The 103,773-nt window shown below is 44.6% G+C and carries 96 protein-coding genes, 5 tRNA genes, 1 other RNA gene and 1 riboswitch; of the genes, 53 read left to right on the top strand and 49 right to left on the bottom strand.

From position 1 onward, the window contains the following. Positions 1 to 22: 22 nt before the first annotated feature. The 7 genes from hemW to AB4513_RS01185 form a co-directional block, all read right to left on the bottom strand. A complete protein-coding gene (hemW, locus tag AB4513_RS01215) occupies positions 23 to 1,210 on the bottom strand; it encodes a radical SAM family heme chaperone HemW (RefSeq protein WP_017101448.1) in 1,188 nt (395 codons plus the stop codon). Further along, positions 1,210 to 1,809, bottom strand: a complete 600-nt coding sequence (locus AB4513_RS01210; RefSeq protein ID WP_017080776.1) for an XTP/dITP diphosphatase — start codon at positions 1,807 to 1,809, stop codon at positions 1,210 to 1,212. The genes hemW and AB4513_RS01210 overlap by 1 nt, the downstream gene beginning before the upstream one ends. A gap of 48 nt (positions 1,810 to 1,857) precedes the next feature. Continuing rightward, positions 1,858 to 2,289 carry a DUF4426 domain-containing protein gene (locus AB4513_RS01205; protein ID WP_017101446.1) on the bottom strand — a complete coding sequence of 144 codons (432 nt, stop codon included), beginning with the start codon at positions 2,287 to 2,289 and terminating at the stop codon, positions 1,858 to 1,860. Positions 2,290 to 2,317: 28 nt separating this feature from the next. Further along, positions 2,318 to 2,608: a DUF167 family protein YggU gene (gene yggU, locus AB4513_RS01200; protein ID WP_017101445.1), complete on the bottom strand. Its 291-nt coding sequence runs from the start codon at positions 2,606 to 2,608 to the stop codon at positions 2,318 to 2,320. Positions 2,609 to 2,637: 29 nt separating this feature from the next. After that, entirely contained in the window at positions 2,638 to 3,195 is a 558-nt protein-coding gene (locus AB4513_RS01195; protein ID WP_012604836.1) for a YggT family protein, read from the bottom strand. Positions 3,196 to 3,271: 76 nt separating this feature from the next. After that, a complete protein-coding gene (gene proC / locus AB4513_RS01190; RefSeq protein ID WP_102258155.1) occupies positions 3,272 to 4,090 on the bottom strand; it encodes a pyrroline-5-carboxylate reductase in 819 nt (272 codons plus the stop codon). Positions 4,091 to 4,153: 63 nt separating this feature from the next. Further along, positions 4,154 to 4,870: a YggS family pyridoxal phosphate-dependent enzyme gene (locus AB4513_RS01185; RefSeq protein WP_012604834.1), complete on the bottom strand. Its 717-nt coding sequence runs from the start codon at positions 4,868 to 4,870 to the stop codon at positions 4,154 to 4,156. Between the two features lie 26 nt (positions 4,871 to 4,896). Here AB4513_RS01185 and AB4513_RS01180 point away from each other — a divergent pair, with 26 nt between their 5' ends. Beyond that, a complete protein-coding gene (locus tag AB4513_RS01180; RefSeq protein ID WP_012604833.1) occupies positions 4,897 to 5,934 on the top strand; it encodes a type IV pilus twitching motility protein PilT in 1,038 nt (345 codons plus the stop codon). 14 nt (positions 5,935 to 5,948) lie between these two features. After that, entirely contained in the window at positions 5,949 to 7,058 is a 1,110-nt protein-coding gene (locus AB4513_RS01175) for a PilT/PilU family type 4a pilus ATPase (RefSeq protein ID WP_102258156.1), read from the top strand. 333 nt (positions 7,059 to 7,391) lie between these two features. Here the strand turns inward: AB4513_RS01175 and ruvX are convergent, their stop codons facing one another. From ruvX to metK, 23 genes are all read right to left on the bottom strand, one after another. Beyond that, a complete protein-coding gene (gene ruvX / locus AB4513_RS01170; RefSeq protein WP_009847698.1) occupies positions 7,392 to 7,814 on the bottom strand; it encodes a Holliday junction resolvase RuvX in 423 nt (140 codons plus the stop codon). 79 nt (positions 7,815 to 7,893) lie between these two features. After that, a complete protein-coding gene (locus tag AB4513_RS01165; protein WP_009847697.1) occupies positions 7,894 to 8,457 on the bottom strand; it encodes a YqgE/AlgH family protein in 564 nt (187 codons plus the stop codon). A 116-nt stretch (positions 8,458 to 8,573) separates the two neighbouring features. After that, positions 8,574 to 9,524, bottom strand: coding sequence for a glutathione synthase (gshB, locus tag AB4513_RS01160; protein ID WP_102258157.1), 951 nt, complete (start codon positions 9,522 to 9,524; stop codon positions 8,574 to 8,576). A 9-nt stretch (positions 9,525 to 9,533) separates the two neighbouring features. Further along, the gene (rsmE, locus tag AB4513_RS01155) at positions 9,534 to 10,265 is read right to left on the bottom strand and encodes a 16S rRNA (uracil(1498)-N(3))-methyltransferase (RefSeq protein WP_017091302.1); all 732 of its coding nucleotides are present in this window, start codon (positions 10,263 to 10,265) and stop codon (positions 9,534 to 9,536) included. 159 nt (positions 10,266 to 10,424) lie between these two features. Continuing rightward, positions 10,425 to 11,156, bottom strand: coding sequence for an endonuclease (locus AB4513_RS01150; protein WP_102258158.1), 732 nt, complete (start codon positions 11,154 to 11,156; stop codon positions 10,425 to 10,427). Positions 11,157 to 11,253: 97 nt separating this feature from the next. Next, positions 11,254 to 11,754 (bottom strand): SprT family zinc-dependent metalloprotease, encoded by a 501-nt coding sequence (locus tag AB4513_RS01145; protein WP_017103292.1) that lies wholly within the window; start codon positions 11,752 to 11,754, stop codon positions 11,254 to 11,256. A gap of 79 nt (positions 11,755 to 11,833) precedes the next feature. Continuing rightward, the gene (locus tag AB4513_RS01140) at positions 11,834 to 12,631 is read right to left on the bottom strand and encodes a DUF2189 domain-containing protein (RefSeq protein ID WP_102258159.1); all 798 of its coding nucleotides are present in this window, start codon (positions 12,629 to 12,631) and stop codon (positions 11,834 to 11,836) included. Positions 12,632 to 13,137: 506 nt separating this feature from the next. Further along, a complete protein-coding gene (locus AB4513_RS01135; RefSeq protein WP_102258160.1) occupies positions 13,138 to 14,442 on the bottom strand; it encodes a cobyrinate a,c-diamide synthase in 1,305 nt (434 codons plus the stop codon). Between the two features lie 2 nt (positions 14,443 to 14,444). Next, positions 14,445 to 15,515, bottom strand: coding sequence for a threonine-phosphate decarboxylase (locus AB4513_RS01130; protein ID WP_102258161.1), 1,071 nt, complete (start codon positions 15,513 to 15,515; stop codon positions 14,445 to 14,447). A 38-nt stretch (positions 15,516 to 15,553) separates the two neighbouring features. Continuing rightward, positions 15,554 to 16,519 carry an adenosylcobinamide-phosphate synthase CbiB gene (gene cbiB, locus AB4513_RS01125; RefSeq protein ID WP_012604821.1) on the bottom strand — a complete coding sequence of 322 codons (966 nt, stop codon included), beginning with the start codon at positions 16,517 to 16,519 and terminating at the stop codon, positions 15,554 to 15,556. Positions 16,520 to 16,595: 76 nt separating this feature from the next. Continuing rightward, positions 16,596 to 17,408, bottom strand: coding sequence for a precorrin-4 C(11)-methyltransferase (gene cobM, locus AB4513_RS01120; protein WP_102258162.1), 813 nt, complete (start codon positions 17,406 to 17,408; stop codon positions 16,596 to 16,598). 1 nt (position 17,409) lies between these two features. Continuing rightward, positions 17,410 to 18,249, bottom strand: a complete 840-nt coding sequence (gene cobJ / locus AB4513_RS01115; protein ID WP_017097272.1) for a precorrin-3B C(17)-methyltransferase — start codon at positions 18,247 to 18,249, stop codon at positions 17,410 to 17,412. A gap of 2 nt (positions 18,250 to 18,251) precedes the next feature. Next, the gene (locus tag AB4513_RS01110; protein ID WP_102258163.1) at positions 18,252 to 19,094 is read right to left on the bottom strand and encodes a sirohydrochlorin cobaltochelatase; all 843 of its coding nucleotides are present in this window, start codon (positions 19,092 to 19,094) and stop codon (positions 18,252 to 18,254) included. A 177-nt stretch (positions 19,095 to 19,271) separates the two neighbouring features. Continuing rightward, positions 19,272 to 20,876, bottom strand: coding sequence for a cobalamin biosynthesis protein (locus AB4513_RS01105; protein WP_102258164.1), 1,605 nt, complete (start codon positions 20,874 to 20,876; stop codon positions 19,272 to 19,274). Beyond that, positions 20,876 to 21,706 (bottom strand): precorrin-2 C(20)-methyltransferase, encoded by an 831-nt coding sequence (gene cobI, locus AB4513_RS01100; protein ID WP_102258165.1) that lies wholly within the window; start codon positions 21,704 to 21,706, stop codon positions 20,876 to 20,878. The genes AB4513_RS01105 and cobI overlap by 1 nt, the downstream gene beginning before the upstream one ends. A gap of 66 nt (positions 21,707 to 21,772) precedes the next feature. After that, complete coding sequence (gene cbiE, locus AB4513_RS01095; RefSeq protein WP_102258166.1) at positions 21,773 to 23,071, bottom strand: precorrin-6y C5,15-methyltransferase (decarboxylating) subunit CbiE; 1,299 nt, start codon at positions 23,069 to 23,071, stop codon at positions 21,773 to 21,775. Further along, on the bottom strand, positions 23,068 to 23,727 hold the full coding sequence (locus AB4513_RS01090) for a precorrin-8X methylmutase (protein WP_009847682.1): 660 nt from the start codon (positions 23,725 to 23,727) through the stop codon (positions 23,068 to 23,070). The genes cbiE and AB4513_RS01090 overlap by 4 nt, the downstream gene beginning before the upstream one ends. A gap of 20 nt (positions 23,728 to 23,747) precedes the next feature. Then, the gene (locus AB4513_RS01085; RefSeq protein ID WP_240798329.1) at positions 23,748 to 24,920 is read right to left on the bottom strand and encodes a cobalt-precorrin-5B (C(1))-methyltransferase; all 1,173 of its coding nucleotides are present in this window, start codon (positions 24,918 to 24,920) and stop codon (positions 23,748 to 23,750) included. A 105-nt stretch (positions 24,921 to 25,025) separates the two neighbouring features. Next, a riboswitch (cobalamin riboswitch) is annotated at positions 25,026 to 25,156 on the bottom strand. Between the two features lie 9 nt (positions 25,157 to 25,165). After that, positions 25,166 to 25,630, bottom strand: a complete 465-nt coding sequence (locus tag AB4513_RS01080) for a phosphoglycerate mutase family protein (protein WP_102258168.1) — start codon at positions 25,628 to 25,630, stop codon at positions 25,166 to 25,168. Further along, positions 25,620 to 26,645, bottom strand: a complete 1,026-nt coding sequence (locus AB4513_RS01075; RefSeq protein ID WP_009847679.1) for an iron ABC transporter permease — start codon at positions 26,643 to 26,645, stop codon at positions 25,620 to 25,622. The genes AB4513_RS01080 and AB4513_RS01075 overlap by 11 nt, the downstream gene beginning before the upstream one ends. Next, entirely contained in the window at positions 26,632 to 27,576 is a 945-nt protein-coding gene (locus AB4513_RS01070; RefSeq protein ID WP_102258170.1) for an ABC transporter substrate-binding protein, read from the bottom strand. The genes AB4513_RS01075 and AB4513_RS01070 overlap by 14 nt, the downstream gene beginning before the upstream one ends. Beyond that, positions 27,573 to 28,331: an ABC transporter ATP-binding protein gene (locus tag AB4513_RS01065; RefSeq protein WP_102258171.1), complete on the bottom strand. Its 759-nt coding sequence runs from the start codon at positions 28,329 to 28,331 to the stop codon at positions 27,573 to 27,575. The genes AB4513_RS01070 and AB4513_RS01065 overlap by 4 nt, the downstream gene beginning before the upstream one ends. Before the next feature lie 271 nt (positions 28,332 to 28,602). After that, positions 28,603 to 29,754, bottom strand: coding sequence for a methionine adenosyltransferase (gene metK, locus AB4513_RS01060; protein WP_009847676.1), 1,152 nt, complete (start codon positions 29,752 to 29,754; stop codon positions 28,603 to 28,605). 377 nt (positions 29,755 to 30,131) lie between these two features. Here metK and tkt point away from each other — a divergent pair, with 377 nt between their 5' ends. Next, entirely contained in the window at positions 30,132 to 32,126 is a 1,995-nt protein-coding gene (gene tkt, locus AB4513_RS01055; protein ID WP_102258172.1) for a transketolase, read from the top strand. Between the two features lie 74 nt (positions 32,127 to 32,200). On the opposite strand, the gene AB4513_RS01050 is transcribed toward tkt, so the two are convergent. Next, entirely contained in the window at positions 32,201 to 32,437 is a 237-nt protein-coding gene (locus AB4513_RS01050; protein WP_012604808.1) for a hypothetical protein, read from the bottom strand. A gap of 200 nt (positions 32,438 to 32,637) precedes the next feature. Between AB4513_RS01050 and epd the strand changes: the two genes are divergently transcribed. From epd to mscS, 4 genes are all read left to right on the top strand, one after another. After that, the gene (gene epd / locus AB4513_RS01045) at positions 32,638 to 33,687 is read left to right on the top strand and encodes an erythrose-4-phosphate dehydrogenase (RefSeq protein ID WP_029222970.1); all 1,050 of its coding nucleotides are present in this window, start codon (positions 32,638 to 32,640) and stop codon (positions 33,685 to 33,687) included. Between the two features lie 166 nt (positions 33,688 to 33,853). Continuing rightward, positions 33,854 to 35,017 (top strand): phosphoglycerate kinase, encoded by a 1,164-nt coding sequence (locus AB4513_RS01040; RefSeq protein WP_029223849.1) that lies wholly within the window; start codon positions 33,854 to 33,856, stop codon positions 35,015 to 35,017. Between the two features lie 155 nt (positions 35,018 to 35,172). Beyond that, entirely contained in the window at positions 35,173 to 36,249 is a 1,077-nt protein-coding gene (gene fbaA, locus AB4513_RS01035) for a class II fructose-bisphosphate aldolase (RefSeq protein ID WP_009847671.1), read from the top strand. 376 nt (positions 36,250 to 36,625) lie between these two features. Then, positions 36,626 to 37,492 (top strand): small-conductance mechanosensitive channel MscS, encoded by an 867-nt coding sequence (mscS, locus tag AB4513_RS01030; protein ID WP_009847670.1) that lies wholly within the window; start codon positions 36,626 to 36,628, stop codon positions 37,490 to 37,492. Positions 37,493 to 37,606: 114 nt separating this feature from the next. On the opposite strand, the gene AB4513_RS01025 is transcribed toward mscS, so the two are convergent. After that, a complete protein-coding gene (locus tag AB4513_RS01025) occupies positions 37,607 to 38,236 on the bottom strand; it encodes a LysE/ArgO family amino acid transporter (RefSeq protein ID WP_009847669.1) in 630 nt (209 codons plus the stop codon). A gap of 142 nt (positions 38,237 to 38,378) precedes the next feature. On the opposite strand from AB4513_RS01025, the gene AB4513_RS01020 reads away from it, so the two are divergent. Further along, entirely contained in the window at positions 38,379 to 39,275 is an 897-nt protein-coding gene (locus AB4513_RS01020) for a LysR family transcriptional regulator ArgP (RefSeq protein ID WP_102258173.1), read from the top strand. A 110-nt stretch (positions 39,276 to 39,385) separates the two neighbouring features. Next, positions 39,386 to 40,099: an oxidative stress defense protein gene (locus AB4513_RS01015; RefSeq protein ID WP_009847667.1), complete on the top strand. Its 714-nt coding sequence runs from the start codon at positions 39,386 to 39,388 to the stop codon at positions 40,097 to 40,099. A gap of 117 nt (positions 40,100 to 40,216) precedes the next feature. Here AB4513_RS01015 and serA read toward each other — a convergent pair whose 3' ends face one another. The 5 genes from serA to zapA form a co-directional block, all read right to left on the bottom strand. Next, positions 40,217 to 41,446 (bottom strand): phosphoglycerate dehydrogenase, encoded by a 1,230-nt coding sequence (gene serA, locus AB4513_RS01010; RefSeq protein ID WP_017097288.1) that lies wholly within the window; start codon positions 41,444 to 41,446, stop codon positions 40,217 to 40,219. Positions 41,447 to 41,707: 261 nt separating this feature from the next. After that, positions 41,708 to 42,364, bottom strand: coding sequence for a ribose-5-phosphate isomerase RpiA (rpiA, locus tag AB4513_RS01005; RefSeq protein ID WP_009847664.1), 657 nt, complete (start codon positions 42,362 to 42,364; stop codon positions 41,708 to 41,710). Between the two features lie 124 nt (positions 42,365 to 42,488). Then, on the bottom strand, positions 42,489 to 43,088 hold the full coding sequence (locus AB4513_RS01000) for a 5-formyltetrahydrofolate cyclo-ligase (protein ID WP_009847663.1): 600 nt from the start codon (positions 43,086 to 43,088) through the stop codon (positions 42,489 to 42,491). 6 nt (positions 43,089 to 43,094) lie between these two features. Then, a non-coding RNA gene (gene ssrS / locus AB4513_RS00995) (6S RNA) lies at positions 43,095 to 43,277 on the bottom strand. An 11-nt stretch (positions 43,278 to 43,288) separates the two neighbouring features. Next, positions 43,289 to 43,597, bottom strand: a complete 309-nt coding sequence (gene zapA / locus AB4513_RS00990) for a cell division protein ZapA (protein ID WP_004735366.1) — start codon at positions 43,595 to 43,597, stop codon at positions 43,289 to 43,291. A gap of 307 nt (positions 43,598 to 43,904) precedes the next feature. On the opposite strand from zapA, the gene AB4513_RS00985 reads away from it, so the two are divergent. From AB4513_RS00985 to AB4513_RS00975, 3 genes are read left to right on the top strand one after another with little or no spacing between them, the layout of a single operon-like run. Further along, entirely contained in the window at positions 43,905 to 44,480 is a 576-nt protein-coding gene (locus AB4513_RS00985) for a YecA family protein (protein WP_004735367.1), read from the top strand. Between the two features lie 24 nt (positions 44,481 to 44,504). Then, the gene (ubiH, locus tag AB4513_RS00980; protein ID WP_102258174.1) at positions 44,505 to 45,683 is read left to right on the top strand and encodes a 2-octaprenyl-6-methoxyphenyl hydroxylase; all 1,179 of its coding nucleotides are present in this window, start codon (positions 44,505 to 44,507) and stop codon (positions 45,681 to 45,683) included. Between the two features lie 11 nt (positions 45,684 to 45,694). Further along, the gene (locus tag AB4513_RS00975; RefSeq protein WP_009847661.1) at positions 45,695 to 46,918 is read left to right on the top strand and encodes an FAD-dependent 2-octaprenylphenol hydroxylase; all 1,224 of its coding nucleotides are present in this window, start codon (positions 45,695 to 45,697) and stop codon (positions 46,916 to 46,918) included. 127 nt (positions 46,919 to 47,045) lie between these two features. On the opposite strand, the gene AB4513_RS00970 is transcribed toward AB4513_RS00975, so the two are convergent. The 3 genes from AB4513_RS00970 to ygfZ form a co-directional block, all read right to left on the bottom strand. Further along, on the bottom strand, positions 47,046 to 47,252 hold the full coding sequence (locus AB4513_RS00970; RefSeq protein ID WP_009847660.1) for a DUF1107 domain-containing protein: 207 nt from the start codon (positions 47,250 to 47,252) through the stop codon (positions 47,046 to 47,048). 562 nt (positions 47,253 to 47,814) lie between these two features. Continuing rightward, positions 47,815 to 48,276, bottom strand: a complete 462-nt coding sequence (locus AB4513_RS00965) for an aminoacyl-tRNA deacylase (RefSeq protein ID WP_009847659.1) — start codon at positions 48,274 to 48,276, stop codon at positions 47,815 to 47,817. Between the two features lie 4 nt (positions 48,277 to 48,280). Then, positions 48,281 to 49,252, bottom strand: a complete 972-nt coding sequence (ygfZ, locus tag AB4513_RS00960) for a tRNA-modifying protein YgfZ (protein ID WP_009847658.1) — start codon at positions 49,250 to 49,252, stop codon at positions 48,281 to 48,283. A 167-nt stretch (positions 49,253 to 49,419) separates the two neighbouring features. Here ygfZ and AB4513_RS00955 point away from each other — a divergent pair, with 167 nt between their 5' ends. Both AB4513_RS00955 and AB4513_RS00950 read left to right on the top strand, forming a co-directional pair. After that, positions 49,420 to 49,680, top strand: a complete 261-nt coding sequence (locus AB4513_RS00955; RefSeq protein ID WP_004735374.1) for a succinate dehydrogenase assembly factor 2 — start codon at positions 49,420 to 49,422, stop codon at positions 49,678 to 49,680. Further along, entirely contained in the window at positions 49,628 to 50,068 is a 441-nt protein-coding gene (locus AB4513_RS00950) for a protein YgfX (RefSeq protein WP_332251964.1), read from the top strand. Before AB4513_RS00955 ends, AB4513_RS00950 begins: the two co-directional genes overlap by 53 nt. Before the next feature lie 65 nt (positions 50,069 to 50,133). Here the strand turns inward: AB4513_RS00950 and nadB are convergent, their stop codons facing one another. Then, positions 50,134 to 51,750, bottom strand: a complete 1,617-nt coding sequence (gene nadB, locus AB4513_RS00945; RefSeq protein ID WP_009847657.1) for an L-aspartate oxidase — start codon at positions 51,748 to 51,750, stop codon at positions 50,134 to 50,136. A 389-nt stretch (positions 51,751 to 52,139) separates the two neighbouring features. On the opposite strand from nadB, the gene rpoE reads away from it, so the two are divergent. From rpoE to acpS, 11 genes are all read left to right on the top strand, one after another. Continuing rightward, the gene (rpoE, locus tag AB4513_RS00940; RefSeq protein ID WP_004735377.1) at positions 52,140 to 52,718 is read left to right on the top strand and encodes an RNA polymerase sigma factor RpoE; all 579 of its coding nucleotides are present in this window, start codon (positions 52,140 to 52,142) and stop codon (positions 52,716 to 52,718) included. A gap of 26 nt (positions 52,719 to 52,744) precedes the next feature. Then, positions 52,745 to 53,368, top strand: coding sequence for a sigma-E factor negative regulatory protein (locus tag AB4513_RS00935; protein ID WP_009847656.1), 624 nt, complete (start codon positions 52,745 to 52,747; stop codon positions 53,366 to 53,368). Next, positions 53,365 to 54,327: a sigma-E factor regulatory protein RseB gene (rseB, locus tag AB4513_RS00930; protein WP_009847655.1), complete on the top strand. Its 963-nt coding sequence runs from the start codon at positions 53,365 to 53,367 to the stop codon at positions 54,325 to 54,327. Before AB4513_RS00935 ends, rseB begins: the two co-directional genes overlap by 4 nt. After that, the gene (locus AB4513_RS00925) at positions 54,324 to 54,794 is read left to right on the top strand and encodes a SoxR reducing system RseC family protein (RefSeq protein ID WP_009847654.1); all 471 of its coding nucleotides are present in this window, start codon (positions 54,324 to 54,326) and stop codon (positions 54,792 to 54,794) included. The genes rseB and AB4513_RS00925 overlap by 4 nt, the downstream gene beginning before the upstream one ends. Before the next feature lie 137 nt (positions 54,795 to 54,931). Further along, the gene (lepA, locus tag AB4513_RS00920) at positions 54,932 to 56,725 is read left to right on the top strand and encodes a translation elongation factor 4 (protein ID WP_009847653.1); all 1,794 of its coding nucleotides are present in this window, start codon (positions 54,932 to 54,934) and stop codon (positions 56,723 to 56,725) included. A 245-nt stretch (positions 56,726 to 56,970) separates the two neighbouring features. Further along, entirely contained in the window at positions 56,971 to 57,867 is an 897-nt protein-coding gene (lepB, locus tag AB4513_RS00915) for a signal peptidase I (protein ID WP_102258175.1), read from the top strand. A 26-nt stretch (positions 57,868 to 57,893) separates the two neighbouring features. Beyond that, entirely contained in the window at positions 57,894 to 58,571 is a 678-nt protein-coding gene (gene rnc, locus AB4513_RS00910; RefSeq protein ID WP_004735383.1) for a ribonuclease III, read from the top strand. Beyond that, on the top strand, positions 58,564 to 59,535 hold the full coding sequence (era, locus tag AB4513_RS00905) for a GTPase Era (RefSeq protein ID WP_004735384.1): 972 nt from the start codon (positions 58,564 to 58,566) through the stop codon (positions 59,533 to 59,535). Before rnc ends, era begins: the two co-directional genes overlap by 8 nt. 102 nt (positions 59,536 to 59,637) lie before the next feature. Beyond that, the gene (recO, locus tag AB4513_RS00900) at positions 59,638 to 60,366 is read left to right on the top strand and encodes a DNA repair protein RecO (RefSeq protein WP_012604785.1); all 729 of its coding nucleotides are present in this window, start codon (positions 59,638 to 59,640) and stop codon (positions 60,364 to 60,366) included. After that, positions 60,363 to 61,100 (top strand): pyridoxine 5'-phosphate synthase, encoded by a 738-nt coding sequence (gene pdxJ / locus AB4513_RS00895; RefSeq protein WP_009847651.1) that lies wholly within the window; start codon positions 60,363 to 60,365, stop codon positions 61,098 to 61,100. Before recO ends, pdxJ begins: the two co-directional genes overlap by 4 nt. A 93-nt stretch (positions 61,101 to 61,193) precedes the next feature. Further along, entirely contained in the window at positions 61,194 to 61,574 is a 381-nt protein-coding gene (acpS, locus tag AB4513_RS00890; RefSeq protein ID WP_009847650.1) for a holo-ACP synthase, read from the top strand. Positions 61,575 to 61,862: 288 nt separating this feature from the next. Here acpS and barA read toward each other — a convergent pair whose 3' ends face one another. Continuing rightward, on the bottom strand, positions 61,863 to 64,676 hold the full coding sequence (gene barA / locus AB4513_RS00885) for a two-component sensor histidine kinase BarA (protein ID WP_102258176.1): 2,814 nt from the start codon (positions 64,674 to 64,676) through the stop codon (positions 61,863 to 61,865). A gap of 165 nt (positions 64,677 to 64,841) precedes the next feature. On the opposite strand from barA, the gene rlmD reads away from it, so the two are divergent. From rlmD to rpoS, 13 genes are all read left to right on the top strand, one after another. Beyond that, on the top strand, positions 64,842 to 66,161 hold the full coding sequence (gene rlmD, locus AB4513_RS00880; protein WP_009847648.1) for a 23S rRNA (uracil(1939)-C(5))-methyltransferase RlmD: 1,320 nt from the start codon (positions 64,842 to 64,844) through the stop codon (positions 66,159 to 66,161). Between the two features lie 136 nt (positions 66,162 to 66,297). Further along, positions 66,298 to 68,523: a GTP diphosphokinase gene (relA, locus tag AB4513_RS00875; RefSeq protein WP_009847647.1), complete on the top strand. Its 2,226-nt coding sequence runs from the start codon at positions 66,298 to 66,300 to the stop codon at positions 68,521 to 68,523. A gap of 332 nt (positions 68,524 to 68,855) precedes the next feature. Next, positions 68,856 to 69,671 (top strand): nucleoside triphosphate pyrophosphohydrolase, encoded by an 816-nt coding sequence (mazG, locus tag AB4513_RS00870; protein WP_009847646.1) that lies wholly within the window; start codon positions 68,856 to 68,858, stop codon positions 69,669 to 69,671. A 132-nt stretch (positions 69,672 to 69,803) separates the two neighbouring features. Continuing rightward, positions 69,804 to 71,444: a CTP synthase gene (locus AB4513_RS00865; RefSeq protein WP_009847645.1), complete on the top strand. Its 1,641-nt coding sequence runs from the start codon at positions 69,804 to 69,806 to the stop codon at positions 71,442 to 71,444. Positions 71,445 to 71,525: 81 nt separating this feature from the next. Continuing rightward, complete coding sequence (gene eno, locus AB4513_RS00860) at positions 71,526 to 72,824, top strand: phosphopyruvate hydratase (protein WP_009847644.1); 1,299 nt, start codon at positions 71,526 to 71,528, stop codon at positions 72,822 to 72,824. Positions 72,825 to 73,126: 302 nt separating this feature from the next. Beyond that, a complete protein-coding gene (gene ftsB / locus AB4513_RS00855; protein ID WP_009847643.1) occupies positions 73,127 to 73,408 on the top strand; it encodes a cell division protein FtsB in 282 nt (93 codons plus the stop codon). Further along, a complete protein-coding gene (gene ispD, locus AB4513_RS00850) occupies positions 73,408 to 74,109 on the top strand; it encodes a 2-C-methyl-D-erythritol 4-phosphate cytidylyltransferase (protein WP_009847642.1) in 702 nt (233 codons plus the stop codon). Before ftsB ends, ispD begins: the two co-directional genes overlap by 1 nt. A 2-nt stretch (positions 74,110 to 74,111) precedes the next feature. After that, positions 74,112 to 74,591, top strand: coding sequence for a 2-C-methyl-D-erythritol 2,4-cyclodiphosphate synthase (gene ispF / locus AB4513_RS00845; protein WP_029223073.1), 480 nt, complete (start codon positions 74,112 to 74,114; stop codon positions 74,589 to 74,591). 22 nt (positions 74,592 to 74,613) lie between these two features. Further along, positions 74,614 to 75,660: a tRNA pseudouridine(13) synthase TruD gene (gene truD / locus AB4513_RS00840; protein WP_029223074.1), complete on the top strand. Its 1,047-nt coding sequence runs from the start codon at positions 74,614 to 74,616 to the stop codon at positions 75,658 to 75,660. Between the two features lie 98 nt (positions 75,661 to 75,758). Beyond that, positions 75,759 to 76,502: a 5'/3'-nucleotidase SurE gene (surE, locus tag AB4513_RS00835; protein WP_009847639.1), complete on the top strand. Its 744-nt coding sequence runs from the start codon at positions 75,759 to 75,761 to the stop codon at positions 76,500 to 76,502. After that, positions 76,503 to 77,129 (top strand): protein-L-isoaspartate(D-aspartate) O-methyltransferase, encoded by a 627-nt coding sequence (locus AB4513_RS00830; protein WP_009847638.1) that lies wholly within the window; start codon positions 76,503 to 76,505, stop codon positions 77,127 to 77,129. Positions 77,130 to 77,164: 35 nt separating this feature from the next. Next, positions 77,165 to 78,079, top strand: coding sequence for a murein hydrolase activator NlpD (gene nlpD, locus AB4513_RS00825; RefSeq protein WP_009847637.1), 915 nt, complete (start codon positions 77,165 to 77,167; stop codon positions 78,077 to 78,079). Positions 78,080 to 78,177: 98 nt separating this feature from the next. Next, positions 78,178 to 79,158 carry an RNA polymerase sigma factor RpoS gene (gene rpoS, locus AB4513_RS00820; protein WP_009847636.1) on the top strand — a complete coding sequence of 327 codons (981 nt, stop codon included), beginning with the start codon at positions 78,178 to 78,180 and terminating at the stop codon, positions 79,156 to 79,158. 144 nt (positions 79,159 to 79,302) lie between these two features. Here rpoS and mutS read toward each other — a convergent pair whose 3' ends face one another. Next, complete coding sequence (gene mutS, locus AB4513_RS00815) at positions 79,303 to 81,864, bottom strand: DNA mismatch repair protein MutS (protein WP_009847635.1); 2,562 nt, start codon at positions 81,862 to 81,864, stop codon at positions 79,303 to 79,305. 124 nt (positions 81,865 to 81,988) lie between these two features. On the opposite strand from mutS, the gene pncC reads away from it, so the two are divergent. Continuing rightward, complete coding sequence (gene pncC / locus AB4513_RS00810) at positions 81,989 to 82,483, top strand: nicotinamide-nucleotide amidase (RefSeq protein WP_029223075.1); 495 nt, start codon at positions 81,989 to 81,991, stop codon at positions 82,481 to 82,483. Between the two features lie 139 nt (positions 82,484 to 82,622). Next, positions 82,623 to 83,663, top strand: a complete 1,041-nt coding sequence (gene recA / locus AB4513_RS00805; RefSeq protein ID WP_009847633.1) for a recombinase RecA — start codon at positions 82,623 to 82,625, stop codon at positions 83,661 to 83,663. 295 nt (positions 83,664 to 83,958) lie between these two features. On the opposite strand, the gene AB4513_RS00800 is transcribed toward recA, so the two are convergent. The 6 genes from AB4513_RS00800 to AB4513_RS00775 all read right to left on the bottom strand — a co-directional run bounded on the left by AB4513_RS00800 (position 83,959) and on the right by AB4513_RS00775 (position 91,233). Beyond that, positions 83,959 to 84,759: a TrmB family transcriptional regulator gene (locus AB4513_RS00800; RefSeq protein WP_009847632.1), complete on the bottom strand. Its 801-nt coding sequence runs from the start codon at positions 84,757 to 84,759 to the stop codon at positions 83,959 to 83,961. Between the two features lie 54 nt (positions 84,760 to 84,813). After that, a complete protein-coding gene (locus AB4513_RS00795; RefSeq protein ID WP_240798326.1) occupies positions 84,814 to 85,875 on the bottom strand; it encodes an ROK family protein in 1,062 nt (353 codons plus the stop codon). Continuing rightward, the gene (locus AB4513_RS00790) at positions 85,859 to 87,697 is read right to left on the bottom strand and encodes a glycoside hydrolase family 13 protein (protein WP_050395133.1); all 1,839 of its coding nucleotides are present in this window, start codon (positions 87,695 to 87,697) and stop codon (positions 85,859 to 85,861) included. The genes AB4513_RS00795 and AB4513_RS00790 overlap by 17 nt, the downstream gene beginning before the upstream one ends. A 9-nt stretch (positions 87,698 to 87,706) precedes the next feature. Next, positions 87,707 to 88,540, bottom strand: a complete 834-nt coding sequence (locus tag AB4513_RS00785) for a sugar ABC transporter permease (protein ID WP_029223077.1) — start codon at positions 88,538 to 88,540, stop codon at positions 87,707 to 87,709. 37 nt (positions 88,541 to 88,577) lie between these two features. Then, a complete protein-coding gene (locus AB4513_RS00780; RefSeq protein WP_009847628.1) occupies positions 88,578 to 89,861 on the bottom strand; it encodes a carbohydrate ABC transporter permease in 1,284 nt (427 codons plus the stop codon). A gap of 127 nt (positions 89,862 to 89,988) precedes the next feature. Then, complete coding sequence (locus AB4513_RS00775) at positions 89,989 to 91,233, bottom strand: maltose ABC transporter substrate-binding protein (protein WP_009847627.1); 1,245 nt, start codon at positions 91,231 to 91,233, stop codon at positions 89,989 to 89,991. Positions 91,234 to 91,733: 500 nt separating this feature from the next. Here AB4513_RS00775 and AB4513_RS00770 point away from each other — a divergent pair, with 500 nt between their 5' ends. From AB4513_RS00770 to AB4513_RS00710, 13 genes are all read left to right on the top strand, one after another. Further along, the gene (locus AB4513_RS00770; RefSeq protein WP_009847626.1) at positions 91,734 to 92,765 is read left to right on the top strand and encodes a hypothetical protein; all 1,032 of its coding nucleotides are present in this window, start codon (positions 91,734 to 91,736) and stop codon (positions 92,763 to 92,765) included. A gap of 37 nt (positions 92,766 to 92,802) precedes the next feature. After that, a complete protein-coding gene (gene lpxD / locus AB4513_RS00765) occupies positions 92,803 to 93,843 on the top strand; it encodes a UDP-3-O-(3-hydroxymyristoyl)glucosamine N-acyltransferase (RefSeq protein ID WP_009847625.1) in 1,041 nt (346 codons plus the stop codon). 98 nt (positions 93,844 to 93,941) lie between these two features. Continuing rightward, positions 93,942 to 94,424 carry a glycosidase gene (locus tag AB4513_RS00760; protein WP_009847624.1) on the top strand — a complete coding sequence of 161 codons (483 nt, stop codon included), beginning with the start codon at positions 93,942 to 93,944 and terminating at the stop codon, positions 94,422 to 94,424. Positions 94,425 to 94,685: 261 nt separating this feature from the next. Beyond that, positions 94,686 to 95,807, top strand: coding sequence for an ABC transporter ATP-binding protein (locus AB4513_RS00755; protein WP_009847623.1), 1,122 nt, complete (start codon positions 94,686 to 94,688; stop codon positions 95,805 to 95,807). Positions 95,808 to 96,170: 363 nt separating this feature from the next. After that, positions 96,171 to 98,042: an alpha-amylase family glycosyl hydrolase gene (locus AB4513_RS00750; RefSeq protein ID WP_009847622.1), complete on the top strand. Its 1,872-nt coding sequence runs from the start codon at positions 96,171 to 96,173 to the stop codon at positions 98,040 to 98,042. Between the two features lie 250 nt (positions 98,043 to 98,292). Further along, positions 98,293 to 100,875 carry an alanine--tRNA ligase gene (alaS, locus tag AB4513_RS00745; protein ID WP_009847621.1) on the top strand — a complete coding sequence of 861 codons (2,583 nt, stop codon included), beginning with the start codon at positions 98,293 to 98,295 and terminating at the stop codon, positions 100,873 to 100,875. A gap of 219 nt (positions 100,876 to 101,094) precedes the next feature. After that, complete coding sequence (locus AB4513_RS00740; protein ID WP_009847620.1) at positions 101,095 to 102,276, top strand: aspartate kinase; 1,182 nt, start codon at positions 101,095 to 101,097, stop codon at positions 102,274 to 102,276. Positions 102,277 to 102,368: 92 nt separating this feature from the next. Then, positions 102,369 to 102,566, top strand: a complete 198-nt coding sequence (gene csrA, locus AB4513_RS00735) for a carbon storage regulator CsrA (RefSeq protein ID WP_009847619.1) — start codon at positions 102,369 to 102,371, stop codon at positions 102,564 to 102,566. A gap of 474 nt (positions 102,567 to 103,040) precedes the next feature. Then, positions 103,041 to 103,133: transfer RNA gene (locus AB4513_RS00730), tRNA-Ser, on the top strand. Positions 103,134 to 103,179: 46 nt separating this feature from the next. Beyond that, positions 103,180 to 103,256: transfer RNA gene (locus tag AB4513_RS00725), tRNA-Arg, on the top strand. 44 nt (positions 103,257 to 103,300) lie between these two features. Continuing rightward, positions 103,301 to 103,393 (top strand) — tRNA-Ser (locus AB4513_RS00720). An 84-nt stretch (positions 103,394 to 103,477) separates the two neighbouring features. Then, positions 103,478 to 103,554 (top strand) — tRNA-Arg (locus AB4513_RS00715). Between the two features lie 88 nt (positions 103,555 to 103,642). After that, positions 103,643 to 103,719: transfer RNA gene (locus AB4513_RS00710), tRNA-Arg, on the top strand. The last annotated feature ends 54 nt before the right edge of the window (positions 103,720 to 103,773 follow it).

Genomic DNA, 103,773 nt, shown 5'->3' with positions numbered 1-103,773 from the left:
ATCTCGAATCTCGAATCTCGCTCTATTCGTCTTCTTCAGCCATAAAGGCTTCAAGCAGATCATTCAGGAACAGCTTTCCTTTTTCAGTGATCTGCCAATGGCTGTCGGTTTCATTAAGATAACCGAGCTCTTTGGCCCACTCTATCGTTGGCTGAATTGAATCAAACTCTAACCCAGTCGTATCAATGAAGTCTTGTTTTGGACACGCTTCCATTAGCCTGAAGCGGTTCATGAAGAACTCGAAAGGGCGGTCCTCATTAGGTACTTCAAGTTCATCCGACAGATAGGGCTTCACCAGATTCTGATACGCGGCTAGGTAGCCTCTAGGGTGTTTAACCTTAGTGGTGCGAACAATACGTCCATCTGCAAAGCTCAGCTTGCCATGAGAGCCACAGCCAATACCTAGGTAGTCACCAAAGCGCCAGTAGTTGAGATTATGCTGACACTGATATCCCGGCTTGCTGTAGCCTGAAATTTCGTATTGTACATAACCTGCGTCTGCGAGCTTCTTATGGCCTAAGTCGAAGATATCCCAAAGGTCATCATCGTCAGGTAGCTTTGGTGTTTTGTAATAGAACATGGTGTTAGGTTCTATTGTTAGCTGATACCAAGATAAATGCGGAGGATTAAGCTCGATCGCTCTGTCCAAATCAGCCAAGGCCTGATCAATGCTTTGATCGGGTAAGCCGTGCATTAGATCTAGGTTGAAGCTATTTAGTCCGATTTTATGTGCTAAATGAGCTGCATTAACCGCTTCGTCTTGACCGTGAATACGTCCAAGCCTTTCCAGTTTCTCTTGTTCAAAACTTTGCACGCCCACCGAGATTCGAGTTATGCCTGCTTTTTGGTAACCAGCAAAACGCTCAGCTTCGATAGTTCCCGGATTAGCTTCCATGGTGATTTCTATTTCAGGTTTGAACGGAATGCGTTGTTCAATGCCTTGCAGCAATCGACCTATTCCTTCTGGAGAAAATAGACTCGGCGTGCCGCCACCAATAAAGATCGAATGCAATGGGCGAGGTGCGCCATTGAGTTGGTATTTTTCGATATCGGTATCGAGATCCTCAAGCAGAGCATCGATGTACTCTTTTTCAGGAATCTCGGCTTTGAGAGCGTGAGAGTTAAAATCACAATACGGACACTTTTGTACACACCATGGAATGTGGACATAGAGGCTGAGTGCGGGTGGTATTAGCGCTGCATTGTGCATTACAGAGCTTGCTCCTTGAGAGTCTTGAATAATGACGCGAGGGCTTTACCACGGTGTGACAGTTGCTTCTTACGTGACGATTCAAGTTCTGCTGAGGCGCAGTTATCTTCTGGTACAAAGAATACAGGATCGTAGCCAAAGCCATTTTCACCGTGTTCTTCAGTCAGAATGCGACCTTCCCATTTACCGTGACATACTAATGGAGTTGGATCGTTTTCGTGACGCATTAGCACCAATACACAGTGAAAACGAGCGGTACGCTTTTCAACATCGACACCTTGCATAGCATCTAACAGCTTTTCGATGTTTTGCTTATCAGTAGCCCCTTCACCTGAGTAACGCGCTGAGTAGATACCGGGTGCACCATTAAGGTAATCAACTTCTAAGCCAGAATCGTCAGCAATGGCTGGTAGCCCCGTCTCTTTCGCAGCGTGGCGAGCTTTGATGATGGCATTTTCAATGAAAGTCGTTCCTGTTTCTGCGACTTCTGAAACGTTAAATTCACTTTGCGCGACAACGTCGAAACCAAACTCAGACAGAATATCTGCCATCTCGCGAACTTTACCTTGGTTGCCTGTTGCTAAAACAATCTTACTCATGGGGATGTGGCTCTAATAAGTTAATGACTAGAAATGTGAGCTTTGAAGCTACTCTTCTATATAAAATTTTTGTGTGAAACGCAGTGGACCTGTGCCTTTCAAACCGGCGTTAACATCGATATTAAAAGTGATGTTCTCTTCGTGAGTGATAGGGAACTCAGCAAGGTAATAAATTGCATCACCTTCCTTTATTTCACGGAAGTTAAGCGTGCGAGTGTTACCTACTAGGTTTCGAGCTGTTCCCGTAATTTTAGCCGTTGTTGCAGGCTTGCCTAGAGAAGCGTTGTCTAGCACGCTGATGTTTAGAATCGCTGAGTATCCGTTTCGTTTCAGCTTATATTGCTTAGCGACCTGCGCAGTTAAAAACGTGGAATTGAAAGCCGAATAATGAACCTCGACATCCTTGATACTTTTAAACTGTCCTGCCGAACTTGGTAAGGCAACAAGAGCGGTGAGTAGTGCTGTTATCCATAAACGCATAATGACTCCAATAAATAGCAAAAAGCCATCATAGGATGGCTTTGACTTCAGTTGGGATTTGGCTTGGCGAGCATATTCGAACTTGCTTGTGCCTACCTAGCTCTCCCTTTTCTATCGTAATTTGCCCTTTAGCGACCTTAAATTGTTTCGCAAGGTATTTCGCTAAGTGAGCATTGGCTTTGCCATCAACCGGTGGTGCAGTAATGGCAATTTTCAGTTCCTCGCCGTGTAAGCCGACAATTTTATCTCGGCTTGCTTTGGGTTGGATATAGAGCCTAAGAAGAATATCGTCTTCCTCGGCCCAAACCGCTTTTGGCATCGTCAAAGTACCTGATGTTCGTACTTGAATTATAGCTGATACCAAATCGGGCCAATTAGGTCACCCATTAAGAAGTTCGCGAATTGCAGAACAATAAACAGTACCAGTACGCTTAAATCAAAACCGCCCATTGCTGGAAGAATACGACGAATTGGAGCCAGCATTGGTTCAGTCAGTTGATGGAACACGTATTCAATTGGGCTACGACCTTGGCTAACCCAGCTCAGGATTGCACGGATTAGCAGAACCCAGAAGATCAAACCACCAGCCGCTTTAAGCAGAGATAGCGCTCCAAATATCAGGAAGCTGATGTCAAATACAGCCGCACCGCCAGAGATAATCAGATTTAGAGCGACGAACTTAAGTACACATAGCACATAAGCGAAAACAACCGTCGCAAGATCAAGGCTGCCGATTGATGGAATTACTCGGCGTAGTGGTGCAACAACCGGTTGTGTCGCTTTTACGATAAATTGTGAGAATGGGTTGTAGAAATCTGCACGTGATGCTTGTAGCCAGATACGCAAGATCACAACCATGATGTAAAGATCAAAAACGGTCGAGATCAGAAAGCTCATCGAGTTCATATTGTTTCCTTTTTCGGATTTACTTGCCGCTTAGATATAACCCGAGCGACAAAATGCTTTTTTACTGTAATTAGTATTAAAACAGTTTTTCCATCTCTTCAGCTCGAGCAACCGCCGCTTGCATGGCTTTTGCTACGATGTCTGAAAGTTGATGGTCGTTAAACGTGCGCAGTGCTTCTGCGGTTGTGCCGCCTTTTGAAGTCACTTGTTCACGCAGTGTAGATAATTCTGTGTCTGGATTTGCAACCACCATCTCTGCCGCACCTAATGCCGACTGCTGCACTAATTTACGAGCGGTTTCCTGGTCGAAGCCTTGGTTGATTGCTTCGGCTTGCATCGCTTCCATAAATAGGAAGAAGTAAGCCGGAGCACTGCCCGCCGCCGCAATGATGTTATTAATCCCAGATTCTTGCTCAACCCAGCTAACTTCACCTACAGCTTGCATCAGCTGAGAAGCAAAGTCTTTATCATTTTGGCTGACCGTTGAATCGGCATAAAGACCGCTCATCCCTTTACCAAGCAGCGATGGCGTGTTTGGCATCACACGAACAAGGTTCAGCTGGCAGTTTAACATCTCATTGAGTCGATTCGCATTAATACCCGCTGCAATTGAGATAACCAGTTTGTTGCTGAAATCGATACCTTGTAAGGGTTTACATACATCAGCCATCATTTGTGGCTTCACCGATAGCACAATAACGTCTGCTTGCTCTGCTGCGGCAATATTATCGCTGGTGGTATTGATGCTGTACTCTTGCTCTAGCGGCAGCCTTCTGGTGTCTGAAGGTGCTGTAGCAGTAATCTTTTGCGCTGGGTAACCACTCGCGACTAAGCCCGCTACAATTGAGCGAACCATGTTTCCCGCCCCAATAAAGGCGATGTTCTTATGTTCCATATATAAAATCCTGAGCGTGTCGCTGCGCGGTTCAAGCGAAGCTGTATCAATACTTGTACTTGGTTACTTACTACGGTTATTCGCGTAATCACGAGCACCAAAGATGGCCGTTCCAATACGAACCATTGTGCTACCAGCCTCAACGGCTGCATCCATATCACCACTCATACCCATTGAAAGGGTATCGATGTCTGGATACTTCGCTGCGAGCTTTTGTTGAAGCTCTGCCAGTTGAGAAAATGCCTTAAGCTGAGATTGATAGTCAGATACGTTTGCGGGAATCGACATCAACCCTCTTAAAGTGAGGTTAGGGAGCGACGAAATCAACTCTGCGAGCGCAAAAACTGTTTCTTCTGACGTTCCTGATTTTGAATCTTCACCACTGGTGTTCACTTGAATGAGCACTTGTAGAGGTGGAAGCTCGTTTGGTCGCTGATCATGAAGCCTTTGTGCGATCTTATCGCGATCAACGGAATGCACCCATTGGAAGCTTTCCGCAATAGGGCGAGTTTTATTAGATTGGATTGGGCCAATAAAATGCCATTCTAAATTTAGGTTAGAATGTTGTTCTGAAAAGTGTTTTACTTTATCGACACCTTCTTGAACATAGTTTTCACCAAAGGCAACTTGACCTCCGAGTGCGGCTTCTAGAATCGCATCAATAGGTTTAGTTTTACTGACGGCTAAAAGTTGCACGGAGTCTGGAGCTCGTCCGCACTTTTGTTCAGCACTACGAATCTGTGAGGTGATTTGTTCGATATTTTGTTGAATACTACTCATAGCTGACTTTACTTAAGGGAAAATAAATGGATATCACTGAGTTACTAGATTTTAGTGTAAAGCATAACGCGTCAGATCTACATCTTTCTGCGGGTGTATCTCCAATGGTACGTATAGATGGTGAAGTAAGGAAGCTTGGAATCCCAGCTTTGAGTCATGCTGATGTGCATCGTTTAGTTTTTGAGATCATGGACGACTCACAGCGCGGTGAGTTTGAGGAAAAATTGGAAGTCGACTTCTCTTTTGAATTACCCAATGTTGGCCGATTCCGTGTTAATGCTTTTAACCAAGCCCGTGGGTGCGCAGCGGTCTTTCGAACCATCCCTGTAGAAATCCCAACGTTAGAGCAGTTGGGCGCACCTGATATTTTTGAAAAAATTGCCAATTATGAAAAAGGCTTAGTGCTGGTGACTGGCCCTACGGGGTCTGGTAAATCGACAACTTTGGCGGCGATGGTTGATTATGTAAACCGTAATCACAACAAACACATTTTGACCATTGAAGACCCAATTGAATTCGTTCACACCAATAATAAATGTCTGGTTAACCAGCGTGAAGTTCATCGTGATACGCACAGCTTTAAAGCGGCGCTACGCAGTGCGTTACGTGAAGACCCGGACGTAATTCTTGTAGGTGAGCTTCGTGACCAAGAGACGATCAGCTTAGCGTTAACGGCCGCAGAAACTGGTCACCTAGTTTTTGGTACTTTGCATACTAGCTCTGCAGCAAAAACCGTAGACCGTATTATCGATGTATTCCCGGGTAGCGACAAAGATATGGTTCGTTCGATGCTGTCTGAATCGTTACGTTCGGTGATTGCCCAGAAACTATTAAAGCGTGTCGGTGGTGGTCGTGTCGCTTGTCATGAAATCATGATGGCGACACCTGCAATCAGAAACTTGATTCGTGAAGATAAAGTCGCGCAGATGTACTCGATTATTCAAACGGGCGCGGCACATGGTATGCAGACCATGGAGCAAAACGCGAAACAACTGATGGCACAAGGCTTGGTTGACTCGGAAGAGGTCGAGAAAAAGATCGAAATTGAAACCTCAATGTTTTAATCAAGGTGAACAAAATGGAATTGAATCAAATTCTTGAAGGGATGCTCTCTCAAAAGGCGTCGGATCTTTATATCACTGTCGATGCGCCAATCCTTTTTCGTGTGGATGGTGAATTACGCCCCCAAGGAGAGAAGCTGAATGCGGCTCAGGTTGCTCAATTACTTGATGCGATGATGGATCAAGATCGACGAGATGAATACAAGCAAACGCGTGAGGCTAATTTTGCTATCGTTCGTAATTTTGGTCGTTTTCGTGTCAGTGCGTTCTTTCAGCGAGAGCTGCCAGGAGCAGTAATTCGTCGCATCGAGACTAACATCCCTACCTTTGAGCAATTAAAGCTTCCTTACGTACTACAAGACCTTTCAATCGCTAAGCGCGGGCTTGTGCTGGTGGTTGGTGCGACTGGCTCTGGTAAATCGACCTCGATGGCTGCGATGACAGGCTATCGCAATACCAATCGTTCAGGTCATATCTTGACGGTTGAAGACCCGATTGAATTCGTACACGAACATAAAAAGTGCATCGTGACTCAACGAGAGGTTGGACTCGACACCGAAAGCTATGAAGTCGCGCTTAAAAACTCGTTACGCCAAGCCCCTGATATGATTTTGATTGGCGAAATCCGTAGTCGTGAAACCATGGAATACGCGATGACCTTTGCTGAAACGGGTCACTTGTGTATGGCAACCCTGCATGCCAATAACGCTAACCAGGCGCTAGAGCGTATTCTTCACTTGGTGCCGAAAGAGCAGAAAGAACAGTTCCTGTTTGATCTGTCGATGAATCTGCGTGGTGTGGTCGCTCAGCAGTTAATACGCGATAAAAATGGCAATGGTCGTCATGGTGTCTTCGAAATTCTGCTAAATAGCCCTCGTATATCTGACTTGATTCGTCGTGGTGAGTTGCATGAGTTAAAAGCAACGATGGCCAAATCGAAAGAGATTGGTATGCAGACTTTTGACCAAGCTTTGTATGATTTAGTGGTTGCGGACAAGATTAGCGAGGATGATGCATTCCATAGTGCAGATTCTGCCAATGACTTGCGTTTAATGCTCAAGACCAAACGTGGCGATGATGACTACGAAACTGGTGCGTTGGCTGGTGTTAAGATTGATATGGGCTAAGTCACGGCTTTGTTGATAAACACAAAACCCGCTTCTGTGGCGGGTTTTATTCGTTTATAACTTAATACATGTTAGATGAGTGCATGTTGGAGCGATGGTTATCATATGAGTAACCGCGCTCCTTTTCTAATTTGATTTTTGACGGGTACTGTTGACCGTCGTAACCCGCGGAACCGCTTCCCATTGAGCTGCATGCCGTTATAGATAACGCTATGAATATTGTTAGAAAAATTTTCATATGAACTCCCAAGTTCTTTTCCTTTATCGCTCCTCCATTACGCAGTTAAAATGGCAAGGGATCATAAGCTTGCTCGAGTTTGCTAAATAAATAACTTAGCCATATTGTGCTTCAAACCAGCTCTCTAGAATTACAACGGCTGATTGATTATCGACGTTACCTTTACTTAGCGCTTTATAGCCGCCCATTTCAAAAAGGTCGGCCCTTGCTTCTGTCGTAGAAAGTCTTTCATCATGCAGTTCAACATCCACACCAAAGCGTCCTTTAAGACGGTTAGCGAATTTCTTCGCTCTGGGTGTAATAGCTGCTAGATCTTTACCATGAAGGTCGGTAGGAAGGCCAACCACAATCAGATTTGGCTGCCATTCCTTAATTTGCTTCTCGATATCGTCCCAGTTTGGGATGCCATCTTTGGCTTTAAAGGCTTTCAGGGGGCTTGCTGTGCCTGTGATTTCTTGTCCAATCGCACTGCCGATACTTTTTGTACCGTAGTCAAATGCCATAATTGTTCGTGACATGGGGCTTCCAAATTAATCTGTGTTTGAGTGTTTATTTTATTGAGCTGAGCTGAGCTGAGCTGAGCTGAGCTGGGTTGGTTTAGGCGTGGCCTGCGTCTGCTGAAAGCTGAGCGGCATTAATACCTAACATTTGTACCGCAACTTTCCAGCGGTCCGAGATCGGTGTGTCAAAGATGACCTTTGGATCGGCTTCAACGGTTAGCCATGAGTTCTCGGTCAGTTCTATCTCCAACTGGCCAGGCTCCCACCCAGAATAACCAAGTGCAACCAGATAATTGTTCGGTTCATCTTCAGTCCCTAACACCATCAAGATATCTTTTGATGTTGTTACTGAGATTTGATCCGTCATGTTGATGCTGGATTGATAACTGCCTTTGGGTTTATGCAAAATAAACCCACGATCTTCTGCAACTGGCCCACCATTAAGTACTGGCTTATCAAGGCTTGCTTGGTTGGATTTCGGCTGTTCAGAGTCAACCTCAACTTGCTTGAGCATGCTGCCGACAGTGACATCGATAGGAGCGTTGATCATCAAACCCATCGCACCTTCGTCATTGTGCTCACAAAGATAGATCACCGAATTTTGAAAGTATGGGTCTTTCATTCCGGGCATAGCGACCAGAAAGTGGTTCGTTAAATTCATAGAGCCTCCTGCCAGTGTGTTCCCAGTAAAGGAAAAAGAGCGGCGTAAAGCCGCTCATTGTTCTTTGCCTAGATATTTTTGTGTTTTCGAATAGCTAAGGCTTTCTTTAGTTTAGGCTATTTAGCGTTAACGCGACGCTCGATTGCATCCATTAATTTTCCCGTTACCGAAATATCAAAAGCAGCTTCAATTTCACGGATACAAGTAGGGCTTGTCACGTTGATTTCAGTCAGTTTGTCACCGATAACATCAAGTCCTACAAAGATTAAACCTTTCTCTTTTAATGCCGGTGCAACTGCTCTTGCGATAGCCCAGTCTGTTTCACTCAGCGGGCGAGCTTCACCTGTACCGCCAGCAGCAAGGTTACCTCGAGTTTCCCCTTTCGCAGGAATACGCGCTAGGCAGTAAGGCATTGGTTCACCGTCAACCACAAGAATGCGCTTATCACCATTGCTGATGTCTGGAACAAAGGTTTGTGCCATTGCGTAGTTTTGACCGTGGTTGGTCAGTGTTTCAATGATTACCGATACGTTAGGGTCGCCTTCCTTCACACGGAAGATTGACGCGCCACCCATGCCATCAAGTGGTTTTAGAATCACGTCACCGTGCTTCTCGCGGAATGCTTTAATTTTTTCAGCTTTACGAGTCACGATGGTGGTTGGTGTGAGTTCAGGGAACCATGCCGTGAACAACTTCTCGTTACAGTCACGTAAGCTTTGTGGCTTGTTTACGATCAGTGCGCCGTTCTCTTCAGCACGCTCAAGAATGTAAGTCGCGTAGATGTACTCAGTATCAAACGGAGGATCTTTACGCATCAGTACCGCATCTAAATCGGATAGCGCGATAGTCTGTTCTGATTTGAACTCGTACCAACCGTTTGGATCTTCTTTTAGTTCAACAACCTTAGTGTCAGCAATGGCTACGCCTTGATCTAAATGTAGATCATCCATTTCCATGTAATGGATTTCGTAACCACGACGCTGAGCTTCAAGCATCATGGCAAAGCTAGAGTCTTTTTTGATGTTAATGGATGAAATTGGATCCATTACGATGCCAAGTTTGATCATTTCTTTCTCCTAGCCTAGATCGCCAAAACGGACTTGTAAGGCAGTAATTGCGGTTAGAGCAGCAGTTTCGGTACGAAGTACACGTGGACCGAGTAGCGTCTCTTCAAATTTGTATTGTTCTGTCATGCCGATTTCTTCAGCGGACAGTCCGCCTTCAGGACCGATCAATAGGCGCACCTTACTGATGGGTTCTGGAAGGGTGTTAATTGAGTATTTTGCTCGAGGGTGCAGGTTTAGCTTCAACGCTTCACTCGGTTCGCTGCACCACTCTTCAAGCTGCATGATTGGGCGAATAACCGGAACCGTATTACGGCCAGATTGTTCACATGCTGCGATAGCAATCTTTTGCCACTGTGCGAGCTTTTTCTCGAAGCGTTTAGTATCAAGCTTAACGCCACAGCGCTCTGAAATAAGAGGGGTAATGGTGTTCACACCAAGCTCAACCGATTTCTGAATCGTGAATTCCATTTTGTCGCCACGTGAAATCACTTGGCCTAAATGTAAGTCTAACGGAGATTCGCTGCTGCGCTCGATACGTTCAGTAACATTAACTGTGACGTTCTTTTTTGATACTTCAGCAATTGTCGCAGGGAATTCAGCGCCACTGCCATCAAATAGAAGAACATCTTGACCTTCTTTCATACGAAGGACTCGACCAACATGACCCGCGGCATCTTCGTCTAAAGCGAGTGAACCTAACTGATGAATGCGTTCTGGGTGATGGATGCGAGGGATTCTCATGCTGGTAAACCTATAAATATGTTCATTTGGGTATTTTGTCTCTGCCTAACATGGATGCTTTTAGTTGAAAAAACAAGGGTAGCGCAAGAGTTTCAGGGGCAATTCTGAAACTCTTGTTTGAGATGGAGGCAATTGGAGATGTTGGTTGCCTGAGTCGTGTTATTTACAAGCAGGAAAAACAAACGGGTTGTGATTACCTTGGATCGCATAGATTCGCTCATCACGCGTACATTCCCACTTATCGACAGGGAATTGCTTGTTCCACGCCATCATCAGGTTAGTCTGCTGCTTAGATAGTTTGAAGCCGTACTCTTGGCTCATATAAAGATAAGTACGCGCGATAGAACCTTTTGCTCTGTCTGGCGGCATCACTTTGCGCTGCTTGAAGTTGACCTGCATTTCACATTGACCATAGCTAACGCCATCCATTCCATTCCACTGACTGAAATTGTAATTAGAGCGATCACCGTTAACCTCGCCAATGGCCGGAGTCAGATTATGAAGATCGGCTTCCATGGATTTGAATACTTTGTCGTTGCGAGTGCAGTTCTTACGTCCGCCATCTTGCCAGCACTGACGCTGGTGGCCGAATTGCCAAGCTGGAACCACGTGTTCCCACTCAATACGGGAAGCGCGCTTTTGCTGTTTTCTCACTTGATAACCACAGCCGTCGAGGTCGGGGATACCTTTCTTTTTGTCTTTCCAAGTGATGTCACAACCACAATAAAATGAAGTCGGGTGATCGAGATAAATCTTCACCGCTTCTTTTTTAGCTTTGGAGAACGAACTTGGTGGAGCGGCGAAAACGCTTTGGGTTACCAGTAGGCCAAATACTATTGATAGGTAAAAGGACATCGATAGGCCAAATACTTTTGGAGAGGTTTTTTGCATAGAAAAAGACTGATGAAAGTATGATAAACAACAGTCTAGCACTCAAATGTTAGTTCACTCTATTACATTTATTCGCGTTATCTTATGAGCTCAAGACTTAGCTCAATTGAAGGCCGGTAAAAGCTAAGGTTTGCTGGCATTGTTGGCAACGATACGTTGATTGGTTGCGGATGACTTTGTTGTGTCGTCTTATCGACAGGGGATAAGTGGTGCAATCACAGCGATACTCAAAAGTTTTGCCCTGCACTGAGGTGATTTCCAAGCTGTGTGTGGTTCTGGCCGGTACATTGAATACCTTTTCCATCACGTATTTCCACTCATTGCCGTGAGGCCTAACTCGTCCGAAGACCTGATATGTGATCAGATGTGCGAGTTCATGAGGTACGACTTCGCTAATAAAGGCGTCTTCATTTTCGCTGAATAGCACTTGGTTGAGTTTTATCTCGTTTAACTGGAGGTAGGCTTTTCCCGCTGCCTTTCCTCTTAACTTGTAAGTGACGGTTGGGCATGGAAATTCACGAGAAAAATGTTGATTAGCAATAGCTAGGCATTCGCCCAGTTTTTTATTTACTCGATGTTGTTGCGGGGTGTAAGACAAGCGTTGTTAACTCCAAAAAAAAGCCTCAGCGTTTAAGCTAAGGCCTCATCATAACATTGCTCATCGATCGTGAAACGATTTAAACATGATGTTTCTTTTTGATGACTTCGTGGTAAGCATGCCAGGTTCCGTAACCAAGTAATGGCATCGTTACAATCATACCCACACCGTAGGTCGCGAAGCCGACTAAGATACCAGTACCAATGATACCCGCCCAAACGACCATCGCAGGGATGTTTGATTTAACAGCGTTGAAGCTAGTAAAAATCGCACTCATTACATCTACACGTCTTTCCATCATTAGTGGAATTGAAAATGCTGAGATACTAAATATCAGGCTAGCGATAACAAAACCAATCACAGACCCTGTAATTAAGAAGGGAGCAAATTCGGTCAATGGTGCCCCTTGTACTGAAGGGTAAAGTGCGTGCAATAATGCAGCGATACGCATCCAGAATATCATCGCAACCATTAATACAATCGCAAACGCCCATTGGTGGGTTGAGTTGCGTGTGATGGCTTTCATCGAGTGAAGTAGGCTAGCGTTGTGCCCCTTTTCTCTTTCCCAGGCTGCGTCATATAAGCCTAGGGCAAGAAACGGCCCTATTAGCATGTACACAATCAAGCTTGGCATAACGACTAAATGTGTTCCTTGCCATTGGACAAGTTGAACAATGGCGATGGCCGCACCCATAAAGCACAAACCGTAAAATGCGCTGATTAATGGCATTCTCACTAAGTCGTGCAGAGCAAGCGACAACCAATGAAAGGGCGCTGAAATGCTCACCTGATAAGATGGTATTGTACGAGCGTATTCTGAGTCTTTGATTTCTTTTTGTTTATCGTCGAAGTCTTGTGTATTCAATGTACGAGGCATAGATCCTCCTTGATCAGTTTTCTACCTGCGCTGCAGTTAAATTGCAGCGAACGAAACTCGATGCCCGACTTGGCGACGTCTTTGATGTAAGCGCGCATCAGCTAAATAGTTCACGAAACAAAGTCTGATATTGATTTGTTCGTTAACATTATTTTAACTATTGACCGTGAAGCGGCAAATATCAACTTTTGACAGGCTGTTATTAGGGCGTGTTGACCTTTTATGGTTAAATTTTGTTCGAGATAAAAGCGTTTTAATCGCGGCGAGGGGGAAGTAGCCTAGTCATTCTAAGCAAATCTCCCTCAACAAAGAGTAAAATGCTTTTAGCCGAACCCTTCGGGCAGCGTTTGCTGGTCATTTCTACTACGTTATCGGCTTCTCATGTAGGCTAGCTACACATCAAAGTCTCTGCCTTGTATAAATACCCAGCAACTCGCTGCAAAAATCAGCTCGAAAGATCAACACGCCCTATTGAAAGCGTTCAAGGCGTATTTTTTCGCCCATACTTAATAAAGTGCTCCTTTGAATATTTTCGCTACCAAATCAGGGTTATACGGGAAGTACCAATGTGCATAAGAAGCGATGGTGCTTTGTTTTATCCAAACAGGATCGGTTGGCCTACCATATTGAGATTCAGGCTGAGTTAGTACGGTTTCTTTACTGTCTGTTTTTGAATAATGGAAAGTATGACCACGCAGCATTTGACCATTGAAATTAGCTTCTAGGATCCCTAGCGCGGCTAGCTTTTTCTGCATAGTCGCTTTGGCATTTAACGCGCCAACCATGTTTTCTGTTTGGCTTTCTGTATCAGTCAATGCTTTGTTGAGGTATAGCATGCCACCACATTCGGCTAGGCAAGGTTTTCCTTGTTCAATGTGTGTGATGATTTGCTGCTTCAACGCATGATTGAGCGCTAGCTTATCCTTATGTAATTCAGGATAACCTCCTGGTAAATACAAAGCGTCACACACTGGTAAATCATCATGTGCAAGCGGTGAGAAAAATGACAGTTTTGCCCCCAATTCGATCAACAAATCAAGGTTGGCTTGATACAAGAAAGCAAAGCTATTATCACGAGCTACTGCAATTGTATGACCAGTCAATGATTCATGTCTGGCTGGTAGTGCTTGCTTTGGTTTTTCAAATGCTTGTGCTGTTGGTAATGGGATATCACCATGTTCTAGTAGTAGCTTGGCTGCGTGATTAAGTCGCTCTTCTATGTCATCTAACTCTTGTGCTTGTACTAAACCTAAGTGGCGTTCTGGCAGCGACAAATCCATGTCTTTTGGTAACCAACCACAAAACTCGGTTTCAGGTTTTAGGCTTTCTTTTAGCATTTCAGCGTGACGTTCAGAACCTACGCGGTTTGCAACTACACCAAATACATCCACGTCATCACGGAATGTCGATAAGCCATTTACAATGGCTCCAAAGGTTTGTGCCATTGCGCCAGCATCGACAACAGCTAACATCGGAAGGTTAAATTTAGCGGCAATATCAGCACTTGAGCATTTGCCATCAAACATACCCATTACGCCTTCAATTAGAATCACATCCGCTTCTAGGGCTGCTTGATAAATTAAGTGTTGGCATTCCGCTTCACCACACATCCACAAATCCAATTGGTAAGTGGGTGTATCTGATGCAATAGATAGAAATTGTGGATCAATAAAATCAGGCCCAGTTTTGAATACTCGAACTTTCTTTCCTTGTTGAACCAAAGCTCTTGCTAGAGCGGCGACCACGGTTGTTTTTCCGCTTCCAGAAGAAGGTGCGCCTACCACTAGGGCAGAACAATAAGCTGTAGACATAATTATTCCTTGAGTTGTTCGAGTGCGCGAGTGAGCGCTTGCCATTGTGATTCGTTGGCGGGTAACCCGAAACGAAGTGCATCGTTTTCATCACAATGACGAGTAAAAACCCCTAACTTGGCGAGCTGATGGTGCCATGATGCCGAATCTGAAATTTCAACTCGGTGAAAGAGTATCTGTGATGTTATTTTTACCGAGCCCGCCATTTGGCCAAAATGTAGTTGTAAGAGTTGGTTCATACGCTGAGCCTCTTCATGTAGGCGTTGGCGGTTTTTCTTTTGCCAATTGGAGTTGAGTAAGGCATGTGTGGTGACATAGCGAGTTGGGCCACTGAGTGTCCAAGGTCCAAGGTGTTGTTTAAGAATATTTAAACGCAATGGCGAGGCAAAACAAAAGCCTGCGCGAATCCCTGCCAGCCCAAAAAATTTACCCACTGATCGCAGGACTATTAGATTGTCAGGTACTCCTGTTGGGAAACTTGGTAACACTGAAAGCTCAGGAGTACAGTCTACAAACGCTTCATCAATCACGAGCGTTGAATGATCTTGGATATGATTTAGCCAAGTCAGTACTTCACTTGGTGGCACATTCAGTGCGGTTGGATTATTGGGATTAATCACTACGACCACGTCTGCCGTTTTCAGCTGTTCGATTGTCGGTTTGTGTAGGTAAAAGTCGAATATGACGGCTTGTATGCTTTGTTCTGCGTACTGCTGCCACGCATGTTGATGTTCTTTGTAACCCGTATGAGGCAATAGGATGTACGTCAATGTTGGCTGTGTCTTTGCAATCATATGAGGTAGCGATTGAATGGCTGCCTGACTGCCAGCTACGGGTAACAAGGCATCACTTTGATAGTAGGTTTGCGCGGCTGTGATTAAGCCATCATCGTCTTCTGGTAGCCGATTCCATACCGATGCAGGGATTTCAGGTATAGGGTAGTGGTGCGGGCTTACTCCAGTTGAAAGGTCGACCCATTGTTCGATTGGCCTTTGATAGCGCAATGAAAACTCGATTAACTTACCACCGTGATGCGGAAGTTCGTTTGAGGTTGAGTGTTGTTTAATCGTCATTAGCGTACTTAAAGTAAAGAGTTAAAATAGACATGAAATCAAAATAAACAAAGAGTTAAAAGAGAAAGCAGTAGCATTACGATGGCCCAAAGCACACTGGTTTTTTGGACCAAAGATATGGCTCGTGGAATATCTTCTAAAGTCGCAATATTACCTTTTCCCATCGGACGTTTTTTCACAAGTTTTCCGTGGTAATACGTATCGCCACCTATGATGATTTGTAGTGCGCCGGCACCTGATGTCATTACGGGGCCACCGTTTGGACTCGAGCAATGTTTAGCTTGTTCTTTCCAGCATTTCAGAGCCAACTTAGTGTTGCCTAAAAGGCTGTAGCTAAGTGCGGTTAAGCGCGCAGGTGCCCAGCCCATCACATCATCTACTTTTGCTGCCACATAGCCAAATTCTAGCCAGCGTTCATTTTTGTAGCCCCACATCGCATCAAGTGTGTTCACTAATCGGAACAGTAATGCCCCTGGAGCCCCAAGCAGTGCAAACCAAAATAGAGTGCCGAAGATCGCATCGTTACCATTCTCTAATACCGACTCAATCGTCGATGACGTGATCTGGCGTTGATCCATGGTTTCAGTATTACGGCTAACGATCCAACCAACTTTCTCTCGCGCTAAATCAAGATCACCTTGGCTCAGCGGCTGGTGGATCCACTGGGCGTGCTCAAGCAGGCTACGTTGACCTATCGCGATATACAGAACCACGATATTAAATAGCCAAAAGCCTAATGTGTTCCCCATGCTTAGTAGCGTATGTTGTAGCCAAAAGCTGAGTAAGCACAATGGAACAGTCGCAGCTATCCATGCGATCAAACCTGAGAATTTAGTGGCTCGGTTTAACAGCTTCTCGATTTTCTCAACCGCATAGCCAAAACCGATCAAAGGGTGAAATCGTTTAGGCTCACCTAGTAAGTGATCAAGCATCAAAGCTGCGATCATCATTAGCGCGATCGCTAAACTTGAATAACCAAAATTTAAATCAAAAAAGATCATCATATCTGCCAAATAATGCTGCTGACTGGATAGTGAAAATGAATAAACGCATAAACCAATCAACAGCTAATGAGCGAGGTTAGTCTGCGCTCTTATCGTCTTCCAATGTTCCACTTTCAACTACACCCTCTTCAACGACACGTGCTTTTCGGCAAGCGTGTGAGAAGGTCGGATCGTAGAGTTTAGAGTCAACAAAATCATTGTCGCCTAGCACTTTACTGACGATGATCATCGCGGTGGAGCGAATCCCTTCATCATGCATAACTTGGGCGATCGTACCCAATGTAGCACGGAATATTCGCTGTTCAGGGTGACTGGCTTTTTCAACGACAGCCACTGGCCAATCTTGCGGGTAAACATCTGATAATTCACGAACCACTTTACGAATTAATGTTGCGCTAAGAAATAAACACAGTGTTGCTTCGTGAGAGGCAAGGGCGCGTAGATTCTCTTTTTCAGGAACAGGCGTTCGACCTGATGCTCGGCTAAGAATAATGGTCTGGCACTTTTCAGGTAGCGTCAGTTCTTGGCCAAGAGCTGCGGCACTCGCTTGGAAAGAGGAGACGCCCGGAACCACTTTCCAATCAATGCCAAGTTCGTTCAAGCGACGTGTTTGTTCTGCAAGCGACGAGTAAATTGAAAGATCGCCAGTTTGAACGCGTGCAACGTTTTGACCTTTTTCGTGTGCGGTTAGGTACACATTGGTTAGATCATCAAGATCCATGTCAGCGGAGTTATAGACCAGTGCATCAGGGTGAGCGCGATCGATGACGGCTTTTGGCACTAAACTGCCTGCGTAAACAATCACAGGGCACTCTTCAACTAAGCGTGCGCCTTTCACTGTGATTAAATCTGGGTCACCCGGCCCTGCGCCGATAAAAAATACCGTCATACTAGTTTGCCTCTTCCGTCACTGATTCTGGTTTAGGTTCAACTTTTAATGAATGGCCACGTTTTTGACCTTCTAGTACCTTGCCGTCTTTCAGTTGATATTTATTGGTGTAGCCACGCGGTGTTACGATCCAATCACCAAATCGGTAGCTGTTGCTGTTACCTATCACGACCGCGGCGTTCATACCAAATTCCACTTTGGTAAATTCAGCCAGTGTTGTCAGTGTGACTTTTTGCTCATCACGATACGCAGCATTCACGATAGCAACGGGAGTATTTGGGTCACGATGTTCCAAAAGGATTTCACGTGCAGTTTCAATGTGCTGAGTTCTCTTTTTAGAGCGAGGGTTGTAGAAGGTAATCGCAAAATCAGCCATTGCCGCGGCTTCAATCCGCTTGGTAATCACTTCCCAAGGCGTTAATAAGTCAGACAGAGAAATGGTACAACTATCGTGACCAAGAGGTGCACCAACTAAAGAAGCACAGGCGTTAGCCGCGGTGATGCCCGGAATAATATCCAGTTCAACTTGTGCGTTTAATTCTGCGTTTTGTTCCAATAATTCAAGCACTAAAGGCGCCATCGCGTACATGCCAGAATCCCCAGAACATACCAATACGACTTCTCGACCTTTTGCTGCTTCTTCTACTGCGGCTTGAGCGCGGTCCCATTCGCGAGTCATACCACTTTGAATGACTTCTTGAGTGTCGATTAGTGTGCTGATTGATTCTACATACGGCTTGTAGCCTGCAACGACATCTGCATTCTTTACCGCTTGTTGCGCTGCGGGTGTGACTAGGTCTATTGCGCCAGGCCCTAAGCCTACCAGTGTTAGTTTTGCCATGATTATTTATCTTCCTCTGGTGCACCTAAACGAATTAAGCCTTCTTTAATTTGCTTATCGATAATCTGTAACAGTTCTGGCATATCGAGCATGCAGAACTTGTCACCTTGGATTGGCTCTGCCACTTGAACGTCAGCGTCTTCTGCCAGCATCTCTTTAATTTCTTTAAGATCGTTGATGAAGTGGTTACCCGATACAAGCAGTAGTGGAACTAGATTAAGAAGCGGTCGACCTTGGCCTGTATATTGCTCTTTAATGCGGCGAACCATTTCATTTTTCACTAACTTAAATGGCCATGCGCCTTCGAGCGAGCAAGTGAAGTTGCGTTGCGATAATTTGCCGAGTAGATCATCACAGTAATGGACCGATTGGTGACCTGGGTTATCTAGCATAGGCGCACCGTGGTGAACGAACACGTTGAAATGATCTTGTGGAGCAAAACGATCATGGAGAGCCGAAAGCAAATTGGTCGTTAATTGGCTGTGATGCATGATCGCTGGTGTTTGTTCAATGCGCGCCAATGAGAATTGCTTGAAGCCATCAACTATTGATGTCATGTAGCGATGTTCATCGGTAGGGAATAGGTACACTGAAACGATCAAAATACGTTCGTAACCTTGTGTGTCTAGATCGGCGAGTACCTGAGGTAGGCTGAAACATGGCGTGTCTTTACGAGCCAGCTTCTTGATCACCATCTTTGAGCTGGTGGCGATACGCACTGGCACATCTGGGTAACTTTGACGTACGCGCTCTGCGAGAGTTTCATAACGTTGTTGTTCTACAACGCTACCAAAGCAGCTCAGTACAATGGCTGTGCCTTGGTTATAATGACGAAGTCGTTTCATAATTGTCGCTGTCCTTATCAAATCTATATCACAAGATAAACGGGTTATCTCATGTTGGTAATGAGGTTAAAGTGAGCTTTGAAACATCATGTTCATAGCTTGCAAAGTATTTGGCCTACTATGTTCCTAAAGCTCAGTGATACCTAAAGTTCAGTGGTTCTTAAAACTAAGCGGTTTCTAAAGCTCAGTAGTGCCGTCTGCATTTTCAATTGGTGCGATAAACTTAGGATCTAAATAAGCTTTTAATGATTTCCGTTCGACTAAATTTGTGAACAAATCTTTCCAGTCTTGCTCGGTAAATTCTTCGATACCTCGAACCCAAAGCCCGTTGTTAACAGGTGTTTCATGTTCTAGTAAACGTTCGTAAATCACCATTGCGGCGCGGTTTCTGCAGGTGCCCGCACAGTGTGTACGGCTTATCTTGATGCGCTGTTCACCGTCGGAAAAATTGAGCGTTTTAAGTACCTGTCTAAGATCGTGTGCAAGGTTTTTACTGCCTTCTTTCGCGCAGCGGCCACCTTCACATAGCAATACGTGATGGCGGTGGTAGAGCATCGGGCGGTTTAAATCGACATGCTTAGGCTTACACTGAAAACCATCTACCACTTCATTACCGTGAAGGTTGATTTTGACGTTTTCATCTAGCCAGTTTTTCCACTTCTTCTTGGCGAGGGGTTCATCGTATTCGATGCGAGTACAAGACAAAGTCATGTTGAAACCGTCTTGTTTGAACTTCCACTTAGGTACCAATAGTTGATCTCGCTTAGCGTGCTTTAGCGCGGCCGCTTCAGAAACCGATGATACGCCTGTGACTTTCTTGACGTATTCTGATGGGTTTTCAATCCCTTCAACGCCGTCGAGTTGCTCGGCTGAATAAGTGTGGAAAGGAATTTGGCTTTCAGACGAGAGTTCTAAAATACCTTTTTCATCTGCTTTTAAAGCGATACTGGCGAAAGCTGAAACACTGGCTTTTGCTAGGTTATATTCAGTCAGGAAAACATCGATACCTGCTTTCAATACATGCAAAGGAGTATTGCGGTCACAACCTATTCCAAGTACAAGCGATTTTGGTCGCCACAGTACGGTTTTATTTTTTAAGTCGGCGTAACCTTTTGGTTGTGCTTCATCTGAAATCAGAACTAAACCATCCCAATCATCAGTACTGATTTGAGAAAGGTCTGTATCGCTTAGTGCTGGGTGGGTAATGATGTGTCTTGGCATGGAACGTTTGTTCTGCCACCAGTTCTGTTCGCCAGCGTGCTGCACGATTAGAATGCGTTTTTCATTTACAACTGCTGCACTGGTGGCGGTGATCGCGGGTTCGCATTGTGGATCAAGTGTCCAACCAAATGGCGATCCGAGCATATCAACCGACAAACTGCCGGCAGCGTCAGAAGCGGTGGTGATTACAGGAGTCGCGTTGAGTGCTTGTGAGACTTGTAACGCGATCCCATTTGCGCCACCGCGATGACCAGATAGCATAGGGATCACGAATTGGCCGTGATCGTCAATGCAGATCACGCCGGGGTCGGTGCGTTTGTCTTCTAGCAAAGGGCCGATCATTCGGCTGACAATACCCGCAGCAAAAAAGCAGATATGGTGATCATATTGCTTAAATTGAGGAGGAAGAAAACCAGAAAGCGGCAGGGTTAACTCATCGGCTTCTGGGTATTCTTCTTGTCCAACTGGTGCAATAAAGACATCAGCAAACGGAAACGTTTTAGCTAAGCGTTTGGCTTGCCTTGCTCCGTGTAGCGTGATGGCATAAATGGCGATTTTCATTACGCTTTACCGGCAATAGTTTTATCGATGCTATCTTTACCACTATCAGCTTTACCACCATCAAGAACGGCACATTTCTTTGATTCATTAGTACCACGTAGTACGCCACGACGAGCGCGAACTGAAAGCTGAACCATAGAGAAGTAGCGGTTTTCATTCGGTACATCGCGTAGGTCAGAGTAAAGCTCTTGTTTTTCTGTGGTGGCATGCGACACGTAGGTTGCACAATCCAACATGTCCATCGACTCAAGTTGAGTGATCAGCTTGGGGATAACGCGACCTGCTTTGATTAACATGATGGTGTCAAAATCTTCGACTAGCTTTTCTAAACACTCGATACCCCATGTCGCAGGTACAACACAAAAACGCTCCTGACCGTCAGCAAGTGGAATTTTTGTTTGTGATGGAATAGCGGTAACTGAAGTGATACCCGGAATGATCACCGGATCAAGTTCAGGAAGTAGCTCTGTCAGTTCTTCTTGGATGTATGCCCATGTGCTGTAAACCGATGGATCACCTTCGGTTGCAAATGCCACGTCTTTACCTTGCTTTAATAGTTCAACAATTGTGACGGCGGCTTTACGCCATGCAGGAACGTTGATGCTTGGGTCACGCGTCATTGGGAAGTGCAAAAATAGGTATTCGCCTTTCATGCTTTCAGGGCTAACAGAACCCGCTGCAATTTGTTGAGCAAAAGAGTGGTTACTGCCCGCGTCTTTTTCTGGAAACGCGACAATGTCGACGGTGCTGAGTAGTCGGTGAGCTTTAAGTGTTAATAATTCTGGGTCTCCAGTGCCGACACCAATTACGTACATAGTTCCTAATTTCATCTGTGCTTTCTCTAATTATGTTTTTATTTAATTTGTTGAGTGGCGCTTAATTAAAAAATTAAGCGATTATTTCTGAATAAACGGCTTGGTAAAAATAAATAAGTGAATCGGATTTTCTGATTGATAACGGGTGTAGTGAGCGAGTGGTACACCTGTTGATATAGAGACCAGTTGAACCTGTGTCGGAGCATTGCTGTCTTTACTCCATTGATGAAGTTCGCAAACTGAATCGACAGTCACTGCAGAACCGATCACAACGCCGCCCGGTTTTATTGCTGACCAACAGAAATCTAAAATGGTGTGCATGTTGCCGCGGCTTCCACCAATAAAAATACTGTCTGGCTGAGGCAAGGTGTCGGGCTGTATTGGGGCTTTATCTCGAATCAGTTGCACGTTGTCGGTACCGTGCGCTCTAAAGTTAGCCTCGACCGACTCATAACATTCTTGGTTTGATTCAATGGTGAAGACTTGTCCTTGATAGCACTGTTTAGCGGCTTCTATCGCAATAGAACCTGAGCCTGTGCCTATATCCCACACCACAGATCTTGGCTGAATACGCATACTTGCTAACGCTAAGTGACGAACGGGCTGTTTGGTAATTAAGCCGCGCTTAGGCATGCGCTTCATGAAGTCATCATCGTTGGCGTATTGGCCCAATTCACCCCACGCATGAGGTAGCGTTCGGTGCAGTACCATTACATTGAGCGTAGAGAAGTCGTCGGAACTTTTTAGTGCGAGGTCTTCGAGAGTCCACTGGCTTATCTTTTCGTCGGTGCCACCTAAGTTCTCACATACCCAAGCCGTCCAACCTTGTTGATTAAAGTCGACTAAGTGTTTCGCAATACGAGCTGGGTTGTTTTGAACATCGGTTAGCAAGCAGTAGCTAGTTCCCCATTGCATTTGGCTTGCGATACCTTTAATGCCATCGTAATGCTGCTTTCTTCCATGTAGTGAAATTGCTTTGGTTTCTTGCCATGCAATGCCGACTCGGCTGCAAGCGAGTTGCATTGAACAAGGGGAGGGAATAAAGCGTACTTCATCATTAGGCAGTTTTTTTAATAACGATTCGCCGATGCCAAAGAACAATGGGTCGCCAGAAGCTAATACGACGACGCCGCCTTCCTCGCATTCATCAAGCAACTTAGCGAACCAAGATAGATAGCCTTCTTGCATCGATAAGCGTTGACCTTTGAATTGGGGAAACCAATCCAATAGTCGGTCGTTACCTGCAACAACGCGTGCAGATTCAACTGCATTAACAGCTCGACTGGTTAGGCTTAAACACCCATCTTCGGGTACTCCGACTACCGTGATAGCCGATTGATAGCAATCGATAAGCTGAGAGTGAGTACTTACATTATTCATTTTACTGACTCAGCAAGTAGGGCGTGAATAGTCGATACCACTAACGGGCTGCCACCTTTACGGCCTAGGCTGGCAATGTAAGGCACGGTGTTTTGTTCAGTTAATGCTTGCTTCGATTCATCTGCTTTTACGAAACCAACAGGAATGCCAATGATCAATGCAGGTTTTGCTTCGCCTGCTTCTATCATGCGCAATAGCTCAAGTAATGCGGTAGGCGCATTGCCTACACCTATGATAGAGCCGTCGAGTAGGCCGTTATCGCGGGCATAACGCATTGAGTGAATAGCACGTGTTTCTCCTGTCTCTTTGGCCGTGCTAATGACGTCTGGATGACTAATGAAGCACTGTGCTTTATTGCCGTAAGCGTTGAGGCGAGTTTGGTTTAAACCTGTCACGATCATGCTGACATCGGTAATGATGTTGGCACCATTTTTTAAAGCGGTAATGGCAGACTCAATCGCGTTGTCGCTGAATTGATATAATTTAGCGTATTCAAAATCACCCGTAGTATGAATGGCACGACGAACCACATTCCATTCACCTTGATTGAAGTTATGTCCCCCATGGAGAGTTTCTATTTCTTCATCGATGATAGAGAAGGAGTCACTTTCAATTTGACGGCCTTGCTTGGTCATTTGACGCATATCGTTAGTCATGGAGTTTTCCTTGTTCATGCTTATTCATCATGAAAGTGAGTGTTGGTATCACTTCCTTTTGAGCAGAGATGTTCTGCTAATAGATCGCCGTTGAAATCGATCAATTTGAATTCAATGCTGACGTGATGTTTGACATACACAGCAGCGTGCTCTGCAGCTTGTTTGCAGAGCAAGGTAAGAAAGTCGTAATTGGGAATCTCTTTGCCCGATTGGGCTTCTTTCCATGTGTCGAGTACGTGGCGGCCTGTGTTGGCTTGGCTAACAGCTTCGGCAAATTCACTCGATGCACCTGATTGAATGGCGAGGTCGGCCAGTAATGAAAAGTCGATAGCTTTACCGGATACGTGAGTCATCATGTGCCCAGCGACCATCTTGCCGAGTTTGCCTATCATGGCGACGACGGTGATTTTGCTCACTTGATAACGTTTTGCTGCGCGCAGTCCGACCCCAACAAAATCACCCGCTTGGATAAAACACATCGAGTCATAACTTGGTAGCATGGCCATCGCTGACTTTTCGGTTCGAGATCCTGTCGTGAGAACCAAGTGGTTTTGGCCATTTTGTTTCGCTATTTGTACCGATTGACGCACAGATGCTGAAAACGCTGAAGTGGAGTAGGGTTTTACCGTTCCGCGTGTCCCGAGAATGGAAATACCACCGATTAAACCGAGTCTTGGCCCAATGGTTTCCTTGGCTCGCTCCTCTCCATCAGGGACGCAAATTTCCAGTGATATACCGACGTGTTTTTTCTGTTGACTGGTAGCTTGGTTCCATTCCAAAGTCACCATATCGAGAATGTTTTTTCGAGGTACGGGATTAATCGCCGCCTGACCGACGGGAAGTTCTAATCCGGGTAGAGTCACACGAGCTACGCCAACACCCCCATCGATGTGAAAACCGGGCTCTGAATGCCAGCGGGCAATACTCTGAATATGGGCTTCGTGGGTACAATCAGGATCGTCCCCTGCATCTTTAACAATGCTGGCGGTCACCGCATCGTTGGATGTTTGGATAAACGCGACCTTAAACGTAGCGGGCTCACCATTAGGTAGAGTGATGGAGGTATAGTCAGGCTTTTGTCCGGTTAATAGTGTTTGAACTGCCGCTCTGCTTGCTGCAGCTGCGCACGCTCCGGTGGTAAACCCACTGCGGAGATCGGACTTATTTTTGGATCGTTTAACTTTTGTGACCACAGTATTCTTCATCTACGTTTTAGGTATTGACGAATACAGAGCGTTCCCTTGTTAGACAAGGTATGGATGGTGTTGAGTTTTCCCGCTCGATATTCATGTGTGTCCAGGTATTCTGACTTACGATGTTGAGGTTCTCATTGCGCTTTACTCCTTCCCAAGTCGTGTGACTCAGTGGCTTGTAAAGGGCTCATCGCTTACAGCTGCGGGTACAGTTCAGGAGTTACACCTGATTCCCTGATGTGACGTTATACTTCGATATCTATCCTGAGGATTTCTCCGTTGTTTGGTGTGTCTATGATTTGCTTTGGTGTCCCTAAACTGGCTAATGTTTTTATCCAGTCACCATGTCCGAGCAGCAAAATAGGGTTCTCATTGTTGTGGTGACGAGAAACTCGTTGGATCCACTGAATCGCCATTGTTCTTCGTTGCTGTTCTGAATCGAACTCACTGAGCTCCATTTGAGAAATGACGGGCACTTTCAGGTAGCGTGCGATGGTTTTAGCACTGGAAATAGCACGGCCTAATTGACTGGTGTAAATAGCATTGAGGGTCAATGATTTTTGAGTTGCAAGATAACGACCGACGTTATGCATCTGTCGTTTGCCTTTCATTGTCAGAGGGCTATCCAGTTGATTCTGTGCTTTGCCTATTCGATTCCATTCGGTTTCGCCATGACGAATCGCAATGATGGTGAAGCGTTCAGCTTTCATTACTTTTCTCCATCAGAATGGAAACAATGAATAGTGCGCCAAACGCGGTGGTGACAACACCAAGAGGCAGTTCTTGAGGAGCAACTAAGGTTCTCGCCAAAATATCACTTAATAGCATAAGCAAAGCCCCAATCAGCCCTGAAGTGATGAGTAACTTTTTGTGTAATGGGCCGATGATTTTCTTCGCGATATGAGGAACCATCAAGCCAATAAATCCGACAACGCCGATGATAGAAACAAAACATGCAGTTGCAAAAGCGCAGACAATAAAGACACCGCTTTGCAGGCGTTTTGTGTCTACGCCCATGGTTTGTGCTACGTCGTCTCCTGCAAGTAAACAATCTAACTGGCGATGTTTTAATATACCTAGGACTATCAAGGCGATAAGTCCAGCAAGCACAATTAGCACATTGTCCCAGCGTGCGTTTCCTAGGCCTCCTAGCGACCAAAATAGAATTGAGTGGGCAGCTCGTTGATCACCATGGAAGACCAAGAAGTTAGTCAAGGCTGTAAATAAAAATGAAATAGCCAACCCGGCTAAAACAATTTGAGAAGACGCTTGTCCATCTACTTTTCTGACTAGAAATAGCACTGCCGAAGCCGAGATTATTCCACCGATAAAAGCGGCGAGTGGAAGTGTCCAAATGCCGATAGCGCTACCGATGACTGTAATCACAAAGACTGCTCCAGTTGCGGCACCGGATGACAATCCAAAAATGAAAGGGTCGGCAAGGTCGTTTTTTGTCACGGTTTGTAATAACGCCCCAACAATACCTAACCCAGCACCGCAAATAATAGCGATGATTGTTCTAGGTAAGCGCAGGTGCAGTACCACTTGATCTATCGGTGAGTCGATCTGTTGACTCATCGCCGCTGAAAAAATCGTAGCGACTTGTGCAAAAGATAGCTGAACGCTGCCTAAACTCAGAGAAAACATCGCTAAGAGGGCAAAAACAGAACTGAATACGCAGGTGTTCAGTGCGGTTCGGTTCAGGTTAGTACTAAGACTTGTCATGTATTTCTTGGATGCGCTGTGCCAATTTTTCAATTGCAGCTATGTTTGCTGGCCCGGGAGTAATTTCCTCATAACGCAGAGGAAGGTATTGGGTGGTCTTTACCGCTGTGGTCAGCTTCATCGCTGGGTGCTGTTCCAAAAAGGTTTGCATGCCTTTAGCGCCTGTCCCATTTTGATAATCGAGAAGAATAATGACATCAGGGTTATGCATCGCAACTGACTCCCATGATGTGGTTCCCCAGCTGATATCCAGATCTTTCATTACATTGGCGCCACCCGCTGCTTCTATCATGGCGCTCACTGTCGCGTACTTTCCTGCTGTGAATGGTTTCTCTTCCCCTGAATCATACAGAAAGACTTTAAGCGGGGTTTGATTCTGGGTTTGCTGTTGAATCAATATTAATTGCTCTTTCCACTTGGAGATAAGTGTTCGAGCTCTGTCTTGCTGACCGAATAAAGTCGCAAGGCGTGTCACGTCATCAAACATTTGTTCCATGTTAGCTGGCTGCTTATCTTTACGGATATGGCTGCAACTCTCATTAAGAATCAGAGTATTGATACCAAACTCTCTCAGAGAATCAGGCGTGACTGAGCCGCCCAACCGCATACCGTAATTCCATCCTGCAAAGAAAACATCAGGGTTGGCATTAACTAACACCTCTAAAGAAGGATATTTCGGTGCGAGTTCCGGAATGCTTCCCTGGAGGCGATTAAATTCAGGGGTCGTTTTGTAGTACCCGCTAATACCGGTCACTCCGATCATATTCTCTTCAAGCCCGAGAGAAAATGCCATCTCAGACATATTGATATCGTGAGTGATTAAGGTTTTCGGCGCTTTATCTAAGGTAAGTGTAGAGTCGCAGTTTTCTACCGTAATTTGGGCTTGTGCGGACACGGTAAGTAATAAAGTTAATGCTGATAGTTTTTTCATGAAAGCTCCTGTCCTTGGTCGAGTTCAATGTCGAAAAATTTGCTTGTTTTCTGTGTGCGCTTATTGGTCGTGCTGATTAAATCGACTTCAAAGATCGGCTTAAGTTGATTGTGAGTTAGTAGTTCTTCTACCTTTCCTTTCGCGACTACCTGGCCGTGTTCCAAAATCGCAATGTGCGTCGCGAACTTGGCCGCAAGGGAAATATCATGCAGTGAGCAAATCAGTGTTTTACCTTGCTCTTTCAATAGTGATAAAACTTCCCCTTGAGCACATGGATCTAGATGGTTTAGAGGCTCATCCAACACCAGGAATTCGGCGTTCTGACATAAAGATCGTGCAATATGCGCTCGCTGCTTCTGGCCGCCTGAGAGCTGTCCCATTCTTCGTTCGAGGAAAGTATCGATCTTTAGTGCTTTACTTATTTGGTCAAGTGAAAAGCTAGAAGTGGCTTGATTGGAAGCAGTTAGTTGAATGTACTCTCTGAGTGTTAAACGACCATCCACTTGACTGTGTTGTGGAAGGTAACTGATTTGTTTTGCTCTTTGCTGGCAAGTTAACTTACGTAGCGGCAATTGGTTTATGACGACTTCGCCTTTGAAGGGAAGCAAATTAACCAGTGCCTTCAATAACGTGGTTTTTCCGGAACCATTGCGTCCAATGACAACCCAGCGCTCACCTTGAGTAATTTTCAGATCGAGTGGGTGCAGTCGTTGAGTGTTTTGTTGTTGAACTGAAAGTTTGTGGCAAAGAAGCATGAGTTACTGAGAATGGTTTGTTTTTAACAAGTGCTATTACATTAAAATTTAAACGTTTGCGTAACATTGATCTCAGCACGTAAAATCCCCACTATTATCAAAATAATCTATAAGTTAACGCTTGTGCTACGTGAAAGGGTTAGGATTGATTAGTGAAAGAATAGAAGAATAGAAGAATAGAAGAATAGAAGAATAGAAGAATAGAAAGAAAAAAGCCTCTGAGAACAGAGGCTTTTAAAATTACGTTTCAGCTAAGCGTGTTGCGTAATGCTTACAGGCCTGCGAAGTCCGCAAGGATAGCGGCTTTGTCAGTTGCTTCCCAAGGGAACTCTTCGCGACCGAAGTGGCCGTATGCAGCAGTCTGCTTGTAGATAGGTTGAAGAAGGTTCAGCATCTCTTGAAGACCGTATGGACGTAGGTCGAAGTTTTGACGAACTGCTTCAATGATGATTTCGTGCGCTACTTTCTCAGTACCAAACGTTTCAACCATGATAGATGTTGGATCTGCAACACCGATAGCGTAAGACAGTTGAATCTCACAACGGTCAGCCATACCAGCAGCAACGATGTTTTTCGCAACGTAACGAGCTGCGTAAGCTGCAGAACGGTCAACTTTTGATGGATCTTTACCAGAGAATGCACCACCACCGTGACGAGCTGCGCCGCCGTAGGTATCAACGATGATCTTACGACCTGTTAGACCACAGTCACCCATTGGGCCACCGATTACGAAACGGCCTGTTGGGTTGATGAAGAAGTTAGTGTCTTTGTTGATCCACTCAGCAGGAAGTACTGGCTTGATGATCTCTTCCATTACCGCTTCACGTAGGTCAGGTGTTGTTACTGAATCACAGTGTTGAGTTGAAAGAACAACAGCGTCGATACCAACGATCTTACCTTGGTCGTATTGGAACGTTACTTGAGATTTCGCATCTGGGCGAAGGAAGTCAAGCTTGCCGCTCTTACGTACTTCAGCTTGCTTCTTAACAAGAAGGTGAGAGTAAGTAATTGGAGCTGGCATTAGGATTGGTGTTTCGTTAGTCGCGTAACCAAACATGATACCTTGGTCGCCTGCGCCTTGATCTTTAGGATCGGCTTTATCAACACCTTGGTTGATGTCTGGAGACTGCTTACCAATTGTGTTTAGTACTGCACAAGAGTCAGCGTCAAAGCCCATATCAGAATGAACGTAACCAATTTCACGAACTGTTTCACGAGTGATTTCTTCGATATCAACCCATGCAGACGTGGTTACTTCACCGCCAACCATAACCATGCCGGTTTTTACGTAAGTCTCACAAGCAACACGTGCTTTTGGATCTTGTTCAATGATGGCATCAAGAACAGCATCTGAGATTTGGTCTGCAATTTTATCTGGATGGCCTTCTGAAACAGATTCAGAAGTGAATAGGTGCTTAGCCATGAGAGCTCCACTTTTAGTTTAGTTTTTAGTTGCAAATAGTTAAATGCAAATAATTTATGCCGTCGCAATCAAGAAAGCGCCGCCATTCAATACAGTATATTTTGTAGGTGTTTCTACATCTAGACGGCTATTTTAAATTCCAACGGTCGAATTACAAGCTCTTTTTTAGGATATGTCATAACTAAACGTTTGCGTGTTGGTAGGGGGAAGCCATTGTTAAGTGGTGTAAATGATCGAAAATTGCGGAAAATGACCGTTAAAGTACCAGTAAAACGTTTGCAGTCGCTATAGTCGTTTGAGAGAATACCCGCGCTAATAAAAATGAAAACTTTAGCATCTATCTCTTTTTTAAATCGCTTATGTATCCAGGAGCAGACATGCCTTCTCGTAAAGATCTAGCCAATGCAATCCGCGCACTTAGCATGGACGGTGTTCAACAAGCAAACTCAGGCCACCCAGGCGCACCTATGGGTATGGCTGACATCGCTGAAGTTCTTTGGCGTGGCCACTTGAACCATAACCCAGCAAACCCAGAGTGGGCTGACCGTGACCGTTTTATCCTGTCTAACGGTCATGGTTCTATGCTGATTTACTCTCTGCTTCACTTAGCAGGTTACGAGCTTTCAATTGAAGACCTAAAAAACTTCCGTCAACTGCACTCTAAGACTCCAGGTCACCCAGAGTACGGCTACGCTCCTGGTATCGAGACAACGACGGGTCCTTTAGGTCAAGGCATCACCAACGCTGTTGGTATGGCGATGGCTGAAAAATCATTGGCTGCACAGTTCAACAAAGAAGGCCACGACATCGTCGATCACTTCACTTATGCGTTCATGGGTGATGGTTGTCTGATGGAAGGTATTTCTCACGAAGCATGTTCTCTAGCGGGTACGCTAGGTCTTGGTAAGCTGGTTGCTTTCTGGGATGACAACGGCATCTCTATCGATGGCGAAGTTGAAGGTTGGTTCTCTGACGATACACCTAAGCGTTTTGAAGCATACGGCTGGCACGTAATCCCAGCCGTTGATGGTCACGATGCTGACGCTATCAACGCGGCTATCGAAGCAGCTAAAGCGGATCCTCGTCCTACACTTATCTGTACTAAGACTATTATCGGTTTTGGTTCACCAAATAAAGCGGGTACGCACGACTGTCACGGTGCTCCACTAGGTGCTGATGAAATCACAGCAACTAAAGCGGCACTGGGCTGGGAACACGGTCCTTTCGAAATTCCAGCTGATATCGCAGCTGAGTGGAATGCGAAAGAAGCAGGCGCAGCGAAAGAAGCAGCGTGGAATGCTAAGTTTGACGCATACGCAGCGGCTCACCCTGAGCTAGCAGCTGAATTCAAACGTCGTACTAATGGCGATCTTCCAGCTGAGTGGGAAGAGAAAGCAAACGCAATCATTGCTGATCTTCAAGCTAACCCAGCAAACATCGCATCACGTAAAGCATCTCAAAATGCTCTAGAAGCATTCGGTGCTATGCTACCTGAATTCATGGGCGGCTCTGCTGACCTTGCGCCTTCTAACCTGACTATGTGGTCTGGTTCTAAGTCGCTTGAAGCGAACGACTTCTCAGGTAACTACATCCACTACGGTGTACGTGAATTCGGTATGACTGCAATCATGAACGGTATCGCTCTGCACGGTGGTTTCGTACCATACGGCGCAACGTTCCTAATGTTCATGGAATACGCACGTAACGCAATGCGTATGGCTGCTCTGATGAAAGTTCAGAACATTCAAGTTTACACGCATGACTCTATCGGTCTTGGCGAAGATGGTCCTACTCACCAACCGGTTGAGCAGATCGCTTCTCTACGTCTGACTCCAAACATGAGCACATGGCGCCCATGTGACCAAGTTGAGTCTGCTGTTGCTTGGAAACTAGCAATCGAACGCAAAGATGGTCCTTCTGCACTTATCTTCTCTCGTCAGAACCTTGCACAGCAAGACCGTGACGCAGAGCAAGTGGCAAACATCGCTAAGGGTGGTTACATCCTGAAAGATTGTGAAGGCAAACCAGAGCTTATCCTTATCGCAACTGGTTCTGAAGTTGAGCTAGCGGTTAGCGCTGCTGCTGAACTAACAACTGAAGGCAAGAAAGTACGCGTAGTATCTATGCCTGCTACTGACGCATTCGACAAGCAAGACGCAGAATACCGCGAGTCTGTACTTCCATCTGACGTTACAGCACGTATCGCAGTAGAAGCTGGTATCGCTGACTTCTGGTACAAATACGTTGGCTTCGGTGGCAAGATCATCGGCATGACAACGTTTGGCGAATCTGCACCAGCAGGCGAGTTATTCAAGATGTTCGGTTTCACTACTGAAAACGTAGTAAACACTGCAAAAGAGCTTCTTGCTTAATCATTCGTTGTAACGCGAATAGAAAAAAACCGAGCCACTGGCTCGGTTTTTTATTTGGCTTTCAGAAACATGAGTTACTCGAATTCATTTCCCCAATTATCAAGTTCTCTAGTCCCACAGACCTTACATTCAACGTAACGATCCATGTTGTAGTAATGACCACCATTGATAATTGAATTAGCAAACAGCTTTATTCTTCCTAACAAAGTTTTGTCGGTATCATAGCTGCTTGTTTGGCGAACAAGAACTTCACTATGTGGCGTTTCTTTATTGCACGTTTTACAAAAATGAGTCGCTGGGAATCCAGACATAACCTTTTCCTTTGGTTGAGAAAACTAGGTTAGAAATAGCCGTAGGATTAGGTAAAACTCATTTTTTATGATTACATTGAAATGGCTGATATGCCATGTTAATGGATTGTTTTTGTCGAGTTATACCACTCAATTAATGCGCTTTGAATAGGATTCAGTTATCATCTGTTGCACGAAATTTTGGTTAGATGTACGGAACTATGCTAAAAGTCGCGATAAATGGATTTGGACGAATAGGGCGCAATGTATTGCGCGCTGTCTATGAAAGTGGCAAAAGCCAACAAATCAAAGTAGTAGCGGTCAATGAGCTTGCTCAACCTGACGCTATGGCTCACCTATTGCAGTACGACACCAGTCACGGCCGCTTCGGCAAGAAAATCTCTAATGATCAAGAGCACATTTATGTTCATCATGGCATTGGTGCTGAAGATAAAGGCGAGTTTGATACCATTCGTATCTTACACCTGGCTGATATTGAACTGTTGCCTTGGCGTGATCTTGAAGTCGATATTGTTCTCGATTGTACCGGTGTTTACGGTTGCCGAGATGATGGCCTAGCGCACATCGCTGCTGGAGCTAAAAAGGTACTGTTTTCACACCCTGGTGCTAACGACCTTGATAACACCATCATCTATGGTGTAAATCACGATACTATCGAAGCTGACCACCGAATCGTTTCCAATGGTTCATGCACCACTAACTGTATTGTCCCTATCATTAAAGTACTTGATGATGCCTTTGGTATTGAGTCAGGTACCATTACGACCATTCACTCTTCAATGAATGATCAGCAAGTTATTGATGCATACCATAGCGACTTGCGTCGTACTCGAGCAGCAAGCCAATCAATCATTCCTGTCGACACTAAATTGCATAAAGGTATTGAAAGAATCTTCCCGAAATTTTCTAACAAGTTCGAAGCGATATCTGTGCGTGTGCCGACGGTAAACGTCACTGCGATGGATTTAAGTGTCACAATTAATACAAATGTGAAAGTTAATGACGTAAATCAAACCATTGTTAATGCTTCCCAGTGTACATTACACAATATAGTTGACTATACTGAAGCGCCGCTCGTTTCCATCGACTTTAATCACGATCCCCATAGCGCAATCGTTGATGGTTCACAAACTCGAGTGAGCAATGGCACCTTAGTGAAAATGCTGGTGTGGTGTGACAATGAATGGGGCTTTGCGAACCGAATGCTGGATACGGTTCTTGCAATGCAAGCTTCAGAAGGCAAGAAGTAAGACCTAGAAGCAAATGTGTGGATTATTTATTTTTTAGCTTGAAATAAATACTAAGTGTCCACATATTATTAGCAGTTAAAGCATTACCAGTTGAATAATTTATAGGCTTAGCAGGGTTGCTGAGTTTCCAAAACTTTATTTTTATTTAAATTTGAGAGGACAAATCATGTCTGTGATCAAGATGACTGACCTGGAACTTGCAGGTAAACGCGTATTCATCCGTGCTGACCTAAACGTACCAGTAAAAGACGGTAAAGTAACTTCAGATGCACGTATCCTAGCATCTCTACCAACTATCAAACTTTGCCTAGAAGCTGGCGCAAAAGTTATGGTTACTTCTCACCTTGGTCGTCCTACTGAAGGCGAGTACAACGAAGAGTTCTCTCTAGCTCCTGTAGTTAACTACCTAAACGACGCACTAAACTGTGACGTTAAACTAGCGAAAGATTACGTAAATGGTCTTGAGCTAAACGCTGGTGAACTAACTGTTCTTGAAAACGTTCGCTTTAACAAAGGCGAGAAGAAGAACGAAGAAGCTCTTTCTAAGCAATACGCTGCACTATGTGACATCTTCGTAATGGATGCATTCGGTACAGCTCACCGTGCTCAAGCGTCTACACACGGCGTTGGTACTTACGCTCCTGTAGCATGTGCTGGTCCTCTTCTAGCTGCTGAGCTTGAAGCGCTTGGTAAAGCAATGGACAACCCAGCTCGCCCACTAGTGGCTATCGTTGGTGGTTCTAAAGTTTCTACTAAACTAACCGTTCTAGAATCTCTTTCTAAAATCGCTGACCAACTTGTTGTTGGTGGTGGTATCGCGAACACGTTCATCGCTGCTGAAGGCCACAACGTAGGTAAGTCTCTATACGAAGCTGACCTAGTTGAAACAGCTCAGAAGCTAATGAAAGAGTGTGCTATCCCAGTAGCGACTGACGTTGCATGTGCTAAAGCATTCGACGAAAACGCAGAAGCTGAAATCAAGCACGTTTCTGAAGTTCAAGACGACGACATGATCTTCGACCTTGGCCCTGATTCAACTGCAGCTCTAGCTGAAATCATCGGCAACGCGAAAACTATTCTTTGGAACGGCCCTGTAGGTGTATTCGAATTCAAGAACTTCGAAGCGGGTACAGCTGGTATTTCTAAAGCAATCGCTGATTCTGAAGGTTTCTCAGTAGCGGGCGGTGGTGACACGCTAGCAGCTATCGACAAGTTCGGTATCAAAGCAGATGTTTCTTACATCTCTACTGGTGGCGGTGCTTTCCTTGAGTTTGTTGAAGGCAAAGTACTTCCTGCAGTAGCTATGCTTGAAGAGCGTGCTAAAGCGTAATTGATTTAGAAAGGCGAGGTACGAATCTCGCCTTTTAACGTTTGCTGCATATCACACTTATTTGCTAGAATAGCGGAAGTTGTGAGCAAACGATTGCAAATTTTTAAACTTAAGTTTTTTATCTTAAAACGAATAGAATAAATAGGACTATTTCCATGTCTAAGATCTTCGATTTTGTAAAACCTGGTGTAATTTCTGGCGATGACGTACAGAAAGTATTTGAAGTAGCAAAAGAAAACAAATTTGCTCTTCCTGCAGTAAACGTTGTTGGTACTGACTCTATTAACGCAGTACTAGAAGCGGCTGCTAAAGTTAAGTCTCCAGTTGTTGTTCAGTTCTCTAACGGCGGCGCTGCATTCTTCGCAGGTAAAGGCGTTAAACTTGAAGGTCAAGGCGCACAAGTTCTTGGTGCTGTAGCTGGTGCAAAATACGTACACGCTGTCGCTGAGTCTTACGGTGTTCCAGTTATCCTGCATACTGACCACGCTGCTAAGAAACTTCTACCATGGATCGACGGTCTACTAGACGCTGGTGAAGAGTTCTTCGCACAAACTGGTAAGCCTCTATTCTCTTCTCACATGCTAGACCTTTCTGAAGAGTCTCTAGAAGAGAACATCGAAACATGTGCTACTTACCTAGCTCGCATGGCTAAAATGGACATGACAATCGAGATCGAACTTGGTTGTACTGGTGGTGAAGAAGACGGCGTTGATAACTCTGATATGGACGCATCTGAGCTTTACACTTCTCCAGAAGACGTAGCATACGCATACGAGAAGCTAATGGCTGTTAGCCCACGTTTCACTATCGCTGCATCTTTCGGTAACGTACACGGTGTTTACCAAGCTGGTAACGTTGTACTTACTCCAACTATCCTACGTGACTCTCAAGCATACTGTGCAGAGAAGTTCGGTATTGCACCTAACGCTCTAAACTTCGTATTCCACGGTGGTTCTGGTTCTTCTGAAGCAGAAATCCAAGAGTCTATTGGCTACGGTGTTATCAAAATGAACATCGATACTGATACACAGTGGGCAACTTGGGATGGTATCCGTCAGTACTCTGCTGATAACTTCGATTTCCTACAAGGTCAAATCGGTAACCCAACTGGCGAAGCTGCGCCAAACAAGAAGTACTACGATCCACGCGTATGGCTACGTGCTGCTCAGTCTTCAATGGTTACTCGTCTTGAGAAAGCATTCGCTGACCTTAATGCTGTAGACGTACTATAATTCTTTGAATTAAGTACTCTTTAAGTTTTAAAAACCCGCTCATTGAGCGGGTTTTTTTATGTCTGATAAAAATTTGTATTAAATATGTGAAAACCCTAGCCTACGGTGAATAAATTTCGTAGTCTTTTAGTTATCGGTATTTGCGTTTATTGGTAAGTTTTATTAATTCAAAAGCTTACATAAATATGACTTTGCAATCGGTCAAAGATAGGATATCGTGCCGAAAAACTGGACCTGGTTCAGTTTATAAAAAGGACTTGGCTTTAATTTACTTTTAACACAGTGACTTAACAGGAGTTAAACTGTTTATTATTGTTAAAGTAAGTTTGGCTTAAGACAGTTTAGCTCATAGCATATTATATAGAGGATGCACATTATGGCTGATAGTTCGACAGCGCTTGAGACTCCAATTGTGGATGGTTTATCTCAGGCCGAGCAGTGGTTAACAAATAATTCAGATCTATTTATCCAATACGGTGTAAACATTATCTCTGCACTGATAATTCTATTTATTGGTAACTTGATTGTTAAAGCAGTCGCGAATAGCGTATCTAAGGTTCTTGAGAAGAAGAAGATGGATCGAGCTGTTGTGGAGTTTATCCACGGTTTAGTTCGTTATTTACTGTTTGTTATTGTTCTTATCGCTGCACTTGGTCGTTTAGGCGTTCAAACTGCATCTGTAGTTGCTGTTATTGGTGCGGCTGGTTTAGCCGTTGGTCTTGCGCTGCAAGGCTCACTATCTAACTTTGCAGCGGGTGTACTTATCGTTGCATTCCGTCCATTCAAGTCTGGTGACTACGTGGAAATTGGTGGTGTAGCGGGTTCAGTTGATTCAATTCAGATCTTCCAAACTGTTTTAACAACACCAGACAACAAAATGGTTGTAGTACCTAACGGAAGCGTTATCGGTAGCCCAATCACTAACTATTCTCGTCATGCGACGCGCCGTATTGACCTAATGATTGGTGTTTCTTACAACGCTGATCTTCAGAAGACAAAAGCGCTACTGACTAAGATCTGTGAATCTGATGAGCGCGTATTGAAAGATCCAGGTGTTCAAGTAGGTGTTCACACGCTAGCTGATTCTTCAGTTAATTTTGTTGTTCGTCCATGGGTTAGCACTGCTGACTACTGGAATGTTTATTTCGACCTTATGCAAGCTATCAAAGAAGGCTTGGACAACGAAGGTATCGAAATCCCATTCCCGCAAATGGATGTACACATGAATAAAGTTGAAGCTTAATTTCTAGTTAGTTTTTATAGCTATTAGCTTCTATAAGGAAAGGCGGATAACTTAGGTTATTCGCCTTTTTTGTTGGATGAGTAAAGTTTGTTTGATGACTAAAGAAGAATAGGTTTACCCGTATTGCTCAATGAGTCCATTGGCGAGCACAAGTGCAATAGCGAACATCATGGTTGCTACTGCGATATCGATGCCTTTCTTAACTTTAGGTTTCGATAGCGTTGGACCTAGCTTTGCTGCGCCTAATGATAAGGAATAAAACCACACGAATGAAGCTAAGATAGTCCCCATCGCAAACGCAATTCTGTCGTTGCCTTCAAACTGCCCGCCAATGGATCCTAGAATCACCACGGTATCCAAATAGAGGTGTGGGTTTAATACTGTTACAGCTAATGCACCCAAAATAACGGTGCGCTTGCCACGAGCCAATACCTCACTTTTTGATTCATCACTGGTGCGCGTTTTGAATGCACTGCGCAGTGATAGCAAACCATATACCGTTAGAAAAGCGATACCGCCCAATGTCACAGAGGTAAGCAGCAATTCATTTTGAGACAGAATTGCTCCGCCACCAAAAATACCCAATGAGATAAACAGGGTATCGAGCAGGCTACAAATCGTTGCAGTCGTTAAATGATGATTGCGTTTTATGCCTTGATTTAGGACGTACGCATTTTGTGCGCCTATCGGGATTATCATACTTGCCCCTAGACCAAAACCTTGTAATAAAACCCAAAAACTCATTTTAACCTCCACTTAATTAACGATATTTACGTGCTATGTGGCGAAGATACTCCGACCCTTTAAATAAGTATAATTAATGATTTTAATCCATTATTAGAGTTGCTAATGTGGTATTGGGTTAGCTTAAAAAGGAAGCAAATTGATGCGTGGATTGGATTATAAATGGATTGAAGCACTGGATGCCGTTGTGAAACAACGTAGCTTTGAGAGGGCCGCTGAGCAGTTATACATCTCCCAATCAGCGGTGTCCCAACGTATCAAACAGCTAGAAAAGTGGTTAGCCCAGCCTGCTTTGGTAAGAGAGAGCCCACCAAGGCCTACACCAGCAGGAAAAAAGCTGTTGGGTTTGTATCGTCGTGTTCGCTTGTTAGAGCACGAGCTTGTGCCGGAGTTAATGAATGAAGAGGGTACTCAACCACTATCTATATCCATAGCCACCAACGCTGATAGTTTGGCGACATGGTTGTTACCTGCACTGTCGGATGTGATGAAGTCTCGTCAAGTCGAGTTGAACCTCGCGATTCATGGTGAGTCTAGAACCATTGAAAAAATAAAAAGCGGTGAGGTTGCCGGTGCGATCAGTTTAGAGCCCCAAGCGATTCCTGGATGCAGTGCTGACTACCTCGGTCGTATGGACTATGTGTGTGTGGCGAGCCCTGATTTTCATCAGCGTTACTTTTCAGAGGGCGTAAACTACGCCACCTTAAGCAAAGCGCCTGCGGTTTCTTATGATCAATACGATGATCTGCATAAGAAGTTTCTGCATGACCATTTTAACGTACCGAGAGACAGTGTGATCAATCATACGGTCGGCAGTTCAGAAGCATTTGTGCGCTTGGCACTATCGGGTGTTGCCTATTGCTTGATTCCTCGATTGCAGATTATCGAGGAACTAGAGTCTGGTGCTCTGATTGATATTACCCCTGGCTTTCTGCTGTCTTATCGCATCTATTGGCACCATTGGCAGCTTGAGAGTGGGGTGCTAAAAGAGGTATCCCAGGCGATATTAAGTTTTGCTCACAATCATTTACCTCAGTAAGTTGTTGGTTTTTTCAGCGTCAAAGTTCTGTTAGATGTGCACAATCAGGATTGGCTAAACGATAAATTACTCTATGATGGAAGGACATTTGTTTAGCATAGGTCTACCTAATGAAGTTTGTACCAAAGATGTTAGCAACGTCTCTTACTCTTACTGCTGCGTTGAGTGCTGTGAGCTTTCCATCACTGGCTGACTCTCCATCCTTTCCGCATATTTCAACAACAGGTTATGGTGAAGTCATCGCGACACCAGATATGGCGACATTCTCAGTGAGAGTGGTAGAGTCAACGATGACGGCTGAACAGGCTAAAAGTACTGTTGATAAAGTGGTAACGGGCTTTCTAAATAAGCTGCACCAAGCCGGCGTAGATGAGGCGAGCGTACACAGCTCTAATCTGTACCTATCTCCTCAGTACCATTATCCAAAAGATGGCAAACCAGAATTGGTTGGCTACCGCGCTTCACGCAATGTGAGCGTTCAAGTGAATGAGCTCGCTAATCTCAATGAGTACATGGATATTGCAATAGGACAGGGTATTAACCAAATCGATAATATCCAGCTGCAAGTGCGTGACCAAGCTAAGTATCAAGAGCAAGCACGCTTAGAAGCGATCAAAGATGCGACATCAAAAGCTAAATCATTAGCGAGTGGTTTTGAGCGTGAGCTAGGTGATGTTTGGCGTGTTGATTACAATGCACAATCTTCTCAGCCTGTGCTAATGCGTTCAATGGCGATGGATGCGAGAACAGAGTCGAACTCTTATGAAGACTCAACGATCACAATTCGTGATCGTGTCAATGTGATCTATCAGATCGAAGAATAAGATAGCGCTATAGAGGCTTTTGGATCATGGTGATCTAATTACCTACGATAGGCCAAATACTAAAAAGGCTCTCATTGCGAGAGCCTTTCTGTTTTTACTTATGGTCTAACTCGATGATTAGTGAAGAAGACGAGCACGGATTGTGCCTTCGATCTCTTTCAGTTTAAGCAGTGCTTCTTCTGAACGATCCGCTTCTACATCGATAACTACATAACCCATATCAGCCGCAGTCTGTAGGTACTGACCCGCGATGTTGATGCCTTCTTCAGCGAAGATGGTGTTGATCTGAGTTAGGATACCTGGGCGGTTTTCGTGAATGTGTAGCAAGCGAGATGTGCCCGTATGCAATGGCAGTGAAACCTCAGGGAAGTTAACACTTGATAGCGTAGAGCCGTTATCAGAGTATTTCGCTAGTTTACCAGCAACTTCAACTCCGATGTTCTCTTGTGCTTCTTGAGTTGAACCACCCACATGAGGCGTTAGAATCACGTTATCGAACTGCATTAATGGAGACTCAAACGGGTCTGCATTGGTTTTTGGTTCTGTTGGGAAAACATCAATAGCCGCACCAGAAAGGTGACCAGAATCCAGAGCGCCACACAGAGCAGGGATGTCAACTACCGTGCCACGAGCTGCATTGATAAAGATAGAGCCAGGCTTCATGCGCTCGAACTCTTCTTTACCCATCATGTCTTTAGTTTCATTGGTTTCAGGTACGTGTAAAGAGATCACGTCACACTTATTCAGCAACTCGGTCATAGTATGAACTTGAGTGGCATTACCTAGAGACAGCTTGTTTTCGATATCGTAAAAGTAAACACGCATACCAAGGTTTTCAGCAATAATACCCAGCTGAGTACCGATGTGACCGTAGCCAATAATACCTAAACGCTTACCACGAGCTTCGTAAGAGTTGTCTGCACTCTTTTTCCAGATACCACGGTGAGCAAGAGCATTTTTCTCTGGGATACCGCGAAGCAGTAATAGAACCTGACCTAGAACGAGTTCAGCAACACTTCGAGTGTTTGAGAACGGTGCATTGAAAACAGGGATACCGCGCTTTGCTGCTGCTTGAAGGTTGACTTGGTTAGTACCAATACAGAAACAACCGACTGCAACCAGCTTTTCAGCCGCATCAATAACTTCTTGGGAGATGTTGGTGCGAGAACGGATACCAATGAAATGAGCATCTTTAACTGCTTCAAGAAGTTCATCTTCAGGTAGTGAGCCTTTGTGGTACTCAATATTTGTGTAACCAGCGGCTTGCAGTACTTCTACAGAAGAAGGGTGAAGACCTTCTAGAAGTAGAATTTTTATTTTTTCTTTTTCCAGTGAAACTTTGGCCATTGTTCTCGTCCTTAAAATGGAAAGGTTGGGCAAATGCGGCGCACGTGCTACAAAATGGCTGAAAGGGGAACAAATTCACCACTCTGTTAGGAGACAAACGTTTTCCCTGTGCGTCTTCTGAACAATAAAGTAACAAAAAAAAAATGTTTTGGGTAAGAAAATTACGGAATAAGACATAATTTTACAGCAATAAAGCAAAAAAAACGGCGCCCTAGGGCACCGTCTGTAATGAAGTAACAGAAAAACTCAATCTTCTATTATTTATTCTTCGATTTTTGCACCTTCAGGCGTGCCAGTGATAACTACATCAGCACCACGGTGAGCGAACAGACCAACCGTTACCACGCCAGCGATACCATTGATGATATCTTCTAGCTGTTTTGGGTTTTCGATCGCCATGCCGTACACATCTAGGATCACGTTGCCGTTATCGGTTGTGCAGCCTTCGCGGTAAACTGGGTCACCACCAAGTTTTACGAGTTCACGTGCTACGTATGAACGCGCCATTGGGATAACTTCAACAGGCAGTGGGAATTTACCCAACACATCAACTGCTTTGGTACCATCAACGATACAAATAAACTTATCAGAGATAGCTGCTACGATTTTTTCACGAGTCAAAGCAGCGCCGCCGCCTTTGATCATATCGCGAGAACCGTTAATCTCGTCAGCGCCATCAACATAGATGTCTAGCTTGAATACGTCGTTGCATTCGAATACTTTGATTTCTAGCGCTTCTAGTTTTTCAGTAGAGGCTACAGAGCTTGAAACCGCACCCTTGATTTTGTCTTTCATTGTGCCAAGTGCGTCGATGAAGTGATTTACTGTTGAGCCAGTACCTACACCTACAATGCTGCCTTCTTCAACATATTGAAGTGCTGCCCAGCCCGCTGCTTTTTTCATTTCATCTTGAGTCATGCCATTCTCCTGAATAAGGTCTTGCGCTTTGAATTGATCGTTTGCGTAATGATGAAGTTAACGTTTAGATATTGGGGTAACGTTTGGATATCGAGGTTAACGTTTGCGGCGCGATTATAGCGCTTTAATGGTTGTTTTCCCATTGCCAAGTTTTACTCGGAGTCACGATTTTAGGTAACGGAATGTCCCAACCTTCAATTGGTAAACGATCGACATGCTGGCAATCATGAGCCAAACCAATTGGCGTTGCGCCTTCACCCGTCTCGAACCATCGAGCCAAGGTGCGATCGTAATATCCGCCGCCCATGCCTAAGCGATGCCCTTGAGAGTCAAAGCCTACAAGGGGAGTCAGAATGAGATCGAGTTGCTGACAAGGTTTAACCAGCATTTGATTGAGCTGAGGTTCGACAATGCCGTACTTATTCAAAACAGTGGGTGTGGTTGGAGAGTAATGTAGAAACAGCAGATGTCCGGTAGAGAAGGGGTGTAATACTGGTAAATAAGTTTGCTTGCCTTGCGCCCATAACCATTCAATTAAAGGCTGGGTATCGAGTTCGCCATCAATGGAAATATAGAGGGCGATATGTTGAGCTGACTGAATCTCATCAAGCTGAGAGCACTGCTTAACTAAGTCTATACCGGATTGAGTTTGTTGGTCGCCAGATAAGGCATTGCGTTTGATACGGATCTGTTTGCGAAATTCGCTGCGTGTGAGCGTCTTCATAAGAAGGGATACCCCAAAGTGCCGTTGAGAATAGATGGCCCTTGAACCAGCGAGTTCAAGGCGGATCAGCAATGATTACCGTAGGCTTCTCGGCGGACCGAGCATGCTCAATAGCACTCAAGTACTAACCCTTAGGGATTGCTTATCGGCTCGGGGACGTGAATCCTCTGACAAACACTCCAGGGTAAATTTTGTGTACGCTATTGCTGTCCGTGCTTAACTTTACTGAGGACATCTGAAAGTGATGTCGTGAGCTGTTCCATTCGCTCGGTCAGTGCGTTTTGTTCATCATTTGCTTCAAACTTCTTGGTTTGTAATTCATAGCAAATGTTCAGAGCTGCGATCGTTAGCAGCTTCACTTCATTGGTTACCTTAGTACGTTCAGCCATCTCTTTCAATCGATTATCAAGATCGGCCGCCGCTGCAATCAATGACTCTTCTTGCCCTGGGGGACAATTCACTCGAGTCAGTTTTCCTAATATTTCAACGTCTACCGCTTGATTACTCATGATGGATGAACTCTTTAACGCACTATTTAAGGCTGTTGCTCTTTATCATTTTTTGAGAAAGAAAAAGTGCAAGTACCGATGAGGAAGCAATCTCCTCTGAGGGAGAAACTATAGGTAAACCGCTATTAAGATTCAAGCTTTTCAGAGTGACTGTTTGTAAATGAGAGCTTGAGCACACAGTAATTCAGCAAATTGAACAATTGGTAGTCAGTCGTCCTTCAATTGCTCAGGATCGACGCTTACCAGAATTGGGGTGAAGTGGTACGATTATACTATCGATATAAAGAATAACTGAGCGAGCTATCTGATGAGCGAAACTACTTTACCTGACTACCTAACGGTTGCGACTGAACTTCAATCGGCAAGCCTAGCCGTAAACCCTGCTGAGATGCATGGTTTATTAACGGGTATGTTGAGCGGAGGCTTAAACCTAGCAGATAAAAGCTGGCAACCACTTATCTTTGATTACACCAATGAAGGCATGGGGTGGCCAGATCGCGCATTAACGTTAGCGGAAGCTACATTAAAGGTGACGACCAGCGAAATCACAGGTTCAGGCATGGAACTGTCTATGTTGCTGCCTGATGAAGACGCAAGCGCAAGCTTGTTTGATTTGGCTGATGGTGTGTCAGATTGGATCAACCACTTTATTTCTGGTTTAGGCTTGGTTGGCGCTCAATTGAATAAAGCGTCTGACGGTACCAAAGAAGCATTAGCTGATCTTGAAGAGATGGCAAAGCTAGGCATTGACGAAGACGATGATATGGAAGAGCAAGCGCAGCTTCTAGAGCACGTTATTGAACACGTAAAAGCGTGTGCACTAACGATTCATGCTGAATTCGGTGCTCGCCCATCTGAAGATGCGGCTCCAACCATTCATTAATCCGCTTGTCGGTTTGAGGTTATAATGGCTCAGTATGATGTTGTAATTGCTGGTGGCGCAATGGCGGGGGCGACCTTAGCCCTTGCTCTGAATCACCTCAGTCAAGGTTCTCTATCGATTGCGGTAGTAGAGCCTTATCAGGTTGATCATCAAGCTCACCCAGGCTTTGATTCTCGTTCGATCGCTCTGTCTTATGGCACGGTGCAGATCCTTGATTCTTTGCGCCTTTGGCAATCTATCGCTCCGGTAGCGACCCCAATTAAAGATATCCATGTATCAGATCGAGGTCATGCTGGGATGACAGACATCTACAGTGAAGATCTTGCTGTTGATGCGCTCGGCTACGTGGTGGAGTTAGCGGATGTTGGGCGGATCTATCAGCAGAAATTAGAATCAGAAGCTGCAATTACGATGCTTTGCCCTGAGTCTGTTAGAACCGTTGAACGTGATGAATCGTTAACGACGATTGAGCTGACAAGTGGGCAAACCGTCACGACTAAGTTATTGGTTGCTGCTGACGGTGCAATCTCAACCTGTTGTCAGCAACTCAATATCTCATTGAGTGAGCATGACTTTGAACAAGTCGCTGTGATTGCCAATATCGTTGCTAGTGAGCCCCATCAAGGTCGAGCCTTTGAGCGTTTTACTCATCATGGGCCAGTTGCTCTGTTACCGATGAGCGACAACCGTTTATCGCTAGTTTGGTGTTTGTCACCGGAACAAGCACAAAAAGTGGTGGCCTTAAACGACAACGAATTTCTTGAGCAGTTACAGAATGACTTCGGTTGGCGACTTGGCCGACTAGAGAAAGTCGGCAAGCGTGCGAGCTACCCACTGATTCTTCGCCACCGACAGCAAAATATCTCTCATCGATTTGCCATTGTTGGCAATGCTGCTCAAACACTTCACCCTATTGCGGGGCAAGGTTTTAATCTTGGCATTCGTGATGTGGCTTCTTTGGCTGAAGAGTTATGTAACCAACTGGATGATGTTGGGCGTTACACTGGTCTTGTTAACTTTAGAAAGCGTAGAGAACAAGACAGAGACACGACGATTACGTTGACTTCAAGCCTAGTTCATCTGTTCTCAAACGATTTTTTGACCGCTCGTATTGGGCGAAACCTTGGGTTAGCCGTAATTGATAACCTTCCACCACTTAAAGGTCCACTTTTGCGTCATACGCTTGGCCTAGTAGAAAGATAAGGTAATAAATAATGATGCAAAGTGTTGATATCGCGATTGTTGGCGGTGGCATGGTTGGCCTAGCGCTTGCGGCTGCACTGAAAGACAGCGATCTAAGAATTGCGGTCATTGAAGGCAGAGCGCCTAGCGAAGGGCTTAGCGAATTGCCTGATGTGCGTGTGTCGGCATTGAGCCGCTCGAGTGAAGTGATTCTTCGCAATCTAGGCGCATGGCAAGGTATCGAACAAAGACGTGCTGCGCCCTACCAAGCGATGGAAGTGTGGGAACAAGACAGCTTTGCTCGCATTGAGTTTGACTCAACACGCTTAGCACAGCCTAACCTAGGCCATATTGTAGAAAACCGCGTAATCCAATTAGCGCTGCTTGATCAGGTTAAGAAGCAAGATAATGTCAGCCTATACATGCCTGCAACGTGTAAAACGATGGCGATTGGTGAGAGCGAAGCATGGCTAACGTTAGACAACGGCCAAGCGCTGACAGCAAAGTTAGTTGTTGGAGCTGACGGTGCAAACTCTTGGGTTCGCAAGCAACAAGATATCCCATTAACTCATTGGGATTACGGCCACAGTGCGATTGTCGCGAACATCAAAACCTCAGAGCCGCACCATAGCGTTGCTCGTCAAATATTCACACCGCAAGGGCCGTTGGCGTTCCTGCCAATGCAGCCAAGCAAAATGAGCTCGATAGTTTGGTCTACGGAGCCTAATCGTGCCGAGAAGCTTGTATCAATGTCGGATGCTGATTTTAATAAGCAGCTAACGGCAGAGTTCGACTCAAAGCTTGGATTATGCGAAGTGGTTGGTGACCGTTTTGCCTTCCCACTGCGCATGCGTTATGCACGTGACTTTGCTGTAGAGCGTGTCGCTTTGGTGGGTGATGCTGCTCATACTATTCACCCATTAGCAGGGCAAGGTGTGAACCTTGGTCTATTAGACGCAGCAAGCTTAGCGCAAGAGCTGTTAACGCTATGGGCTTCTGGTGAGGATATTGGTACCAAGCGCAACCTTCGTGGCTATGAGCGCTGGAGAAAAGCTGAGGCGGCGAAAATGATTGCTTCAATGCAGGGCTTTAAAGATCTGTTTGAAGGCGATAATCCGGCTAAGAAGCTAATTCGTGGTATCGGTATGAAGCTTGCTGGTCAATTACCGGGTGCGAAAGATGAGATAATGAAGCGAGCGCTGGGGTTGTCGGGCAACCTTCCGGATTTAGCTAAGCGCCCCGTAGTACACCGATAGTCGCGTGAGATGGATTGCTGTTGATGGTCAGTAGCTAAAGTTGATAGCAATTAACGACATCACGAACACGAAAAAAGGGTTGGCATAATGCCAACCCTTTTTGTTTTTAATTCTTTAGACTATCAGATCATGCGTACGCGCAGCGCAGTTTCATGATTTCACTATTTATTTCTTTTACGGTTTGGAAGTGACGCTTCTCTGCTCGGTCTGGTAGTACGAGTTTACCGTTATCAAACTCAAATTTACCTACGCCGTAAATGTAGATTCGTCCTTTGAAAAGTCGACTTACATGTTTAGCAATCATACTCGGTGTATAGCGCTTAAACAGTCTCATTTTTAATTATCCTTATATTTACCTAGCCTGCATATTATAGAAAAACTCCGAGATAATTATTGTGATAAGCATGGAGTAATATGCAGTAGAGTTGACGTTAATTAGATATTTGTGCTGTTCTAAGCACTTTCTTCAGTAAATATCTATTTTTACGTGAGCTCCTCCCCAAAATAGTACTGAGTAGTGAACTGCTACGAACTTTCCTGTCCGGTATTAAGCAGTGCTAATGTTACAAGTATAAGAATAGGCGGAATTTTTTTGTTTGTGTAATCAAATTGTAAATTTTGAACAAAAAAAAGCCCGTCTAAAACGGGCGAATAGTCACAGATGCATTACACAAAAGTGGATACTGATGTTACTCAGTGGATTCACTTGTACTGATTTGCTTAAAGGCTAGTCAGTAAAATAACAATAACGCAAATTCAACCTTGTGACTACTTATGCTTTTATTTTGAGTAACTATTTAAGGTGGGTGTGTTTTTCTTATGACGAAGTTCACACTAAAAATGTACTCAATGAAATATTAAAATGAAGTTTGCGAAGCATGATCTGTTCGAAACGTTCATCGACTGATGTCAGCGACGATCGGTGCACATAGTGCTATGAGATCATTGGGATCCAACGCAACGCCAGCCATTCGATCACCCGAGCTAATGGTAACGGTCGAGTTGCTCTGAATGGAAGGATCAAAAATGATCGGCATGTATCTCTTTAGAGCAATAGGCCCAACACATCCAGCTTTAAAGCCGGTGATGGCTTCAACATCAGCGAGTGATACGCAGGTCATTCGACGGCAATTCAGTACCGAGCGTACTTTCTTTGGATCGATAGAGCGATCGCCAGGAGTACAGGCCAACGCATACTGGTTTCCCATATCCTTAAGCAGGATGCACTTGACCATTTGAGAGGCATTAATACCTCGTTCTTGCGCTGTCTCTTCGATGCTGGTGGTTGGCTTGCTTTGCACCAACAGGCGATAGTCCACCTGCTGTTGATCTAACCATTGTGTAATCAGTGTTTCCACGTGGCTACTCTTCGTCAAGGCTGTAAGGCAGTGGCAGAATGTTCCATATTTGCTCAGGTTGCGCAGTCAATCGAAGCTGAACATCGTCATCAAGGTTGTTTGGCAACACCATCAAACCAATCGCCTGATTATCAGCAAATTGATAGACGTTTAATAGTCGGCCTGCACCGCGCCAGTTCTCACCTACGCTGCGCTCTAGTTCAATCGTATTCTCTAGAGACAATATATCTGAACTCGTTCCTGAAACAATGCGCATTTCACGCTTGTTCATGCCACGGTATTTAGCACGAGCAACTGTTTCTTGACCTGTGTAACAGCCTTTTGAAAAGCTGATACCGCCAATCGCTTGCAGGTTGAGTGCTTGAGGGATGTGTTCGTTTTGCTCTGCTTTCGATAGGTTCGGCTGAGCATCAAGAATTTCATGATACTGCCAAAGCGCTTCTGATACTTTTTCTGCAGTGCTGCTTGATACCAAGGCTTCTGCTGCTTCTTGCGTAACAAGTAGAGCCCAACGGTTGTCAGAGACTTGAACAGCGGTGCCACCAGAGATTACACGCACTTTACCTTGGCTTTCTGAAATTGAGTCAATGTATTGATCAGCTGACGCGCCCATCACACCGATAACAACGTCAGACGTTTGCTCGATATCAACCTTAGAGAATACGGCGTATTTTTTAATTTCAACTAATTCGATTTCAATTGCAGACTTAGGCTGCATAAGAGCGTAGCCACCATTGTGGTGGAACAAACGAAAGATACTCCAAACCTTTCCTTTCGCATCACAATGCGCGCCTAACGTGGATTCATCATTAGGAAGAGTGACGACATCGCACGTTACTTGACCTTGTAGGTACGACTTTTTGTCATCGCCTATCATGGTAATTGCGCTCCAATCTGACACGTGTGTCATCATCAGTTCTGGAAGCGATTCATTTTGCGTATGAGCGAGCGGCTGAAATGTGTTTTTCCAATCCATTTTATCTTTCCTAAGAATTTTATTTGGCTCTATGTTAATCCGGTTCTGTTTCTTTGTCAGCTTAGGTTTTTTTGTGAGCTTAGATAGGGACTGTGACTCACATAGTAGTTGCAGAGCGTATGACTTGTTACACTCCGAGAAAGAAAAATTATAGGTGAGGATAGCCAATGTACACTGCAGAGCAGAAAGCACGAATTAAATGGGGTTGCCGTCGTGGCATGTTGGAACTTGACGTAGTTATCATGCCATTTTTCGAAGAGTGTTTTGATTCATTGCAAGAGCAGGAGCAGCGTGAGTTTGTTTCTCTATTAGAGTGTGATGACCCAGACCTGTTTACTTGGGTAATGGGACACGGACGCAGTGAAAACCTAGGCCATGCTTCAATGGTTGATAAAATTGTCGCGCATAACCTCAGCAAGGTTCGTTAAGCTTCAGCTTAACCCTTCGTATTCCGCATTATTTGCAAAAGGCACTGTTTTTGGGTGCCTTTTGTTTTTCATCGTTTTCTCTTCTATTCCACTCGCTGTTGCCCTCTATTGTTTAGCTTTAGTGTTCAGTTTGTTTAAAGCCAATCATGTAATCTTGAATACAGCACATGGGTGCTTTGACTATAAAGAAGATGGCGAGTTCCGACTCAATGAGCAAGCCTACACACTTAAGTCCGTTGATAAGATCTGGGCGCAGTTCTTCGTTAAATTGCAGTTTGAGTGCGGATATTCAGTCTTGTTGTGGCGAGATAGTTGCAATGAACGTGAATATCGACACTTCTTGGCACATTTACAACGAGTCCGTTTGATAAACGAAAGCATTGGATAAACAAGAACCAAAGATAAAAGAAAGGGAGCTCTAGGCTCCCTGTCGTCTTTTTCCATGACCAAAAATTAAGACTGGCTTTTCTCTGGTGTCAGAATGGTTGGGCCGCTGTCTTCAGCAAGTTCTGGGTAATCCAGCGTGTAGTGTAGGCCGCGGCTCTCTTTACGTTGCATTGCACAGCGAACCATCAACTCAGCGACTTGTAGTAAGTTACGCAGTTCTAATAGGTTATTTGAAACCTTAAAGTAGCTGTAGTACTCATGAGTTTCCTGCTGCAACATCTGAATGCGGCGCATTGCACGTTCAAGGCGTTTGTCCGTTCGAACAATACCCATGTAATCCCACATGAACAGTCTTAGCTCGTGCCAGTTGTGTTGAATGATCACTTCTTCATCACTGTTGGTGACTTGGCTTTCATCCCATGCCGGAAGTTCAGCGCACAGTTGAGATTGATCGATGTTTTCAACGATATCTTTTGCGGCTGCCCACGCGTATACCACACACTCAAGCAGTGAGTTTGAAGCCATACGGTTTGCACCGTGCAAGCCGGTATAACTCACTTCGCCAATCGCATATAGGTTAGTGAGGTCAGTTTGACCTTGCTTATTCACCATCACACCACCACAAGTGTAGTGAGCAGCCGGTACGATTGGAATCGGTTCTTTGGTCATATCAATCCCCAAATCCATCAAGCGAGTATGGATCATTGGGAAATGCGTCGTGATGAATTCTTCAGGCTTGTGGCTGATATCAACATACATGCAGTCAGCACCTAAGCGCTTCATTTCAAAGTCAATCGCACGAGCAACCACATCACGCGGAGCCAGTTCACCGCGCTCATCGAAGTCCTTCATAAAGCGAGAACCGTCTGGACGACGCAGGTAGGCACCTTCACCACGCAATGCTTCCGTTAGTAGGAAGTTACGCGCTTCTGGGTGGAATAAGCAAGTCGGGTGGAACTGATTGAACTCAAGGTTTGCCACACGACAACCCGCACGCCAAGCGATAGCAATACCATCACCTGAAGAGACATCTGGGTTAGAGGTGTATTGGTAAACCTTTGAAGCGCCGCCTGTTGCTAATACAACAAATTTAGCGCGCACGGTTTCAACGTGCTCTTGGTTACGGTTCCAAATGTAGGCACCGATAACCTTGTCTTTCGAACCACCTATCTTATCTTCGGTGATTAAATCCAGCGCATTGTGACGCTCGAAGATCTCGATATTTGGGTGATTCTTGACGTTATCTTGCAGTGAGGTTTGCATCGCCATGCCAGTTGCATCGGCAGCGTGCAGAATTCTGCGGTGACTGTGGCCGCCCTCACGAGTGAGGTGATATTTTGGTTGGCCTTCTGTGCTGTTCTCATCTTTATCAAATGGAACACCACCATCAATCAGCCATTGCACACACTCTTTAGCATTTTCAGCAATGAATTGAACTGTATCTTCTTCGCATAACCCAGCCCCAGCAATTTGAGTATCTTCTACATGAGACTCAATACTGTCCGATTCATCGAACACCGCCGCAATACCACCTTGTGCGTAATACGTCGATCCTTCGCTGCGTGGTCCTTTGCTTAATACAATTACTTTTGCATGTTCTGCTACGCGTAAGGCTAATGACAAGCCTGCCGCACCACTTCCTACCACTAATACATCACACTGATGTTCACGGTTTGCGTTCATAAAACTTATTAAATCCCGGGCTATAGTCGAGTTGTCCATGCTCAATTGACTTCGTCTTGTTTTAGGAGTTTGGGTAAGACTGTTATAATCTTTCCCTAGTCATCCTAAAACACGACACAAAATCAATATATAGACAGCTATCTAGAAATATTTAATTGCTCAATACCATTGCTTTTGCTCAAGTTTCCCCAAATTGATAGGGATAACTATTTTTATTACATCACATTGTGAAACAATAATGGCAAATAATTTTAGGAAAGTTGGAACTTTCGGTATTTGGCTTAGTCACAATAGTGCTCTTGTAGACGGTGGTGTCAATACTACATTTCGCATAATTAGTACCCATATCTGTGAAGGTAAGGGTTATAACAATAGGAGTACCCGCTCGAATGAACGAGCAGCTAACCGATCAAGTGTTGATTGAGCGAGTTCAGAGTGGAGATAAGCAGGCATTTAACTTATTAGTGGTTAAGTATCAAAACAAAGTTTGTAATCTTATCTCTCGATACGTGAATAATTCCGGTGATGTACCTGATGTAGCACAAGAAGCTTTTATTAAAGCTTACCGCGCGATACCTAACTTTCGTGGTGAGAGTGCTTTCTATACATGGTTGTACCGAATTGCCGTGAACACCGCTAAAAATCATATTGTTGCCCAGAGCCGCAGGCCGCCAGCAACAGATGTAGATGCAGAAGATGCAGAATATTACGAAACAGGCAGCGCGTTAAAAGAAATATCGAACCCTGAGAACTTAACGCTGTCAAACGAATTGAAACAAGTTGTTTTTGGAGCGATTGAAGCGCTACCCGAAGACTTAAAAACTGCAATGACGTTGCGTGAGCTCGAAGGTTTGAGCTACGAAGAGATTGCAGAAGTAATGGATTGCCCTGTAGGAACCGTACGTTCGCGTATTTTCCGAGCTCGTGAAGCGGTAGAAAAGAAAATTAAACCTCTTTTACAACGCTAGAACTTGTAATAATTATGGTGAAAATAATGGCTGATAAAGAAAAGCTTTCGGCACTCATGGATGGTGAAACGATCGATAAAGCTCTCATAGTAGATCTCGAATCTGATCAAGAAAGCATGGATACCTGGCAGAGTTACCATTTAATTGGTGATGTTATGCGTGGGGATGCGCCAGAAACTCCAGAGTGGAACATTGCTAACAGTGTAGCTGCAGCGCTTGATGATGAGCCTGCACATGGTTCAATGTCGAACCTGCACCAATTGAATGTTGAACCTACTGTTGCTCCAATTGAAGAGCAGCCTAAACCTCAGCAAGCGAAGCGTCAGCTTCCTGCATGGTTACAACAGTTTGGACAAGTTGCCGTGGCAGCGTGTGTTTCATTAGCAGTTGTATTGGGTGTTCAGCAATATGGTGGCAGCGATCCCGCAGCTCCAGAGCAGTTGCCTGTACTCCAGACGATTCCATTTGCAGGTTCTGCGGAACCAGTAAGCTTAACGCGTGACTCTGTTGAGAGACCTGCATCTGAAGCTAACATGCAAGAGCAACGCAAACGCGTTCATGCATTGTTAGAAGATTATGAGCTACAACTAAGATTAAACAGTGATGCATCGCCAATGGAAGATGCACACCTAGAATCGGATATTGAATGAAGAAAATCCTGGTCAGTGCACTGACACTGTTCAGCTTGATGTCTCCAACAGCCTTTGCAGAGGAAACCACTGCAAAGGCCTTGTTACATCAAATGAACGAGGCCAGTCAGCATCTAAATTACGAACTCTCCTACATATTGATAAAGAAGAGCAGCATTGAACCTCTGCTTTATCGTCATGCAGTTAACGACGACCAACAACTTGCACACCTTGTTTATCTAAGCGGCCCTGTTCGTGAGGTTATTCGACGTGGCAATGAAGTTAGCTACATCGAACCGGGTACAGAGCCATTTACTATTCAGTCTGGCAGTATGGTTGCACCTGTCATTCCGATGATTAATCGAGATATCGATTCTCTCAACCAATACTACGATTTTGTAAAAGTTGGGCGTTCTCGTGAGGCGGGCAGTACCACGCAAGTATTACGCGTCGTGCCGAAAGACGGCCTTCGATACTCTTACGTGGTTTGGGTCGACGAGAAAACCAACCTTCCTTTGCGTGCCGATCTTTTGGATCGTGATGGCGAAGTGCTTGAGCAGTACCGCACTATCTCTTATGTCGTGAACGATAAAATTGCAGAAGCAATGGGCGGTTTGAATCAAGCTAAATTGCCGAAGGTTTTGTCATTGCCAGAAGGCTTGGTGAGCGAGACCGACTGGCAAGCCTCGTGGGTGCCAGAAGGATTTAAATCGAAAGAACTCAGCCGTTACCAAATGGCTGCGACCGAAAAAATGGTTGAAAGCCAGCTTTTCAGTGATGGATTATTTAGCTTTTCGGTTTATATCGCCGATAAAGACGAACATTCATTGAAAGGACAGCTGGTACGCCAAGGGCGAAGAACCTTGCACAGCTTAGTGATTGGCGACAAAGAAATCTCTGTGGTTGGTGATATTCCGCCAGCAACGGCCAAGCGTATCGCTCAATCCGTCACGTTCAATAAACCGGCACCAGCGCAATGATGACTGCGTTGGCGACCGTTAGCTCAGTCGAACAAAAAGGTAAGCAATATTTTGTTCAGCTGAGTTGCGAACAACAAACCAGTTGCAGCAGCTGCTCATCTCAAAAAAGCTGCGGAACGGGTATTGTGACCAAGGCTGTTGGCAATAAATCCTTGTTTTGGCAGCTTAAAACCCAAAGCTTAGTTAAAGCAGGCCAGATCGTAGAAATTGGCTTTCCAGAAAAAAGCCTACTTCAGTCTGCGGCTATTGTTTATCTTATCCCGCTTTTCATGTTGATGGTTGGTGCTGGTTTTGGACAACTCTTGTTACAACCCTTACTCCAAGGGGGCGAGGGCATTGTTATCTTAACTGCAGCGCTGTTTACTGCTGGTGGTATTGGTTTGGCGAAGCGCTTAGCTAAACCAATGGAAGACAAATCCAAGCAAGAAGTTGTCTTGATTAGAATCCTAGGCAAGTCTCTCATCTAATTTATGATGCTTATTGCCCTTAAATTGGGTAGAATCTGCCAACTTGATTGAAATGCCGCCACCAATGCTGACTGTAGATTGGACGCGTTGCGGCTTTCTTATTATCCCTATTCAAAGAGTTTAGTCACACCAAGCCTATGAAGCACATTCGTAATTTTTCGATTATCGCCCACATCGACCACGGTAAGTCGACCCTTTCTGACCGCTTAATCCAAGTTTGTGGAGGGTTAAGTGAACGTGAGATGGCAGCTCAAGTCCTCGATTCTATGGATATAGAACGCGAGCGTGGTATTACAATTAAAGCGCAGAGTGTGACTTTAGATTACAAAGCTAAAGATGGTGAAACTTACCAACTTAACTTTATCGATACCCCTGGACACGTAGACTTCTCTTATGAAGTATCTCGCTCTCTAGCCGCTTGTGAAGGCGCGCTTCTTGTAGTGGATGCCGGCCAAGGTGTTGAAGCTCAAACTCTAGCAAACTGTTACACCGCGATCGAAATGGAACTGGAAGTAGTGCCAATCTTGAACAAGATTGACTTACCTGCTGCTGAACCTGAACGAGTTGCTGAAGAAATCGAAGAGATCGTTGGTATCGATGCGATGGAAGCGACGCGTTGTTCTGCAAAAACCGGTATCGGTGTTGATGACGTTCTTGAAAACATCGTAACGGCTATCCCGCCACCGGAAGGTGATCCAGAAGCGCCACTACAAGCTCTGATCATTGACTCTTGGTTCGATAACTACTTAGGCGTTGTTTCTTTGGTTCGTATCAAGAACGGTAAGCTGAAGAAGAACGACAAGATTAAAGTAATGTCGACAGACCAAGTTTGGGGTGTTGACCGTCTAGGTATCTTCACACCTAAGCAAATCGACACAACTGAGCTAAATACTGGCGAAGTTGGCTGGGTTGTTTGTGGTATTAAAGACATCCTTGGCGCACCTGTTGGTGATACGTTGACGCTTGCAAAAGGCGGCAGCACAGAACGTCTACCTGGTTTCCAAAAAGTGAAGCCTCAGGTATACGCAGGTCTATTCCCAGTATCGTCTGATGACTACGAAAACTTCCGTGACGCACTAGGCAAACTAAGCCTGAACGATGCATCACTATTTTACGAACCAGAAAGTTCAGCAGCACTTGGCTTTGGTTTCCGTTGTGGTTTCTTAGGAATGCTTCACATGGAGATCATCCAAGAGCGTTTAGAGCGTGAATACGACCTAGACCTAATCACAACGGCACCAACCGTAGTGTACGAAGTTGTAAAAACGGATGGCACAATTCTCTATGTTGATAGCCCGGCTAAACTGCCTGCTATTAATGACTTAGAAGAAATTCGTGAACCGATTGCTCGCTGTAATATTCTGGTACCTTCGGATTACCTAGGCAACGTGATCACACTGTGTGTTGAGAAGCGTGGCGTGCAAGTCGACATGGTTTATCACGGTAACCAAGTTGCTGTGACGTACGATCTTCCAATGGCTGAGGTGGTTCTAGACTTCTTCGACCGTCTGAAGTCAACGTCTCGCGGGTACGCATCATTGGATTACAACTTCCAACGTTACGAAGCATCAAACATGGTACGTGTAGATGTATTGTTGAATGGTGAAACGGTTGATGCACTGGCGATCATTACACACAAAGATATTGCCCAGTCTCGTGGTCGTCTACTGGTTGAGAAGATGAAAGAATTCATCCCTCGCCAGATGTTTGATATCGCGATTCAAGCCGCGATTGGTAACCACATTATTGCTCGTTCTACAGTGAAACAACTGCGTAAGAACGTAATCGCAAAATGTTACGGTGGTGATATCAGTCGTAAGAAGAAACTTCTTAAGAAACAAAAAGAAGGTAAGAAGCGTATGAAGCAGATCGGTAACGTTGAACTGCCTCAAGAGGCATTCTTAGCAATCCTTCATGTTGGCAAAGACTAGGTATCAATCGCACTAACTATCTGCTGAACATTACTGGTTAAAATCGTTTATTTCTTTGTTGCAAAGATTGCAATTAGGCCCGCTAGTCACTGCACTTTGCGCCTCGAACTAAACGATTTTTCCTGCGTAATCTTCCCAGCATTTAGTCAGCATGATTGATACAAATTAGAAATATTAAGCAGAGTGAAAGAGTTATGCTCTTTCACTTTCGTTATTTTTAAAGAAATGAAATTTAAGGGATATCAATGGCTAATACATTTTCGCTTATCTTAGTGATCGTAACTCTAGTGACTGGCATTGTATGGGCGTTGGAAAAGTTTGTGTGGGCGAAGAAGCGCCAACAAAAACTGGCTGACGTTGAAGCACAGTCGAATGGCCTAGACGATGCAACCAGCGCAAAAGATACGGCTCAGCCTTGGTGGGTTGAGAACAGTGTGTCCATTTTCCCTGTAATTGCATTTGTTTTGGTTTTGCGTTCATTTATTTATGAACCGTTTCAAATTCCATCTGGCTCGATGATGCCAACACTATTGGTTGGTGATTTCATCTTGGTAGAAAAGTACGCTTATGGTCTAAAAGATCCTGTATGGCGCACTCAATTGGTAGAAACAGGCAAACCAGAACGTGGTGATTCAATCGTATTCAAATACCCACCTCAGCCGAATATCGACTACATCAAGCGTGTTATTGGTATGCCGGGTGATACCATTCGCTACAGCAGCAATAAAGAAATCTGTATTCAAGCGAAGGGTGGCAGTAGCTGTAAACCAGTGAAGTTGAGTAACGTTGAAGAAAGCCAATTTATTCAAGATGGTGTGCCTCTAATTCAGTTGAATGAACAACTGGGTGACGTGGAGCACCAAATCTTAGTTAACCCATTACGCCGTGATCGTGTGCAAGCATATCAACCTCGCAATGGTGTTAACGAGTGGATCGTTCCAGAAGGCCAATACTTTGTTATGGGTGATAACCGTGACAACAGTGCTGACAGCCGTTACTGGGGCTTTGTCCCTGAAGCAAACCTTGTTGGTAAGGCCGTTGCTATTTGGATCAGCTTCGAATTCGAACGCGGTTCAGACAGTGTACTTCCAACATGGATTCCTACTGGTGTGCGTTTTAATCGCATCGGTGGGATTCACTAATCGATCACATAACACATCGAGAGAGCATGAATTCTCCAATTGATAAACTAGAGAGAAAGATTGGCTATCAGTTTAATGATGCCGATCTTATCCATTTGGCGCTGACTCACCGCAGTGCCGCAGGTAAACACAACGAACGTCTTGAGTTTCTGGGCGATTCAATTTTAAGTTTTGTTATCGCTGATGATCTTTACCACCGTTTCCCTAAGGTAAACGAAGGTGATATGAGCCGCATGCGCGCAACATTAGTACGTGGTCATACATTGGCAGAACTAGGTCGTGAATTCGAACTAGGAGATTACTTAAAATTAGGTCCAGGTGAGTTGAAGAGTGGCGGTTTCCGTCGTGATTCTATTCTAGCGGATGCGGTTGAAGCGATCATCGGCGCTGTCTATTTAGATAGTGATACCGAGGTTGTTCGCCGTATTATTTTAAGCTGGTACCAATCTCGCCTAGAGTCTATTCAGCCTGGTGTATCTCAAAAAGATCCAAAAACTCGCTTACAAGAGTTTTTACAAGGTCGAAGAAATCCCCTACCTGTCTACACAGTGACTAATATTAAAGGTGAAGCACACAACCAAGAGTTTACGGTTGAGTGTGAAGTGGCAGGTGTGGATAAACCTGTTATCGGTAAAGGCACTAGCCGCCGCAAGGCAGAACAAGCGGCTGCTGAAACAGCATTAGAGCAACTAAGCAATGTCTGATAACAATCAAGATTTCGATATCGATGCATTCTTTTCATCTGATAGCAAAAAAACGGGCCTACCGGAAAACCAACACTGTGGCTTTATCGCTATTGTGGGTCGACCAAACGTAGGTAAATCGACGCTTCTGAACCATATTTTGGGTCAGAAAATCTCGATTACATCACGTAAACCTCAGACAACACGCCACCGTATTATGGGTGTAGAAACTGAAGGTGATTACCAAGCGATCTACGTTGATACTCCTGGACTTCACATCGAAGAAAAGCGTGCAATCAACCGTTTGATGAACCGTGCGGCGAATAGCTCACTGAGCGATGTGAACCTAGTATTTTTCCTTGTTGACGGTACTCACTGGACTGACGACGATGAGATGGTACTGAACAAGCTGAGAAAAACAGATTTCCCAGTTGTCCTTTGCATTAACAAAGTAGACAACGTTCAAGACCGTACAGACGTGATGCAACACATGATGGAAGTGTCTAAGAAGATGGACTTCCTTGATGTTGTGCCAATCTCGGCGAAGCAAGGTAAGAATATCGATGTACTGCGTAAGCACGTTCGTAACTCTTTACCAAAAGCGACGCACCACTTCCCAGAAGAGTACGTAACGGATCGCTCACAGCGCTTTATGGCCTCTGAAATCATCCGTGAAAAACTGATGCGATTCACAGGCGAAGAGCTACCTTACTCAGTAACGGTTGAAATCGAGCGTTTTGATTACAACCCAGATAACGATGGTTTCCACATCAATGCTTTGATTCTTGTTGAACGTACTGGTCAGAAGAAGATGGTGATTGGTAAAGCGGGCGAGAAGATCAAAACGATTGGTCGTGAAGCTCGTATCGACATGGAAGAACTGTTCGGTCGTAAGGTTTACCTAGAGACTTGGGTTAAAGTTAAGTCTGGTTGGGCTGACGATGAGCGTGCACTTCGCTCGTTAGGCTACATCGACGATCTATAATATATTGAACGTCACTTTCTGATATTAAGAAAGTTGAATTGAATATAAATACAAGAGAGAGTGCGAACTCTCTCTTTTTGTATCTGTAAGAAGGGTAAGTGATTGAGCGAAGGGTTACAGCGATGCTTTGTGTTGCACCGTCGACCATACAGTGAGTCGAGCCTGATTCTGGACGTCTTCAGCGAAGAGTACGGTCGGGTGACGTTGATGTCTAAAGGTGCGCGGAGTAAGCGTTCTAATTTGAAAGGTGCATTGCAACCTTTTACGCCGCTACTGCTTAAGTGGTCTGGCAATGGTTCAATGAAAACGTTGCGCCAAGCTGAACCGATCAGCTTGGGGCTTCCTCTTGCCGGCATTAATCTGTATTCAGCAATGTACGTTAATGAATTAGTTGGGCGAGTGTTGATGGCCGAAGTGGCCATGCCCGCATTTTTTCATGACTATCTTCATGCCTTAACAGAACTCGCTCATAATGAGAACCCTGAGCCAGCACTGCGTCGTTTTGAATTGGCTCTACTTTCCGCTATGGGGTATGGCGTCGACTTTTTACACTGCGCGGGCACTGGCGAAGCGATTGATCCGAGCATGACTTATCGCTATCGAGAGCAGAAAGGCTTCATCGCTTCGGTGCGTCGAGATAACCTGACTTTTATGGGCGATGAACTTATCGCAATCAGTGAGCGTAGGTTTATCACTAAAGAGCAGTTAAAAGCGGCAAAACGCTTTACACGCATAGCCTTAAAGCCGTATCTTGGCGGCAAACCATTAAAAAGTAGAGAGCTATTTATGCCAACAATAGCCCTCTCTAGAGCACGGAGTATTGGAAAATGAGCTCAATCCTTTTAGGCGTTAATATCGACCATATTGCAACTCTACGTAATGCACGTGGTACTAAATATCCAGACCCAGTACACGCAGCTGAAATTGCTGAACGTGCGGGTGCTGACGGCATTACGATTCACTTGCGTGAAGATCGCCGTCATATTGTTGATCGCGATGTACGTATTCTTGCTGAGACAATCCAGACTCGCATGAACTTAGAGATGGCCGTAACGGACGAGATGGTTCAAATTGCACTTGATACTAATCCTGAGTTCGTTTGTCTGGTTCCAGAAAAGCGTGAAGAGCTGACGACGGAAGGCGGCTTGGACGTGGTTGGTCAACTTGAAAAGATCAAAGCGGCGACCGAAAAATTGTCGGCTGCGGGTATCAAAGTATCTCTGTTTATCGATGCCGATCGTGAGCAAATCGATGCTGCGAAAGCGTGTGGCGCACCGTTCATTGAACTGCACACTGGCCACTATGCTGATGCTAAAACTGAAGAAGACCAACAAGACGAGCTTAAAAAGATTGCTGCAGGTGCAAGCTACGCAGACGACCTTGGTATTACAGTGAATGCGGGTCATGGTCTGACTTACCATAACGTAGCGCCGATTGCGGCACTTCCTGAGATTTACGAGTTGAACATCGGTCACTCGATCATGGGCCGCGCAGTCTTTGATGGTTTGAATAAAGCCGTTGCAGATATGAAAGCCGTGATGGAAACAGCGCGCAACAACGCTTAGTTCTTTAACTCGGCATTCGTTTAGTTGTAAGCGTTAAGCGGTTAATCAGTAGAATCGAAAAGTTAATAGATAGAAGTTGGTAGTAGGGTAAACATGGCTGTTGTTGGATTAGGTACAGATATCGCAGAAATTGAACGTGTTGAAAAGGCATTATCACGAAGTGGTGAGGCTTTCGCTCAGCGTATTTTGACCGATTCTGAATTTGAAGTATTCCAGCAACTTAAGCAAAAAGGGCGTTATCTTGCAAAGCGTTTTGCTGCAAAAGAGGCGGCGTCTAAGGCATTAGGCACAGGCATCGCTCTTGGTGTGACCTTCCACGACTTCGAGATTTCAAACGATGAGCATGGCAAGCCAGTTCTAAGCCTGCATAAAAAAGCGCGTGAAATCGCAGATGCGAGTGGTACAAAGTCAATTCACCTGACTATCTCTGATGAGCGCCATTATGCGGTGGCGACGGTACTACTCGAGTCGTAAATAGATTACCGCTACTTTATACCAATCGTAGTAAATAACTGTTCACCCTAGCTTGTTAAAAAACTCGATAACTTCGTTAGAATTTTTGATTGTAGAATAACTACTTATCGAAAAATCCTGCCTTGTTCTCAAGCTTTTTTCCTACGCTATTTTTGATCACTTACTTACTGTGATTGGTATTATATCTGGTGCTCTAGGTTCTAGACAGAAAAAAGCAGAGCTCATGAGCTCTGCTTTTTTATTGGCTGGTAAACCGTTTAATGAATATTTGTGAGTAAGAAATATTCGCTAGGTCTTGGCTGGTTTCAAATAATGAATCGCGGTTGCTTGAACCTTATCTAATTCATCCTGAAGTTCAAAAAGCTCCGGTTCAATGTCTTCAACAGAAGTGCCTGAACGAAGTTCTTTCTCTATCGTTGCACATACCGACTTAAGCCTTGGTACCCCACTGTATGAGCTGCTGCCATGCATCTTGTGGATGATGTGTGTCAGCGCTTCAACGGGGTAGTCACTGTCTTCTATCGCCTTGTCTGCAGCCTCATAAACTTCAGGAATAAAATCTACGAGCATTTGCAGCATATCGCGTGCGAGGTCTTCTTTATTGGCGGCTTGTTTCAAAGCAGCTTGCCAATCAATGATGATGTTCTTGTGCTCGCTGGCTTCAACTTCTGAAACAGAGCTGTGGTCGATTTCAGCAGAGACCGCCGGGTGATCTGGGTCTATTTTATCAATGTGCTCAATCTCAGAGGTAGGGCTCCAATGAATAAGAACCTGTTGTAACACATGCTCTTCGATAGGCTTGGTTAGGTAGTCATCCATACCTGCTTCAAGTAGTCGGTCACGCTCTCCCATCATTGCATGCGCAGTAACAGCAATCACAGGCGTGTTTGCATTGTTCGCCAACGCCTTAATTTTTTGGCAAGCGGTCACGCCGTCCATCTGCGGCATTTGAATATCCATGAAAATGACATCAAATGGAGTCTCTGTCGCTTTGTCGAGAGCTTTCTGACCACTAGTACAACTGATCACTGTCTCTACGCGCTCTTTTAGCAGCGCAGTAATCAGTTTAAGGTTGGCAGGGTTGTCGTCGACCGCCAATACCGTAAGCGGTAGTTTCTCTTCTGAATGTGTTTCAATAGCGGGTGCAATTAAGGTTGGCGCTTGATTTGATACCAAAGTTTGCAGCAACTTCTTGCGAGAGAGAGGCTTAGTAATGCACTGAACATCGACCTCTTTCATCAATTGCTCACCCAACGCTAGCTCGGTACTTGGTGTACCAATAATCACGTTCTGAGCGATCTTCTTCGCGCCAATCGCCCAACCACTTACGGTATCAAATTGATACTCTTGGTTCGCGGCTAAGTTAAGTAGAACGTAGTCATACGAGGTAGATTCGTCAGGCATAACCGAACGGTACGTTACCACTAAGCCTTCTTGGGTTAGGATCTGCTGAGTAATTGATGCCGCTTGCATGTTTGGTTCGATAAGCAGCAGTTGCTTGTCTTGCAGGCACTGAGTCTCTATTAGTTCTGTCATCGGCATATCGGTAGTCGATAGTCTCAGGGTGAACCAGAAGGTGGAGCCTTGGTGAAGACGACTGGTTAGGCTGATCTCTCCGCCCATTTGGCTGACCAGTTTTTGGGTGATTACCAGACCTAAGCCTGTACCACCATAACGACGAGAGATGCTCGCATCGGCTTGGCTGAAGGCTTGGAAAAGTTGTGCTTGTTGGCGCTCTGAGATACCAATGCCCGTATCTCGAACCATAAACTGCAGCTCAATGCTGTCTTCGCTTTGTGAACGAAGTTCAACGCTGATGTCAATGTTGCCACGCTCGGTAAACTTGATCGAGTTACCCACGAGGTTAGTCAGGATCTGTTGGATACGCAGTGGATCACCAACAACGCCTGGTGGTACTTTTGGGTCGATCTTAAGCGTAAGCTCAAGACCTTTTTCATGAGCATTAGTGGCTTGAAGGTTAACCACCTCTTCTAGGCTCGCTTGGAACTCAAATGGAATATTTTCTAGAGCGAGTTTGCCGGCTTCAAGTTTCGAGAAGTCCAAGATATCGTTGATGATGCTGAGTAGGTTGTTGGCCGAACGCTCAATGGTCTGCAGGTAATCGGTTTGGCTGTTCGATAGGTGTGTCTTGAGCATCTGACGAGTAAAGCCAATTACACCATTGAGTGGTGTTCTAAGTTCATGAGACATATTCGCCAAGAACTCGGATTTAACACGAGCGGCTTCTTGAGCTCGTTTTTTCGCAATGTCTAACTCAACGTTTTGAATCTCTAATTGCTCTAGGGTTTCACGCAGATCAGATGTTGCTTGGTCGATGCTGTGCTGCATCTCGACGTGATATTCTGATAGCGAGACCGCCATCGCGTTGATACCGTTTTTCAGTGAATCAAGCTCACCATGCATTTTGCCTTCGATACGCACATCGAGGTGGCCACGACGAATTCGGTCGACCATGTTTTTCATGTGTGTGATCGGTTGGGTTACATCGTGCATCAAGCGGAAGGCAAATACCCCAGAAAGTCCAAGACCGAGGATCAGCACCAAGAAGGCAGAGAACACTTCTTGATATTGCTGCAATCGAAGTGACGACAAGTCTAACTCTATCGCAATATAACCGATCGCTTGGTTCGCTTGAGACTGGCCATTAGCTGAGTTGATGTATTGTCCCTCAGCGATGATAGGTGTCCTAAGAATCAGCGTGTTATCGAGCAGGTTCGATGAGCTTAAATGCGGAATCGGTTTATCTTTCGGATAGGTCAGGCTTTCAAAATCAGGATGGAAGTTTGACGTTACAAACAACTCATGACGTTCATCAAACACCGCAATACTGCGCACCAGCTTAGAATTTTTTCGATGAGCATAGCTAATCAGCTGACGAACAGACTCTCGACTTTCGAGCTTCATGCCAGACTCACTCGCAATCGCTAGTGGTTCAATGATGCTAGTACCAGTGTTAACCACTTGACCCTCAAGGTCTTGATAGCGGTTAAATGAGAAAAATGCACTCAATAGCAGCCCAATAATCAGGGTTGGAGCTAGAGTTAAGGTAATTACACGGGCTCTTAAGCCATATCTGGTCATGTTCTTTAATTACATCGAGGTCTGGATATGGGAAAATAACGCACACAATGGCGGTTAAGTGAACGGTAAGCTTAATCAAAGCCGTGACGTTCGACAATGATTCCAAGACAGAATAGTGAGTCCTGGATACCAATTACTTATTAAAAGATACATTAGGCACAAGCAATGGCACGTTTTTTCCAACCAAAAAAGAAAACTCAACTCGAGACCAAGCATCAATCGGTTTTGGTTGAACGAATGGATCACAATGGCGCTGGCATCGCTTATCAGAAGAACAAACCCGTTTTCATTGATGGCGCATTGCCCGGTGAGAAGGTGGTTATTCAACTTACTGAGAGCAAAAGTAAGTTTTCTCGAGCAAAACTCATCAAATTACTTCAACCGAGTGAGCTGCGTTTAAAGCCATTCTGTAAGCACTTTAATCAGTGTGGTGGCTGTCATCTTCAACATCTCGGTTACTCATCTCAGGTTGAGCATAAATCACAATCTTTGACGCACCTGATGAGCAAATACCAAACGGCTAACACCGAAGTCGCCCAGCCGATTGTCGGTGATGACACCGGTTATCGTCGTCGCGCGCGTATCAGTCTATTTGTTGATAAGAAGACACAGCAGCTTCAGTTTGGTTTCCGTAAGAAACAAAGTAAACAGATTGAAAACATCACCGACTGCGCGGTGCTTGACCCTCGCCTTAATGTATTGCTGCCAAAACTGAAAAGTTTACTGAACACTTTCAGTAGCCTTACGTCTTTAGGACATGTTGAATTGGTGTTGGGTGATACTGGCCCTGTTATGGTGCTGCGTCACCTTAAACCTTTGGTTGAAAAAGATGAGCAAGCGTTGATGACGCTCGCGAAAGAAGAAGGTGCAACGCTGTACTCGATGCCAGAAACCGATAAGTTGGTTCGTTTGGTGGGTGATTCGCCAAGCTATAGTGAAACCGGTGTAACCTTACCTTTTGAGCCAAACCACTTTATACAAGTTAACCAGAAAGTGAACCAACAGATGGTTGCTCAAGCGATTGAGTGGTTAGAGCCTCAAGCGGATGAGCGTGTGCTTGACCTGTTTTGTGGTTTAGGCAACTTCAGTCTGCCTATCGCACAACAATCGGCGTTTGTCGTTGGTGTGGAAGGCGTTGATGAAATGGTTCAACAGGCAACGGCTAATGCGGCGTTAAACCAGTTAAGCAATACGGAGTTTTACCAAGCGAACCTCGAAGAAGATTTATCTTCACAGCTTTGGGCAAAAGAGAAATTCGATAAAGTATTACTTGACCCTGCACGTGCTGGAGCGAGTGGGATCGTTGATCAAATTTCAGCGTTAGGAGCGAAGCGTGTGGTTTATGTTTCGTGTAATCCTGCTACTCTAGCGAGAGATTCTGAGAGTTTAGAAAAACAAGGCTATCAATTAGCCAAACTTGGTATGTTGGATATGTTTCCCCATACCAGTCATCTAGAATCGATGGCTCTCTTTATCAAGGCTTAGAAGCCCTTAAATAAGGCTTAAAAATGAATCACAAAGGTGCAGGGAAGCCTGCGCTGATATCAATATGAGTCGAACTAACTTGGAATCAGTTAGTCATATTGAATTGGGTATAAAACATAATAACTAGGAAGGCATGATGGTTGCGGTACGAAGCGCACATTTAAACCCAAGCGAACAGTTTGAGCTAGAAAGTTGGATTGCGTCACTGAATCAAGACGTAAAAACCTCGAATAAACTGACCAAAGTTTATCGTCACTGTGAAGAGCTATTAAAAGATCACGAGCAAGCGTCGCTCCTGCTTTGGCGTGGACGTGAGATGATCGAAATCTTGGTTACGTTGTCGATGGACCGTGCCACTTTAATTGCAGCGCAACTTTTCCCCGTTGTTTCAAGCGGCGTTTTTGGACGTGAAGCGTTTGAAGAAAGCTACGGTAAAGAAACCGTAAAGTTAATTGATGGCGTTGAAGAAATGGCAGCTTTGGGCCAGCTCAACGTTACCCTTGAAGGCAGTGCTGCCTCGGGACAAGTAGATAACGTTCGTCGAATGTTACTGGCCATGGTCGATGATTTCCGCTGCGTCGTCATCAAGCTAGCAGAACGAATTTGCAACCTCATCGAGGTGAAAAAGGCCCCTGATGCTGTTCGCCGTGCGGCAGCAAAAGAGTGTGCTAACATCTATGCGCCTCTTGCAAACCGTTTGGGCATTGGTCAGCTAAAGTGGGAAATTGAAGATTACGCTTTCCGCTATCAACAACCAGATACCTACAAGCAGATTGCCAAACAGCTGTCAGAGCGTCGTATCGTGCGCGAACAATACATCACTGACTTTGTTGATGACCTAACATCAGAAATGAACCGTTCAAGCATCAATGCTGAAGTCAGCGGTCGTCCCAAACACATCTACAGCATCTGGCGTAAAATGCAGAAAAAGGGCTTAGAGTTTGATGAGCTTTTTGACGTGCGTGCGGTACGTATTATTGCCGACCAACTGCAAGACTGTTATGCCGGTCTAGGTGTGGTTCACACCAAATATAAACATCTTCCTAGTGAATTTGATGACTATGTGGCGAATCCTAAGCCCAATGGTTACCAATCGATTCATACCGTAGTTCTTGGCCCTGAAGGCAAGACCATCGAAATTCAGATCCGTACCAAGCAAATGCACGAAGACTCTGAGTTAGGTGTGGCTGCGCACTGGAAGTACAAAGAAGGTGCTTCTAGCGGTGTACGCAGTGGCTACGATGAGAAAATCACGTGGTTGCGTAAGCTTATCGACTGGCAAGAAGAGATGTCGGATTCTGGCGAAATGCTGGATGAAGTACGTAGCCAAGTCTTTGATGACCGAGTCTATGCCTTTACACCACGCGGTGATGTGGTCGATTTACCAATGGGTGCAACGCCGTTGGATTTTGCTTACCACATTCACTCGATGGTTGGACACCGTTGTATCGGTGCCAAAGTCGCAGGTCGAATCGTTCCGTTTACTCATAAGTTGGCGATGGGCGATCAAGTTGAGATCATTACTCAAAAAGAACCGAATCCATCACGTGATTGGTTAAATCCGACCACAGGTTTTGTTCATTCAAGTCGAGCTAGAGCAAAAATTAACGCTTGGTTCCGCGCTCAGAGTCGTGAGAAAAATCTCGAAGCTGGACGAGACATCCTAGAAGTCGAGCTAGGCAGAGTCGGCGCAACACTGAAAGATGCTGAGCAATATGCGCTGAAACGATTCAACGTCAATACACCTGATGAATTGTATGCAGGTATTGGTAGCGGTGATTTGCGTATTAACCAAGTGGTTAATCACATCAATGCTCTGGTCAATAAGCCGACGGCTGAAGAAGAAGATAAGAAAGCACTCGAGAAGTTGCTTGAGTCTGACAATAAGCCAGCACATCAGAGCCGTCCGAAAAAGGATGCTGTCGTTGTTGAAGGTGTTGATAACCTAATGACCCACTTGGCTCGTTGTTGTCAGCCAATCCCAGGTGATGTGATCAAAGGTTACATTACTCAAGGGCGTGGTATCTCAGTACACCGCAGCGATTGTGAGCAGTTAAGTGAACTTAACCTACATGCCCCTGAACGTATCATCGATACGGTGTGGGGAGATGGTTTTGTAGGCTCGTATATCTTAACACTGCGTGTAGAGGCGCTAGAACGTACCGGCTTGTTGAAAGACATTACATCCCTGTTCTTGAACGAAAAAGTCAGTGTGACGACAATGAAGAGCCGTATTGACTATAAACGTCAGCTGTCGGTGATGGATTTCGATCTGGAAGTGACCAACATTGAAATTCTGAGTCGAGTGACAAGCCGAGTAGAACAGATCAAAGATGTTATGAGCGTAAAACGCCTAGGCTAGTTTTTACGTCGTACTTGGCCTTCTAACTGTGTTAACTGCACTATACTCGCTTCATCACATAGGCAAGCTATGCTCAGAAGTCTCGTAAGTTTGTTGCCTTGTTAGAAGAGCCAATTACTTAGTAAAACAAAGATAGTCGTCATTCCCTACAGTGAGGGACGAACGTGGATAGGGAATCTCGCCAAGCGATTTGAGATCCCCAACTCGCTCATTCTTCGCTCTTGAGGATGACCGAAAAAGTAGAAAGGTGAGTGGTTTTGGCTACTCACCTTTTTTAGTTTTAGAAGACGGTATAAATTTAAAAATCAAAGACAGTGAATAGGAATAAAACGATGAATCACCCGATTGAACAACTTGAACAGATCATGACTAAGCTGCGCGATCCTGAAGGTGGCTGTCCTTGGGATTTGAAACAAAATTTTGAAACAATTGTGCCGCATACTATCGAAGAGACGTATGAGGTGGTGGACGCGATTCACAACAAAGATTGGCCGAATCTACAAGAAGAGTTGGGCGACCTGTTGTTTCAGGTGATTTTCTACAGTCAGTTAGCAAAAGAGCAGGGCTTGTTTGAGTTCTCTGATGTGGTCGACGGTATCAATGAGAAGCTAACGCGCCGCCATCCGCATGTATTCTCTGATACAGAATTTGCGAACGATGAAGAAATTAATGCGAACTGGGAAGCTGAAAAAGCCAAAGAAAAAGCACAGGCAGGCAAAACTCAAGAAAGTATTCTAGACTCAATACCAAACTCTCTACCTGCACTTTCGCGTGCTACAAAAATTCAAAAGCAAGTCGCGAAATTTGGCTTTGATTGGGATTCTATTGGCCCAGTCGCCGATAAGGTTTTAGAGGAAGTTGATGAGGTGCTAGAAGAAGCGCTTCAAGTAACGCCAAACGAAGATTTAGTTGAAGAAGAACTGGGTGATTTGTTGTTTGCTACCGTCAATTTAGTGCGACATTTGGGTAAAAATCCAGAAACGGCTCTCAATAAAGCCAATCTGAAATTTTCACGCCGCTTTAAAGGTGTGGAACAAAAAGTTCGTCAGCAAGATAAAATTTTGACCGACTTTTCTCTACAACAGCTTGATTCCATATGGGATGAAGTCAAAGTGGCGGAGAAAAGATCATCAAAGCTTTTATCATGAATTGATTTGAAGCAAAAAATAAAAAATAGCAGTGTGATAGATTTCACGTTGTGGCGATAAGGGGCTTCTGGTATATTTTCATCCCGTCCAGAAGTAATCCATTTCCCTCATTCAACCAATTTCAGGTTAAACATGACGACAAATTACATTTTTGTTACTGGCGGGGTTGTATCCTCTCTAGGTAAAGGTATTGCAGCAGCATCTCTTGCGGCTATTTTAGAAGCTCGTGGTCTTAAAGTGACTATGATGAAGCTTGACCCTTACATCAACGTTGATCCAGGCACAATGAGCCCGACTCAACACGGTGAAGTGTTCGTTACGGAAGATGGCGCTGAAACTGACCTTGACCTTGGTCACTACGAGCGATTCATTCGCACCAAGATGACTAAGCGTAACAACTTCACTGCAGGTCGTGTTTACTCAGACGTACTCGCTAAAGAGCGTCGCGGTGATTACCTAGGTGCAACTATTCAGGTTATCCCGCACATCACTAACTCTATCAAAGAACGTGTAATTTCTGGCGCAGCTGGCCACGATATCGCGCTTGTTGAAGTTGGTGGTACGGTTGGTGATATCGAATCTCTACCATTCATGGAAGCGATTCGTCAGCTAGCAGTAGAGCTAGGCCGTGAACGCGCAATGTTCATGCACCTTACTCTAGTGCCATACCTAGCAGCTGCGGGCGAAGTGAAAACTAAGCCAACGCAACACTCTGTAAAAGAGCTGCTGTCTATTGGTATTCAGCCAGACATTCTAGTTTGTCGTTCAGACCGCAACATTCCTTCGAACGAGCGTAAGAAAATTGCTCTGTTCTGTAATGTGCAAGAAAATGCAGTTATTTCTATGCGCGATGTTGACTCTATCTACAAGATCCCTCAGCTTATTAAAGCTCAAGGCACTGATGAACTTGTATGTAAGCGTTTCGGCATCACAGCTCCAGAAGCAGACCTGTCTGAATGGGAACAAGTAATTTACGAAGAAGCTAACCCAACGGGTGAAGTGACGATTGGTATGGTTGGTAAGTACATTGAACTACCAGACGCATACAAATCAGTAAATGAAGCGCTAAAACACGCGGGCTTGAAAAATCGCCTAAGCGTTAATATTAAATACGTAGATTCACAAGACGTTGAGTCTCGTGGCGTAGAAGTTTTAGAAGGCCTAGATGCAATCCTAGTTCCTGGTGGTTTTGGTGATCGTGGTGTTGAAGGCAAGATTCTTGCTGCTCAATACGCTCGTGAAAACAAAGTACCTTACTTAGGTATCTGTCTAGGTATGCAAGTAGCACTTATCGAGTACGCTCGTAACGTTGCGAAAATGGAAGGGGCACACTCTTCTGAATTCTGTACTGATACTAAGTACCCAGTTGTTGGTCTTATCACTGAGTGGACTGATGGCGAAGGTAAAGTTGAAGAGCGTACAGAAACATCTGACCTTGGCGGCACAATGCGTCTTGGTTCACAGCTTTGTCACCTAGCGAAAGGGACAAAAGCTTACGAATTATACGGTAGCGCGACGATCCATGAACGTCATCGTCACCGTTACGAAGTGAACAACAATCTTCGTCCACAAATTGAAAAGGCGGGCCTAAAAGTATCGGGTCTATCTGCGGACAAGAAACTGGTTGAAGTTATCGAGAACCCGAACCATCCATGGTTCGTTGCTGCTCAATTCCACCCAGAGTTCACTTCAACACCTCGCGATGGTCACCCATTGTTTGCAGGTTTCGTTAAAGCAGCTGGCGAGTTCCAGCGCGGCGAATTAGAGAAGTAAAAAGGAATACAGGTAGCTGCGTAAGTTGTGCTGCTACCTTTAAATTTGACATTTATATATTCAACGAGAAGGAAACATTCAATGTCTAAGATCGTTAAAGTTCTAGGTCGTGAAATCATCGATTCACGTGGTAACCCAACTGTAGAAGCTGAAGTACACCTAGAAGGCGGTTTCGTAGGTATGGCTGCTGCTCCATCTGGCGCATCTACTGGTTCACGCGAAGCTCTTGAGCTACGTGACGGCGACAAATCACGTTTCCTAGGTAAAGGTGTTCTTAAAGCTATTGAAGCTGTAAACGGCCCAATCGCTGAAGCTCTAGTAGGTTCTGACGCTAAAGCACAAGCTGACGTTGACCAAATCATGCTTGACCTAGACGGTACTGAAAACAAGTCTAAGTTCGGTGCGAACGCTATCCTAGCTGTATCTCTAGCTAACGCAAAAGCTGCTGCTGCTGCGAAAGGCATGCCTCTTTACGAGCACATTGCTGAGCTAAACGGTACTGCTGGTCAATTCTCTATGCCTCTACCAATGATGAACATCATCAACGGTGGTGAGCACGCAGATAACAACGTTGACATCCAAGAGTTCATGATCCAACCAGTTGGCGCTAAGACTCTTAAAGAAGGTCTACGTATCGGCGCTGAAGTATTCCACAACCTAGCTAAAGTTCTTAAGTCTAAAGGCTACAGCACTGCAGTTGGTGATGAAGGTGGTTTCGCTCCTAACCTTAAGTCTAACGCTGAAGCTCTAGAAGTTATCGCAGAAGCTGTTGCAGCTGCTGGTTACGAACTAGGTAAAGACGTTACTCTTGCTATGGACTGTGCAGCATCTGAGTTCTTCGACAAAGAAGCTGGTATCTACAACATGAAGGGCGAAGGTAAAACTTTCACTTCTGTAGAGTTCAACCACTACCTAGCTGAGCTAGCGAACAACTTCCCAATCGTTTCTATCGAAGATGGTCTTGACGAGTCTGATTGGGATGGCTTCAAGCACCAAACTGAACTTCTAGGCGACAAGCTTCAAATCGTTGGTGACGATCTGTTCGTTACAAACACTAAGATTCTTGCTGAAGGTATCGAGAAAGGCGTAGCTAACTCTATCCTTATCAAGTTCAACCAAATCGGTTCTCTAACAGAGACTCTAGCTGCTATCAAGATGGCTAAAGACGCTGGCTACACTGCAGTAATCTCTCACCGTTCTGGCGAAACTGAAGATGCAACTATCGCTGATCTAGCGGTAGGTACAGCTGCAGGTCAAATCAAAACTGGTTCTATGAGCCGTTCTGACCGTGTTGCTAAGTACAACCAACTTATCCGTATCGAAGAAGCTCTAGGTTCTAAAGCTCCTTACAACGGTCTTAAAGAAGTTAAAGGTCAATAATTCCTAGCGAATTATTAATCTAAGCTTTTTAAATGCCTCGCTTATGCGGGGCATTTTTTTGTCTGTAGAAAATGACGGGAAGAAGCTCTAGGTTCTAAAGCTCCTCCTCGTTACATCTAAAGTTCGTCATTCCCTAGACTGACGAAGGAAGGAGTCGGGAATCTCATTGTTACCATACTTATCCCGACAATAATTCTCCGACTTATTGATTCCCTAACACCACATATCTCGCACCAATAAGCTCATTATGGTATATATGTGCCTTATTCTAGTTCCTTCTTTTTCAACCGGCGAAAGGTGTTATGCGAATTTTTGCTTTAGTACTGCTCATAGTGTTTGGCTGGCTACAACACACACTGTGGCTCGGTAAAAATGGTATTTCTGATTACTACGGTGTGAACAACGAAATCCAAGTTCAACAGCAAGTAAACGAAAAGCTCCATCTTCGTAACGCAGAGATGTTTGCGGAAATCGATGATCTACGCCAAGGCTTAGACGCGATAGAAGAGCGCGCACGTCATGAGCTTGGAATGGTAAAAGAAGGCGAAACGTTTTTCCGCATCATTGGTGAGGAACCCCATTAATGTCGACTCAACTTCAAAGTGTGATTGCCGTTGTACCTGCAGCGGGCGTCGGTAGCCGAATGAAAGCAGACCGCCCTAAGCAATATCTTAAGATTAACGGCAAAACGATTTTAGAGCACACCATTGAGAAATTACTGTCTCATCCACAAGTCTCTCAAATTGTCGTTGCGATCAGCGATGATGACCCCTATTACCCGGAGTTAGCACTCAACCAGAATCCAAAAGTGGTCAGAGTGTCTGGCGGAAGCGAACGAGCGGACTCGGTACTCTCTGCGCTAAACTGTATCGCTGAGCAGCAGCTTAGCGATTGGGTAATGGTTCACGATGCGGCAAGGCCTTGTGTTCAACTCAGTGATATCGACAAGCTAATTTCCGGCGCGATGAGCCATGATGTAGGGGCTATTTTAGCGGCGCCAGTTCGTGACACGATGAAGCGAGGTGCCCAAGGGCAGATCGAACATACCGTTGAGCGAGCCGATCTATGGCATGCACTTACGCCGCAAATGTTCAGAGCAAAGCCTCTGTGGAATGCATTAAGCGAGGCGTTGCAACAAGGCGTTTCGATTACCGATGAAGCCTCAGCCTTTGAATGGAAAGGTTTATCGCCCGCTTTAGTGGCAGGGCGCTCAGATAATTTTAAGATTACTCAGCCTGAAGATTTAGCACTTGCTGAGTTCTATTTAAGTCAGAATAAGGAATAATGATGATTCGTATTGGCCATGGCTTTGATGTACATAAGTTTGGTGGTGAAGGTCCGGTAATTATAGGTGGCGTTAGAGTCCCTTATGAGCAGGGTCTTATCGCACACTCCGATGGTGATGTTGCCCTTCATGCGTTGTGTGACGCTTTATTAGGTGCGATTGCTGCCGGTGATATTGGTCGTCATTTCCCCGATACTGATGATGAGTGGAAAGGCGCGGATAGCCGTGAACTGCTAAAAGATGTTTATCGTCGAGTAAAAGAACAAGGCTACGTGATTGGTAATGCCGATATTACTATCATGGCGCAAGCTCCAAAGATGGCGCCTCATATAGACTCTATGTGCCACGCTATCGCACAAGATTTAGAAACCAGCATTAGCAATGTGAATGTAAAAGCGACGACCACTGAGCGTTTAGGTTTTACAGGTCGCAAAGAGGGCATCGCATGTGAAGCGGTGGTCCTAATTACTAAAAGTGCGTAAGCACCAACACGAAAAGAACAGCATGTCAGATATTTTATCTTCATTGGCTTATCTAAACGGTAAACCAACTGCGAAAGCAAAACTAAAAGCAAAAGCCGAACACTTTGTCGTTAATGAAGACTTAGGTTTTGAGTTCACTGGTGAAGGCGAACACCTTATGGTGCGCATTCGTAAAACGGGTGAGAACACGAGCTTTGTAGCAAACGAGCTGGCTAAAGCGTGTGGTGTTAAGTCGAAAGACGTGAGTTGGGCTGGTTTGAAGGACCGTCATGCTGTGACAGAACAGTGGTTGAGCGTGCATCTACCAAAAGGTGAACCTGACTTTTCTGCTTTTCTTGCACAATACCCAAGTATTGAGATCTTGGCGACAGCACGCCACAACAAAAAGTTACGTCCAGGCGATTTAGTTGGCAACCAATTCGAGCTAACTTTGTCTGAAGTAACGGACTGCGATGATGTAGTCAAACGTTTGGAAAAAGTCGCTCAAGTGGGCGTGCCAAATTACTTTGGTGCTCAGAGGTTTGGCAATGAAGGTAACAACTTATCTGAAGCTCGTCGTTGGGGGCGTGAAAACGTTCGTACACGTAATCAAAATAAGCGCAGCTTGTACCTCTCTGCAGCTCGTTCTTGGATCTACAACTTAATTCTTTCTGACCGTATTGAGCACGATGCGTTTGCTTCGGCATTGGTCGGCGATATTGTAGTTAAAAACGATGCTCAACTTGCTGTGACAGCCGCTAATATCGAAGCTGTAAACCAAGATATCGCCAATGGTTCTGCGTTTATTACCGTTGCTTTAGCTGGAGATAATGCGTTACCGACGACGGATGCGTCTCAAGCTCTAGAGCAGAAACACCTTGATGCTGAACCGGATCTAATGGCGCTTATTTGTGGCAACCGTATGCGCCATGATCGCCGTGAAGCCTCGTTGAAGCCGATGGGTTTAGTGTGGGAAGTAAACGAAGACAATGTCACTCTTAAATTCTCTCTGGACGCAGGCTGCTTCGCAACCGCTATCGTTCGTGAGCTAGTTGAAGAAGTACACGTAGAAAGAACCTACGAGCAATAATGATTCTGCTTGGGTCTAAGTCACTTTATATTGATATTTAAGTGACTTTATATCGGTATTTAAGTGACTTGGCATTGGTACAAAAGAAAGGATACAAGATGAAGATTTTACTCAGCAACGATGATGGTGTGCATGCTCAAGGTATTCATGAGCTGGCAAATGAATTACGTGATCTTGCTGAAGTTATCATTGTGGCACCTGACCGTAATCGCTCTGGTGCTTCAAATTCATTAACTTTGGAACAGCCTTTGCGTGTTCAAGAGATTGCTAGAAATACCTATTCGGTACAAGGAACACCGACCGACTGTGTACATTTCGCATTGAACGAACTCCTAAAGAGTGACATGCCTGATCTGGTTTTAACGGGTATTAATCACGGAGCTAACCTTGGTGATGACGTGCTTTATTCAGGTACAGTCGCAGCAGCAATGGAAGGCCACTTTTTAGGTGTTCAATCGGTGGCATTTTCTCTGGTTGGAAAACAACATTTTAAGACAGCGGCAGCGGTTGCTCGCCGTATTGTCGAACAACATTTAGCAAACCCAATCCCGACCAATCGCCTGTTAAACGTGAACGTCCCTGACTTAGCATTAGAACAAATATCGGGTACTCAGGTGACACGTCTAGGTGCTCGTCACCATGCTGAAGATATGATTAAGCAGAAAGACCCACGTGGTCATGATATCTATTGGCTTGGCCCTCCTGGTAAGGAGCAAGATGCTGGTGAGGGTACCGATTTTTACGCCATTGAACATGGTTTTGTGTCGGTAACACCACTACAAGTTGATCTGACGGCACATGAGTCGTTGGGTGCGATGACTACATGGTTAGGGGATAAATAAGTGAGTAATCCACAAGCTGAGCGCTTAGTTACTTTTCTGATAGAAAATGGTATTCAGGATCAAAAGGTTCTTGATGCTATTTACTTACTACCGAGAGAGAGCTTTTTATCACAGGCTATGCATCACCAAGCCTATGATAATAATGCGCTGCCTATCGGGCAGGGGCAGACAATTTCTCAGCCTTACATTGTTGCTAAAATGACCGAGCTGCTTGAGTTACAACAAGACAGCCGCGTTTTGGAGATCGGAACGGGTTCTGGTTATCAAACGGCTGTTTTGGCTCAGCTGGTTGATCACGTGTATTCGGTTGAAAGAATAAAGTCGCTACAATGGGATGCTAAGCGTAGGTTGAAGCAACTCGATTTCTACAACATCTCAACCAAGCACGGTGATGGTTGGCAAGGTTGGTCTTCTAAGGCGCCTTTTGATGCGATTATTGTCACCGCTGCTGCAGAGTCGATCCCTCAAGCGCTTTTGCAGCAGTTGAAAGATGGAGGCCGCTTATTAATTCCGGTCGGAGATGATGAACAACAACTGTTGAAGATTGTTCGCCACGGTGATGAGTTCTTATCGAGTGTTATCGAGATGGTGCGATTTGTACCTCTTGTACCTGGTGAGTTAGCTTAATAAAATTATTAATGGTGTAGGTGGATAGAAAGTCGATGCGTTCGAAGGTTTTTAAAGGAAGTTCTCTACTGCTTAGCTGTGCACTTGTTGGGTGTGCTGCGAATTCGCCTGCGCCAGTTTCAAGCTTAAACAAGAATTACTCATCGATTGATCGTGGTAGTTATCGTGGTAGTTACTATGAAGTGAAAAAAGGCGATACCCTTTATTTTATTGCTTACGTAACAAATAAAGATGTTAAAGAGCTGATTCGCTATAACAATCTGTCTGCACCTTATACCATCCATCCCGGACAGAGCCTTAAGTTATGGCGTCCTAGCTACAACGCTCCAGCGTATGGTAAATCAACGGTAGCGGTTGCAGCCGTCGCTGCGCCTGTTGCCGCATCCACAACTTTGTTGGCCTCAAGCAAACCTAAAACAACATCTCAAAAGAGTAAAAGCTCTAAATCTGCGCCCGCTCAAACAACCACCAAAGTGGCGAAAAAAGATCCACAAAAGAAGGTTGTACAATCCAAATCAAAGGAGTATGTTGGTTCTAAAGGTAAACAGAATGTTACACCGCCAACAAAACCAACGAGTAACAAAGTATCCAAATGGTTATGGCCAACGAAAGGGAGAGTAATTAAGAAGTTCTCTGTAGGCGAACAAGGAAATAAAGGCATAGACATAGCAGGACAGCGAGGTCAGCCAATAGTATCTACTGCAGGGGGAACGGTTGTTTATTCGGGTAATGCATTACGAGGCTACGGCAATCTAGTGATTGTGAAGCACAATGATAATTACTTAAGTGCATACGCGCATAACGACCGACTATTAGTATCTGAAGGGCAAAGTGTGAAACCAGGGCAGAAGATTGCAACAATGGGAAGCTCTGGAGCCAGCAGTGTCAGGCTGCACTTTGAGATTCGTTACCAAGGTAAATCAGTTAATCCAAAACGGTATTTACCTTAAATACAATATGCAAAAATTACGTATTGTATGGAGTGACATAGTCATTTAGCGACATATGAAGTTGTAATGTCATGCTAATTTCGCCAGGGGGAGGCGTTATGAGTATAAGCAATGCAGTAACCAAAGAAGAGTTCGATCTTAACCAAGCAACCACGGAACAGGAAGCTCTTGGAAAAGCAAAACGAACAGTCACTAAGAAAACCGAAGCGAAAGAAGAGACTGAAGTTACGTCTAAAAGCTTAGATGCGACTCAACTCTACTTAGGCGAAATCGGTTTCTCACCACTATTAACCGCTGAAGAAGAAGTACTTTATGCACGTCGAGCTCTACGCGGTGATGAAGCAGCACGCAAACGCATGATCGAAAGTAACCTGCGTTTGGTGGTGAAAATTTCTCGTCGTTATAGCAACCGTGGTCTTGCACTTCTCGATCTTATTGAAGAAGGCAACCTAGGTTTGATTCGCGCCGTAGAGAAGTTTGACCCAGAGCGTGGCTTCCGTTTCTCAACTTACGCAACATGGTGGATTCGTCAAACCATTGAACGTGCGCTAATGAATCAGACTCGCACTATCCGTTTGCCAATCCATGTTGTGAAAGAGCTGAACATCTACCTACGTACCGCAAGAGAACTTTCACAAAAACTTGACCATGAACCAACGGCAGAAGAAATTGCTTCTAAGCTAGACAAACCTGTTGGTGATGTGAGCAAGATGCTTCGTCTAAACGAAAGAGTGAGCTCTGTTGATACACCTATCGGTGGTGATGGTGAGAAAGCGCTACTGGATATAATTCCGGACATCAACAACTCAGACCCTGAGGTTTCAACTCAAGATAGCGATATTAAGAACTCGTTGATTTTCTGGCTTGATGAGCTGAATCCTAAGCAGAAAGAGGTGCTTGCGCGTCGCTTTGGATTACTTGGCTATGAACCATCAACACTAGAAGAAGTAGGCCGTGAAATTAGCCTAACTCGTGAACGCGTTCGCCAAATCCAAGTTGAAGGTCTGCGTCGTCTACGTGAGATTTTAATCAAGCAAGGCTTGAATATGGAAAACCTGTTCAACGTAGAAAACGACTAAATGAACTGATGATGTTTCTTTGAATAGAAGACAAATAAAAACGCTGACTTTAATTCAGCGTTTTTTTGTTTGTGGCTTTTGTTGTTCATGCTGCCGACTCAAGCGACAGTACAAAACGACAATAGCAACCTACTTGGAAAGAGACTAAAGTAACTTCTTCAAACGGTAGAGTTCTTCTAATGCTTGGCGAGGTGTCAGATCATCAGGATCAACATTCGCCAGTGCTTGTTCGACTTCACTTGGTTCAGGTATCAGGCTCAGTTGGTTCGCGATATCAACGCCACTTGGCTTTGATGTCGGAGAGTCGATACTCAATGCTTCTAGCTGAGTCAGCTTCGCACGTGCGTTTTTGATCACTGCTTTAGGCACGCCAGCCAATCCTGCAACCGCAAGGCCGTAAGATTTACTTGCGGCACCTTCTTGAACTGCGTGCATAAAGGCAATGCTGTCGCCATGTTCAACCGCATCTAAGTGTACGTTCGCTAAGGTTGGTATTTGGTTTGGTAGCTCAGTTAGCTCAAAGTAGTGCGTTGCAAATAGTGTCATCGCATTGATTTGATTGGCTAGCCATTCCGCACTTGCCCAAGCCAGAGACAGACCATCGTAAGTACTGGTACCACGACCGATTTCATCCATTAACACAAGGCTATTTGGTGTCGCGTTGTGCAGAATGTTTGCGGTTTCTGTCATCTCAACCATGAAGGTTGAACGACCCGAAGCTAAGTCATCGGATGCGCCAATACGAGTAAAGATACGGTCGATAGAACCAATCGTCGCGCTTTCTGCTGGAACATAACAACCGATATGAGCCATCAGCGCAATGAGTGCGGTCTGGCGCATGTAGGTCGACTTACCACCCATGTTTGGACCTGTGATGATCAGCATCTTACGTTGATCATTGAGGTCGATAGGGTTAGCAATAAACGGTTCGTCCATTACTTGTTCAACAACGGGGTGACGACCCGCCTGAATTTGTACACCAGCTGACTCAGTCATGGTTGGACGACAGTAATCAAGGGTGTCTGCGCGTTCAGCTAAGTTTTGAAGAACATCCAGTTGAGACACTGAAGAAGCAATGTTTTGTAGTCGCTCTAGATAGGGCAGTAACAAATCAAACAACTCATCCCACAACTTCTTCTCGATAGCTAGGGCTTTCGATTTAGAGCTAAGCACTTTGTCTTCATGCTCTTTTAGCTCAGGAATGATGTAACGCTCTGCATTTTTCAGCGTTTGACGGCGAACATAGTGTGGTGGCACAAGGTGGCTTTGTCCGCGGCTTACTTGAATGAAGAAACCGTGTACGTTGTTGTAGCCCACTTTAAGTGTATCGATACCATGACGTTCGCGCTCTTCTTGCTCAAGTTTATCAAGAAATTCGGTTGCGCCAGCTGCAAGGTCGCGCCATTCGTCTAACTCGGCATTGTAGCCTTCTGCAATTACACCACCGTCACGGATAACCACGGGAGGGTTCTCTTTGATCGCTCGCTCAAGTAGTTCAGAAACCTCATCCACAGGCGAGGCATATTGAGCAAGTTGAGTTAGGTATGGGTGCTTCAATTGCGTCAGTGTTTCTGCAAGTTCTGGCAAATATTCCATCGCTTGGCGAAGTCGTGCCATATCACGAGGACGAGCTGAACGAAGTGCCAATCGAGCAAGAATACGTTCGATATCCCCGATCTGTTTTAAGGTTGGCTGTAGTTCTGTGAACAGAGCTAAATCTTTCATTTCACCAATAGCATCTAGGCGCTGATCGAGTGCAGAGATATTGCGCATTGGTTGATGTAACCAGCGCTTAAGCATACGGCTACCCATTGCTGTCGCAGTGTGATCAAGTACTTCGGCAAGGGTGTTATCACTACCACCACCAAGATTTTGCGTGATCTCCAAATTACGGCGAGTCGCTGCATCGAGGATCACCGAGTGATCTTGCTTATCCATCGTCAGTGAACGGATATGTGGAAGGGCAGTACGTTGGGTATCTTTCACGTATTGGATCAAACAACCAGCCGCACATAAGCCTAGTTTCGCGCCTTCTACGCCAAAGCCAACCAGATCGCGAGTACCAAACTGCTTATTCAATTGCTGCTTCGCGGTATCTAATTCAAATTCCCATACCGGGCGGCGGCGATTGCCATTACGGCTTGCCATTAGATTTACAGGTTCGAAATCTTCAGGGAACAGTAGCTCACGAGGTGAGGTTCTCTGCAGTTCTGCCGCCATTGCTTCTTCGGTTTCCGGCTCACATAGCTGGAATCGGCCAGAAGTAATATCAAGCGTCGCGTAGCCAAATTTACCATTGTGGTGGTAAATAGAGGCAATCAGGTTATCAATGCGCTCAGAAAGCAAAGCCTCATCGGTCACGGTACCGGGTGTAACGATACGTACGACAGCACGCTCAACCGGGCCCTTTGAAGTTGCTGGATTACCAATCTGCTCACAAATCGCTACGGACTCGCCCAACTGCACTAACTTCGCAAGGTAACCTTCAACGGCGTGGTATGGAACGCCCGCCATAGGAATAGGCTCACCGTTTGAAGAGCCACGCTTGGTTAGCGAAATATCGAGGAGTTGAGAGGCTTTTTTAGCATCATCGTAGAAAAGCTCGTAGAAATCGCCCATGCGGTAGAACAGCAGAATTTCTGGATTTTCTGCTTTTAGCTTTAGGTACTGCTGCATCATGGGAGTATGTTTTTGATCGGCTTTCACAGTTAACTTCTTTCGTTTATTTCTATTGCGGCTTAGGATACGTGAAAGCGTTTCGTGCGAAAAGCGACACATGCGAAAAGATGCGAATCCGAATGATATGACAGTAGATAAAGGGAAGTTGATGATGCAGATGACTCAAGATCTTAGTGAACAGCTTGGACACTTACTCGCTAAACATAAACACGTTTTAGTGACGGCTGAATCTTGCACTGGCGGTGGGGTTGCTAGCGCGGTGACGGATATCGCAGGGAGCTCTGGTTGGTTTGATCGTGCATTTGTTACTTATAGCAATGAAGCGAAGCAAGAGATGATCGGCGTACAGCTTAAAACCTTAGTTGAGTTCGGTGCGGTGAGTGAGCCTGTCGTAATAGAAATGGCGAGCGGGGCATTGCAACATTCAAATGGGACTATCTCTGTATCGATCAGTGGTATTGCTGGCCCAGGTGGCGCGACCGAAGATAAGCCTGTTGGAACGGTATGTTTCGCTTGGAAAGCACTAAACGGTTGGGATAAAGTAGAAACGCATGTATTTACAGGCGACAGATCACAAGTACGCCAACAAGCCACGCACCATGCCCTACAAGTTATTTATGATTACCTATCAATGGAAGGTAAGTAACATTTGTACAAATTATTTTCACACAGGTATAGACACTGTATGAATCAACAGTATAATAAAAGCCAATTAGTCACCCCTATGTGGGTTAGAAATAGATTCTAGATCGCTTGTTAAGACAACCGATTATGTGGAGATAGTAATGGACGAGAATAAACAAAAAGCGTTAGCCGCAGCCCTTGGTCAGATTGAAAAGCAATTTGGTAAAGGTTCAATCATGCGTCTTGGTGATAACCGCACAATGGACGTAGAAACTATTTCTACAGGTTCTCTATCTCTAGATATCGCACTAGGTGCTGGTGGCCTACCGATGGGACGTATCGTAGAAGTTTACGGTCCAGAATCATCAGGTAAAACAACGTTAACGCTTGAGCTTATTGCTGCAGCACAGAAAGTGGGCAAAACGTGTGCATTCGTCGATGCCGAGCACGCACTAGACCCTATCTACGCTCAAAAGTTGGGTGTTGATATCGACGCTTTGCTTGTGTCTCAACCAGATACAGGCGAACAAGCTCTAGAAATTTGTGATGCACTGGCTCGTTCAGGTGCTATCGATGTTCTTGTTATTGACTCAGTAGCAGCACTAACACCTAAAGCAGAAATCGAAGGCGAAATGGGCGATAGCCACATGGGTCTTCAAGCACGTATGCTTTCTCAAGCAATGCGTAAGCTAACAGGTAACCTTAAGCAGTCTAACTGTATGGCTATCTTCATTAACCAAATTCGTATGAAAATTGGTGTGATGTTTGGTAACCCTGAAACAACAACAGGTGGTAACGCACTTAAGTTCTACGCATCTGTTCGTCTTGATATTCGCCGTACTGGCGCGATTAAAGATGGTGATGAAGTTGTTGGTAACGAAACTCGTATCAAGGTTGTTAAGAACAAGATTGCTGCACCATTCAAACAAGCTGAAACTCAAATCCTTTACGGAAAGGGCTTCAACCGCGAAGGTGAGCTTATCGACTTAGGTGTTAAGAATAAGCTAGTAGAAAAAGCAGGCGCTTGGTACAGCTACAAAGGCGACAAGATCGGCCAAGGTAAAGCTAACGCTGGTAAATACCTGCGTGAAAACCCAGAAGTTGCTCTAGAAATTGATACTAAACTTCGTGAGTTACTGCTAACTCCTGCTGTGCTTGAAGAGAAAGGTGCAGAGAAGGAAGAAGAAAACGAAGAGCTATAAGCTAACGTTTTGTTAAGTCACCTTCATAAGAAAGCATGACTTTGAAAGATTTTAAAGCCTCGAATTTTCGAGGCTTTATTGTTTCAGTCGTAAAAATGTAAGGTATTTGAATGTTTAGAGGAAAGTGACGGTGGTTGCTCTAGATTACTTACAGTCATGCACTCATAGGTCTATTCTTTATCAAATAATCAAAGAAACCCTTTGGGTTAAATCGATTACCGTCAAAAGTTCTTGCCCCTAAAGGCCTATTACTAGACCTTTGTTCGTATCTTATTATTGAATTCGGTCTGCTGAACTAGTGCTTCTTAAGCTCGTCGAGTACCATAGCATTGTGCTGTTCGTGAATCGTATTTACTCTGACGTGTTGGTGCTGATTAGGAGCCAGGCGCTCGTATTCTGTTAGGTAAATATCGCTGTGAATATGCTCTGCGATCATTTTTACAATTAAGCGATTGTTTGCATACAAGCCTAAAGTTTCTTCACGGTGTGAGAACATGAGGGCGAGCTTCATATCGGCTACACACATAAAGCGGTGTGAAGGGTATTCGGTTTCTTCATTTTCAGAACGCGAATGTAATTCTATTTTTTCATGTGGGCTCGCCATTTTGTTGAATGAAAAGCCAATCACTCGAACTCCACGTTCCACGGCGTCGCATAATTCTTTGCCAAACAATTCAAGGTTAAAATCGGTATTCAGGTAAATTTCTAGATTTGCCTGATTAATGATTTCCTTGGCCTTTTGAAGTAAGTTGTCGAACCCCGATACGTTGTAAACGAACTCTTTTTCCTCTTTCAGCATCATCTTAGATAATTCTGATTTAAGGAAATTAATATTAGTGACGGTCTTTTTTTCTATCTGGCTGAAAATCAAGTCTGGTGATTTAGCTTCGTACTCTTTAGTGTCGCCATCAGACATGAAAATGTAGCCATTGGCGTAAAGGTTATCGATAGACGAGTAAACAGAAGAGCGGGAGATAGAGATCTCTTTCGCGATTTTATATCCGCTGGATTGGCCATTTTTGAGTAAATTAATATAAACAAGCGCATCGGTTTTGGTAAACCCAAAATCCATTAATTTGGTGACTAGCTCTGACACGGGTTGTCCTCTGAAACTATTCAATATCTTCTCCTTCTAAGGTTACCATTCTTGTCACGACGAGCGTAAATGATTGTTGTGATTTTTTTCAGCGATGAGAAACGCTCCGCGAGCAAAGGTGAATTCATCTTGTTTTGGGTGAATAATCACTGGAATTTCATTAACGTGAATGTAGCGAGACAATGCGACTTTTAAATCTGCCGTTAATGTAGGATAGGTCGTTGCTTCGCCTGATAATACGAGTCGTGTAGGCAGTAATTGTTGAATGGGATTAACTAAACTGCGCGCCAATTGGTCGATATAAGTACGATATATGCGCGATGCATGCGGTTCACTTAGGTCTACGCCTGAAAAAATTTGCGCTAAAGTTTGGTCTTTTAGCACGACTTGATGATATTGCCGCTCAATACTTGGTGCGGATAAAAACTGTTCAATGCAGGCCTCATTTCCACAGCGACATACAGGAGTTAAGCCATCAACGAGCCATTGAAAATTAGGCAACCTTGAATGTGCCCAATGTGAGCTTAATGGGTGGTGCACTTGCTCGTTATTTTGATAAAAACTTATGCCACAACCATCGCCCAAAAATACGCTGAGTATGGCCTCTTTGTATAAATCTCTAGCCCTCTTATTTAGACTTGAACCTGCCGAGAGTGGTTGTTCAATTGAGTCAGCGCTTTTCATGGCGTTACTAATAGCGTCGCACGCAATGGCCGCACTGTGTGAATGCATCACAAGCGAGCAGTCGACCTTGAAATGCTGATTCAGGTTTCGTGTTAATTGGGTGATTTCTGTCGAGTGAGTAGGACTTGATTTTGCAACTTCATGTACGGATTGGCGATGAGATAAAAAAAACTCAGATACACTTATGCCTATCGCGGCGATACGTCCATAGCGGTAGCTGACGCTTGATATTCGGCTTATCAAATGTTGAGTCAAGTGGGCAAGGTCGCCAGGAGTGCGCTGCACCATTCTATACACCTCTTGTCCGTTAGAGGTGCTGGCGACCGAGTAAATAGAGTGGGAATCAATCGCGATTCCCATCACTATATTTGGTTCTGCTTTAATGAGCATGATTTGATTAATGACACACTTGGATTTAGTTCGCTTGCTCAATCACGTAGCCATAAGCGCTAATGGTCAGTGATTTTCCATCGAGCATGATCTGTTTATCTTTATCGCTGTTGTTTAGAACAAACATTAAATTGCCACGGAGGTAAGCGATACACTCTTTGTCTGCCGTCCCTTTTTCATCCTCCACGTTTAACCAGTCAATGCAAGGCTGATTAAAATCGGGATTGGCTTTACGCAAAGCGATCATTTCTTGAATGAAGTTTTTGAATTCTAAGTCTTGCTCTGATTCTTCCCATATCATGCATTTTCGGTTGTCTTCGCTGCCCATGCCGCGGCCGCCATCCATACCAATTTCGCCACCATAATAAATGCATGGAGCACCGACTTGAGTGAACATAAATAAATAAGCTAATTTAGCTTTACGTTTGTCGCCCTGGCATAAAGAGATAATGCGAGTGGTGTCATGGCTATCTAATAAGTTAAACATCGCTTCGTTTACGTTGCGTGGGTATGCCATGTACGACGCGTTCACTGCATTTACAAAGCTCTCTTTATCAACGTCGCCAAGACCAAAGTAGTCGGTAATGGCTTGTGTCAGCGGATAATTCATCAACGAATCGTATTGGTCGCCGCGTAGCCAAGGCATACCTTCGTGCCAAATCTCCCCAAGAATGTAGCAGTCTGGGTTGGCATCTTTTACGACTTTACGGAAGTCACGCCAAAACGCGTGGTCCACTTCGTTGGCTACGTCTAAACGCCATCCATCAATGTTGAACTCTTCTACCCAGTGGCGCGCCACGTCTAATAAGTATGCGCGGCACTCTTCATTTTCAGTATTCAGCTTTGGCATTTCGACGACGTTGGCGAAAGTTTCGTAGTTTAAGTTCCAGAAATCCCAGTCTTCTTTTGGCGTATCTGGGTATACAGGGAACTGATTGATCCAAAACCAGTCGGCGTATTTGGACTTTGCCCCGTTATTCACAACGTCTAGCCATAGTGGAGATTGAGACCCAATGTGGTTGAACACCGCGTCGAGCATAATTTTCATGCCGCGTTTATGGGCTTCATCGACGAGTGCTTTAAAAGCTTCATTGCCGCCAAAGTGCGGGTCTACATTGTAGTAGTCGACAGTGTCGTATTTATGGTTGGCGTTGGCTGTGAAAATAGGGCACAAATACAAACCATTCACGCCAAGATCTTGCAGGTAATCGAGCTTATCGATCACGCCCCATAAATCGCCACCCATAAAGTTGTCGGATACAGGTCTGGTTCCCCAAGGTTGCACGTTGGCAGGTGATGTTTCAGGGCGACCATTGGCAAAGCGCTCTGGGAATATTTGGTACCAAATGGTGTCTTTTATCCACGTCGGTGTCTTTAAAACGTCACGAGGGTTTATGTAAGGAAAACAGAAGAAATTGCTTAAGTTACTCAGCTCGATTTCTGCGTTTTCAGTCGTTGAAATGTCGGCGCAGCGTTTTTCTCCAAATAGAATCTTTTCGCCGCCTTTTCCGTACAAAATAAAGCCATAGCGGCTACGACGTTTCGGTGGAGTAAACTCTGCAAACCAGTGGTCGTGGTACTCGGTTTCCCCTTCATGAATCATGGTCACTTCATTGCCACCCACCCAACCGTGTGCATCACTGCCACCTAGGTTGCCACCATCGAGGCCACCTTCTGCCCAGTGGTACGGGTCGCCTATCCAAAGTGAAACCTTGTCTAGTTCGCCTTTTGCACAGCGTAAGCGAAGGTGAAGCGTTTCATTGTTGTAAGCGTAGCTGTCTGCACTTTTTGCTGAGTGAGTCAGCGAGCTTTTTGTAATCGGTTTGTTGATAACTGAATTTGTAATAGCCATAGCGGAAATCATCCCTAATTATTATTCTTTAACTGCACCGCTGACGAGGCCGGTAGTAATGTGTTTTTGAGTCGCAACAAATAGCAAAGTGATGGGCACTGCAACCAATAATGAACCCGCGGCAAACAGCGTAAAATTCTCCGCTGAGTTAGATGAAATCCAACTGAAAATACCGATGGCTAGCGTCATTTTTTCTTCGCTGCGTAAGATCAGCGTAGGTAAAATGAAGTCCATCCAAGGTGCGGTGAAAGACACTAAACCAACAAACACTAAGATAGGTTTCGCGAGAGGGAGAATGATCTCGAGGAAAATCGTCATGTGGCCTGCGCCATCAATTTTTGCTGCTTCATCTAATGAAGTGGGAATGGCATCGAAATAACCTTTCACCAACCAAATCATGAATGGTAATGAGCCCGTTACATACACAAATAACAAGCCAGCATAGGTATCAATCAATCCCATTTTTGATAGCAAGATGTAGATAGCCGTCATCGAAAGAAAGGCCGGGAACATCTGCAATACAAGAATGCTCATCATAATGTTGCGCTTACCATTGAAGCGGTAGCGAGAGAACACAAACGCTGAAATAGTCACGACAACCAGTGAGATAACCATATTCGCTGTCGCGAGAAGAAAGGTGTTTTTATACCAGTCTAAATAGGGTGTGTCCGTGAACAATGCGCGGTAGTGGTCGAGCGTAAAGTCAATACTTGTGAAAGAAGAACTGAATAAGTTATTCCCTGTTTTGAATGAAGCTAGCACTGTCCAAATCACTGGTCCAAGTACTAATAATGCGTTGGCAATGAGAAATAGGTACACGACTAGGGTGCCTATTTTTCCAATGTATTTGTCCATGTTAATTAACTTATTCGTACTATTTAAATTAGCCATGTTACATACCTACATCGTCTTTGAATGACTTCATGCGGCTGAATTGCCATATCGCAATACCAGACAAGAACAAGAAGATAATGATTGAGATAACCGAAGCGATTTGATACTGCTGGAAGTCGAGCGTGAGCTTGTAAATCCAAGTGATCAAAATGTCGGTATGTCCTGCGAATCGATATTCAGGGTTGATAGGACCCCCTTCGGTTAACAGGTAAATCGCCCCAAAGTTATTGAAGTTATGGGCAAAGGTCATGACCAACGATGGGGCCACTTGGTGCAACACCATAGGCAGGGTGATTTCTTTAAATTGCTGGAACTTGCTTGCACCATCGACTTCACTGGCTTCATAAAGTTCGCTTGAAATGTTAGTCAGTGCCCCTGCAATAAGCAGCATAAAGTAAGGTGCGCCAACCCAAACACTCACCGCGATAACGGTAATTTTTGCGGTGAAAGGGTCTGATAAGAAGGCAATCGAATCAAAGCCCCACGAGTTTAACGTTGCGTTGACTGGTCCAATACCATTCAGTAGCAAGCGGAACATCAATAAGGTCACGAAAGCAGGAATGGCATAAGGGAGAATAAAGATAAAGCGCCATGCTTTTTTTGCTTTAATGTTTCGATTTTGTAGCGCAAGCGCCAGTAAAAAACCAAACCCACAAGTACATATGGTGGCAAAAAATGCCCACAGAACCGTCCAAGAAGCGACACCGAAGAAAGTGCTCGACCATATTTTCAGTTCAAATAGTGAAACAAAGTTTTTAAACCCCACCCAATCTACAAGGTTTCTTGGTGGGATATGATGAGGTGCCGAATAGTTAGTGAAAGAGACGAGTACCGTAATTATGATTGGTAAAATAATGAATGCGATACTGGCAATAAAAGCTGGCGATAGCATGATGAACGCGAACTTTTGGTCGTAAATGTCTTTAAATTGTTCTCGAAGGTTCAGTCGTGACTTAAGGCTGACTTTTGCATCTTGGACATTAGCGATGTACAGACAGATGAATAAGAAGCTGTAGAGTAGGGCTATGACCCCTTCGACCAACATAAAGACCGAGTTATCGCCCTGTAATATTTTAAAGCCTTCACGAACTTGAGCGACATCTCCTAAAGTGACTAAGCCTTTTAGCGAGGCCAACAGCTCCGGGAGAATCAACAATGTGATTAGCTGCATGGCTAAAAATACACCGCCTTTTATCCAATGACCTTTTACGATCTGTGTACTCCCCATAATAAGGAGTGAAGCGGGCATTCGCGATGCCGGCTGATTCTCTGTTAACAACATTGTTTATCTCTATTGTTTAGGTTGTCGTTATGTATTCGTTTTCTGGTCACGCCCTGAACTAGCGCTGTGGCTTTATGACACAGCGCATGAGCTAAGTCGCTTGTAAGTCGCGACGGGAGTTCAGAGGTTACTCTTGTAATTCTATTTGTTCTTCGATGATCGAAAGCGCACGGTCAAGAACAGAACTCGCAGGTTTATCGTTTACCCAGTAGTCTGTAATAGCACTGGCCATTGGTGACCAAATGAAGCCCATTTCAGGAATCGATGGCATTGCGTCTGAGTAGAAACCTTGCGTAATAATGGCGTAAGTGGCTTCATCGGCATCAACAATGATCTCTTCCATAACTGACTGGATCGGAGGGAGTGCTCTTGACATCTCATAGCGTTTTTTCAGCATCGCGTCGGAAGTAAGGTAGTCAGCAAATAATTGTGCGGCTTTCGGATACTCAGTGTAAGAAGACACAACCGCAAGACGAACAGTTGCAAAAGTGCGTGGTTGTTGGCCTGCTAATTTAGGCATAGGTACAACACCAAGATTTATCCCTGATTCTTGATACCCTTCGATTGCCCAAGGGCCGTCGATAATAGCGGCGACTTTTCCTTCATTAAATAAGCCACGACGTACTTGCGGGTTGCGCATATCAACTGGATTTGAATTGTTGGCCACTTGCAGGGTTTTCATTGCTTCTAAGCCTTGTTGGGCTTTTTCAGAATTGATGCCGATGTCTTTTGCATCGGTACCGTTATTACCAAATTCGTATGCGCCGTAAAGCGTGACAAACATACGAGACTCGTAATAGTTCTGTATGTCCCAAAGCAGTGCGTATTTATGCTCTTGCTTATTGTTGAAAGTTTTTGAAAATTCAATAATTTCTTCAAAAGTTTCAGGTGCTTTAGTCAGTAAATCTTTATTGTAGAACAGAGCGGTAGTGGCGAAGCTAACTGGGAAGCCATAGCTCACCCCTTCAGCTTGAGACGCATTAATCGCATTTGGCATAAAAGTATTCGAGATACGTTCGGCAGATACCAGATTCTCCATCGCCCCACCTGCCACGACTAATCGCCCCAATAAGTCATGTTCAATCTCGACTACATCTGCCACGCGAGCAGAGCCGCCATCCTGAATCAAACGAGAAGCGGCATCGATAGGCGCTAACCCACGGAATGAAAAATCAATATCGTATCCTAACTCCTTATTAAAGGACTGAGCGGCGTACTCCATGTAGTCGAGTGTTGTTTTGTCGGTCCAGATTAACAACTCAGCCCCATTTTCTGGCTGAATTGTGTCTGCGTTTGCATCTGCTGCAGCCGTTAATGTACTGGTCGTTAACGTTGCCGCCATTAAGGCTGCCGCGAATAGATTCTTTTTCATTCCTGAATTTTTCATACTGACACCGCGCTATTTAAAATCATAGTAGTCGTTCGTTAAGTACTACTATGTTATGTCTCGCCGACAATATGTCAACATTACCTGGTTAAAATACCAGCGTATTTGTGACAGTTATCACCTTCTGTTTGTGCTTTTTACATCTGGTAGCTATAGGGTTTTATGTCTTGTTTATTGGGGGTTTTAAACGGTGCTTTGTTCATTTTGATACTTAGATTAATGAAAAGCCTACCGTTTGTGATGGTGATCAATAATCTCCGCAGTCAAGGGTGATTGATCTCTCATTTCTAAATTCAATAGGAAGCAAAACATTTATAATTCTAGAACAATAAATAGGCGTTCATTACGGACGACTATGTTTTTCTGGTTAAATGTTGCGAAATCAGCAAGCCTATCAAGAGACACAGTGGATAGATAAAGAGAAACAGTGAACAAAAATAACCCTACAAATAACAACAAATGATTCAGTGAAGAATCAATAAGGAATGACCGTGAAAAAAACATTATTGTCTGTAGTGATCACCAACACTCTACTTATTAGTGCTGGCGCTTCGGCTGCTGATGACCGAACTATGTCTCCAAGTGATATCTTTTTTTATGACGCTTTAAAATTTGGTGGGCATGTTGGAACATCGATTGAAGTCGAAGAGAAAAACATCACTGATTTTGCATCATGGGGTGGTGGCAAGTCTAAAGAGCGTACAACGACTCATGAAGTGTTTAACGTCTTCTATAACAACGCTGCGTGGAATGCGACCGCACTTTACGCGTTCAAACTTGAAAATCGTAAGAAAAAGAAAGGCGCATACGCAGAAACAGAAAATGGATATAAGCACTTATTATCATTAAATAAAAGTTTTCAGCTAGGAAATGGTTGGGGAACGGGCTTGATCTATGAGTTGGAATATACAAAGGGTGATATTGTTACTTCTGCGAAAGTAGACGGCTTGAAAACCACGAAAGCTGAGCACAGTATTCGTCCATACCTTACGTACTGGAATAATGAATATTCAGCGGGCTTCTATTCAAACCTAGAGTACCTATACAACGATTCAGATAAGAGTGCTTGGGGTTCTCGTGAAGAGGAAGGTTACAGCCTCTTATTTAAACCTTACAAGCGCTTTGGTCAGTGGGAAGTTGCAGCTGAGCTCTACTATCAAGTTAAAGAAAATAAAGCGAAAACCGGAAACGGTTCACTCAATGAAGCCAGCGATTTCACCGAGATGTATATTGAACCAATCGTTCAGTACAGCTTTGAAGAAGCCGGCACTATGTACGTTCGTGCTCGTATTGGTGAAAACGAAACGAAACATACAGACGGTTGGGCAAAGAACGAAACTTTCTTCAAAGATATTCGTAAGGCAACTTTAGGCTATGAGCAAGCAATTGGCGACGATTGGTTGGTAAAAGGCGAACTTGAGTGGGCTAAAGACACAGAGACCTTCTCTAAGCTGAAAGGCGAAGAGAAAACTGTAGAACAAGAAACAATGTACCTACAAGCGCTTTACCGCTTCTAAGTGGTATTAATCACAACTCAAATGACAGAGTAATATTATGATCAAAGTTTCAGATATCGCCCAAATCGTTGGTGGAAAAATTGAAGGTGATAACACGGTAGAAATATCGAAGATTCGCCCAGTTTCCAGCGTAGAAGAGGGCGGCTTAGCCATTGTCTTTGCTAAAGCCGATTTAAAAGGGCTATCTGAAACTTTGGCTGATGTCATTGTTGGGCCAGAAGCCGTTTTACAGACTAAAGCAAAAACAAAAATCGTGATTGAGAAGCTCGAAGCTGAGAAGCTCAATCAACTAATGCGTCATTATAAAGTTCAAAAATATCAATTATTTGATCAAGGGAATACATCAGATACTCCCGATGTTTATATCGGAAAGCATTGTCAAATAGGTGAAGGTTGCCATTTCATGCCCGGTGTTAAAATCATGAACGGTGTAACAATCGGCAATAACGTTGCAATTCATGCCAATACAGTCATCAAAGAAGGCACTGTGATTGGTAACAATGTCACCATTGACTCTAACAACTCCATTGGTAATTACAGCTTCGAATACATGACCGGGCACAACACCCGTTATGAACGCGTGGAAAGTGTGGGTCGAGTGATCATTGGTGATGAAGTTGAAATTGGCTGTAATAACACCATCGACAGAGGCACTTTAGGCGACACCGTTATTGGTCGTGGAACCAAAATAGATAACCTAGTGCAAATAGGGCATGACTGCAAAATAGGTCAGCATTGTTTACTGGTATCTCAGGCTGGTTTTGCGGGCCACACTACTTTGGAAGATCATGTCATTGTACATGGTCAAGCCGGTACCGCAGGGCATCTTACTATCGGGAAAAACTCCGTTATTAAAGCCAAATCAGGTGTGAGCCACTCTTTCCCTGCCAATAGTGATCTGTTCGGTTATCCGGCGAAAGATGCACGTTCTTATTATAAAAACTTAGCCGTATTGAACAAATTAACTCATCAAAAAAACAGTAACCCCCGTCCAAACTCTAAATCGTTAGAACTTGATACAGACAAAAGATCGGTGGTACCGAAAAAGAGCTTAATAGCGAGACTATTTCGTTTATAGGTTGCCGAAGCGAGAGCTTTAAAAAATTAAAGCCCTAACTCGCGATGACTAAAACGGAATAGAACCCTACATATATAAAAAATAATAAGGAAATGACAATGAAACGTACTCTACTTGTAGCCGCACTTTTATCTTCAGCGTTAATGGGCTGTGCGAGCACAGCTGACACGCCAGCAGCTGATCAAATGAAAGCAACAGGTCCTTTCGCCGATTGTAATCTCGCCACGGTGGAAGATCGCGGGCCAATTCGTCCTTCACTTTATGTTATAGGCACTTTCCCTGATGGTCAGTGGATCCACATGGAAAACCGTCAAATGTCGCATAAAGGCAAAGGTATTTACCAAGTGGTAAGCGAAGAAAAAGCGGGCAACGTAAGTTTGCAGTTCGCAACGATGGGCTGGTCTCCACAATTTACCGCAGCTGGCATGTCGATGACGGCAGGTTATGAGAAAGCACTAAAACGCGGTGGCTTTGCAAAAAACACAACCGTTAATATTCCAGAGGATGGCAAATATTTATGGAGTGTTGAAATTAACGAAGATAAGAAGCCAGTTCGTGCATTGGTTAAAGCGTGTAAATAAGCGATGTAGCCAACCGATGTAGCACCGACATAACCCACTCTATATCACCATTTATAACCACGCTGTATAACACCGTTTATAAACTCGTGGTTGACGCAGTGATACAGATGAAAGGTGCTCTGAATATCAGAGTACCTATGTTTTAAACATAAACCCTAAATGATTAACGTTTACGTCTTTTTAGCCAGTAACTTGAGAGCTCCAGTCACTGGCTAAAAAGATTTTTACCTATCAAGATTTAACCCGTATTCGGAGTTTCAAATGGCAACAGTTAACCTGCGTAAAGTAGAAAAACAGTACGATAATGGTTTTAAAGCCGTACACGGAATTGACTTAGATATTCACGAAGGTGAGTTCATGGTATTTGTTGGGCCGTCTGGTTGCGCCAAATCTACCACATTACGAATGATTGCTGGCTTAGAAGATATCTCAGCAGGGGAAGTGCGTATTGGCGATAGAGTGGTGAATGATTTAGCGCCTAAAGAGCGTGGTATTGCCATGGTATTCCAAAACTATGCGTTGTACCCACACAAAACGGTCTTCGATAATATGGCCTTTGGTTTGAAAATGCAAAAGCGACCAAAAGAAGAGATCAAACAACGCGTAGAAGATGCCGCTGAAAAACTAGAAATTACTGATCTCCTGTATCGTAAGCCTAAAGAAATGTCGGGTGGTCAGCGTCAGCGTGTCGCGGTGGGACGAGCCATTGTTCGTAAACCGGACGTATTCTTATTTGATGAGCCTCTATCCAACCTTGATGCCAAACTACGTGTTTCGATGCGTGTGAAAATCGCACAACTACACAAGTCTCTTAAAGATGAAGGTAACCCTGCGACCATGATTTATGTCACGCACGATCAAACGGAAGCTTTAACTTTAGGCGACCGAATTTGTGTATTAAATCAAGGTAACATTATGCAAGTGGACACGCCGACCAACTTGTACAACGCACCACAGAACAAGTTTGTGGCGGGTTTTATCGGCTCCCCAGCCATGAATTTAGTGAACACAACCCTACGCAAGTTAGGTGATGACATTTACGTGGAACTTGCCCCTAACGCCCAAATTATTATTCCTAAACGTTTGCAAGAAAAGCTTGTGGGTCATATTGATAAGCCCGTGTGTCTAGGCATTCGACCTGAACACATAAATATTGCCGCTGATGATGAGATGGTGAACGTACACCCTGGTGAGCTGACCGTGGTTGAAAACTTAGGGAATGAAAAATACCTGTATTTCAAATTGGGTGATAACGAAATTGTTGCGCGAGTGAATAACCAAAGCATAAGTACATCAGATATTGGCAGCCAAGTACGCTTTAATTTTGATTCTGCTTTTTGCCATATTTTTGATGGTGAAACCGAACAGAACCTGACGTTGTAAAATCAGGCCTTATTGGCATTAACTATCGTAGATGAATGGTTTCAATAGAACGTTCTAACACCTCACTTTAATAATATGCCCTAAGTATCTCACTTTGGCTTAAGGGCATAATAAAAATATAAATGAATCCTGAGAACTCATTCTCAAGATACTGTCACGCCTCAATTAAATAGAACTTATATAAGGAAGGTTTTATTCGTACAGCTGACTTCATCGCTTCTGACATTATTTAACGCGGCCGTAATGGTTGTATGGGAGGGAGGCTATATAGCATGCTCACGAAACACGACCTGATAGTTAAATCGCGTGACAAGAATATAAAACAATAACCTACACCAACATAACGTGAATAAAGGACGACACATGAAGAATAAGCTTATTGTGCTATCAGCATTACTGGCTTCCCTACCTGCTATGGCAGATTGGAACCAGGCCTATTTCCGTGGTACAGCCAATAACTGGCAAGCCGAATCTATGGTTAAAGTGAAAGCAAACCACTGGCAAATAGTGAAAAAATTTAATACCGGTGATGGAACGAACTCTCCTAGTTTTAAGGTTGATCGCTTTGGTGATTGGTCTGAAAACTACCCTCTATCAAATTTCTCAGTTGACCCTAATAAAACCTACGAAATTAATTTCTATGACGACACGAATAAAGTGGTGGTCCATGAAAAACTTCCCTTTGATATGCGTGATGAAACCATGTATTTCGTGTTTCTTGACCGTTTCTATGATGGCGATTCAGCCAATAATACAGCGACGGGTGCCGACATGTATTCGGCAGACAAATCGGATTTCAAAAAATACTTTGGTGGTGACTTAAAAGGTTTAACTGCAAAGCTAGATTACTTGCATGATATGGGGATCACGGCCATTTGGATAACGCCTCCAGCAGATAACATTAACGTGCCTGACAGTCGAGGCGGTGCGGGTTACCACGGCTACTGGGGACGTGACTTCTTTAAAGTTGACGAGCATCTAGGTACCGTTGCCGATTTTAAAGCATTAAAGACGAAAATGGATAGCTACGGCATGAAACTCGTGCTGGACTATGCGCCTAATCACTCTAACCCTGATGATGAAGGGGAATACGGTGTACTTTATAAAAAGGGTGTTCGAGTTACCGACTACAAAAATGATAATGCAGGGTATTACCATCATAATGGAGCGATCGCTGAAAACGGTAAAGATTGGGAATGGAACGACGCATGGGCGGTTCGTAATAAAACCTTGTTTAACTTAACCGATTTTGACCAACGTAAAGATGGCCCTGCGCGTCAGTACTTGATTGATGGCGCGAAATTCTGGGTTGATTTAGGTGTGGATGCGATTCGTATTGATGCGGTGAAACATATGGATAAAGAGTTTATCCAAGATTTTACTGGCCAAATAAACGCGTACGCGAAGAAAAGCCAAGGTAAAGATTTCTATTTCTTTGGTGAGTGGATGGATTCAGGTGCTGACGCAACAGGATCAAACTTTGCCTCTATCGATTTTGCCAATACATCAGGCTCTGCATTGCTTGATTTTGGTTTGAGAAACACCATCGAAAACGCCTTGCTACAACACAATGGAACTGGCATGTATGCCATTAATAACTACATGAAGCTGAGAGACCAAAAATTCACAAGCAGTGATTGGCAAGTGGTGTTCTTAGATAACCACGATGCGTCACGTATCTCTACCGTTTTACGCTCAGACGCGAAGAACTTTGGCGCAGGCAAAGACAAGTGGGGTGGTCGTCAAAGTGTTGCATTTGCACAAGACAGAGTGGAGTTGGGTTTAGCGCTTATTATGACCTCTCGTGGCATTCCATGTATTTACTATGGAACAGAGCACTACGCGGCTAACTTCACTACCAACAGTTTTGGCCAACAAGGTAATGACCCATACAACCGTGAAATGATGCCAAGCTTTGATAAAACGACCAATGCTTACAAGATGATTAAAAAGTTGAGTAAGTTACGTAAAGAAAGCTATGCGGTGCAGCAAGGTGATTATATTGAGCGCTGGATCAGCAATGATGTATTGGTATATGAACGTAACGCAGGCGATGACGTAGTTGTGGTTGCAATGAACCTCGGTCAAGGTACATCGGTTAACGCGGTGAATTTAGGATTGGCAAACGGAACTTACGATAGTGTATTAGGCACTGACCAAGTGGTTGTTTCTAATGGCAGCGGCACATTTAACCTAGACCAAAATGAAGTGGTTATCTTACGCACTAAGCATTAACCAGTAAGACAGACTCTTAATAACGGTTTACTGGTTTTCGATTGAGTTTCAACTGCTTAAGCCTCGTACATATTGTGCGAGGTTTTTTTTGTTTTTTCTTTGCTCGAGCTAGTGGAATATTCTTCATTTTATCGAATTCCAACTAAAATCCTGCCCAAGGGTGTCTTTTCTACAAGAAAACTAGTCGAAGCCTTAACCATGATCTACAATACGGCAAAATTCTAACTCGACTATTTTCAGGAAGAGCTGCATGTACATGAGCACTGATGAGGTTCGCAATGCGTTCCTTAAGTTCTTTGAGAGCAAAGAACACCAAATCGTAGACAGTTCATCGTTAGTTCCACATAACGATCCAACCCTGCTATTTACTAATGCAGGTATGAACCAATTCAAAGATTGCTTCTTAGGCGCCGAAAAACGTGCCTACACTCGAGCAACTACGGCTCAGCGTTGTGTACGTGCGGGTGGTAAACACAATGACCTTGAAAACGTAGGTTTCACGGCTCGTCACCACACATTCTTCGAAATGCTAGGTAACTTCAGCTTTGGTGATTACTTCAAAGAAGAAGCGATTGGGTTTGCTTGGGAATTCCTGACTGAAACACTAGGTCTGCCAAAAGATCGCCTGTTAGTAACGGTTTACGAGACAGATGACGAAGCATTCGAAATCTGGAACAAGAAAGTGGGCATCCCAGCTGACAAGATTGTTCGCATCGGCGACAAAGAAGGCGGCAAGAAGTTTGAATCTGATAACTTCTGGACAATGGGTGACACTGGTCCTTGTGGTCCATGTACTGAAATCTTCTACGATCACGGTGAGCACATCTGGGGCGGCCGTCCTGGTACACCTGAAGAAGATGGTGACCGTTTCATCGAGATCTGGAACAATGTATTCATGCAGTTCAACCGTCATGCTGACGGCACTATGGAACCGCTACCTAAGCCAGCTGTAGATACTGGTATGGGTATTGAGCGTATTTCTGCAATCATGCAGGGCGTTCACTCTAACTACGAAATTGATGTATTCCAAAAGCTAATCAAAGCGACAGCAGAAGTGGTAGGTCATGACGACCTATCTAACCAATCGCTGCGCGTTATTGCTGATCATATCCGTTCTTGTTCATTCCTAATCGCTGATGGCGTTATGCCTTCAAACGAAGGTCGTGGCTACGTTCTACGTCGTATTATTCGTCGTGCAGTTCGTCACGGTAACAAGATTGGTGCACAAGGCGTGTTCTTCCACAAGCTTGTAGGTGTACTGGCTGAAGTGATGGGTTCTGCTGCAGATGAACTTAAGAAACAGCAAGAGCTTGTTGAAAAAGTACTTCGCATTGAAGAAGAGAACTTTGGTCGCACGCTAGAGCGTGGCATGGTTATCCTTAACGACGCATTGGACGCACTTGAAGGCAAAGAGCTTGACGGTGAAACAGTCTTCAAACTTTACGATACATATGGCTTCCCAGCTGACCTTACTAACGATGTAGCTCGTGAACGCGACTTTACTATCGATGAAGAAGGCTTTGAGAAGGCGATGGAAGCACAGCGTAAGCGTGCACGTGAAGCGGGTCAGTTCGGTACTGATTACAACGCAACGATCAAAGTAGACACGAACACTGAGTTCTGTGGTTACACAGGTACTGAAGGTGCGGGTGAGATTTCTGCGTTATTCGTTGACGGCGAAGAAGTATCTTCACTATCGGCTGGCGACAAAGCAATCATCATCCTTGAAGAGACACCATTCTACGCTGAGTCAGGCGGTCAATGTGGTGACGCTGGTACGCTAAAAACAGCATCTGGTCTATTCAAAGTACAAGACACTCAGAAGCTAGGTAACGCATTTGCTCACCACGGTGAGCTAGTTGAAGGTGTATTTGCTCAAGGCGATAAAGTAGAAGCAACGGTTGACGCTGAGCGTCGTGCTGCTATCTCACTAAACCACTCAGCAACTCACTTACTTCACTCTGCACTACGCGAAGTTCTAGGTGAGCACGTTGCTCAAAAAGGTTCTTTAGTTAAGCCAGACAACCTACGTTTTGACTTCTCTAACCTTGAAGCGGTAACACCAGCACAGATTAAAGAAGTAGAGCGTCTAGTTAACGCACAAGTTCGTAAGAACCATGTGATTGAAACTAACATCATGGACATCGAGTCAGCGAAAGAAAAAGGTGCGATGGCACTGTTTGGCGAGAAGTACGATGATGAAGTTCGCGTTCTGTCTATGGGCGATTTCTCTACTGAGCTTTGTGGTGGTATCCACGCAAGCAACACGGGTGATATCGGTCTATTCAAGATCACTTCAGAAGGTGGTATCGCTGCGGGTATTCGTCGTATTGAAGCGGTAACGGGTGAAGCTGCTCTAGATGCAGTAGAAGCTCAGGCTAACGCTTACGAAGAGAAGCTTGCTGAATCAGCTAAGAAAGCGAAATCTCTAGAGAAAGAAATCCAACTGCTTAAAGAAAAGATGGCTGCAGCTGAAGGTGCAAACATCATGGGTAAAGTAGAAGAGATCTCTGGTACTAAGGTACTGGTTGCTGCCATTGAAGGTGCAGACAACAAGAACCTACGTACTATGGTTGATAACGCTAAAAACCAAGTAGGTAGCGGCATCATCCTGATCGCGAACGTAGCAGACGGTAAAGTTGGCCTGATTGCTGGCGTAACTAAAGACCTTATCGGCAAAGTTAAAGCGGGTGACCTCGTTAAGATGGTTGCTGAGCAAGTTGGTGGTAAAGGCGGCGGTCGTCCAGATATGGCTCAAGCGGGTGGTACTGACGTTGAAGCATTACCTGAAGCGCTTAAATCAGTACGTATTTGGCTTGAAGAGCGTCTTTAAGCTTAAGTAATTGATAACAAGATGCCCAATCAGATGATTGGGCATCTTTATTTTGACTAGTAGAAGAGTCTCTTAATCAGGTTTGATTGAGATTAACCAAGAAGTTTAATGGTTGCGTTAGACTCCTTGGTTAATTTTTTATTGCTTCGCTCTGACGCGGAGTATGTGTTTTTTTGTCATATATAGACATTGGTCTTGGGAAGGTGAGGACGGGTGAAAATGCCTCTTATCGTGCAGAAATTTGGTGGAACGTCGGTGGGTTCAATTGAACGAATCCATCATGTAGCAGAAAAAATCATTGAAGCGAAAAATGAAGGGAACCAGATCCTGGTTGTCGTTTCTGCTATGTCAGGTGAAACAAATCGGTTAGTTAACTTAGCTTCACAAGTTGATAGCGTACCAAACGCTAGAGAGTTGGATGTGCTGTTGACGGCCGGAGAACAAGTTTCCATGGCTTTGTTAGCGATGACGTTGCACAAGTTGGGTTATGAAGCGACATCGATGACTGGCTATCAAGCCAAAATACACACCGATTCTAATCATAATAATGCGACGATTGAGCGTATTGATACCGCTCCTATTAAAGCGCTGTTAGATGATGACCAGATTGTCATTGTTGCAGGTTTTCAAGGCGTTAATGCGAAAGGTGATATCACAACCTTAGGGCGAGGTGGTTCAGACACCACAGCCGTTGCGTTGGCGGGCGCCCTTCAAGCGAAAGAGTGTCAGATATATACCGATGTTGATGGCGTATATTCCTGCGATCCTAGAGTGGTTAAGCAATCTAAGAAATTAGATACCTTAGACTTTCCCTCTATGGAAGAAATGGCTCGCAGAGGCGCTAAGGTTTTACACCTTCCATGTGTTCAACATGCGTGGCGACATAATGTACCATTGAGAGTGCTTTCGAGCTTTGAAGAAGGCGAGGGAACTCTTATCGCGGGTAATGACTGTTTGAATGATATTGCTGGGATAGCTATTCAAAGAGATATGGTTCGCATCGAGTGTTTGAATCAAGATTTACCGTCTCTCATGTCGCATTGCCATTTATTAGGGATTGAAGTCTGTAGTGTGATCGAGGAAACAGAACGGGCAGCACTCATTATCAAACCGGACATTAGTGCTAAATTAAAACTAGTTTTTGACGAGAAAATCCGTAATAGTGAACAGGTTAGTTTGTTAACTGTGGTAGGAAGCCGAACACAAGAAATTGTGGTCAGTTCACATGGATTGTTGTCTGAAGGCGAAATTGATGTACAGCATCACTTATTGCAACAGCAGTCTTTAACTTTGGTGATATCACCAACGCAAGTCGATATGGCTGCTAACATATTACACAATGCATACATCGTAGCGCGTGAAACACAGGGTTATCCTAAAAAAGAAGTGCATTTTGGTTAAATAAACTCAATCGATAGTTTACGAAAATATAACTTTTGTTGGATAATGCTCGCGTAGCTAGATAAATTTAGAGATTACTCAAGGAGCAAAGAATGCTAATTTTGACTCGCCGCGTTGGCGAAACACTGATGATTGGTGACGAAGTAACAGTTACTGTACTAGGCGTTAAAGGTAACCAAGTACGTATTGGTGTTAACGCACCTAAAGAAGTATCTGTTCACCGTGAAGAGATCTACATGCGCATTCAAGCTGAAAAAGGTAATGGTAACGTTGCACCTGGCAACTACTAATACTTTTGCGTAGAGAAGAGGCTAGCATTGTTGCTAGCCTTTTTTGATCTTGGGGGAATGGAAATACGCATGTGAACATCGATGGGGTGGTAGCGGGTTAGTCTTAACGCGGTGAAGTGAGAGCTTTATGGCGTTATGAAATACAAATAGGATCGATCATCGCTGTTACACGGTATTTTGTCTGCGCAAACTCAAGATTTGTTAGTTTCCCCTATGGCGCAAATTTGCATCCCGTAGTATTGTGCAAACAGCAGTGACACTTACTGCGAGATAAATTAGATAATTGTTTTCTGCTGTTTATTATTGCCAATCTTTCACCTTAATTTTTAAGGGAAAAAGCGCGATTTGAAGCTTATAAGTTCAATTTGCAAGCGCTTTGATTAAATAGCAAACGGTTGAGTGTTTTTGTCCAATTTTTTTCAATAAAGTGTTTGACATATTTTCGGTAAAACGTAATATGTGCCTCCGCAAGACGGTGAGGTGGCCGAGAGGCCGAAGGCGCTCCCCTGCTAAGGGAGTATGTGGTTTGTAGCCGCATCGAGGGTTCGAATCCCTCCCTCACCGCCATTTCTTGCACGTTTGAATTTGCAAGCAAACACAGAAGTAACAATGTGCGCCCTTAGCTCAGCTGGATAGAGTACCTGGCTACGAACCAGGCGGTCGGAGGTTCGAATCCTCCAGGGCGCACCATTCTCTTTACTCTTACTTGTAAGTGTTTCGAGAATAATGAATAAGGTGAGGTGGCCGAGTGGCCGAAGGCGCTCCCCTGCTAAGGGAGTATGTGGTTTGTAGCCGCATCGAGGGTTCGAATCCCTCCCTCACCGCCATTCATTATAGGCCTATGGCCTTTTTTTTGTTTCGTAGAAACAGAATGTGATATATTTCACAACTTCTTCTCTTGAAGATACCGTGCGCCCTTAGCTCAGCTGGATAGAGTACCTGGCTACGAACCAGGCGGTCGGAGGTTCGAATCCTCCAGGGCGCACCACTATTTAGGGTTTTCATTAATCCTGATGTTGAACGTTTAGTTTTAACTGCTTTATTGCCTTAACTAACAGCTCAATATCGAAACCGTTGCGCCCTTAGCTCAGCTGGATAGAGTACCTGGCTACGAACCAGGCGGTCGGAGGTTCGAATCCTCCAGGGCGCACCACTATTTAGGGTTTTTACTAATCCTGATGTTGAACGTTTAGTTTTAACTGCTTTA

The organism is Vibrio sp. 10N.222.54.E6 (assembly GCF_041473955.1).
GTDB lineage: Bacteria > Pseudomonadota > Gammaproteobacteria > Enterobacterales > Vibrionaceae > Vibrio > Vibrio tasmaniensis_A.
This window is presented reverse-complemented; position numbering and strand designations above follow the sequence as displayed.

Coding starts and splice junctions, on each gene's coding strand:
- AB4513_RS00975 (WP_009847661.1), top strand. CDS start 45,695: ATGATGCAAAGTGTTGATATCGCGATTGTTGGCGGTGGCATGGTTGGC.
- AB4513_RS00780 (WP_009847628.1), bottom strand. CDS start 89,861: ATGTTGTTAACAGAGAATCAGCCGGCATCGCGAATGCCCGCTTCACTC.
- rnc (WP_004735383.1), top strand. CDS start 57,894: ATGAATTCTCCAATTGATAAACTAGAGAGAAAGATTGGCTATCAGTTT.
- metK (WP_009847676.1), bottom strand. CDS start 29,754: ATGGCTAAGCACCTATTCACTTCTGAATCTGTTTCAGAAGGCCATCCA.
- AB4513_RS00970 (WP_009847660.1), bottom strand. CDS start 47,252: ATGAGACTGTTTAAGCGCTATACACCGAGTATGATTGCTAAACATGTA.
- hemW (WP_017101448.1), bottom strand. CDS start 1,210: ATGCACAATGCAGCGCTAATACCACCCGCACTCAGCCTCTATGTCCAC.
- AB4513_RS01075 (WP_009847679.1), bottom strand. CDS start 26,645: ATGACAAGTCTTAGTACTAACCTGAACCGAACCGCACTGAACACCTGC.
- zapA (WP_004735366.1), bottom strand. CDS start 43,597: ATGAGTAATCAAGCGGTAGACGTTGAAATATTAGGAAAACTGACTCGA.
- lpxD (WP_009847625.1), top strand. CDS start 92,803: ATGATCAAAGTTTCAGATATCGCCCAAATCGTTGGTGGAAAAATTGAA.
- AB4513_RS00770 (WP_009847626.1), top strand. CDS start 91,734: ATGACCGTGAAAAAAACATTATTGTCTGTAGTGATCACCAACACTCTA.
- acpS (WP_009847650.1), top strand. CDS start 61,194: ATGGCTGTTGTTGGATTAGGTACAGATATCGCAGAAATTGAACGTGTT.
- ubiH (WP_102258174.1), top strand. CDS start 44,505: ATGGCTCAGTATGATGTTGTAATTGCTGGTGGCGCAATGGCGGGGGCG.
- AB4513_RS00950 (WP_332251964.1), top strand. CDS start 49,628: ATGCTTCAATGGTTGATAAAATTGTCGCGCATAACCTCAGCAAGGTTC.
- surE (WP_009847639.1), top strand. CDS start 75,759: ATGAAGATTTTACTCAGCAACGATGATGGTGTGCATGCTCAAGGTATT.
- AB4513_RS01135 (WP_102258160.1), bottom strand. CDS start 14,442: ATGTCTACAGCTTATTGTTCTGCCCTAGTGGTAGGCGCACCTTCTTCT.
- rpoS (WP_009847636.1), top strand. CDS start 78,178: ATGAGTATAAGCAATGCAGTAACCAAAGAAGAGTTCGATCTTAACCAA.
- relA (WP_009847647.1), top strand. CDS start 66,298: ATGGTTGCGGTACGAAGCGCACATTTAAACCCAAGCGAACAGTTTGAG.
- alaS (WP_009847621.1), top strand. CDS start 98,293: ATGTACATGAGCACTGATGAGGTTCGCAATGCGTTCCTTAAGTTCTTT.
- AB4513_RS01185 (WP_012604834.1), bottom strand. CDS start 4,870: ATGAGTAGTATTCAACAAAATATCGAACAAATCACCTCACAGATTCGT.
- pdxJ (WP_009847651.1), top strand. CDS start 60,363: ATGAGCTCAATCCTTTTAGGCGTTAATATCGACCATATTGCAACTCTA.
- lepB (WP_102258175.1), top strand. CDS start 56,971: ATGGCTAATACATTTTCGCTTATCTTAGTGATCGTAACTCTAGTGACT.
- AB4513_RS00750 (WP_009847622.1), top strand. CDS start 96,171: ATGAAGAATAAGCTTATTGTGCTATCAGCATTACTGGCTTCCCTACCT.
- mazG (WP_009847646.1), top strand. CDS start 68,856: ATGAATCACCCGATTGAACAACTTGAACAGATCATGACTAAGCTGCGC.
- epd (WP_029222970.1), top strand. CDS start 32,638: ATGCTAAAAGTCGCGATAAATGGATTTGGACGAATAGGGCGCAATGTA.
- cobI (WP_102258165.1), bottom strand. CDS start 21,706: ATGAAATTAGGAACTATGTACGTAATTGGTGTCGGCACTGGAGACCCA.
- recA (WP_009847633.1), top strand. CDS start 82,623: ATGGACGAGAATAAACAAAAAGCGTTAGCCGCAGCCCTTGGTCAGATT.
- nlpD (WP_009847637.1), top strand. CDS start 77,165: ATGCGTTCGAAGGTTTTTAAAGGAAGTTCTCTACTGCTTAGCTGTGCA.
- yggU (WP_017101445.1), bottom strand. CDS start 2,608: ATGCCAAAAGCGGTTTGGGCCGAGGAAGACGATATTCTTCTTAGGCTC.
- AB4513_RS01180 (WP_012604833.1), top strand. CDS start 4,897: ATGGATATCACTGAGTTACTAGATTTTAGTGTAAAGCATAACGCGTCA.
- barA (WP_102258176.1), bottom strand. CDS start 64,676: ATGACCAGATATGGCTTAAGAGCCCGTGTAATTACCTTAACTCTAGCT.
- AB4513_RS00740 (WP_009847620.1), top strand. CDS start 101,095: ATGCCTCTTATCGTGCAGAAATTTGGTGGAACGTCGGTGGGTTCAATT.
- ruvX (WP_009847698.1), bottom strand. CDS start 7,814: ATGTCACGAACAATTATGGCATTTGACTACGGTACAAAAAGTATCGGC.
- rsmE (WP_017091302.1), bottom strand. CDS start 10,265: ATGAGAATCCCTCGCATCCATCACCCAGAACGCATTCATCAGTTAGGT.
- AB4513_RS00755 (WP_009847623.1), top strand. CDS start 94,686: ATGGCAACAGTTAACCTGCGTAAAGTAGAAAAACAGTACGATAATGGT.
- AB4513_RS01195 (WP_012604836.1), bottom strand. CDS start 3,195: ATGAACTCGATGAGCTTTCTGATCTCGACCGTTTTTGATCTTTACATC.
- AB4513_RS01205 (WP_017101446.1), bottom strand. CDS start 2,289: ATGCGTTTATGGATAACAGCACTACTCACCGCTCTTGTTGCCTTACCA.
- AB4513_RS01070 (WP_102258170.1), bottom strand. CDS start 27,576: ATGAAAAAACTATCAGCATTAACTTTATTACTTACCGTGTCCGCACAA.
- AB4513_RS01130 (WP_102258161.1), bottom strand. CDS start 15,515: ATGACGATTAAACAACACTCAACCTCAAACGAACTTCCGCATCACGGT.
- AB4513_RS01040 (WP_029223849.1), top strand. CDS start 33,854: ATGTCTGTGATCAAGATGACTGACCTGGAACTTGCAGGTAAACGCGTA.
- AB4513_RS00785 (WP_029223077.1), bottom strand. CDS start 88,540: ATGGACAAATACATTGGAAAAATAGGCACCCTAGTCGTGTACCTATTT.
- proC (WP_102258155.1), bottom strand. CDS start 4,090: ATGGAACATAAGAACATCGCCTTTATTGGGGCGGGAAACATGGTTCGC.
- AB4513_RS00865 (WP_009847645.1), top strand. CDS start 69,804: ATGACGACAAATTACATTTTTGTTACTGGCGGGGTTGTATCCTCTCTA.
- pncC (WP_029223075.1), top strand. CDS start 81,989: ATGCAGATGACTCAAGATCTTAGTGAACAGCTTGGACACTTACTCGCT.
- mscS (WP_009847670.1), top strand. CDS start 36,626: ATGGCTGATAGTTCGACAGCGCTTGAGACTCCAATTGTGGATGGTTTA.
- cbiB (WP_012604821.1), bottom strand. CDS start 16,519: ATGATGATCTTTTTTGATTTAAATTTTGGTTATTCAAGTTTAGCGATC.
- AB4513_RS01150 (WP_102258158.1), bottom strand. CDS start 11,156: ATGCAAAAAACCTCTCCAAAAGTATTTGGCCTATCGATGTCCTTTTAC.
- AB4513_RS01025 (WP_009847669.1), bottom strand. CDS start 38,236: ATGAGTTTTTGGGTTTTATTACAAGGTTTTGGTCTAGGGGCAAGTATG.
- cobM (WP_102258162.1), bottom strand. CDS start 17,408: ATGACGGTATTTTTTATCGGCGCAGGGCCGGGTGACCCAGATTTAATC.
- era (WP_004735384.1), top strand. CDS start 58,564: ATGTCTGATAACAATCAAGATTTCGATATCGATGCATTCTTTTCATCT.
- AB4513_RS01105 (WP_102258164.1), bottom strand. CDS start 20,876: ATGAAAATCGCCATTTATGCCATCACGCTACACGGAGCAAGGCAAGCC.
- cbiE (WP_102258166.1), bottom strand. CDS start 23,071: ATGAATAATGTAAGTACTCACTCTCAGCTTATCGATTGCTATCAATCG.
- AB4513_RS01080 (WP_102258168.1), bottom strand. CDS start 25,630: ATGAAAGCTGAACGCTTCACCATCATTGCGATTCGTCATGGCGAAACC.
- AB4513_RS01110 (WP_102258163.1), bottom strand. CDS start 19,094: ATGAAACGACTTCGTCATTATAACCAAGGCACAGCCATTGTACTGAGC.
- ispF (WP_029223073.1), top strand. CDS start 74,112: ATGATTCGTATTGGCCATGGCTTTGATGTACATAAGTTTGGTGGTGAA.
- AB4513_RS00925 (WP_009847654.1), top strand. CDS start 54,324: ATGATGACTGCGTTGGCGACCGTTAGCTCAGTCGAACAAAAAGGTAAG.
- cobJ (WP_017097272.1), bottom strand. CDS start 18,249: ATGGCAAAACTAACACTGGTAGGCTTAGGGCCTGGCGCAATAGACCTA.
- AB4513_RS00760 (WP_009847624.1), top strand. CDS start 93,942: ATGAAACGTACTCTACTTGTAGCCGCACTTTTATCTTCAGCGTTAATG.
- AB4513_RS01050 (WP_012604808.1), bottom strand. CDS start 32,437: ATGTCTGGATTCCCAGCGACTCATTTTTGTAAAACGTGCAATAAAGAA.
- csrA (WP_009847619.1), top strand. CDS start 102,369: ATGCTAATTTTGACTCGCCGCGTTGGCGAAACACTGATGATTGGTGAC.
- AB4513_RS00985 (WP_004735367.1), top strand. CDS start 43,905: ATGAGCGAAACTACTTTACCTGACTACCTAACGGTTGCGACTGAACTT.
- AB4513_RS00775 (WP_009847627.1), bottom strand. CDS start 91,233: ATGAAAAAGAATCTATTCGCGGCAGCCTTAATGGCGGCAACGTTAACG.
- rpoE (WP_004735377.1), top strand. CDS start 52,140: ATGAACGAGCAGCTAACCGATCAAGTGTTGATTGAGCGAGTTCAGAGT.
- AB4513_RS01015 (WP_009847667.1), top strand. CDS start 39,386: ATGAAGTTTGTACCAAAGATGTTAGCAACGTCTCTTACTCTTACTGCT.
- tkt (WP_102258172.1), top strand. CDS start 30,132: ATGCCTTCTCGTAAAGATCTAGCCAATGCAATCCGCGCACTTAGCATG.
- AB4513_RS01000 (WP_009847663.1), bottom strand. CDS start 43,088: ATGAAGACGCTCACACGCAGCGAATTTCGCAAACAGATCCGTATCAAA.
- nadB (WP_009847657.1), bottom strand. CDS start 51,750: ATGAACGCAAACCGTGAACATCAGTGTGATGTATTAGTGGTAGGAAGT.
- AB4513_RS00955 (WP_004735374.1), top strand. CDS start 49,420: ATGTACACTGCAGAGCAGAAAGCACGAATTAAATGGGGTTGCCGTCGT.
- fbaA (WP_009847671.1), top strand. CDS start 35,173: ATGTCTAAGATCTTCGATTTTGTAAAACCTGGTGTAATTTCTGGCGAT.
- ispD (WP_009847642.1), top strand. CDS start 73,408: ATGTCGACTCAACTTCAAAGTGTGATTGCCGTTGTACCTGCAGCGGGC.
- AB4513_RS01090 (WP_009847682.1), bottom strand. CDS start 23,727: ATGACTAACGATATGCGTCAAATGACCAAGCAAGGCCGTCAAATTGAA.
- AB4513_RS00935 (WP_009847656.1), top strand. CDS start 52,745: ATGGCTGATAAAGAAAAGCTTTCGGCACTCATGGATGGTGAAACGATC.
- AB4513_RS01140 (WP_102258159.1), bottom strand. CDS start 12,631: ATGCCTCGTACATTGAATACACAAGACTTCGACGATAAACAAAAAGAA.
- AB4513_RS01210 (WP_017080776.1), bottom strand. CDS start 1,809: ATGAGTAAGATTGTTTTAGCAACAGGCAACCAAGGTAAAGTTCGCGAG.
- AB4513_RS00790 (WP_050395133.1), bottom strand. CDS start 87,697: ATGATTTCCGCTATGGCTATTACAAATTCAGTTATCAACAAACCGATT.
- rpiA (WP_009847664.1), bottom strand. CDS start 42,364: ATGACTCAAGATGAAATGAAAAAAGCAGCGGGCTGGGCAGCACTTCAA.
- AB4513_RS01065 (WP_102258171.1), bottom strand. CDS start 28,331: ATGCTTCTTTGCCACAAACTTTCAGTTCAACAACAAAACACTCAACGA.
- rlmD (WP_009847648.1), top strand. CDS start 64,842: ATGGCACGTTTTTTCCAACCAAAAAAGAAAACTCAACTCGAGACCAAG.
- gshB (WP_102258157.1), bottom strand. CDS start 9,524: ATGATCAAACTTGGCATCGTAATGGATCCAATTTCATCCATTAACATC.
- AB4513_RS01165 (WP_009847697.1), bottom strand. CDS start 8,457: ATGAATTTAACGAACCACTTTCTGGTCGCTATGCCCGGAATGAAAGAC.
- ftsB (WP_009847643.1), top strand. CDS start 73,127: ATGCGAATTTTTGCTTTAGTACTGCTCATAGTGTTTGGCTGGCTACAA.
- lepA (WP_009847653.1), top strand. CDS start 54,932: ATGAAGCACATTCGTAATTTTTCGATTATCGCCCACATCGACCACGGT.
- AB4513_RS01175 (WP_102258156.1), top strand. CDS start 5,949: ATGGAATTGAATCAAATTCTTGAAGGGATGCTCTCTCAAAAGGCGTCG.
- serA (WP_017097288.1), bottom strand. CDS start 41,446: ATGGCCAAAGTTTCACTGGAAAAAGAAAAAATAAAAATTCTACTTCTA.
- eno (WP_009847644.1), top strand. CDS start 71,526: ATGTCTAAGATCGTTAAAGTTCTAGGTCGTGAAATCATCGATTCACGT.
- rseB (WP_009847655.1), top strand. CDS start 53,365: ATGAAGAAAATCCTGGTCAGTGCACTGACACTGTTCAGCTTGATGTCT.
- AB4513_RS01020 (WP_102258173.1), top strand. CDS start 38,379: ATGCGTGGATTGGATTATAAATGGATTGAAGCACTGGATGCCGTTGTG.
- truD (WP_029223074.1), top strand. CDS start 74,614: ATGTCAGATATTTTATCTTCATTGGCTTATCTAAACGGTAAACCAACT.
- ygfZ (WP_009847658.1), bottom strand. CDS start 49,252: ATGGATTGGAAAAACACATTTCAGCCGCTCGCTCATACGCAAAATGAA.